This is a genomic window from Streptomyces sp. AB3(2024) (genome assembly GCF_041862025.1).
In the GTDB taxonomy this organism is placed as follows: Bacteria; Actinomycetota; Actinomycetes; order Streptomycetales; family Streptomycetaceae; genus Streptomyces.
This window is the reverse complement of record NZ_JBGWAB010000007.1, coordinates 1-109,266: the sequence shown is the minus strand read 5'-3', so window position 1 is coordinate 109,266 and position 109,266 is coordinate 1. Positions and strand designations below refer to the sequence as shown.

The 109,266-nt window shown below is 72.5% G+C and carries 113 protein-coding genes, 1 tRNA gene, 2 rRNA genes and 2 pseudogenes (1 of these 118 only partly in view); 55 read left to right on the top strand and 63 right to left on the bottom strand.

Annotated features, from left to right (window positions below):
• A protein-coding gene (locus tag ACEPPI_RS05195) for a glucosyl-3-phosphoglycerate synthase (protein ID WP_373914026.1) crosses the window boundary here: on the top strand, positions 1 to 412 show its final stretch. Its footprint begins 539 nt before the window's first position; 412 of the gene's 951 nt are visible here — the last part of the coding sequence; its start codon lies off the left edge, out of view; it ends in the stop codon at positions 410 to 412.
• A 62-nt stretch (positions 413 to 474) separates the two neighbouring features.
• Positions 475 to 1,941, top strand: coding sequence for a trehalose-6-phosphate synthase (locus ACEPPI_RS05190; protein ID WP_373914025.1), 1,467 nt, complete (start codon positions 475 to 477; stop codon positions 1,939 to 1,941).
• Here ACEPPI_RS05190 and ACEPPI_RS05185 read toward each other — a convergent pair.
• Positions 1,914 to 2,648 (bottom strand): hypothetical protein, encoded by a 735-nt coding sequence (locus ACEPPI_RS05185; protein WP_373914024.1) that lies wholly within the window; start codon positions 2,646 to 2,648, stop codon positions 1,914 to 1,916. The genes ACEPPI_RS05190 and ACEPPI_RS05185 overlap by 28 nt on opposite strands.
• Positions 2,649 to 2,741: 93 nt before the next feature.
• Between ACEPPI_RS05185 and ACEPPI_RS05180 the strand changes: the two genes are divergently transcribed.
• Positions 2,742 to 3,365 (top strand): TetR/AcrR family transcriptional regulator, encoded by a 624-nt coding sequence (locus ACEPPI_RS05180; protein WP_373914023.1) that lies wholly within the window; start codon positions 2,742 to 2,744, stop codon positions 3,363 to 3,365.
• Positions 3,366 to 3,396: 31 nt separating this feature from the next.
• Here the strand turns inward: ACEPPI_RS05180 and otsB are convergent, their stop codons facing one another.
• The 3 genes from otsB to ACEPPI_RS05165 all read right to left on the bottom strand — a co-directional run bounded on the left by otsB (position 3,397) and on the right by ACEPPI_RS05165 (position 5,915).
• A complete protein-coding gene (otsB, locus tag ACEPPI_RS05175; protein ID WP_373914022.1) occupies positions 3,397 to 4,254 on the bottom strand; it encodes a trehalose-phosphatase in 858 nt (285 codons plus the stop codon).
• 55 nt (positions 4,255 to 4,309) lie between these two features.
• Complete coding sequence (locus ACEPPI_RS05170) at positions 4,310 to 4,546, bottom strand: DUF3263 domain-containing protein (protein WP_030232458.1); 237 nt, start codon at positions 4,544 to 4,546, stop codon at positions 4,310 to 4,312.
• Positions 4,547 to 4,613: 67 nt separating this feature from the next.
• Positions 4,614 to 5,915, bottom strand: a complete 1,302-nt coding sequence (locus tag ACEPPI_RS05165; RefSeq protein WP_373914021.1) for an extracellular solute-binding protein — start codon at positions 5,913 to 5,915, stop codon at positions 4,614 to 4,616.
• A 211-nt stretch (positions 5,916 to 6,126) separates the two neighbouring features.
• Here ACEPPI_RS05165 and ACEPPI_RS05160 point away from each other — a divergent pair, with 211 nt between their 5' ends.
• The 3 genes from ACEPPI_RS05160 to ACEPPI_RS05150 all read left to right on the top strand — a co-directional run bounded on the left by ACEPPI_RS05160 (position 6,127) and on the right by ACEPPI_RS05150 (position 9,230).
• Entirely contained in the window at positions 6,127 to 7,059 is a 933-nt protein-coding gene (locus ACEPPI_RS05160; protein WP_373914057.1) for an ROK family protein, read from the top strand.
• Positions 7,059 to 8,210, top strand: a complete 1,152-nt coding sequence (gene nagA, locus ACEPPI_RS05155; RefSeq protein ID WP_373914020.1) for an N-acetylglucosamine-6-phosphate deacetylase — start codon at positions 7,059 to 7,061, stop codon at positions 8,208 to 8,210. The genes ACEPPI_RS05160 and nagA overlap by 1 nt, the downstream gene beginning before the upstream one ends.
• Positions 8,211 to 8,312: 102 nt before the next feature.
• The gene (locus ACEPPI_RS05150; RefSeq protein WP_373914019.1) at positions 8,313 to 9,230 is read left to right on the top strand and encodes a 1-phosphofructokinase family hexose kinase; all 918 of its coding nucleotides are present in this window, start codon (positions 8,313 to 8,315) and stop codon (positions 9,228 to 9,230) included.
• Between the two features lie 16 nt (positions 9,231 to 9,246).
• Here ACEPPI_RS05150 and ACEPPI_RS05145 read toward each other — a convergent pair whose 3' ends face one another.
• Together ACEPPI_RS05145 and cdgB are read right to left on the bottom strand one after the other, a co-directional pair.
• A complete protein-coding gene (locus ACEPPI_RS05145) occupies positions 9,247 to 10,272 on the bottom strand; it encodes a CBM35 domain-containing protein (RefSeq protein WP_373914018.1) in 1,026 nt (341 codons plus the stop codon).
• A gap of 68 nt (positions 10,273 to 10,340) precedes the next feature.
• Positions 10,341 to 12,101 (bottom strand): diguanylate cyclase CdgB, encoded by a 1,761-nt coding sequence (gene cdgB / locus ACEPPI_RS05140; protein WP_373914017.1) that lies wholly within the window; start codon positions 12,099 to 12,101, stop codon positions 10,341 to 10,343.
• Between the two features lie 303 nt (positions 12,102 to 12,404).
• On the opposite strand from cdgB, the gene ACEPPI_RS05135 reads away from it, so the two are divergent.
• The gene (locus ACEPPI_RS05135; RefSeq protein ID WP_373914016.1) at positions 12,405 to 13,007 is read left to right on the top strand and encodes a flavin reductase family protein; all 603 of its coding nucleotides are present in this window, start codon (positions 12,405 to 12,407) and stop codon (positions 13,005 to 13,007) included.
• A gap of 78 nt (positions 13,008 to 13,085) precedes the next feature.
• Here ACEPPI_RS05135 and arfB read toward each other — a convergent pair whose 3' ends face one another.
• Positions 13,086 to 13,511 carry an alternative ribosome rescue aminoacyl-tRNA hydrolase ArfB gene (gene arfB / locus ACEPPI_RS05130; protein ID WP_373914015.1) on the bottom strand — a complete coding sequence of 142 codons (426 nt, stop codon included), beginning with the start codon at positions 13,509 to 13,511 and terminating at the stop codon, positions 13,086 to 13,088.
• A gap of 162 nt (positions 13,512 to 13,673) precedes the next feature.
• Between arfB and ACEPPI_RS05125 the strand changes: the two genes are divergently transcribed.
• Positions 13,674 to 14,249 (top strand): TerD family protein, encoded by a 576-nt coding sequence (locus tag ACEPPI_RS05125; protein ID WP_373914014.1) that lies wholly within the window; start codon positions 13,674 to 13,676, stop codon positions 14,247 to 14,249.
• 67 nt (positions 14,250 to 14,316) lie between these two features.
• A complete protein-coding gene (locus ACEPPI_RS05120) occupies positions 14,317 to 14,832 on the top strand; it encodes a GNAT family N-acetyltransferase (RefSeq protein WP_373914013.1) in 516 nt (171 codons plus the stop codon).
• Between the two features lie 4 nt (positions 14,833 to 14,836).
• Here the strand turns inward: ACEPPI_RS05120 and ACEPPI_RS05115 are convergent, their stop codons facing one another.
• Positions 14,837 to 16,213 (bottom strand): M1 family metallopeptidase, encoded by a 1,377-nt coding sequence (locus tag ACEPPI_RS05115; RefSeq protein ID WP_373914056.1) that lies wholly within the window; start codon positions 16,211 to 16,213, stop codon positions 14,837 to 14,839.
• 200 nt (positions 16,214 to 16,413) lie between these two features.
• Positions 16,414 to 16,956, bottom strand: a complete 543-nt coding sequence (locus ACEPPI_RS05110) for a heme-binding protein (protein WP_373914012.1) — start codon at positions 16,954 to 16,956, stop codon at positions 16,414 to 16,416.
• Between the two features lie 364 nt (positions 16,957 to 17,320).
• Between ACEPPI_RS05110 and ACEPPI_RS05105 the strand changes: the two genes are divergently transcribed.
• From ACEPPI_RS05105 to ACEPPI_RS05090, 4 genes are all read left to right on the top strand, one after another.
• Entirely contained in the window at positions 17,321 to 18,463 is a 1,143-nt protein-coding gene (locus ACEPPI_RS05105; RefSeq protein ID WP_373914055.1) for a sensor histidine kinase, read from the top strand.
• On the top strand, positions 18,460 to 19,083 hold the full coding sequence (locus ACEPPI_RS05100) for a response regulator (protein ID WP_373914011.1): 624 nt from the start codon (positions 18,460 to 18,462) through the stop codon (positions 19,081 to 19,083). Before ACEPPI_RS05105 ends, ACEPPI_RS05100 begins: the two co-directional genes overlap by 4 nt.
• A 125-nt stretch (positions 19,084 to 19,208) precedes the next feature.
• Entirely contained in the window at positions 19,209 to 19,484 is a 276-nt protein-coding gene (locus ACEPPI_RS05095) for a hypothetical protein (RefSeq protein WP_373914010.1), read from the top strand.
• Positions 19,485 to 19,533: 49 nt separating this feature from the next.
• The gene (locus tag ACEPPI_RS05090; protein WP_030232416.1) at positions 19,534 to 20,037 is read left to right on the top strand and encodes a hypothetical protein; all 504 of its coding nucleotides are present in this window, start codon (positions 19,534 to 19,536) and stop codon (positions 20,035 to 20,037) included.
• Positions 20,038 to 20,106: 69 nt separating this feature from the next.
• Here the strand turns inward: ACEPPI_RS05090 and ACEPPI_RS05085 are convergent, their stop codons facing one another.
• Entirely contained in the window at positions 20,107 to 20,805 is a 699-nt protein-coding gene (locus ACEPPI_RS05085) for a pentapeptide repeat-containing protein (protein WP_373914009.1), read from the bottom strand.
• 85 nt (positions 20,806 to 20,890) lie between these two features.
• On the opposite strand from ACEPPI_RS05085, the gene ACEPPI_RS05080 reads away from it, so the two are divergent.
• Positions 20,891 to 21,883, top strand: a complete 993-nt coding sequence (locus ACEPPI_RS05080) for a zinc-binding dehydrogenase (protein ID WP_373914054.1) — start codon at positions 20,891 to 20,893, stop codon at positions 21,881 to 21,883.
• Between the two features lie 83 nt (positions 21,884 to 21,966).
• Here the strand turns inward: ACEPPI_RS05080 and ACEPPI_RS05075 are convergent, their stop codons facing one another.
• From ACEPPI_RS05075 to ACEPPI_RS05065, 3 genes are all read right to left on the bottom strand, one after another.
• On the bottom strand, positions 21,967 to 22,443 hold the full coding sequence (locus ACEPPI_RS05075; RefSeq protein WP_373914053.1) for an N-acetyltransferase family protein: 477 nt from the start codon (positions 22,441 to 22,443) through the stop codon (positions 21,967 to 21,969).
• Positions 22,444 to 22,541: 98 nt separating this feature from the next.
• Entirely contained in the window at positions 22,542 to 23,447 is a 906-nt protein-coding gene (locus ACEPPI_RS05070; protein ID WP_373914008.1) for an aminoglycoside phosphotransferase family protein, read from the bottom strand.
• An 18-nt stretch (positions 23,448 to 23,465) separates the two neighbouring features.
• Positions 23,466 to 24,197 carry a thioredoxin domain-containing protein gene (locus ACEPPI_RS05065; protein WP_373914007.1) on the bottom strand — a complete coding sequence of 244 codons (732 nt, stop codon included), beginning with the start codon at positions 24,195 to 24,197 and terminating at the stop codon, positions 23,466 to 23,468.
• A 176-nt stretch (positions 24,198 to 24,373) separates the two neighbouring features.
• Here ACEPPI_RS05065 and ACEPPI_RS05060 point away from each other — a divergent pair, with 176 nt between their 5' ends.
• Positions 24,374 to 25,753, top strand: a complete 1,380-nt coding sequence (locus ACEPPI_RS05060; RefSeq protein WP_373914006.1) for an NAD(P)/FAD-dependent oxidoreductase — start codon at positions 24,374 to 24,376, stop codon at positions 25,751 to 25,753.
• A gap of 83 nt (positions 25,754 to 25,836) precedes the next feature.
• On the opposite strand, the gene ACEPPI_RS05055 is transcribed toward ACEPPI_RS05060, so the two are convergent.
• A tRNA-Thr gene (locus tag ACEPPI_RS05055) sits at positions 25,837 to 25,913 on the bottom strand.
• Between the two features lie 132 nt (positions 25,914 to 26,045).
• On the opposite strand from ACEPPI_RS05055, the gene ACEPPI_RS05050 reads away from it, so the two are divergent.
• The 6 genes from ACEPPI_RS05050 to ACEPPI_RS05025 all read left to right on the top strand — a co-directional run bounded on the left by ACEPPI_RS05050 (position 26,046) and on the right by ACEPPI_RS05025 (position 30,376).
• Positions 26,046 to 26,258, top strand: a complete 213-nt coding sequence (locus ACEPPI_RS05050; protein WP_373914005.1) for a helix-turn-helix domain-containing protein — start codon at positions 26,046 to 26,048, stop codon at positions 26,256 to 26,258.
• Positions 26,259 to 26,342: 84 nt separating this feature from the next.
• Positions 26,343 to 26,876: a hypothetical protein gene (locus ACEPPI_RS05045; protein WP_373914004.1), complete on the top strand. Its 534-nt coding sequence runs from the start codon at positions 26,343 to 26,345 to the stop codon at positions 26,874 to 26,876.
• Positions 26,836 to 27,435: an RNA-guided endonuclease TnpB family protein gene (locus ACEPPI_RS05040; RefSeq protein ID WP_373914052.1), complete on the top strand. Its 600-nt coding sequence runs from the start codon at positions 26,836 to 26,838 to the stop codon at positions 27,433 to 27,435. Before ACEPPI_RS05045 ends, ACEPPI_RS05040 begins: the two co-directional genes overlap by 41 nt.
• Before the next feature lie 385 nt (positions 27,436 to 27,820).
• Positions 27,821 to 28,915 (top strand): sn-glycerol-3-phosphate ABC transporter ATP-binding protein UgpC, encoded by a 1,095-nt coding sequence (locus ACEPPI_RS05035; protein WP_266840693.1) that lies wholly within the window; start codon positions 27,821 to 27,823, stop codon positions 28,913 to 28,915.
• Between the two features lie 205 nt (positions 28,916 to 29,120).
• Positions 29,121 to 29,534 carry a hypothetical protein gene (locus ACEPPI_RS05030; RefSeq protein WP_373914003.1) on the top strand — a complete coding sequence of 138 codons (414 nt, stop codon included), beginning with the start codon at positions 29,121 to 29,123 and terminating at the stop codon, positions 29,532 to 29,534.
• Positions 29,535 to 29,587: 53 nt separating this feature from the next.
• Entirely contained in the window at positions 29,588 to 30,376 is a 789-nt protein-coding gene (locus ACEPPI_RS05025) for an NDP-sugar synthase (protein WP_373914002.1), read from the top strand.
• 117 nt (positions 30,377 to 30,493) lie between these two features.
• Here the strand turns inward: ACEPPI_RS05025 and ACEPPI_RS05020 are convergent, their stop codons facing one another.
• The 6 genes from ACEPPI_RS05020 to ACEPPI_RS04995 all read right to left on the bottom strand — a co-directional run bounded on the left by ACEPPI_RS05020 (position 30,494) and on the right by ACEPPI_RS04995 (position 37,002).
• Complete coding sequence (locus ACEPPI_RS05020) at positions 30,494 to 32,068, bottom strand: DoxX family membrane protein (protein ID WP_373914001.1); 1,575 nt, start codon at positions 32,066 to 32,068, stop codon at positions 30,494 to 30,496.
• A 218-nt stretch (positions 32,069 to 32,286) separates the two neighbouring features.
• The gene (gene rlmB / locus ACEPPI_RS05015; protein ID WP_266840687.1) at positions 32,287 to 33,258 is read right to left on the bottom strand and encodes a 23S rRNA (guanosine(2251)-2'-O)-methyltransferase RlmB; all 972 of its coding nucleotides are present in this window, start codon (positions 33,256 to 33,258) and stop codon (positions 32,287 to 32,289) included.
• Between the two features lie 113 nt (positions 33,259 to 33,371).
• Positions 33,372 to 34,775 (bottom strand): cysteine--tRNA ligase, encoded by a 1,404-nt coding sequence (gene cysS / locus ACEPPI_RS05010; RefSeq protein ID WP_373914000.1) that lies wholly within the window; start codon positions 34,773 to 34,775, stop codon positions 33,372 to 33,374.
• A gap of 223 nt (positions 34,776 to 34,998) precedes the next feature.
• Positions 34,999 to 35,520: a 2-C-methyl-D-erythritol 2,4-cyclodiphosphate synthase gene (ispF, locus tag ACEPPI_RS05005; RefSeq protein ID WP_373913999.1), complete on the bottom strand. Its 522-nt coding sequence runs from the start codon at positions 35,518 to 35,520 to the stop codon at positions 34,999 to 35,001.
• Positions 35,510 to 36,256, bottom strand: coding sequence for a 2-C-methyl-D-erythritol 4-phosphate cytidylyltransferase (ispD, locus tag ACEPPI_RS05000; protein ID WP_373913998.1), 747 nt, complete (start codon positions 36,254 to 36,256; stop codon positions 35,510 to 35,512). The genes ispF and ispD overlap by 11 nt, the downstream gene beginning before the upstream one ends.
• A 263-nt stretch (positions 36,257 to 36,519) precedes the next feature.
• Positions 36,520 to 37,002 (bottom strand): CarD family transcriptional regulator, encoded by a 483-nt coding sequence (locus ACEPPI_RS04995; RefSeq protein ID WP_003953493.1) that lies wholly within the window; start codon positions 37,000 to 37,002, stop codon positions 36,520 to 36,522.
• A gap of 554 nt (positions 37,003 to 37,556) precedes the next feature.
• Between ACEPPI_RS04995 and ACEPPI_RS04990 the strand changes: the two genes are divergently transcribed.
• Positions 37,557 to 38,240 carry a DUF461 domain-containing protein gene (locus ACEPPI_RS04990; protein ID WP_373913997.1) on the top strand — a complete coding sequence of 228 codons (684 nt, stop codon included), beginning with the start codon at positions 37,557 to 37,559 and terminating at the stop codon, positions 38,238 to 38,240.
• Positions 38,241 to 38,315: 75 nt separating this feature from the next.
• Here ACEPPI_RS04990 and ACEPPI_RS04985 read toward each other — a convergent pair whose 3' ends face one another.
• Both ACEPPI_RS04985 and ACEPPI_RS04980 read right to left on the bottom strand, forming a co-directional pair.
• The gene (locus tag ACEPPI_RS04985; protein WP_007265514.1) at positions 38,316 to 38,996 is read right to left on the bottom strand and encodes a response regulator transcription factor; all 681 of its coding nucleotides are present in this window, start codon (positions 38,994 to 38,996) and stop codon (positions 38,316 to 38,318) included.
• On the bottom strand, positions 38,993 to 40,231 hold the full coding sequence (locus ACEPPI_RS04980) for a sensor histidine kinase (RefSeq protein ID WP_373913996.1): 1,239 nt from the start codon (positions 40,229 to 40,231) through the stop codon (positions 38,993 to 38,995). The genes ACEPPI_RS04985 and ACEPPI_RS04980 overlap by 4 nt, the downstream gene beginning before the upstream one ends.
• Positions 40,232 to 40,440: 209 nt before the next feature.
• Between ACEPPI_RS04980 and phoU the strand changes: the two genes are divergently transcribed.
• Together phoU and ACEPPI_RS04970 are read left to right on the top strand one after the other, a co-directional pair.
• Positions 40,441 to 41,118: a phosphate signaling complex protein PhoU gene (gene phoU / locus ACEPPI_RS04975; RefSeq protein WP_030232376.1), complete on the top strand. Its 678-nt coding sequence runs from the start codon at positions 40,441 to 40,443 to the stop codon at positions 41,116 to 41,118.
• A gap of 109 nt (positions 41,119 to 41,227) precedes the next feature.
• On the top strand, positions 41,228 to 41,380 hold the full coding sequence (locus ACEPPI_RS04970; RefSeq protein ID WP_167456794.1) for a hypothetical protein: 153 nt from the start codon (positions 41,228 to 41,230) through the stop codon (positions 41,378 to 41,380).
• Between the two features lie 79 nt (positions 41,381 to 41,459).
• Here the strand turns inward: ACEPPI_RS04970 and ACEPPI_RS04965 are convergent, their stop codons facing one another.
• A complete protein-coding gene (locus ACEPPI_RS04965; RefSeq protein WP_373913995.1) occupies positions 41,460 to 41,918 on the bottom strand; it encodes a hypothetical protein in 459 nt (152 codons plus the stop codon).
• Positions 41,919 to 42,272: 354 nt separating this feature from the next.
• Here ACEPPI_RS04965 and ACEPPI_RS04960 point away from each other — a divergent pair, with 354 nt between their 5' ends.
• Positions 42,273 to 42,566, top strand: a complete 294-nt coding sequence (locus ACEPPI_RS04960; protein ID WP_373913994.1) for a hypothetical protein — start codon at positions 42,273 to 42,275, stop codon at positions 42,564 to 42,566.
• A 108-nt stretch (positions 42,567 to 42,674) separates the two neighbouring features.
• On the opposite strand, the gene ACEPPI_RS04955 is transcribed toward ACEPPI_RS04960, so the two are convergent.
• Positions 42,675 to 43,436, bottom strand: coding sequence for a phosphoglyceromutase (locus ACEPPI_RS04955; RefSeq protein WP_373913993.1), 762 nt, complete (start codon positions 43,434 to 43,436; stop codon positions 42,675 to 42,677).
• A 163-nt stretch (positions 43,437 to 43,599) separates the two neighbouring features.
• On the opposite strand from ACEPPI_RS04955, the gene ACEPPI_RS04950 reads away from it, so the two are divergent.
• On the top strand, positions 43,600 to 44,976 hold the full coding sequence (locus ACEPPI_RS04950; RefSeq protein WP_373913992.1) for an MDR family MFS transporter: 1,377 nt from the start codon (positions 43,600 to 43,602) through the stop codon (positions 44,974 to 44,976).
• 77 nt (positions 44,977 to 45,053) lie between these two features.
• On the opposite strand, the gene ACEPPI_RS04945 is transcribed toward ACEPPI_RS04950, so the two are convergent.
• Both ACEPPI_RS04945 and mshA read right to left on the bottom strand, forming a co-directional pair.
• Positions 45,054 to 45,542 (bottom strand): YbjN domain-containing protein, encoded by a 489-nt coding sequence (locus ACEPPI_RS04945; protein WP_373913991.1) that lies wholly within the window; start codon positions 45,540 to 45,542, stop codon positions 45,054 to 45,056.
• Positions 45,535 to 46,917, bottom strand: coding sequence for a D-inositol-3-phosphate glycosyltransferase (mshA, locus tag ACEPPI_RS04940; protein WP_373913990.1), 1,383 nt, complete (start codon positions 46,915 to 46,917; stop codon positions 45,535 to 45,537). Before mshA ends, ACEPPI_RS04945 begins: the two co-directional genes overlap by 8 nt.
• 203 nt (positions 46,918 to 47,120) lie before the next feature.
• Between mshA and ACEPPI_RS04935 the strand changes: the two genes are divergently transcribed.
• The 3 genes from ACEPPI_RS04935 to ACEPPI_RS04925 all read left to right on the top strand — a co-directional run bounded on the left by ACEPPI_RS04935 (position 47,121) and on the right by ACEPPI_RS04925 (position 51,213).
• A complete protein-coding gene (locus tag ACEPPI_RS04935; RefSeq protein ID WP_373913989.1) occupies positions 47,121 to 47,933 on the top strand; it encodes a class I SAM-dependent methyltransferase in 813 nt (270 codons plus the stop codon).
• Between the two features lie 212 nt (positions 47,934 to 48,145).
• Positions 48,146 to 49,243, top strand: a complete 1,098-nt coding sequence (locus tag ACEPPI_RS04930) for an NlpC/P60 family protein (protein ID WP_373913988.1) — start codon at positions 48,146 to 48,148, stop codon at positions 49,241 to 49,243.
• A gap of 596 nt (positions 49,244 to 49,839) precedes the next feature.
• Positions 49,840 to 51,213: a PP2C family protein-serine/threonine phosphatase gene (locus tag ACEPPI_RS04925; RefSeq protein WP_373913987.1), complete on the top strand. Its 1,374-nt coding sequence runs from the start codon at positions 49,840 to 49,842 to the stop codon at positions 51,211 to 51,213.
• A 28-nt stretch (positions 51,214 to 51,241) separates the two neighbouring features.
• Here the strand turns inward: ACEPPI_RS04925 and ACEPPI_RS04920 are convergent, their stop codons facing one another.
• From ACEPPI_RS04920 to ACEPPI_RS04905, 4 genes are all read right to left on the bottom strand, one after another.
• Complete coding sequence (locus tag ACEPPI_RS04920; RefSeq protein ID WP_373913986.1) at positions 51,242 to 51,580, bottom strand: DUF2516 family protein; 339 nt, start codon at positions 51,578 to 51,580, stop codon at positions 51,242 to 51,244.
• A 115-nt stretch (positions 51,581 to 51,695) separates the two neighbouring features.
• Entirely contained in the window at positions 51,696 to 52,295 is a 600-nt protein-coding gene (locus ACEPPI_RS04915) for a hypothetical protein (RefSeq protein WP_373913985.1), read from the bottom strand.
• A gap of 23 nt (positions 52,296 to 52,318) precedes the next feature.
• Complete coding sequence (locus ACEPPI_RS04910) at positions 52,319 to 52,783, bottom strand: helix-turn-helix domain-containing protein (protein ID WP_373913984.1); 465 nt, start codon at positions 52,781 to 52,783, stop codon at positions 52,319 to 52,321.
• A gap of 180 nt (positions 52,784 to 52,963) precedes the next feature.
• Complete coding sequence (locus ACEPPI_RS04905) at positions 52,964 to 53,323, bottom strand: helix-turn-helix domain-containing protein (RefSeq protein ID WP_356212947.1); 360 nt, start codon at positions 53,321 to 53,323, stop codon at positions 52,964 to 52,966.
• On the opposite strand from ACEPPI_RS04905, the gene ACEPPI_RS04900 reads away from it, so the two are divergent.
• Positions 53,322 to 54,248 (top strand): NAD(P)-dependent oxidoreductase, encoded by a 927-nt coding sequence (locus ACEPPI_RS04900; RefSeq protein ID WP_373914051.1) that lies wholly within the window; start codon positions 53,322 to 53,324, stop codon positions 54,246 to 54,248. The genes ACEPPI_RS04905 and ACEPPI_RS04900 overlap by 2 nt on opposite strands.
• A 176-nt stretch (positions 54,249 to 54,424) precedes the next feature.
• On the opposite strand, the gene ACEPPI_RS04895 is transcribed toward ACEPPI_RS04900, so the two are convergent.
• The 4 genes and pseudogenes from ACEPPI_RS04895 to ACEPPI_RS04880 all read right to left on the bottom strand — a co-directional run bounded on the left by ACEPPI_RS04895 (position 54,425) and on the right by ACEPPI_RS04880 (position 58,118).
• Positions 54,425 to 55,327, bottom strand: a complete 903-nt coding sequence (locus ACEPPI_RS04895) for a sigma-70 family RNA polymerase sigma factor (protein WP_373914050.1) — start codon at positions 55,325 to 55,327, stop codon at positions 54,425 to 54,427.
• A gap of 12 nt (positions 55,328 to 55,339) precedes the next feature.
• Positions 55,340 to 56,125 (bottom strand): annotated as a pseudogene (locus ACEPPI_RS04890) (putative protein N(5)-glutamine methyltransferase); the annotation flags it as partial.
• Between the two features lie 52 nt (positions 56,126 to 56,177).
• Positions 56,178 to 57,422, bottom strand: a complete 1,245-nt coding sequence (locus tag ACEPPI_RS04885; protein ID WP_373913983.1) for a GNAT family N-acetyltransferase — start codon at positions 57,420 to 57,422, stop codon at positions 56,178 to 56,180.
• A 105-nt stretch (positions 57,423 to 57,527) separates the two neighbouring features.
• Positions 57,528 to 58,118: an AmfC protein gene (locus ACEPPI_RS04880; RefSeq protein WP_373913982.1), complete on the bottom strand. Its 591-nt coding sequence runs from the start codon at positions 58,116 to 58,118 to the stop codon at positions 57,528 to 57,530.
• Positions 58,119 to 58,251: 133 nt separating this feature from the next.
• On the opposite strand from ACEPPI_RS04880, the gene dtd reads away from it, so the two are divergent.
• A complete protein-coding gene (gene dtd, locus ACEPPI_RS04875; RefSeq protein ID WP_030232309.1) occupies positions 58,252 to 58,677 on the top strand; it encodes a D-aminoacyl-tRNA deacylase in 426 nt (141 codons plus the stop codon).
• Between the two features lie 11 nt (positions 58,678 to 58,688).
• On the opposite strand, the gene ACEPPI_RS04870 is transcribed toward dtd, so the two are convergent.
• The 13 genes from ACEPPI_RS04870 to ACEPPI_RS04810 form a co-directional block, all read right to left on the bottom strand.
• Positions 58,689 to 59,657, bottom strand: a complete 969-nt coding sequence (locus ACEPPI_RS04870) for a folate-binding protein YgfZ (protein ID WP_373913981.1) — start codon at positions 59,655 to 59,657, stop codon at positions 58,689 to 58,691.
• Positions 59,658 to 59,687: 30 nt separating this feature from the next.
• Entirely contained in the window at positions 59,688 to 60,116 is a 429-nt protein-coding gene (locus tag ACEPPI_RS04865) for a Fur family transcriptional regulator (RefSeq protein ID WP_373913980.1), read from the bottom strand.
• 95 nt (positions 60,117 to 60,211) lie between these two features.
• A complete protein-coding gene (locus ACEPPI_RS04860) occupies positions 60,212 to 60,784 on the bottom strand; it encodes an FABP family protein (protein WP_373913979.1) in 573 nt (190 codons plus the stop codon).
• A gap of 285 nt (positions 60,785 to 61,069) precedes the next feature.
• Positions 61,070 to 61,924 (bottom strand): hypothetical protein, encoded by an 855-nt coding sequence (locus tag ACEPPI_RS04855; RefSeq protein ID WP_373913978.1) that lies wholly within the window; start codon positions 61,922 to 61,924, stop codon positions 61,070 to 61,072.
• On the bottom strand, positions 61,921 to 62,832 hold the full coding sequence (locus tag ACEPPI_RS04850; RefSeq protein ID WP_373913977.1) for a hypothetical protein: 912 nt from the start codon (positions 62,830 to 62,832) through the stop codon (positions 61,921 to 61,923). The genes ACEPPI_RS04855 and ACEPPI_RS04850 overlap by 4 nt, the downstream gene beginning before the upstream one ends.
• Positions 62,829 to 63,572, bottom strand: a complete 744-nt coding sequence (locus tag ACEPPI_RS04845; protein ID WP_373913976.1) for a hypothetical protein — start codon at positions 63,570 to 63,572, stop codon at positions 62,829 to 62,831. Before ACEPPI_RS04845 ends, ACEPPI_RS04850 begins: the two co-directional genes overlap by 4 nt.
• Positions 63,573 to 63,787: 215 nt before the next feature.
• Positions 63,788 to 64,123, bottom strand: a complete 336-nt coding sequence (locus ACEPPI_RS04840; RefSeq protein WP_373914049.1) for a DUF3099 domain-containing protein — start codon at positions 64,121 to 64,123, stop codon at positions 63,788 to 63,790.
• 53 nt (positions 64,124 to 64,176) lie between these two features.
• Complete coding sequence (locus tag ACEPPI_RS04835; protein ID WP_356212977.1) at positions 64,177 to 64,467, bottom strand: DUF1416 domain-containing protein; 291 nt, start codon at positions 64,465 to 64,467, stop codon at positions 64,177 to 64,179.
• A gap of 74 nt (positions 64,468 to 64,541) precedes the next feature.
• Complete coding sequence (locus ACEPPI_RS04830) at positions 64,542 to 65,390, bottom strand: sulfurtransferase (protein ID WP_356212979.1); 849 nt, start codon at positions 65,388 to 65,390, stop codon at positions 64,542 to 64,544.
• A 205-nt stretch (positions 65,391 to 65,595) separates the two neighbouring features.
• The gene (locus ACEPPI_RS04825; RefSeq protein WP_359921537.1) at positions 65,596 to 65,679 is read right to left on the bottom strand and encodes a putative leader peptide; all 84 of its coding nucleotides are present in this window, start codon (positions 65,677 to 65,679) and stop codon (positions 65,596 to 65,598) included.
• 164 nt (positions 65,680 to 65,843) lie between these two features.
• Positions 65,844 to 66,557, bottom strand: a complete 714-nt coding sequence (locus ACEPPI_RS04820; protein ID WP_373913975.1) for a DUF2993 domain-containing protein — start codon at positions 66,555 to 66,557, stop codon at positions 65,844 to 65,846.
• Positions 66,558 to 66,622: 65 nt separating this feature from the next.
• Positions 66,623 to 68,386: a hypothetical protein gene (locus tag ACEPPI_RS04815; protein ID WP_373913974.1), complete on the bottom strand. Its 1,764-nt coding sequence runs from the start codon at positions 68,384 to 68,386 to the stop codon at positions 66,623 to 66,625.
• Positions 68,387 to 68,395: 9 nt separating this feature from the next.
• Positions 68,396 to 68,650, bottom strand: coding sequence for a MoaD/ThiS family protein (locus ACEPPI_RS04810; RefSeq protein WP_030718384.1), 255 nt, complete (start codon positions 68,648 to 68,650; stop codon positions 68,396 to 68,398).
• A gap of 476 nt (positions 68,651 to 69,126) precedes the next feature.
• Here ACEPPI_RS04810 and ACEPPI_RS04805 point away from each other — a divergent pair, with 476 nt between their 5' ends.
• From ACEPPI_RS04805 to ACEPPI_RS04785, 5 genes are all read left to right on the top strand, one after another.
• Positions 69,127 to 69,966, top strand: coding sequence for a response regulator transcription factor (locus ACEPPI_RS04805; RefSeq protein ID WP_373913973.1), 840 nt, complete (start codon positions 69,127 to 69,129; stop codon positions 69,964 to 69,966).
• A gap of 24 nt (positions 69,967 to 69,990) precedes the next feature.
• A complete protein-coding gene (locus tag ACEPPI_RS04800; protein WP_356212986.1) occupies positions 69,991 to 71,013 on the top strand; it encodes a LacI family DNA-binding transcriptional regulator in 1,023 nt (340 codons plus the stop codon).
• Between the two features lie 217 nt (positions 71,014 to 71,230).
• Positions 71,231 to 72,511: a S1C family serine protease gene (locus ACEPPI_RS04795; RefSeq protein ID WP_373913972.1), complete on the top strand. Its 1,281-nt coding sequence runs from the start codon at positions 71,231 to 71,233 to the stop codon at positions 72,509 to 72,511.
• A gap of 199 nt (positions 72,512 to 72,710) precedes the next feature.
• Positions 72,711 to 73,445 carry a response regulator transcription factor gene (locus ACEPPI_RS04790; protein WP_373913971.1) on the top strand — a complete coding sequence of 245 codons (735 nt, stop codon included), beginning with the start codon at positions 72,711 to 72,713 and terminating at the stop codon, positions 73,443 to 73,445.
• The gene (locus tag ACEPPI_RS04785; RefSeq protein WP_373913970.1) at positions 73,442 to 74,878 is read left to right on the top strand and encodes a sensor histidine kinase; all 1,437 of its coding nucleotides are present in this window, start codon (positions 73,442 to 73,444) and stop codon (positions 74,876 to 74,878) included. Before ACEPPI_RS04790 ends, ACEPPI_RS04785 begins: the two co-directional genes overlap by 4 nt.
• On the opposite strand, the gene ACEPPI_RS04780 is transcribed toward ACEPPI_RS04785, so the two are convergent.
• On the bottom strand, positions 74,858 to 75,730 hold the full coding sequence (locus ACEPPI_RS04780) for a phosphatidylinositol-specific phospholipase C (RefSeq protein ID WP_373914048.1): 873 nt from the start codon (positions 75,728 to 75,730) through the stop codon (positions 74,858 to 74,860). The genes ACEPPI_RS04785 and ACEPPI_RS04780 overlap by 21 nt on opposite strands.
• Before the next feature lie 67 nt (positions 75,731 to 75,797).
• Positions 75,798 to 76,385 carry a TetR/AcrR family transcriptional regulator gene (locus ACEPPI_RS04775; protein WP_373913969.1) on the bottom strand — a complete coding sequence of 196 codons (588 nt, stop codon included), beginning with the start codon at positions 76,383 to 76,385 and terminating at the stop codon, positions 75,798 to 75,800.
• A 137-nt stretch (positions 76,386 to 76,522) separates the two neighbouring features.
• On the opposite strand from ACEPPI_RS04775, the gene ACEPPI_RS04770 reads away from it, so the two are divergent.
• Positions 76,523 to 77,302: an alpha/beta fold hydrolase gene (locus ACEPPI_RS04770; protein WP_373913968.1), complete on the top strand. Its 780-nt coding sequence runs from the start codon at positions 76,523 to 76,525 to the stop codon at positions 77,300 to 77,302.
• A gap of 85 nt (positions 77,303 to 77,387) precedes the next feature.
• On the opposite strand, the gene ACEPPI_RS04765 is transcribed toward ACEPPI_RS04770, so the two are convergent.
• A complete protein-coding gene (locus tag ACEPPI_RS04765) occupies positions 77,388 to 79,202 on the bottom strand; it encodes a bifunctional UDP-sugar hydrolase/5'-nucleotidase (protein ID WP_373913967.1) in 1,815 nt (604 codons plus the stop codon).
• Between the two features lie 207 nt (positions 79,203 to 79,409).
• Between ACEPPI_RS04765 and mshD the strand changes: the two genes are divergently transcribed.
• From mshD to pstB, 7 genes are all read left to right on the top strand, one after another.
• A complete protein-coding gene (gene mshD / locus ACEPPI_RS04760) occupies positions 79,410 to 80,339 on the top strand; it encodes a mycothiol synthase (RefSeq protein WP_373913966.1) in 930 nt (309 codons plus the stop codon).
• A gap of 250 nt (positions 80,340 to 80,589) precedes the next feature.
• Complete coding sequence (locus tag ACEPPI_RS04755; RefSeq protein ID WP_373913965.1) at positions 80,590 to 82,950, top strand: RNA degradosome polyphosphate kinase; 2,361 nt, start codon at positions 80,590 to 80,592, stop codon at positions 82,948 to 82,950.
• The gene (locus tag ACEPPI_RS04750; RefSeq protein ID WP_373913964.1) at positions 82,931 to 83,875 is read left to right on the top strand and encodes a CHAD domain-containing protein; all 945 of its coding nucleotides are present in this window, start codon (positions 82,931 to 82,933) and stop codon (positions 83,873 to 83,875) included. Before ACEPPI_RS04755 ends, ACEPPI_RS04750 begins: the two co-directional genes overlap by 20 nt.
• 541 nt (positions 83,876 to 84,416) lie before the next feature.
• Positions 84,417 to 85,559 (top strand): phosphate ABC transporter substrate-binding protein PstS, encoded by a 1,143-nt coding sequence (gene pstS / locus ACEPPI_RS04745; protein ID WP_356220362.1) that lies wholly within the window; start codon positions 84,417 to 84,419, stop codon positions 85,557 to 85,559.
• Positions 85,560 to 85,687: 128 nt separating this feature from the next.
• Positions 85,688 to 86,677, top strand: coding sequence for a phosphate ABC transporter permease subunit PstC (gene pstC, locus ACEPPI_RS04740; protein WP_373913963.1), 990 nt, complete (start codon positions 85,688 to 85,690; stop codon positions 86,675 to 86,677).
• Entirely contained in the window at positions 86,677 to 87,759 is a 1,083-nt protein-coding gene (pstA, locus tag ACEPPI_RS04735; RefSeq protein ID WP_373913962.1) for a phosphate ABC transporter permease PstA, read from the top strand. Before pstC ends, pstA begins: the two co-directional genes overlap by 1 nt.
• A gap of 30 nt (positions 87,760 to 87,789) precedes the next feature.
• Positions 87,790 to 88,566: a phosphate ABC transporter ATP-binding protein PstB gene (gene pstB, locus ACEPPI_RS04730; protein ID WP_373913961.1), complete on the top strand. Its 777-nt coding sequence runs from the start codon at positions 87,790 to 87,792 to the stop codon at positions 88,564 to 88,566.
• Between the two features lie 143 nt (positions 88,567 to 88,709).
• Here pstB and ACEPPI_RS04725 read toward each other — a convergent pair whose 3' ends face one another.
• Together ACEPPI_RS04725 and ACEPPI_RS04720 are read right to left on the bottom strand one after the other, a co-directional pair.
• On the bottom strand, positions 88,710 to 89,708 hold the full coding sequence (locus ACEPPI_RS04725; protein ID WP_373913960.1) for an anion permease: 999 nt from the start codon (positions 89,706 to 89,708) through the stop codon (positions 88,710 to 88,712).
• Between the two features lie 5 nt (positions 89,709 to 89,713).
• Positions 89,714 to 90,334 carry a DUF47 domain-containing protein gene (locus ACEPPI_RS04720; RefSeq protein WP_030240555.1) on the bottom strand — a complete coding sequence of 207 codons (621 nt, stop codon included), beginning with the start codon at positions 90,332 to 90,334 and terminating at the stop codon, positions 89,714 to 89,716.
• A 197-nt stretch (positions 90,335 to 90,531) separates the two neighbouring features.
• Here ACEPPI_RS04720 and ACEPPI_RS04715 point away from each other — a divergent pair, with 197 nt between their 5' ends.
• The gene (locus tag ACEPPI_RS04715; protein WP_373913959.1) at positions 90,532 to 90,891 is read left to right on the top strand and encodes a metal-sensitive transcriptional regulator; all 360 of its coding nucleotides are present in this window, start codon (positions 90,532 to 90,534) and stop codon (positions 90,889 to 90,891) included.
• Positions 90,892 to 91,029: 138 nt separating this feature from the next.
• On the opposite strand, the gene ACEPPI_RS04710 is transcribed toward ACEPPI_RS04715, so the two are convergent.
• Together ACEPPI_RS04710 and ACEPPI_RS04705 are read right to left on the bottom strand one after the other, a co-directional pair.
• Positions 91,030 to 91,182: a hypothetical protein gene (locus ACEPPI_RS04710; protein ID WP_167456795.1), complete on the bottom strand. Its 153-nt coding sequence runs from the start codon at positions 91,180 to 91,182 to the stop codon at positions 91,030 to 91,032.
• A gap of 147 nt (positions 91,183 to 91,329) precedes the next feature.
• Positions 91,330 to 92,190, bottom strand: coding sequence for a hypothetical protein (locus ACEPPI_RS04705; protein ID WP_373913958.1), 861 nt, complete (start codon positions 92,188 to 92,190; stop codon positions 91,330 to 91,332).
• A gap of 207 nt (positions 92,191 to 92,397) precedes the next feature.
• Between ACEPPI_RS04705 and ACEPPI_RS04700 the strand changes: the two genes are divergently transcribed.
• Together ACEPPI_RS04700 and ACEPPI_RS04695 are read left to right on the top strand one after the other, a co-directional pair.
• Complete coding sequence (locus tag ACEPPI_RS04700; protein ID WP_373913957.1) at positions 92,398 to 92,550, top strand: hypothetical protein; 153 nt, start codon at positions 92,398 to 92,400, stop codon at positions 92,548 to 92,550.
• A gap of 123 nt (positions 92,551 to 92,673) precedes the next feature.
• Positions 92,674 to 92,925: a hypothetical protein gene (locus ACEPPI_RS04695; RefSeq protein WP_356220377.1), complete on the top strand. Its 252-nt coding sequence runs from the start codon at positions 92,674 to 92,676 to the stop codon at positions 92,923 to 92,925.
• 137 nt (positions 92,926 to 93,062) lie between these two features.
• Here ACEPPI_RS04695 and ACEPPI_RS04690 read toward each other — a convergent pair whose 3' ends face one another.
• From ACEPPI_RS04690 to ACEPPI_RS04670, 5 genes are all read right to left on the bottom strand, one after another.
• The gene (locus tag ACEPPI_RS04690; RefSeq protein ID WP_373913956.1) at positions 93,063 to 93,761 is read right to left on the bottom strand and encodes a phosphatase PAP2 family protein; all 699 of its coding nucleotides are present in this window, start codon (positions 93,759 to 93,761) and stop codon (positions 93,063 to 93,065) included.
• Between the two features lie 201 nt (positions 93,762 to 93,962).
• Positions 93,963 to 94,970, bottom strand: a complete 1,008-nt coding sequence (locus ACEPPI_RS04685; RefSeq protein WP_373914047.1) for an NlpC/P60 family protein — start codon at positions 94,968 to 94,970, stop codon at positions 93,963 to 93,965.
• Between the two features lie 76 nt (positions 94,971 to 95,046).
• A complete protein-coding gene (locus ACEPPI_RS04680; RefSeq protein ID WP_373913955.1) occupies positions 95,047 to 96,735 on the bottom strand; it encodes a serine/threonine-protein kinase in 1,689 nt (562 codons plus the stop codon).
• A 49-nt stretch (positions 96,736 to 96,784) separates the two neighbouring features.
• Positions 96,785 to 97,579, bottom strand: coding sequence for a thioesterase family protein (locus ACEPPI_RS04675; protein WP_373913954.1), 795 nt, complete (start codon positions 97,577 to 97,579; stop codon positions 96,785 to 96,787).
• A gap of 51 nt (positions 97,580 to 97,630) precedes the next feature.
• Positions 97,631 to 98,239, bottom strand: coding sequence for a LysE family translocator (locus ACEPPI_RS04670; protein WP_373913953.1), 609 nt, complete (start codon positions 98,237 to 98,239; stop codon positions 97,631 to 97,633).
• 72 nt (positions 98,240 to 98,311) lie between these two features.
• Between ACEPPI_RS04670 and ACEPPI_RS04665 the strand changes: the two genes are divergently transcribed.
• On the top strand, positions 98,312 to 99,142 hold the full coding sequence (locus ACEPPI_RS04665) for a pentapeptide repeat-containing protein (RefSeq protein ID WP_373913952.1): 831 nt from the start codon (positions 98,312 to 98,314) through the stop codon (positions 99,140 to 99,142).
• Positions 99,143 to 99,339: 197 nt separating this feature from the next.
• Here ACEPPI_RS04665 and ACEPPI_RS04660 read toward each other — a convergent pair whose 3' ends face one another.
• The gene (locus tag ACEPPI_RS04660; protein ID WP_373913951.1) at positions 99,340 to 99,897 is read right to left on the bottom strand and encodes a hypothetical protein; all 558 of its coding nucleotides are present in this window, start codon (positions 99,895 to 99,897) and stop codon (positions 99,340 to 99,342) included.
• 377 nt (positions 99,898 to 100,274) lie between these two features.
• On the opposite strand from ACEPPI_RS04660, the gene ACEPPI_RS04655 reads away from it, so the two are divergent.
• The 6 genes from ACEPPI_RS04655 to ACEPPI_RS04630 all read left to right on the top strand — a co-directional run bounded on the left by ACEPPI_RS04655 (position 100,275) and on the right by ACEPPI_RS04630 (position 107,469).
• Entirely contained in the window at positions 100,275 to 100,583 is a 309-nt protein-coding gene (locus ACEPPI_RS04655; RefSeq protein ID WP_008742356.1) for a hypothetical protein, read from the top strand.
• A gap of 102 nt (positions 100,584 to 100,685) precedes the next feature.
• Positions 100,686 to 101,510 (top strand): hypothetical protein, encoded by an 825-nt coding sequence (locus ACEPPI_RS04650; RefSeq protein WP_373913950.1) that lies wholly within the window; start codon positions 100,686 to 100,688, stop codon positions 101,508 to 101,510.
• Complete coding sequence (locus ACEPPI_RS04645) at positions 101,500 to 102,819, top strand: hypothetical protein (protein WP_373913949.1); 1,320 nt, start codon at positions 101,500 to 101,502, stop codon at positions 102,817 to 102,819. The genes ACEPPI_RS04650 and ACEPPI_RS04645 overlap by 11 nt, the downstream gene beginning before the upstream one ends.
• A complete protein-coding gene (locus tag ACEPPI_RS04640) occupies positions 102,816 to 104,378 on the top strand; it encodes an SCO6880 family protein (RefSeq protein WP_373913948.1) in 1,563 nt (520 codons plus the stop codon). Before ACEPPI_RS04645 ends, ACEPPI_RS04640 begins: the two co-directional genes overlap by 4 nt.
• Positions 104,379 to 104,398: 20 nt before the next feature.
• Positions 104,399 to 105,817 (top strand): ATP-binding protein, encoded by a 1,419-nt coding sequence (locus ACEPPI_RS04635; protein WP_373913947.1) that lies wholly within the window; start codon positions 104,399 to 104,401, stop codon positions 105,815 to 105,817.
• Positions 105,818 to 105,819: 2 nt separating this feature from the next.
• On the top strand, positions 105,820 to 107,469 hold the full coding sequence (locus tag ACEPPI_RS04630) for a type VI secretion protein (RefSeq protein WP_373913946.1): 1,650 nt from the start codon (positions 105,820 to 105,822) through the stop codon (positions 107,467 to 107,469).
• A gap of 7 nt (positions 107,470 to 107,476) precedes the next feature.
• On the opposite strand, the gene ACEPPI_RS04625 is transcribed toward ACEPPI_RS04630, so the two are convergent.
• Positions 107,477 to 108,034 (bottom strand): GNAT family N-acetyltransferase, encoded by a 558-nt coding sequence (locus ACEPPI_RS04625; RefSeq protein WP_373913945.1) that lies wholly within the window; start codon positions 108,032 to 108,034, stop codon positions 107,477 to 107,479.
• A gap of 49 nt (positions 108,035 to 108,083) precedes the next feature.
• On the opposite strand from ACEPPI_RS04625, the pseudogene ACEPPI_RS04620 reads away from it, so the two are divergent.
• Positions 108,084 to 108,922, top strand: a pseudogene (locus tag ACEPPI_RS04620) (DUF3626 domain-containing protein).
• Positions 108,923 to 108,995: 73 nt separating this feature from the next.
• Here ACEPPI_RS04620 and rrf read toward each other — a convergent pair.
• Positions 108,996 to 109,113, bottom strand: a 5S ribosomal RNA gene (gene rrf / locus ACEPPI_RS04615).
• Positions 109,114 to 109,187: 74 nt separating this feature from the next.
• A 23S ribosomal RNA gene (locus ACEPPI_RS04610) occupies positions 109,188 to 109,266 on the bottom strand; the annotation flags it as partial.

The window sequence follows — 109,266 nt, the reverse complement described above, 5'->3', positions numbered from 1 at the left end:
CCCCCTGCTCAACCTGCACTGGCCGCAGCTGGCCGGCTTCGTGCAGCCGCTCGGCGGCGAGTACGCCGTGCGGCGCTCCCTGCTGGAGCGCCTCCCCTTCCCCGTCGGCTACGGCGTCGAGCTGGGCCTGCTGGTGGACGCGCTGCACACGGTCGGGCTGGACGCGCTGGCCCAGGTCGACGTCGGGGTCCGGCTGCACCGGCACCAGGACGGGCGGGCGCTGGGCCGGATGGCCGCCGCGATCTACCGCACCGCGCAGGTCCGGCTCTCGCGCGCGCACCTCGTACGGCCGGAGCTGACCCAGTTCGAGCGGGGGCCGGACGGGTTCGTTCCGCGCACCTACGCGGTGGACACCGAGGAGCGGCCGCCGATGGCGGAGATCAAGGAGTACATGGGCCGCCGCGTGGCTTGACGGCCGCCGGAGCGGCGCCGCACACGAGTTTGAGCCGGGGCGGGCCGGGCTAGGTTCGCCCCATGGCTTCTCAGGTACTCGTCGCCGCGAACCGCGGCCCGCTCTCCTACGCCCTCTCCGACGACGGCACGCTCAGCGCCCGGCGCGGCGGGGGCGGGCTCGTCTCCGGCCTGTCCGCGGCCCTCGCGAAGCAGCCGGAGGCCCTCTGGATCTGCGCGGCCCTCTCCGACGCCGACCGGGAGGCGGTGCGCCGGGGCGCCTCCGAGCCGGGGGTGCGGATGCTGGACATCGACCCGGCCGTGTACGACGGCGCGTACAACGGCATCGCCAACTCGGTGCTCTGGTTCACCCACCACCACCTCTACGACGTCCCGCGCGAGCCGGTCTTCGACGCGGCGTTCCGGCGGCACTGGGACGCGTACGTCTCCTACAACCGGACCTTCGCCGAGGCCCTGGCCGAGGAGGCCGCCGAGGGCGCCCGCGTCCTGGTGCAGGACTACCACCTGGCGCTGGTCCCGGGGCAGCTGCGCGAGCTGCGCCCCGACCTGCGGATCGCGCACTTCACGCACACGCCGTGGGCGTCGCAGGAGTTCATGGAGATGCTGCCCGAAGACATCCGGCGGCAGCTGGTGTGGGGCATGCTCGGCGCGGACCAGCTGGGCTTCCACGCCTGGCGCTGGTCGGCGAACTTCATCACGGGGACCGCCCTGGACGACGCGACCGGCATCGCGGAGCCGTCACTGCCCAGCGGGGTCCCCGAGCGCGGGGTGTGGCACCACAGGGCGGCCACCGACGGGCGCGGGTACGGCCCGAAGCGGTTCACCGAGGTCCGGCAGTACCCGCTCGGCGTGGACGCGGACGACCTTCGCGCTCTCGCGCACCGGCCGGTCGTGGACGACAGGCTGGCCGCGCTGCGGGCGGAGGTCGCGGGCCGCAAGGCGATCGTCCGCGTGGACCGCACCGAGCTGTCGAAGAACATCCTGCGCGGGCTGCTGGCCTACCGGGAGCTGCTCGTCACGCACCCCGAATGGCGGGAGCGGGTGGTGCACCTGGCCTCCGCGTACCCCTCCCGGCAGGACCTGGCGGTGTACCGGGCGTACACGGACTCGGTGCGGGAGCTGGCGGCGGGGATCAACGAGGAGTTCGGGACGGCGGACTGGCAGCCGGTGCTGGTGTCGGTCGAGGACGACTTCGCGCGCTCGCTGGCGGCGTACCGGATGGCGGACGTGGCGCTCGTGAACCCGGTGCGGGACGGGATGAACCTGGTCGCGAAGGAGATCCCGGTGGTCTCGCAGGACGGCTGCGCGCTGGTGCTGTCGACCGGGGCGGGGGCGCACGAGGAGCTGAAGGGCGACGCGATCACGGTGAACCCGTACGACGTCACCGCGACGGCCGAGGCCCTCCACGAGGCGCTGTCCATGCCCCGGGAGGAGCGGGCGGAGCGGACGAAGCGGCTGGCCGCGGCGGCCACGGCGCTGCCCCCGGCGGCCTGGTTCGAAGCTCAGCTGGAGGCGCTGGCCGGGGCCTGAGCGGGGGCGCTCGTGCTCGCGGGCCGCAGGCCCGGGAGGCACAGGGCGAGGGCGCCGAGGAGGAACCCGTAGCAGGAGACCAGGCCGTGGCCGTTGGCCTGGGCGAACCAGAGGACGAGGCCGAGGACGGGCACCCCGGCGGCGAGCAGCAACTCCTTGGTGTTGCCGGCCGCGGGGTTCCCGGCGGCCTCGGCGGCGCGGCGCGAGCGCAGGGCTCGGAGCAGGAGGGCGGCGGCGAGGGTGGCCCCGAGGAAGTAGGTGGCGCCGGAGCTCCCGGCGAAGTTCCGGGGGTCGGCGGCGTGGTGGCCGCCCGCGCCGAGCAGGGCGTCGAGGTGCTCCGGCAGGAGGATCCCGGCGAGGAACAGGGCCAGGGTGCGGGGCGCGCCCCAGAACCAGTCGGCCAGCGCGGCGACGGCGGCGAGGGTGGCGATGTTCCAGGCGCCGCCGAGGAGGCCGCCGTTCTGCATGAAGACGGCGGTGACCACGCGCCACCAGCCGCTCCGGGCGGGGTCGTCGTCGAGGGCGTCCATGGCCCCTGACCAGCACAGCTGCGTGACGACCCCGGCGAGGGCGAGGCCGGTCAGAGCCAGTGCCGCCCAGGGGATGCGGCGCCCGCGCAGGGTGTCCCGGCCGAGGAGGTCGAGGCCCCCGTTGAACATCATCACCATCAATGCCGCCGTGGTCGCGTTGAACACGATCGCGCCCATCGCCGCCACCCCCCTCCGGTCGTCGTGGGATGACGGTAGCGCTCCGGACCGACAGTTTCAAACAGTGTTAGAAAATGGGCGTAGGCTGTCCCCGTGAAGCTGACGAAGGAACGCATCATCGACGCGGGCATGGCGGAGTTCGCCGAGTCCGGCTACCACGGCCTGTCCATGCGCCGCGTGGCCCAGCGGCTCGACGCGAAAGCGGGCAGCCTCTACTACCACGTGCCCAGCAAGGGCGTCCTGGTCCGGCTGATGGCGGACCGGGTGGCGCGGCAGGCCTACGACGCCGGCACGGCCGCCCTGGCCGCACTGGATCCCGGCGCGGGCTGGCGGGAACGGGTGGAGGTCCAGGCCCTCACGCTGCGCGACGGCATCCGGCGCCACGCCGGGGGCGCGGTGATGTTCGCCGACAGCCCCAAGGTGCTCAGCACCGGGGCGCTGTCCGTGATGGAGCGGCTGCTGGAGACCCTGCGTGCGGCCGGCGTGCCGGAGGCGGACTGCGCGGTGGGGGCCGACGCGCTGCTCAGCCACCTCACGGGCTTCGTGCTCCAGGAGCAGAGCGAGTCCCCCGAGGCGCCCGTCGGGCCCGAGGACGTCGCCGCAGTGCTGGAACGCTTCCCGCTGACGGTGGCCGCCGCATCGGCCCACGGGGAGGACGAGAAGTTCCTGCTCAGCGTGCGCCTGATCTGCGCCGGCCTCGCGACGCTGATCCCCTGATCCGTCGCGAAGCCCACGCAGATCAGGCGGGTCAGCCGGTGCGCAGGGCCCCGGCGAGGGTCGCGAGGAAGGCCGTCACGGCGGCCGGGCCCGGGAGGACGAGGTCGGCGCGGGCGGCGAGTTCCGGGACCTCCGCCGAGCCGCTGCACACCAGCAGCCCCGGCAGGCCCTCGGCCCGGCGCTTCTCGACCGCCGAGAACGCCGCGAGGTCCCCGAGGTCGTCCCCGGCGTACAGCACGGCCCCGGCCCGCCGCTCCTCCAGGAACTCCGTCAGGGCGACGCCCTTGTCCATGCCCGGCGGCCGCAGCTCCAGCACGGCCCGGCCTGGCTCGACCATCAGCCCGTGGCGGGCGGCGAGCTCCGCGAGGGGTTCCCGCAGGGCGCCGAACGCCGCCTCCGGGTCCTCGGCCCGCCGGGTGTGCACGGCCAGCGCGCGGCCCTTCTCCTCGATCCAGGTCCCGCGCCACGCGCCGATGGCGTCGAGGAAGCCCGGCAGCTCGGCCCGTACGGCGGCCACTCCGGGGTGTTCGGCGGGGGCGTGCACGATGCCGGTGACGGCGTCCCAGCGCTCGGCCCCGTAGTGGCCGAGGACGACGAGGTGTTCCAGACCGGGTACTCCGGCGAAGCCGCCGTAGCGGACGGCGACCCCGGCCGGGCGGCCGGTGACCACGGCGACGGCCGCGACCTGCGGGGCGAGCGCGGCGAGCGCCGGTACGGCGTCCGGGTGCGCGCGGGCCTGGTCCGGGTCGGGGACGATCTCGGCGAGGGTGCCGTCGAAGTCGAGGGCGACGACGGCGTTGCGGGGTGCGCGGAGGAGGGCTTCGAGTCCCTCGCGTCCGGCTGCGGTGGCGGGCACGGGCATCGGCAGGTCGTGCGGATGGCTCCCCATGCAGACGACCCTACCGGCGGCGCCCGGACGCGCCCACCCTTTCGCGGACAGTCACCTACCGCCGGGCCCGCTGGGCCTCGCGGATCCGCCGGAGCCGGTTGACGGTGCCCGGTGCGTGTTCGAGCGCCCGTGGATCATCCATCAAGGCGTTGAGCAGCTGGTAGTAGCGGACGGGGGTCAGGCCGAGCCCTTCCCGTATCGCCCGCTCCTTGGCGCCGGGCCCGGGCCAGGTGCGGCCTTCGTACGCGAGCACGGCGGCCTCCGTGGCCGTCAGCCGCCCGTCGTCCGTCATACGGCCAGATTAACGCCGCCCGCCGACAGCGCCCCCGCGCGGGGCGCCGGCGGCGGGCGCCGCCGGCTCAGTGGTCGCCGTCCGCCTTGCGCGCGGTCGTCGCGATGTCCTCCAGGACCTTCTCGGGCTGCCCGCCCGGCTGGACGACCTGTCCGATCTTCTGCTTGATGTCCTCGCTGACCCCGGCCCAGGACTTCTTGCCGACCGGGTAGAGGCGGGACGTCGGCAGGGCCGTCAGGAAGGTCTTCAGCTGGGCCGCCGAGCCGCCCGTGCTCGCGTCCATGGCCCGGTAGCCGCTGGTGGTGACGGGCAGCAGGTCGTACATGGACGTGAAGGCGGTCACGTTCTTCGCCGAGTACAGGTGGTCCAGGAACTTCCCGGACTCTTTCCTGTGGCCGTTCTTGAAGGCCATCACCCAGTCCGCGACGCCCATCGCGGAGTGGTCGGCGCCGTCGGTGGTCGGCATCGGGACCATGCCGAACTTCACGCCCTTGCCCGCGGCCTGCTTGAGCAGGGTGGGGTGGCCGTTGAGCATGCCCACCTCGCCGCGGGTGAAGGCGTCGAAGGCGGCCTGGCGGTCCAGCTTGCCCGGCTCGACCGGGCCGGTCAGGCCCTGCCCGACCATCTTGTCGCGCAGGAACTCGAAGGACTTCACGTTCTCCGGGGAGTCGATCGCGTACGCCTCCTCGTTGTCGGTGTAGCCACCGCCGCCCGCGAGCATCCACATCATCGACTCGGCCTGGGCCTCCTCGCGGCCCAGCGGCAGCGCGAAGGGGGTGGGCACGCCCGCGCCCTTGAGCTTCTTGGCGGCCGCCTCCAGGTCCGCCCAGCTCTTGGGCTGCCAGGGGGTCGAGCCGTCCTTGGGTATCACTCCGGCGTCGCCGAGCAGCTTGGTGTTGTAGAAGAGCAGCCGGGTGCTGGCCACGAAGGGCATCCCGTACTGGACCCGCTTGACCTTGCCCGCGTCGGCGAGCGGGGCGAGGAAGTCGGCCTCGGTGTTGACGGAGAGCAGCTCGTCGGCGGTGTAGAGCTTGCCCGCCTCGGCGTAGTCGGCGTAGGCGCCGATCTGCGCGATGTCGGGGGCCTTGCCCGCCTTGACCATCGCGGCGACCTTGGCGTCGACCTCCGACCAGGAGTAGACGCTGACCTCGACGTGCACGCCGGGGTTGTCCTTCTCGAAGGAGGAGGCGAGGCCCTTCCAGTAGGTCGCGGAGGAGTTCTGCGGATTGTCGCCGTAGTCGGCCGCCACGACCCGCAGGGTCACCTCGTTGTCCCCGCTGAGACCCGACACGGTTCCACAGCCCGTCAGCGTCGCCGTCAGGCACAGTGCGGCCCCGGTAGCGGCCAGGCTCAGGTAACGGCCCTTCACGGTTCTCGATCCACCCCTTTTTGTACGTACGATTCGACGTAAGGTCTACACCACTTTGACGGCTCCTCCACATCCGGAACGGCGTGGCGCCCGGACTGTGTCCGGACCGTATCCGGACCAAGGTCCCGAATTTGTATGGCAGCTCAACAATCCCCTCCAATGGACTAGACCTTTCCCTCCCGAGCACGCGAGACTGTCTCCTGTGAAACCCGTGAAACACGTCATCGCCCTCGATGTGGGCGGCACCGGGATGAAGGCCGCCCTCATCGCCCGGGACGGCAACCTGCTCCACGAGGCGCGCCGCGCCACCGGCCGCGAGCGGGGCCCCGAAGCCGTCGTCGAGACGATCCTGGACTTCGCCGACGAGCTGCTGCGCCTGGGCCCCGAACGCTTCGGCACGACCGCCTCCGCCGCCGGAGTGGCCGTCCCCGGCATCGTCGACGCCGAACGGGGCATCGCCGTCTACGCCGCCAACCTCGGCTGGCGCGACGTCCCGCTGCGCGCGCTCCTCGGCGCCCACCTGGGCGGCATCCCCGTCGCCCTCGGGCACGACGTCCGCACCGGCGGGCTCGCCGAGGGCCGCATCGGCGCCGGCCGGGGCACCGACCGCTTCCTGTTCGTCCCGCTCGGCACCGGCATCGCCGGTGCCATCGGCATCGCCGGCCGCATCGAGGCCGGCGCGCACGGCTACGCGGGCGAGATCGGCCACATCGTGGTCCGTCCCGGCGGTCCCGCCTGCGGCTGCGGCCAGCACGGCTGCCTGGAGACCCTGGCCTCCGCCTCCGCCGTCTCCCGCGCCTGGGCCGTCGCCTCCGGCGACCCGTCGGCCGACGCGGCCGACTGCGCCAAGGCCGTCGAGTCCGGCGACGCGCGCGCCCGCGAGGTCTGGCTCACCGCGATCGGCGCCCTCGCCGACGGGCTGGTCACCGCGATCACCCTGCTGGACCCGAGCACGCTGATCATCGGTGGCGGGCTGGCCGAGGCGGGGGAAACCTTGTTCACACCACTTCGGACGGCCGTCGAGGAGCGCGTGACGTTCCAGCGGCTGCCCGAGATCGTTCCGGCGGCCCTCGGGGACACCGCCGGATGCCTGGGCGCAGGGCTGCTCGCCTGGGACCTACTCGCCACGGAGGTACCTGCCTGATGTCCGGAAGCGCACACAGCACCGTTCTCTCCGGCGCCAGGGTGGTGCTGCCCACCGGGACCGTCGCGGGAGGCCGGGTCATCGTCGAGCGCGACCGCATCGCGGGCAGCGCCCACGAGGGCGCCGAGATCGTCGACCTGTCCGGGCACTGGATCGTCCCCGGCTTCGTGGACATGCACAACCACGGCGGCGGCGGCGCCTCCTTCACCTCCGGCACCGCCGAGGAGGTCCTGCGGGGCGTGGGCACCCACCGCGAGCACGGCACCACCACCCTCGTCGCCTCCACCGTCACCGGCGACCTGGACGAACTGGCCCGGCGCGCCGCGCTGCTCGCCGAGCTCACCCAGCAGGGCGAGATCGCCGGCGTCCACTTCGAGGGCCCCTTCATCAACCCCTGCCGCAAGGGCGCGCACAAGGCGGACCTGCTCCGCGACCCCGACCCGGCCGAGGTCCGCAAGCTGGTCGACGCCGCGCACGGCACCGCCCGGATGTTCACCCTCGCCACCGAACTGCCGGGCGGACTGGACTCCGTACGACTGCTGGCCGAGCACGGGGTCATCGCCGCGATCGGCCACACGGACTCCACGTACGACCAGACCCGCCAGGCCATCGACGCCGGCGCGACCGTCGCCACCCACCTCTACAACGCGATGCCCGGCCTGGAACACCGCGCCCCCGGGCCGATCGCCGCCCTGCTGGAGGACGAGCGGGTCACCGTCGAGCTGATCAACGACGGCACCCACCTGCACCCGGCGATGCTGGAGCTGGCCTTCCACCACGCCGGCGCCCACCGCGTGGCACTGATCACCGACGCCATGGACGCGGCCGGCTTCGGCGACGGCACCTACCACCTCGGACCGCTGGAGGTCGAGGTCAAGGACGGCGTCGCCCGCCTCGTGGAGGGCGGCTCCATCGCGGGCTCCACCCTGACCCTGGACACCGCCTTCAAACGGTCGGTGACGGTCGACCGGCTGCCCGTCGAATCCGTGGTCCAGGCGATCTCGGCCAACCCGGCGAAGCTCCTCGGCCTCTACGACGAGGTCGGCTCGCTGGAACCGGGCAAGTACGCCGACCTGGTCGTCCTCGACTCCGCGTTCGACCTCAAGGGCGTCATGCGGCGCGGCGAATGGATCGTCAGCCCGCTGTCCTGAGCGGCCTTCCGGCGCTACGGAGCGGGGCGGCGGGCCCTCGGGACTGGGCCCGCCGCCCGGTATTTGGCATGATCCCGGCATTCACCGAGACCGGGGCTGGCCATGATCCTCACCGTGACGCTCAACACCGCACTCGACGTCACCCACCGGGTGCCGCGACTGCTCCCGCACGCCTCCCACCGGGTCACCGGCGTCGCCGAACGCCCGGGCGGCAAGGGCCTGAACGTGGCCCGCGTGCTCGGCGCGCTCGGCCACCCGGTGACGGCCACGGGCTTCGCGGGCGGACCGGCCGGCACGCTCGTACGCGAACTGCTCGCCGACTGCCCCGGGGTCACCGACGCCCTCGTCCCCTGCTCGGGCACCACCCGGCGCACCCTGGCCGTCGTCGACGAAACCACCGGCGACACCACGCAGTTCAACGAACCCGGCCCGCAGATCACCGCCGGGGAATGGTCCGCCTTCCTGGCCCGCTACACCGAACTCGCCACCGGGGCACGCGCGGTGGCCCTGTGCGGCAGCCTGCCCCCGGGCGTCCCGGTCGGCGCCTACGCGACCCTCGTACGCACGGCCCGCACGGCCGGCGTCCCCGTCCTCCTGGACACCAGCGGCGAGGCCCTGCGCCGCGGCGTCGCCGCCCGGCCGGAGATCATCAAGCCGAACTCCGCCGAACTGGCGGAGCTGACCGGCTCCCGCGAGCCGCTCCCCGCCACCCGCGACGCCCGCCGCCGGGGCGCCCACGCGGTGGTCACCTCCCTGGGCCCCGGAGGACTCCTCGCCGCCACCCCCGAGGGCACGTGGCAGGCGGCCCCGCCCCGCCCCCTGTCCGGCAATCCCACCGGCGCGGGCGACTCCGCGGTGGCGGGCCTGCTCTCCGCCCTCACGGAGGGCCTGGACTGGCCCGCCCGGCTCACCCGCGCGGTGGCCCTCTCGGCGGCAACGGTCCACGCCCCGGTGGCGGGAGAGTTCGACCCCCGCACCTACGAGCAGGTACGGGGGTCGGTGAAGGTCACGCCGCTCTAGCCACGGCCGGTGCGGATCAGCCCTGTTCCAGCCAGAGCTGGTCGATGTTGATCTCGCACTGGTTGCCCGCCTCGCACGAGATCTTGACGGTGTTGGTGCCCTTCTTCAGGTCCACCAGCGAGTAGGTGTTCGTCCAGCCCTTGTCCCACTCGCCCGGCTTGGCGAGGGAGAAGTTCTTCATGTTTATCGGGCGGGTCTGCTTCTCGCCGTTGACGGTGAGCGTGGTGCTGGCGTCCTTGCCGGGCACGCCGTAGGTCATCTTCAGCTTGTAGCTCCCCGCCTTGGGGAGGTCGAGGGTCCAGGTCACGGCGGCGCCCGCCTGGTTGAAGTTGCCGACGTACTGGCCGCCCGCGCTCTTCGCGCCCGGCACCGCGGTCATCAGCGTGGCACCGCCCGTCAGGGCCATGCCGGCACCGGACGCGTCCGCCTTCGGCAGCGGGGTCGCGGAGGGCTCCGGGGAACTGCTCGGCTCCGCGGAACCCTGGGGCGGCTGGGGCCCGGCCGACTGCTGGTTCTGCTGGTTCCCCTGCTTCTTGTCGGCCTTGTCCTCGCCCTTCTTGCCGAAGATCACCGCCGCACCGATGCCGACCGCGACCGCCGCAACCACCGCCACCGCGGCGATCAGCAGGCCCTTGCGGCTGGAGCCGCCGCCCCCGCCGTGGCCGCCACGGCCGCCGGGGAGGGGAACCTGCTGGGTGGGCTGCTGCTGCGCCGGAACGCCGTAGCCGCCCGCCTGGAGCGCCTCGGGAGCCTGGTACTGGGCCTGGTAGGCCGGGGCCTGCTGCTGCGGCGGGACCGCGCCGCGCTGGCCGCCGTACGTCCGCTCGCCGACCGTGCGCACCTGGTTGTACGAGGTACGGGGGACGCCGGGCTGCGCGCCGGGCGGGCCACCGACCGCGGGGCCGGGGTAGCCGTATCCGCCGCCCTGACCGGGTGGGGTGGCTCCGGCGGCCTGGCCGTCCGCGTAGAGGTAGCCGAACGGATCGTCGTCCTCGGGCTGGTTCGCCCCACCGTGCGGGCCGTTGTGCGCGGGCGTCGTCATCGCAGGTCACTCCTTTCGACCCACGGGAGCCTACCCCGAACACGTGCGCCCACGAGCGGCCGATCAGGTTACCCGGCCCGCCGGTGTGCCTTGGAACGGGACCTTTTCTCGATGTACATCCGCTGGTCGGCGGAGCGCAGCACCTCGTCCGCCGACATCCCGCAGCCGGCCCAGCCGATCCCGAAACTCGCCCCCACGCGGACCGCCCGGCCGTCCACCCGGATCGGCGGGATGATCGCGTTGCGCAGCCGTACGGCGAGGTCGGCGGCGTCGGCGGCGCCCAGACCGTCGGCGAGGACGACGAACTCGTCACCACCGAGCCGGGCGACGGTGTCACCGTCCCTGACGCACGTCGTCAGCCGCCGGGCGACCTCGATCAGGACCGCGTCGCCCGTGTGGTGACCGAACCGGTCGTTGATGGACTTGAAGCCGTCGAGGTCACAGAAGAGGACGGCGAGCCCCTTCGTCCCGTCGTCGACGTCCGTGGCGGGCGCCACGATGTGGACGTGGTGGTCGTACGGGCCGTCCGCGTGGGGCGTGAAGGCGCCGGAGAACTCGAAGGGGTCCGTCCCCGGCGGCGCCCCGGAGCCGGGTACGGGCCCGGCCCCCGCCCCGACGCCCGGGGCCGGGAAACCGTAGTCCGAGCCGTCGTGCCCGTCGGGGCGAAACCCGTGCTCCCCCGCACCACCCGCCTCGGGGCGCGTCTCGAAGGCCGCGTCGAGCGCCTCCACGGCGGTGGCCAGCACCGACTGGGGCCGCCGGCACAGCCGGGCCCCGAGCCGGGAGCGCAGCTCGGCGCTGTTGGGCAGGCCGGTGAGGGAGTCGTGACTGGCACGGTGCGCGAGCTGGAGCTCGTGCCGTTTGCGCTCCTCGATGTCCTCGACGTGCGTGAGCAGGAAACGGGGGCCGTCGGCGGCGTCCGCGACCACGGAGTTGCGCAGCGAGACCCACACGTACGTGCCGTCGCGCCGCCCGAGGCGCAGCTCGGCGCGGCCCCCCTCGGCGGAGGTGCGCAGCAGGGTGCCGATGTCCTCGGGGTGCACGAGGTCGGAGAAGGAGTAGCGGCGCAGGACGGAGGCGGGCCGGCCGAGCAGGCGGCACAGGGCGTCATTGGTGCGCAGCAGCCGGCCGTGCTGGTCGCCGCCCATCTCGGCGATGGCCATGCCGCTGGGCGCGTACTCGAAGGCCTGGCGGAACGACTCTTCGCTGGCGCGCAGCGCCTGCTGCTCGCGTTCCAGCCGGACCAGGGCCCGCTGCATGTTCGCCCGCAGCCGTGCGTTGCTGATCGCAATCGCCGCTTGGAAGGCGTACATCTGGAGCGCTTCGCGCCCCCATGCGCCGGGGCGGCGCCCGTTGCGCGGCCTGTCCACCGAGATGACACCCAGAAGTTCCCCGCCGGTCGCATACATCGGGGCGTACAGCCGGTCCTCGGGGTGCCACTCGTCCTCGAAGCGCGGATCGGGGCCGTCCGTGTGCCACTGGGGGACGTCGTCCTCGATCAGGACCCAGCCCTCGGTGTGCGGGATGAAGCGCAGCCCGTCCCAGTCCTCGCCCATGGCCAGGCGGCGCTCCCAGGAGGGGCGGGAACCGACGCGGCCGGTGATCAGGGCCTCCGCGGCGGGGTCGCCGGCGAACGCGGCGACGACGAGATCCCCGTCAGGGCGTACGAGATTGACACAGGCGAGCTCGTAGCCGAGGCCGCGCACGATGCCGTCCACGACGGTCTGCAGAGTGTCCGCCAGGCTGCGGGCCGTGTTGAGTTCGGCCACCACCTGGTGCAGCTGCCGCAGGGTCGCAAGACGGACGTACGGCTCCGACTCGGTCTCCATTGCTCGCTCTCCCCGAGACCTCGACAGCAACTCCAGGTTTGTCATCGGCGTTTCGTTGCGGTGTCCCGTCCACTGAATCACAGTGAGCTGTGCGGCAGGTACACAGGGTCAACAAATCTTGCCCTCTGTGACTCAAGTCACATGAGATGAATAACCGCGCACTCTGGGCACGTTGGGGAGTGGGAGCGCTCCCGCTCCTTTTCGTGAGCAAACGATACGCCCGGGCCTAGGCCATGGGGCGGGGACGCGGCTCGGACCACCGCCCGATGTGCGCCGCACGGCGGCGGGACTAGCGTTCGGGTCGTGCCGAAGACGACCCTTGTGACCGCGCCCGTGCCGACCCCGCTGACGCGGGTCGCCCCCGAACCGTCCGCCACCCCTCATCCTGAGGGAGTGAGCAACGACGAGTTCCGGGCGGCCATGTCCCGGCTGGCGGCGGGCGTGTGCCTGATCACCGCGCACGAGCCCCCTTCGACCGCCGACGGGCCGCGCGGCGAGGACGTCGGCATGACCGCCACCGCGTTCATGTCGGTCTCCCTGGACCCGCCGCTGGTGCTCGTGAGCCTGCGCGAGGGGTCCCGGATGGACGACCTGCTGGCGGAGCAGCCGCTGTGGGCGGTGTCCGTCCTCGCGGACGGGCAGCTCCAGGTGGCGGGGCGCTTCGCCATGAAGAACCGGATCAGCGACCGGCTGCTGTTCGAGGGCCTGCCCGCGGTACGGGGGGCGATCAGCGGGGCGCCGCTGCTGTCGGGGGCGCTGGCCACGCTGGAGTGCCGTACGGAGTCCCGCGTCGAGGCGGGCGACCACACCCTGGTCATCGGCCGCGTCCTCAGCGCCGCCGTGCCGACCCCGGACGCACCGCCGCTGGCGTACTTCCGGGGGCGCTACCGCCACTTGGCGCCTTAGCCCTGGCCGGGCGGGGCCGGGGGGCCGGGGGGGCACCTCCCAGCGGTAGCTGGGGGAGTTTGAGGCGCGGGGGCCCGGTTACCAGTCGCGGCTCGTGCGGCCCCGCTTCGTTTCGCCGCGGGCCTTCTTCTCCCGCAGGCGCCGCTCGTTGATCCCCCGGGGGATCTTCGTGGCGCGGCGCGCCTTGGGCGGTGGGGCCGTGGCCTCCGCCAGGAGCGAGGCCAGCCGGACCAGGGCCATCTCCCGGTTGCGGAACTGCGAGCGGTGCTCGGAGGCCCGTACCGTCACCACCCCGTCCACCAGCCGGGACGCGAGCCGCTCCAGCGCCCGTTCCTTCCACACCTCCGGCAGCGCCTTGGTCGCCGCCACGTCGAAGAGCAGCTCCACCCGCGAGTCCGAGGTGTTCACGTGCTGGCCGCCCGGCCCGGAGGAACGCGAGAAGCGCCAGGCGAGCTCCGCCTCGGGGAGCACGACCGAACCGCGGATGACATAGGGACCAGGCATGCCCCTATGATCGGCCCCCGCCGCGGCCCCCGTCACCCCGATTTCGGGGCGCCCCGGGCGGTTCGGAACCTACCGGACCCCTCACGGCGTTATGAAGGACAGCAGTACCGTGGCCACGACCACTGAGCGCGGTCATGTGACGAGGAAGGGACACCAGTCAAAATGGCAGTAAGCCTGTCCAAGGGCGGCAACGTTTCGCTCACGAAGGAGGCCCCCGGCCTCAGCGCCGTCACGGTCGGCCTCGGCTGGGACGTCCGTACGACGACCGGTGTCGACTTCGACCTGGACGCCTCGGCCATCGCGGTCAACGTGACCGGCAAGGTCGTCTCCGACGGTCACTTCGTGTTCTTCAACAACAAGTCCACCCCGGACCAGACCATCGTGCACACCGGCGACAACCGCACCGGTGAGGGCTCGGGCGACGACGAGTCCATCAACGTCAACCTCGCCGGCCTGCCCGCCGACGTGGACAAGATCGTCTTTCCGGTCTCGATCTACGACGCCGAGTCCCGCAGCCAGAACTTCGGCCAGGTCCGCAACGCCTACATCCGCGTCGTGAACCAGGCCGGCGGCGCCGAGATCGCCCGCTACGACCTCTCCGAGGACGCCGCCACCGAGACCGCCATGGTCTTCGGCGAGCTCTACCGCAACGGTGCCGAGTGGAAGTTCCGCGCGGTCGGCCAGGGCTACGCCTCCGGCCTCACCGGCATCGCCCAGGACTTCGGCGTCAACGTCTGATCCGCGCCCGGTCTGCCGAACCCCCCTGCCCCGGGACCGGGCAGGGGGTTTCGCTACCGTTCGACGGGTGATCCTGCAACCGCTCGTGCCCGTGGACGGCGCCCTGCCGGGCCCGGTCCTCACCGAGATCGCCACGCTCTACGCGACGAACCGCGCGTTCTTCGAACTGAGCGGCGACTTCCCGGACCCCGCCCGCATCACCGTCGAGCAGGTCGCCGCCGCGCTCGCCGACGAACTCGCCACCGACAGCGCCGAGGTGCTCCTGGCCCGCTCCGCGGGCCGGCTCGTCGGCCTCGTCGTCACCCTCGCCCACCACCCCGACCCGGCCTCCGGGGACCCGGACCCGTGGATCGGCCTGCTCCTCATCGACTCCACCGCGCACCGCGAGGGCCACGGCCGCACGGTGGCCGGCCTGGTCGAGGACCGCTTCCGCAGCGCCGGGCGCGCGGGCGTACGGATCGCCGTACTGGAGGACAACGCGGCCGGCCTCGCCTTCTGGCAGGCCCAGGGCTACACCGTCCTGCGCCGCGCCAAGGACCGCGAACGGGGGCGCCCGTGCCGGGTGATGCGCAAGGAACTCTGAGGTCCTAGGGGGCGGTGGGACGGTCCTGACCGTAGAGCCAGACGTCCCACACCTTCTTCAGGTCGTGGCCCGTGCGCCGCTGCGCGTACGCCGTGAAGTCGGCCGTGCTCGCGTTCCCGTGCCGGTGGTCGGCGGCCCAGCCGCGCAGCAGGTCGAAGAACGCGGGGTCGCCGACCTCCTGGCGGATCCGTTGGAGCACCATCGCGCCCCGGTAGTACACCGGATCGTCGGAGATGTGCTCCGGTCCGGGCGGGGAGCCCGGTGGGAAGGCCGCCCAGTCGCCGTCCGCGTGCGGGTCGACCGAGGTGTCGCCGGCCAGGAAGGCGTCGAAGCGCCGCTGCGCGCTCACCCCGCCGTGCTCCTCCGACCACAGCCACTCCGCGTAGGTGGCGAAGCCCTCGTTGAGCCACATGTCCTTCCAGGACTTCGGTGACACCGAGTCCCCGAACCACTGGTGCGCCAGCTCGTGCAGGACCAGTCCCTCGTCGGGAGCGCCCGAGTAGACCGGCTTGGTCTGCGTCTCCAGCGCGTAGGTGAGGGTCTGCGCCGGCATCACGATCGAACCGACGCTGCCGAAGGGGTAGGGACCGAACTTCGCGGTCCCCCAGTCCACGATCTGCGGCAGCCGGGCCAGCGCGGCCTCGCTGCCCGCCGCCTCGCCGGGCGCGACCGCGTCGTAGACCGGGACGCCCGAGGGGGTCCGGCCCGCCGTCACCTTGAACCGGCCGATGGCGACGGTCGCGAGGTAGCTCGCCATCGGCTCGGGGCTGTGCCACGCGAACTCGGTCTGTCCGTCCGCCACTTCCTTGCGGGAGCGCAGCTCGCCGTTGGACACGGCCTCGTAGCCGTGCGGGACGGTGACGGTGATGTCGTACGTGGCCTTGTCGCTGGGGTGGTGGTTGCCGGGGAACCAGCCCATCGACCCCACGGGCTCACCGACCGCCACGGCGCCGTCCTGGCCCGCGATCCAGCCCTCCTTGGAGCCGTCCGGGTCGACCACGGGCTTGGGGCGGCCGCCGTAGTCGATCTCCGTACGGAAGACCTCGCCCTTCTTCAGGTCCTTGGCCGGGCGGACCGTCAGCTCGTTGCCGGTCCGGTTGTAACGGGCGCCGGTGCCCTGGACGTCCACGCTCTCGACCTTGAGGCCGCTCAGGTCCAGGTTGAAGGAGCTGAGGCCCTGTTCGGCGCGGGCGGTGATGACGGCGGTGGCGTGCAGCAGGCCGTCGGCGGGGTCGTAGGCGAGGTCGAGGTCGTAGTGCTCGACCTGGTAGCCGCCGTTGCCGGCGCGGGGGAAGTACGGGTCGCGCAGCCCGGACGCGCCGGGCCGCCCCTGCACGGTGGCGCCCGTACATCCCGTGGCCAGGACGGCCAGGGAGAGCAGGGCGGCGAGTGCGGGGGCGGCGAGGCGGGTGAGGCCGGTGCGGCGGGCGAGGCCGGTGCGGCGGGCGAGGCCGGTGCGGCGGGCGAGGCCGGTGCGGCCGGGGAGCGCGGGGTGTTCCACGGGTTCGATCCTAAGCCGGTGCCCCGGACGGGGGGCGGGGCCGCGGTCGGGCGCCGACGGAGCCACCCGGTCGCTGATCCCTACTTCTCGCCGAGGGCGTCGGCGCCGGCCTTGGCGAACTTCTCGTCCAGGTCGCCGCTCGGGGCGCCGGCCACGCCGATGCCGGCGACCGGGGCGCCCTTGGCCTGCACCGGGGTGCCACCGGCGAGGAAGAGGGTGCCGGGGATGTCCTTCAGGTTCGGGGTCTGCGCGAGGCGGCCCGCGAGCACCGAGGTCGGGGCGTTCCAGGACACGGCGGTGAAGGCCTTGCGCTGCGCCGACTCGTACGACTGCGGGCCCGCGCCGTCGCCGCGCAGGGTGACGATGGTGTTGCCGTTGCGGTCCACCACCGCGACCGTCACCTTCTGGTTCTCCTTCTCCGCCGCGTGGAGCGCGGCCTGGGCGGCGCGGGTGGCGGCATCGACGGTGAGGTGGGTGGAGGTGGTGAAGTTCCGGTCGTCGTCCTTCTTGGCCGCGGCCTGGACGGGGGCGGGGGTGGCGCTCGCGCTGACGGCGCCGAAGGTCCCGGCGCCGAGGGCGACGGCGAGGGCGGTACCGGTGAGGACGCGGGTGCGGGTGTTCATGGCTGCTGCTCCTGGTGGTCATCGGCTCGACTGGCTGCTCCAAGCCTCCGCCGGAACCACCCCCGCTTCCGTCCCCGTACCGGCTCGCGGCAACGAGCGCACCGGTTGACGCGGGGGTCATCCGATCGGTCGATGCGGGGGCCCTGGCCGGGCGGTTCTCCTGGGGGGCGGGGTCGCGGTTGCCGGGGTCGGGGCCGGGGCGGGGTGCCGTCCGGGACTGCACCCCGCCCCGTCCCCGCCCCCGGCCCCGCCAGGGCGACGTCACAATGGATACCGCCCTTCCAGCACCAGGAGCCCCACCGTGCGCAACCCCCCGCGGCCGCACCCCACCACCTCCGACGACACCCGCGGCCTGGCCACCGTCATGCACGCGGCGTTCTTCCTGCTCCTCGGCGCCTCGGTGGCCCGCTTCCTGCTCCGGCACCCCGGCGAACCCCGTACCCCCTGGGTCATCGCCCTCAGCATCGCGCTGGCCCTGCTCTACGTCCTCGGGCCCGCCGTCGGCGCCACCCGTACGCTGCCCGCCGCCGCGCCCCCGACCCCCCTGCGCCACCGGCTGTGGCTCGGGCTGGTGGTGGCCACCTGGGTCGTGCTCGTCGTCCTCGCGCCGAGCTTCGCCTGGTGCGCCGTCCCCCTCTTCTTCACCGCCCTGCGCACCCTGCCCCCGCGCGCCGCCGTGGTCCTCGTGGCCCTGCTCACCGTCTTCGTCGTAGCGGCCCAGCTCAAGCTGTCCACCGCCTTCGACCCGAACCTCCTGGTCGCCCCGCCCGCCGTCGCCGCCCTCGCCACGGCCGTCTTCGTCCACATGGAGCGCCAGGCGCAGGAGCAGCGCGCGCTGATCGACGACCTGATCCGGACCCGCCGGGAGCTCGCCGCCACCGAGCGCCGCGAGGGCACCCTGGCCGAGCGGCAGCGGCTGTCGATGGAGATCCACGACACCCTGGCCCAGCACCTGTCCAGCCAGCAGATGCTGCTCCAGGCGGCGGACCGCACCTGGGAGAGCGACCCGGGCACCGCCCGCGCGCACGTCCGTACCGCCACGGACATCACCGCGCGCGGCCTGGCCGAGGCGCGCAGGCTCGTCCACGACCTGGCTCCGCCCGAGCTGGAGAACGGCGCCGGCCTGGCCGAGGCGCTGCGCGCGCTGGACGCGGGCCCGGGCGTCGAGGTCCGCTTCCACCTGGAGGGTGCCCCGGTGCCGCTCCCGGACCGCGCCGAATCGGCCCTCCTGCGCATCGCTCAGGGGGCCCTGGCCAACGTCCGCGAGCACTCGGGGGCCCGTACGGCCGCCCTGACCCTGAGCTTCCTCGGCGACCAGGTCGTCCTGGACATCGCGGACGACGGCGCCGGCTTCGCCGAAGCCCGTTCGGCCTCCTCCGGCCGCGGGCACGGCCTCCCGGCGATGCGCGCCCGGGTGCGCCAGCTGGGCGGAACCCTGACGATCGAATCCACCCCGGGCGAGGGCACCGTCCTCTCGGCCGTGATCCCCCTGGAGCCCACCCGATGACGACGATCCTGCTCTGCGACGACCACGTGGTGGTCCGGGCCGGCCTGCTCGCCCTGCTGGGCAGCGAGCCGGACATCGAGGTGCTGGGTGAGGCCGGCAGCGGTGAGGAGGCGGTCGCGCTGGCCGCGAAGCTCCGCCCCGACGTGGTCCTGATGGACCTCCAGCTGGGCGAGGGCATCGACGGGGTCGAGGCCACCCGTCGCATCACCGCCCTGCCGGAGCCGCCGCACGTGCTGGTCCTGACCACGTACGACACGGACGCGGACATCACCCGGGCCATCGGAGCGGGCGCAACGGGCTATCTCCTCAAGGCGGAACGCCCCGAGGAACTGTTCGCCGCCATCCACTCGGCGGCGGCGGGCCGCACCACCCTGTCCGCGCCCGTCGCCAGCCGCGTCATGGCCCACATGCGGGGCACCCGCCCGACGCTCACCGACCGCGAACTGGACATCCTGGGCCAGCTCGCCCGCGGCCTCGGCAACCGGGACATCGCCCGCACCCTGTTCATCAGCGAAGCGACGGTCAAGACCCACCTGGGCCGCATCTACGACAAGCTCGGCGTCGACACCCGCGCGGGCGCGGTCTCGGTGGCCAAGGAACAGCGCCTCCTCCCGTCCTGACGGGATCCGGACACCCGGGCCCGGTCTTCGGACAACCCGGCCCGGTTTTCCGTCGCGGACCTGCCGGACCGGCTCCCCCCGATGGCACGCTCACTCGCGCCACCCCCACCCGCGAAGGAGTTCCCGTGCCCCACCCCACGCCCTCCCGCCGCGCCCGCCTCGCCACCGCCGTCCTCCTCGGCGCCGCCCTCGCCCTCACCACCGGCACGGCGACGGCGAACACCACGCCCACGACACCCACCGGTACCGCTACGGGCACCGGCACCGGCACCGGCACCGGCCAGTACTCCGGCACCGCCGCCCGCACCGCCACCATCCGGTCGGCCGTCGAGCTCTACGGCGCCGCCGCCCCCGAGGTCGCCCGCGTCGCCGCCGCCTGGAAGGCCGTCAACGTCGGCTGACCCCGGCCCACGGCGCCGGGAGGGGCCCGCCCGTGACACCATCGGGGACGTGCTCGACATCGGCTACTCCCTCTCCCGGCGCTTCCCGGACCCCCCGCAGACCGACTACCGCTCGGCGGACGTCCGGACCCTGCGGCACGACCTGTTCTGCGGCGACGTCTACCTCGCGGACACCGTCAAGGACACGGAGGTGTCCACAGCCTGGGGATGGGTGCCGGTCCTCGACTTCGCCTGGGCCCTGTGCGACATCGTCGAGCAGCTCGACGAGGACCCCCGCGGCAGCCGCTCCGCCAACCGCCAGTACGCCGAGCTCGACTTCACCGAATCCGCGGACCGGATGCTCTTCGAGCGCCGCTTCGGCTGGGTCGACATCGAGGCCGACTGGATGGACCCGGAGGAGCCCCCGCTGACCTTCAGCCACCGCCTGCTGCGCCGCGAGGCCCGCGACTTCCTCCACGACCTCATCGCGGACCTCATCGACATGCACGACGGCCTGGCCGACAACCCGATCATCTGGACCCTCCAGTCCCGCTTCCCCCGCGTCCCCGCGTAACCCCACCCGAGCAGACCGGCGGGGCCCCGGCACCCAGGACGCCCGGCGCCCGGCGCGGCCGGGCCTCGCCTACCCCTCCACCCGGAGCCCCAGCTGCGCCGCCAGGGCCGGGGCCAGGTCGAACAGCTGCGCCGGGCTGATCACCGCCCCGGACAGGGCCTCCACCCCGCGCGCGATCCCCAGCTCCGACGCCGCCCGCAGGTCCACGTCCGCCATCCGCGCCCCCGTGAAGTCCGCCCCCCGCACCACGCAGCCCCGGAACTCCACCCGCTCCATCACCGCACCCCCGAAGTCCGGCTCCACCAGCACGCACCCGTCGAAGACCACGTCCTTCAGCCGCGCCGTCCGCAGGTTGAGGTAGTCGATCTTCCCACCCCGTACGAGCACCCGCTCCAGCACCGCCCCGTGCAACTGCGCCCCGCCGAGCCGCGCCTCCACCAGCTCCACGTCCCGCAGCGACGCCCCCGCCAGGTCCGTCCCGACTCCCCGGACCCCCTCCAGCACCGAGTCCAGGATCCGCGCCTTCCCCAGCCCCGCCCCGTCCAGCGCGCACCGGCGCAGCGCGCAGTCCATGAACCGCGCCCCGACGCCCTCCTGTCCCGCCAGATCGAGGTCCGCGAACTCCAGCCCGTCGTAGTCCCCGTCCGGCTCCAGCCCACCGCCCTCCCACGGCACCAGCCCCGGCAGCCGCACCTCCGCCCACCTCGCCGCCTTGACCGTCCCGCCCGCCTTGCCCGCCTGCCCGCGCACCCGCTCGTTCCGCACCATCCCCCCATCGTGACCCACGGGACCGACAACGGAACACCCTTGACCTCAACCACGCTTCAGGTCACAGGCTGGCCGCATGGACACCATGCGCGCCATCCGACTCCACGCCTTCGGCCCCGCCGAGAACCTCTCCTACGAGACCGTCCCCCGCCCCGCCCCCGGCCCCGGCCAGGTCCGCATCGCCGTCGCCTCCGCCGGCGTCCACCTCCTCGACGTCAGCCTCCGCAAGGGCATCGAGGGGCCCCCGGCACCCCTGCCCGCGCTCCCCACCACCCCCGGCCGCGAGGTCGCCGGCACCGTCGACGCCCTCGGCCCCGGCACCGATCCCGCCTGGCTCGGCCGGACCGTCGTCGCCCACCTCGGCTTCGCCCCGGGCGGCTACGCCGAGTACGCCGTCACCGACGCCGGCCGCCTCCACCCCGTCCCCGAGGGCCTCGACACCGCCCAGGCCGTCACCATGATCGGCACCGGCCGCACCACCCTCGGCATCCTCCAGTTCGCCGACCTCGGCCCCGGCTCCACCGCTCTGATCACCGCCGCCGCCGGCGGCATCGGCACCCTGCTCGTCCAATACGCCAAAAACGTCGGCGCCACCGTCGTCGCCCTCGCCGGAGGCCCCGCCAAGACCGCCCTGGCCACCGCCAACGGCGCCGACCTCGCCGTCGACTACACCACCGACGACTGGGCCGACACCGTCCGCGCCCACCACCCCGACGGCGCCACCGTCCTCTTCGACTCCGTCGGCGGCGCCACCGCACGGACCGCCCTCGGCCTCCTCGCCCCCGGCGCCCGCCACCTCGTCCACGGCTGGTCCTCCGGCCCCCTCACCCTCACCGACGCCGAACAGGACGACCTCACCGCCCGCGGCATCACCACCCGCGGCGTCCTCGGCCCCGCCATGCTCGAAGCCGTCGGAGCCCCCGACCCCCTGCGCGTCCTGGAAACCCGCGCCCTCGAAGAAGCCGCCACCGGCCGGCTGCGCCCCGCCGTCGAGCGCTACCCGCTGGCCGAAGCCGCGGCCGCCCACCACGCCCTCGAAACCCGCGCCACCACCGGCAAGGTCGTCCTGGAGCCCTAGCGCTGTGGCCGGACCCCGCCTTCAGGCCGTCCCCCTCCGGATCCCCCGGGCCCGCTCCGCCCGCCCGGATCCGGAGGAAGCGCTCACCGCGCCCCGCCCAGCTCCGCCAGCGCCCCGCCCGTCAGCCGGTACACCGACCACTCCTCCTGCGGCCGCGCGCCCAGGGCCTCGTAGAAGGCGATCGACGGCGCGTTCCACTTCAGCACCGACCACTCCAGCCTCCCGTACCCCCGCTCCCCGCAGATCCGCGCCAACTCCCGCAGCAGCGCCTTCCCGTACCCACCCCCGCGCGCGCCCGGCCGTACGTACAGGTCCTCCAGGTAGATCCCGTGCGCCCCGAGCCACGTCGAGAAGCTCAGGAACCACACCGCGAAGCCGACGACCTCGCCCTCGTCCGTCTCCGCGACGTGCGCGAACGCCGCCGGGCGCTCCCCGAACAGGGCCTCCCGCAGCTGCGCCTCCGTCGCCCGCGCCTCGTGCGGCACCCGCTCGTACGCGGCGAGTTCGCGGATCATGGCCCGGATGACGGGCACGTCGGCGACTTCGGCCTCTCGAATCAACATGCCCGCAGCCTAGGCACGCACCCTCCGCGCCCCCACGGCCCGCACCCCCACCGGCCACCGGCCACCGGCCGCCCCGATCACCGCACGCGGTCCGCTCACCCCCAGCGCACCCCGCGCCCCAACAGCACCTCCGCCACCGCCACTTCCCGCTCCGGCAGCGCCACCTCCCCGTCCTCCACCTCCCACAGACAGTTCTGCACCACCCGCCCCAGCGTCCACGCCCGCGCCCGCTCCCGGTCCAGCCCCACCACCTCCGTCAGCAGGTCGAACCGCCACCCGACCTCCCGCGCCCGGAACCCGTTCACCAGCGCCGGCAGCAACTCGAACCCCGGATCCCCCGCCAGCGGCTTCGGGTCGATCGCCAGCCACGGCTCCCGCGCACCCGCCAGCACGTTGTCGAAGTGCAGGTCCCAGTGCAGCAACCGGTCCCCCGGCTCCCCCGCCACCTCAGCCAGCGCCGCCGCACAGTCCCGCAGCAGCCGCCGCTCCCCCGTGTCCGCCAGCCGCCCGGCCGCCTCCGGAACCCCCGCCAGCAGCCCCGCCGCGACCTCGCCCAGCCCCCGCAGCCCCTCCGGCGCCCGTACCGCCGTCAGCCGCGCCAGCAACTGCGCCACCACCGTCACCGCCGCCCGCGCGTCCCGCTCCACCAGCCCCGACAGGTGCCGCCCCGCGTCCAGCCTCTCCAGCAGCAACGTCCCCGTCGGTACGTCCCACTCCAGCAGCTCCACGCAGCCCCGCCCGCCCCACGCGCGCAGCGCGACCGGCTCCCCCGCGCTCTCCTCGTCCGGGACCAGCAGCTTCAACGCCGCCTCCGTACCGTCCGCCCGCACCACCGGCAGCACCAGGGCCGTCATCCCGTGCATCGCGGGCCCCGTCACCCGCAGCCCCCACCGCTCCAGGAACTCTGCCACCCGCCCCGGCAGCCCCGCGATGAACTCCCGTCCCGCCGCGCCGCCGTACCGCAGCTGCACCTCGACCAACTCGGCCGGAATCTCCACCATGGGCCCGACCCTACGCAGCTACACCCCCACGCCCGCGTCCTTGAGGGTCCGCGCGAACCCGGCCGCGTCGAACATCGACCCGTCCTTCGCCCCCACCGGCTTCCCGTCCAGCAGCACCGCCGGCGTCCCCTGCATCCCCGTCGCCTCGAATCCCTTCTCCGCCCCGGCGACCCACCCCGTGTGGGTCCCCTCGGCCACGGCCCGGTCGAAGGCCTCCCCGCGCAGCCCCGGCACCCGCTCGGCGATCCGCAGCAGCAGCTCGTCGGTGAACCGCCCCTTCGGCTGGCTCGCGAAGACCGCCGCGTGGTACTCGGCGAACTTCCCCGCGTCCACCGACGCCCGCAGCGCGTTCACCGCCTTCACCGAACCGCTGGCACCGCCCTGGTCGAGGAAGGAGGCCAGCAGGTACTCGATCCTCACCTGGCCCTCGTCCGCCAGCTTCAGCAGCGTCTCCCCGCCCGCCGCCTCGAACTTCGCGCACGCCCCGCACCGCGGATCCACCAGGACCTGTACGGTGCGCGGCGCGCCGGACCGCCCCACGACCACCTTCGTCCCGTCCACCGCGGCGGGCAGCGTCGCGAGCCGGTCCGCGATCGGGCTGGTCCGCACGACCGCCGAGGCCGACGACCCCGCGTCCGACCCCGCGTCGCCGCCCTCTCCGCAGCCCGCCACCGCGCCGCCCAGCAGCGCCGCCGCCGCCACCGCCGCGACGACCCGTCCCGCGCGCCCTGCCCTCCGTACGCCCAGCATCACCCGACGACACCCTCTCCATAAAAAACCTATAAACCCTAAAACCGACAAACCCCCCTCGACACCCTACGCAACGCCCCGCACCCCCACATCGGCCATCCGGCCAGCCAACGCACCCCGAAACACGACACCCCGTCCCTGGACACCCCTCGGACACCCCGTGTACCAACTCCCCCATGACGATCAACGGCGGTATCTCCTTCTGGTACGCGACCGACACCACCGCCCCCCAGCCACCCCGCGCCCCCCTCACCACCGACGCCACGGCAGACGTCGTCATCGTCGGCGGCGGCTACACCGGCCTGTGGACGGCCTACTACCTCAAGCGCGCCGCCCCCGATCTCCGCGTCACCGTCCTGGAGCAGAAGTTCTGCGGCTACGGGGCCTCCGGCCGCAACGGCGGCTGGCTCTACAACGGCATCGCCGGACGCGACCGCTACGCCGCCCTCCACGGCCACCAGGCCGCCCTGCGCCTCCAGCACGCCATGAACGACACCGTCACCGAGGTCATCGACACCGCCGCCAAGGAGGGCATCGACGCCGACGTCCACCGCGGCGGAGTCCTCGAAGTCGCCCGCACCCCCGCCCAGCTCACCCGCCTCAAGGCCTTCCACGCCGCCGAACTCGGCTTCGGCGAGAGCGACCGGGTCCTCTACGACGCCACCGACACCCGCGCCCACATCGACATCGCCGACGCCGTCGGCTCCAGCTGGACCCCGCACGGAGCCCGCATCCACCCGCTCAAGCTGGTCCGCGGCCTGGCCGCCACCTGCGAGCGCCTCGGCGTGGTCATCCACGAATCCACCCCCGTCACGGAACTCGCCCCCCGCCGGGCCGTCACCCCGTACGGCACGGTCCGCGCCCCGTACGTCCTGCGCTGCACCGAGGGGTTCACCGCCGCCCTCAAGGGCCAGAAGCGCACCTGGCTCCCGATGAACTCCTCGATGATCGCCACGGCCCCCCTCCCGCAGTCCGCCTGGGACTCCCTGGGCTGGTCGGACCGGGCCGTCCTCGGGGACATGGCCCACGCCTACATGTACGCCCAGCGCACCGCCGACGACCGCATCGCGATCGGCGGCCGCGGCATCCCGTACCGCTTCGGCTCGCGCACCGACAACGACGGCCGCACCCAGCCGGCCACCATCGCCTCCCTGTCCTCCCTCCTCTTCTCCTTCTTCCCGCAGCTCACCGGCACGGAGATCACCCACGCCTGGTCGGGCGTCCTCGGCGTACCCCGCGACTGGTGCGCCACCGTCACCCTGGACGCCACCACGGGCCTGGGCTGGGCGGGCGGCTACGTCGGCTCCGGCGTGGCCACCGCCAACCTCGCCGCCCGCACCCTGCGCGACCTGATCCTCGGCGAGAACACCGACCTGACCGCCCTGCCCTGGGTCCACCACCGCGTCCGCCGCTGGGAGCCCGAACCCTTCCGCTGGCTCGGCGTCCACGCCCTCTACGCCGCCTACCGCGAGGCGGACCGCCACGAATCGACCACCCACCGCCCCACGACGACCCCCCTGGCCCGCCTCGCCGACCGCATCTCGGGCCGCGGCTGAGACACACAAAAGGCCCCGGGTGATCACCCGGGGCCTTCCGCTTATGTACGAATTCCCTTGATCAGATGCCCTCTGACCTGGGATGGAGCCCCCTGTCGGATTCGAACCGACGACCTACGCTTTACAAGAGCGTTGCTCTGGCCAGCTGAGCTAAGGAGGCAGGGCCGCCATCACTCTACACAGCGCCCTCTCCCCCAAGCCATCAGATTGAGCCCTCCCCCGTAACCCCTCACGCACACGTTCGTTGAACGTACTGATGTGCCGTTCTGAAGATCAGACCATGGGAGGGGAGATGGCGAACCGAGTAACAGGGGAGGAAGCCCGACGCATCAAGCGCGACCTTCTCGGGGTGGGCGACCGGACCGAACACCGGAAGCGGGCCGTGGCGCCGATGAAGGGGCTGATCGGACAAGCGGGCATGCAGCAGCGCGCCTACCGCTTCCGCTTCTACCCGACCGCCGACCAGGCGGCCCAGCTCACGCAGACCTTCGGCGCCTGCCGCTGAGTCTACAACGAAGGCCTCGCCCTCCGGGTGAAGGCCTGGGAGGACCACCGGGTCTCACTGGGTTGCGCGGAGACCTGCCGGGCCTTGACCGGGTGGAAACGCGTACGGGGGACAGCGTGGCTGAAGGAGACCTCGTCCACGGTCCTCCAGCAGTCCCTGCGGCACCTGGACTCGGCCTTCTCGCGATTCTTCAAGGGCTCGGCGAAGTACCCGCGGAGGAAGTCCAAACACCGCTCGAAGGACTCGGCGACCTACGTCCGCACCGGCTTCCGGCGGGTCGAAGACCCGAACCGTCCCGGTACGGCCTCGGCCACCCTGGCCAAGCAGACGGCGCCACTCGACATCCGCTGGTCGCGCGCGCTTCCCCCGGGGCAGTTACCGGTGAAGCTGAACGTCACCCGGGACCGCGCCGGCCGGTTCTTCCTGTCCGTACTGGTGGAGGAGGCGATCGTCCCGCTGCCCACGATGTTCGTTCGGGGCAGTCGGGAGCCCAAGGCCGTGGGCCTCGACCTCGGCCTCGCGACGCTGGTGACGATGGACGACGGACGATGGGGAAAAGCTCCCGCACCCCCGCCTCCTGGCGAAGTACGAGAAGCAGCTCGCCGCCCTCCAGCGTGACCTGCACCGAAAGCAGAAGGGTTCGAAGAACCGGGGGAAGGTACGGGAGCGGATCGCCCGCCTGTACGCCTCGATCGGTGACGTCCGTCGCGATCAGCTGGACCAGCTGACGACCCGCCTCGTGCACGAGAACCAAGTGCTCGTGGTGGAAGACCTACCGATCCCCAACCTGCTGCGTGCGGCAACGGGCAGGAACAGGCGCCGCAAGGCGGCTCTGAACCGGTCGATCCTCGACGCCGCCTGGGGTGAACTGCTGCGCCGGCTGCGCTACAAATGCGCGTGGTACGGGCGCACCCTGGTCATCGTGGACCGCTTCTTCCCGTCGACCCGGCGCTGCTCCGCTTGCCACACGAAGGGTCCGAAGCTCGACGTATCGGTCCGCGAGTGGACCTGCGCGGAGTGCGGAACCGCCCACGACCGGGACACGAACGCGGCGGTGAACCTCAGGGACGAGGGGATGCGGCTGTACTGGACGGTGGCCATGGCCCTGCCGCCCGGACGCGTACCGCCGAGCGTCATCAAGGCTTCGGAGCTGCTGGACCTCGTACCGGCGGCATAGCGAAGTGAAGCAGTACGGACCGACGGGCCGTCGGCCGCAATGCCTGTGGAGCCTGCGTAGGACCGACCAGGTGCGACCCCCAGGGTCTCGCCGGGCCGGCAGCGGGCGTCGAAACAGGAACCACTGCTCGCGAGGGCGGTGGGGCGTGGGAGTACCACGGCCGAGAAGGCGGTGCTCTGCACGGCTTGGTCAAAAGTGGGGTGCTCTGCCAGGCCAGGTCAAAAGTCAAGCGCTCTGGCATACCCCACCCGGCCCGCGATCCGGCCCGTCAGATTGCTGACAGGAGCCTTCGCAGCCGGTAGCGTCGGACGGAGTCCGCTTACTGGACTAGACCTTCCACTCGGATCGTCCGGCACGTTCCTGCCGGTAGAAGGGATTCATCACCATGGCTTCTGTGACTTTCGACCGCGCGACCCGGCTCTACCCGGGCGGCGACAAGCCCGCCGTCGACCAGCTGGAGCTGGAGATCGAGGACGGCGAGTTCCTCGTCCTCGTCGGCCCCTCCGGCTGTGGCAAGTCCACCTCCCTGCGCATGCTCGCGGGTCTGGAGGACGTCAACGGCGGCGCCATCCGCATCGGCGACCGCGACGTCACGCACCTGCCGCCCAAGGACCGGGACATCGCGATGGTGTTCCAGAACTACGCGCTCTACCCGCACATGACCGTCGCCGACAACATGGGCTTCGCGCTCAAGATCGCCGGTGAGGACAAGGCCACCATCCGCCGCAAGGTGGAGGACGCGGCGAAGATGCTGGACCTCACCCAGTACCTCGACCGCAAGCCCAAGGCGCTCTCCGGCGGTCAGCGCCAGCGCGTCGCGATGGGCCGCGCCATCGTCCGCAAGCCGCAGGTCTTCCTGATGGACGAGCCGCTGTCGAACCTCGACGCCAAGCTCCGCGTGTCCACCCGCACCCAGATCGCCGCCCTCCAGCGCGACCTCGGGATCACCACCGTCTACGTCACCCACGACCAGGTCGAGGCCATGACGATGGGCGACCGCGTGGCGGTCCTCAAGGACGGTCTGCTGCAGCAGGTCGACACCCCGCGCAACATGTACGACCGGCCGGCGAACCTGTTCGTGGCCGGGTTCATCGGCTCCCCCGCCATGAACCTCGTCGAGGTCCCGATCACCGACGGCGGCGTGAAGTTCGGCGCGAGCGTCGTTCCGGTCTCCCGTGCGGCGCTGTCGGCGGCCGCGGACGCCGGCGACCGTACGGTCACCGTGGGCGTGCGCCCCGAGCACTTCGACGTCGGCGACGCGGGCGGCCTGACGATCACCGTCAACGTGGTCGAGGAACTGGGCGCCGACGGCTACGTCTACGGCAGCGCCCTGCTCGGCACCGACAAGACCCCGCAGGACATCGTGGTCCGCGTGGGCGGCCGCCAGGTCCCGGAGAAGGGCTCGACGATGCACCTGGTGCCGCGCGCCGACGAGATCCACGTGTTCTCGACCTCCACCGGTGCCCGCCTGTCCGACTGACGCGTACGTATCCACGCACGCATCGAAGGGGCGTCCCGCCAAGGGGCGCCCCTTCCGCGTCAGTTGCGGACGGCGGCACGAACCGCGGCAGACCGGGCCATTCGGCCGCACCCGTCAACCCTCGATTCGAAAAGCCACGTCGAACCGTCCCCCGACCGGGTGACTAAATGTCGCCAAATCCTCACCGAGCGCTACTCTCGCCCTCGTGACCCACACTGCCCGCCGAATCGGCCGTTCCCTCGCCCTGGTCCTGCCCGTCGTCCTGGTCCTGTCCGGGACCCTCGCGGTCACGATGGTCCCCTGGGCGGACAACTCCCCTTCCCAGATCCTGACCGCCTCCGCCGAGGACGTCTCCGTCCCCGCGAAGCCGCGCGCCGCGCAGGACGTGCTGCGCGACAAGCTGCTCGGTGAAATCCGGCAGGGCGAGGAGCCGGGTGACGTCCTGACCCACCTCCAGCAGGAGGTGGACAAGCGTCCTTCGCTCGCCGACCACTGCGTGGGCATCGCGCGGGCCCTGGGCCGGGCCGCCGTGGACGCGTACGGGCCCACGAGGGCCCAGTCGTTCGCGCGCCCGGTGTGTGACACCTCGTACGCCTCGGGTGTCGCCTCGATGGGCTGACGCCCGCCGCGCCTGCCTCCGCCGGGGCAGGGGCCGTCCCTACGCTGACGGCCATGAGCGATGTTCCCCCCGCACCTCCCGCACCGCCCGTTTCATCCCAACCCACTGACCGCGCGGCCGCGTTCCCGGCCCCGCCCACCCAGGCGGTCGTCCTGGCGGGCGGCCAGGGATCGCGGCTGCGGCCGTATACGGACGACCGGCCGAAGCCGATGGTCGAGATCCCCGGGACGGGACTGCCGATCATCGGGCACCAGCTGGCCTGGCTGGCGGCGGAGGGGGTCACCGACGTCGTCGTCTCCTGCGGGCACCTCGCGTACGTGCTCCAGGAGTGGCTGGCGCACGCCCCGTTGCCGCTGCGCGTGACGACGGTGGTCGAGGAGGAGCCGCTGGGGCGCGGCGGCGGCCTCAAGTACGCCGCACGGCACCTGCCTTACGGTGACCGGCCGTGGTACGCGACCAACGGGGACGTGTGGACGCGGTTCCCGCTGCGCGAGATGGCGGCCTTCCACGAGGAGCGGGGGGCGACGGCGACGCTGGCGCTGGCCCGGCCGCGGATCCCGTGGGGGGTGGTGGAGACGAACGAGTTCGGGCAGGTGCTGGACTTCATCGAGGCGCCGCCGTCGCCGTACCCGGTCAATGCCGGCGTGTACGTGTTCGCCCCCGAATTCACGGCGCTGCTGCCCGATTTGGGGGACCACGAGCGGACGACGTTCCCGCATCTGGCGCGCGAGCGGCGACTGGCGGGCTTTCCGCTGCCGCAGGGGGCCTACTGGCGGGCGATCGACACGGCGAAGGACCTGACCGAGGCGGCGCGGGAGTTGGCGGCGCAGAACGCCGCCTGAGCCTCCTGCGGGCCACGGCCCGCCCACACCCGTCCGGATGGCCCGGGTACGCGGCCCTCGCACGCGGAAGGGCCCGGCGCGCTCGCTGGCGTGCCGGGCCCTTCGGGGTGCGGGGGGTCAGCCGAGGAGGCCGCCGACGAGGCCGGGCTTCTTGGCCGGGGTGTCCCCGCCGCCGCCCCGGCTTCCGGAGGAGGAGGCCGGCGGCTGCTGCGGGCTGGACTGCTTCGGGGTGGTGCTGCGCGGGGTCTGGCCGCTGCCACCGCTCCTGGTGGCGCTGGGGGCCCCGGAGCCGGTGCCGGTGCCGGCGGTCTCCCGGGTGGTGGAGCCGCTGCCGGTGCGGCCGGGCTTGGCGGAGGGGGTGGGGGCGGACGCGGAGGGGGTGGCGGCCTGCTTCGAGGGCTGCTGCTTGACCGCGGGCCCGGACGGCCGGGCGGGGGCCTGGGGCAGCGGGCTGCCGGGGAGGTAGTTGCTGGGGGCCTGGCCGGGGCCGGGGACGGTGACGACGGTGCTGGAGCGGACGGCGCCGCCGAGGACGGAGCCGATGAGGAGGGTGAGCCCGCAGACGACGGTGGCCATCACCGCGCCGCGGCGCAGGACGCGCCGGCGCAGCCTCCAGAGTTCGGCGCGGGGGCCGAGGGTGCGCCAGGCCTCTCCGGAGAGCCGGCCGTCGAGGGAGTAGACGGGCGCGCCGGCGATGATCAGCGGGCTCCAGGCGGCCAGGTAGATGATGTCGGGGGCGTCGTAGGCGGGGACGGTCTTCCAGCTGACCGTCATCAGCAGGGCGGCGGAGAGCAGGGCCCCGATGCAGGCGGCGAACCGCTGCCAGAGGCCGAAGACGGTCAGGACGCCGACGACGACCTGGAAGAAGGCCACGCTGAGGCCGGCTCCCACGGGGTGGGCCAGCGCGAAGTCGCGCAGCGGTTCGGCCAGGGCCCAGGGGTGGAGGGTGTGGAGCCAGCTGACCATGGAGCCGCGTTCGCCGCCGTCGAAGTAGACGGGGTCGCACAGCTTGCCCATGCCGGCGTAGATGGAGATGAAGCCGAGGAAGACGCGCAGCGGGAGCAGCACGACGCCGAGGTTCATGCGGCGGCCGGGGTAGTAGGAGGCCTGGGCGCGGGGGTCGGCGGGACCGCGCCGGGGGTCGGTGTCGGGGTACTGCTGGGGGTACTGCTGGGGGTACTGCTGGGGGTACTGCTGGGGGTACTGCGGGTCGTGCGGCCGGTGGGGCCGGTCCCGTGCGGCGGTCAGCGGACGGGTCTCGTCCGGGTCCCCGTAGGTGCGCTGGCCGATGACGGTGGGGGTGGCGAGGGTGTCGTCGGCGAGGTCGTGCGCGAGGTCGACCCGGGGGATGGTCTGGGTGGCCCCGCCGTCGTATTCGTCGTGTCCGCGGCCGGCCTCCCGCACGGCCTGGAGGAGCCCGCCCGTGGCCGCGGCGTCGCCGGGGGCGGACTTGCCGCTCCAGACGACGGGGGCGCGGCGGCGGGTGGCTCCGGCGGCGGCGACCACGGCGGCGCCGAGTACGGGCGCGCGGCCGGGGGCATTCGCGGGCTTGGAACGCGCGCTCGGGCTCGGTGCGAGCCGCACGCGGAAGCTGGCGTGGTTGACGATGACCTGTGCGGGGTCGCACGGCACCTTGACCATGCTCAGCGCGGGCTGGTCGTCGAACCCTGACGTTCTGGTGTCCACACTCATCTAACCGAGTGATCAGTGTTTAGGACACTGCCTTGACAGCAGGGATCTGTCCGAGACCCGTCAAGATCAAGTCACCCCGCCCGGAAGGGGCGGGGTGACACGCTCACGGGTGACTCCCCGTGAGGCAAGTGGATCAAGCGGCGGGGCGGGCGGGCCTGCGCCGGGGCCGCCGGAAGTACCCGGCCCCGGCGCGTCGGACCCGGCCGGCCCGGGCGCCGTCAGACGCGGCTGGCCTCGGCGCGGCGGCGGGCCGCCTCGTAGAGGACGACGCCCGCGGCGACACCGGCGTTGAGCGACTCGGCGCCGCCCGGCATCGGGATGCGGACGAGGTAGTCGCAGTTCTCGCCGACGAGACGGCCGAGGCCCTTGCCCTCGGAGCCGACGACGATGACGACGGGACCGGCGAGCGCTTCGAGGTCGGCGACGGAGTGCTCGCCCTCGGCGGCCAGGCCGACGATGGCCAGACCGGCCTTCTTGTAGTCCTGGAGGGCCCGGGTCAGGTTGGTGACGCGGGAGACCGGGGTGCGGGCGGCGGTGCCGGCGGAGGTCTTCCAGGCTCCGGCGGTCATGCCGGCGGCGCGGCGCTCGGGGATGACCACGCCGTGGCCGCCGAAGGCGGAGACGGAGCGGACGATCGCACCGAGGTTGCGGGGGTCGGTGACGCCGTCGAGGGCCACGATCAGCGGGTCGTCGCCGTTGTCGTAGGCGTCGGCGGTGAGGTCCTCGGGGTGCGCGTACTCGTACGGCGGGACCTGGAGGACCAGGCCCTGGTGGTTGAGCCCGTTGGTCATGCGGTCGAGCTCGGGGCGCGGGGCTTCCATCAGGTTGATGTTGCCGCGCTCGCCGGCGAGCTGGATGGCCTCGCGGACGCGCTCGTCGTTGTCGATGAACTGCTGGACGTAGAGGGTCGTGGCGGGCACGCCGTCGCGCAGCGCCTCGAAGACCGGGTTGCGGCCGACGACCATCTCGCTGGTGCCCTTGGGGCCGCCGCGGCGCGGGGCGGGGCGGCGCTTGGCGGCCTGGCGGGCCATGGCGCCCGCGATGCGGTTGGCCTTGTGCTTCTTGCGGTCCTCGGCCTTGGGCGTGGGGCCCTTGCCTTCCAGGCCCTTGCGCCGCTGGCCACCGCTGCCGACCGTGGCGCCCTTCTTGTTGGACGTGCGGCGGTTCCTGCGCTGGCTGTTCCCGGCCATGACCTCTACCTGTTTTCGTTGGTGCTGCGATATGTACGTATGAAGAGTGTGCCGCCCGGAAGGCCGGGCGGCACAGTCGGACTGCTCCGGAGGGCCCTGTCGGTCGTACGCGCCTAGCGCGGGCCGAGGGTCCAGCGGGGTCCGGTGGGGCTGTCCTCGATGACCAGGCCGGACTGCTGGAGCTGGTCGCGGATGGCGTCGGCGGTGGCCCAGTCCTTGCGGGAGCGGGCGGACTCGCGCTGCTCCAGGACGAGGCGCACGAGGGTGTCGACGGCGCCGTGCAGGTCCTCGCCGCGGTCGGCCGCCTCGCCGTCCCAGTGCGGGTCGAGCGGGTCCAGGCCGAGGACGCCCAGCATGGCGCGCACCTCCGAGAGACGGGCGATGGCCGCGTCCTTGTCGTCGGCTGCGAGGGCGCTGTTGCCCTGGCGGACCGTGGTGTGGACGATGGCGAGCGCCTGCGGGACGCCCAGGTCGTCGTCCATGGCCTCGGCGAAGCCCGGCGGGACCTCGGCGGCGGCCTCGACGGGCCCGCCCGCCTTCTCGATGACGCGCTGGTAGAAGCCCTCGATGCGGGCGAAGGCGGACTCCGCCTCGCGCAGGGCCTCCTCGCTGTACTCGATCATCGAGCGGTAGTGCGGGGTGCCGAGGTAGTAGCGGAGCACGATCGGGCGCCACTGCTTGACCATCTCGGAGACGAGGACCGAGTTGCCGAGCGACTTGGACATCTTCTCGCCGGACATGGTGACCCAGGCGTTGTGCACCCAGTACTTGGCGAACTCGTCGCCGAAGGCCTGGGCCTGGGCGATCTCGTTCTCGTGGTGCGGGAAGATCAGGTCCAGGCCGCCGCCGTGGATGTCGAAGGCCTCGCCGAGGTACTTGTGCGCCATGGCGGAGCATTCGAGGTGCCAGCCGGGACGGCCGCGGCCCCAGGGGGTCTCCCAGGAGGGCTCGCCGGGCTTGGCGGACTTCCACATGGCGAAGTCGCGCGCGTCGCGCTTGCCGGTCTCGCCGGTGGACTCCGGCTGGCGGATGTTGTCGAGCTCCTGGCGGGAGAGCGAGAGGTAGCCGGGGAAGGACTTCACGTCGAAGTAGACGTTGCCCTCGGACTCGTACGCGTGGCCGCGTTCGATGAGCCCGCGCATCATCTCGATCATCTCGGGGACGTGACCGGTGGCGCGGGGCTCGTAGGTCGGCCGCAGGCAGCCCAGGGCGTCGTAACCGTTGTTGAAGGCCAGCTCGTTGTCGTAGCCGATGGACCACCACGGGCGGCCCTGCTCGGCGGACTTCGCGATGATCTTGTCGTCGATGTCGGTGACGTTGCGGATGAAGGTGACGTCGTAGCCGCGGTACGCGAACCAGCGGCGCATCACGTCGAAGTTCAGGTAGGACCTGATGTGCCCGATGTGCGGGGCGGCCTGCACGGTCGCGCCACAGAGGTAGATCGAGACGCAGCCCGGAACGAGCGGGGTGAAGTCGCGGATCTGCCGGGCGCTGGTGTCGTACAGGCGAATAGTCACGGCATCCAGGGTAGTGGGCCTCTAGCAGTGCCCCGCGACCCTTTGGGTACCCGGGGGCGGGTTTGTTGCCGAAGAGGCGCGGACGCGGGCCCCGCGAGGTCCCGTACGGGCGGTTTACCCGCCTTGCCCGGCCCCTTCCGCCGCCCGCGGCGCCCCGGGCCGCCGCGCGGCCTCGACCGGGCCGCGAGGCCCCGGCCCGGCGGGCCGGGGGCTCCCGGGACGGTCAGACGCGGTAGACGAGCGCCGTGGCGATGGCGGCGAGCCCCTCGGCACGGCCCGTGAGGCCCAGGCCGTCGGTGGTGGTGCCGGAAACGGCGACGGGGGCGCCCGCCGCCGCCGCGAGCGCCTTCTGTGCTTCTTCGCGCCGCTTTCCGATCTTCGGGCGTACGCCGATCACCTGGATCGCGATGTTGCCGATCTCGAACCCCTCGGCGCGCACGATCCGGGCGGCCTCCGCCAGCAGGGTCACGCCCGCGGCGCCGGACCACTCGGGGCGGGAGGTGCCGAAGTGGGCGCCGAGGTCGCCGACCCCGGCGGCCGAGAAGAGGGCGTCACAGGCCGCGTGGGCCGCGACGTCCCCGTCGGAGTGACCGGCGAGACCGTCCTCGCCCTCCCACAGCAGCCCGGCGCACCACAGCTCGCGCCCGGCCTCGAAGGCGTGGACGTCGGTCCCGATCCCGACGAGCGGGATCAGCGGGGCGCCGCTGCCGGCCCGTCCGGCACGGCCTTCGGAATCAGTACGCATCGGTGGCCCTCCTGCGGGCGAGTACGGCCTCGGCGAGGACCAGGTCGAGCGGACGGGTGACCTTGAAGGCCTCTTCGTGGCCGGGGACGACCACGACGGTGACCCCGGTGCGTTCCACCATGCCGGCGTCGTCCGTGGCGCCCTCGCCGCTGACGGCGATGGCCTCGTGGGCGCGCAGCAGGGTGGCGAGGTCGAAGCCCTGCGGGGTCTGTACGGCGCGCAGCCGGGCCCGCTCGGGCGTGGCGACGACCGGTTCGGGCCGGCCGGGCGCGCCGGGCTCGACCTCCTTGACGGTGTCGGCCAGCGGCAGGGCGGGGACCACGGCGGGGGCGCCGTCGCGGACGGCCTCGACGACGGAGTCGACGGTGTCCACGGGGACCAGCGGGCGGGCCGCGTCGTGGATCAGTACGGAGGTGATGTCCGCCGGGAGGGCGTCCAGGCCGGCCCGCACGGACTCCTGGCGGGTGTCCCCGCCGGGGACGACCAGGATCTCGGTGCGCTCGGGCAGCGCGTGCTCGTCCAGCAGGTTCCGCACCTCGGCGGTCCCGTCGGACGGCGCGACGACCACGACGAGGGACACCGCGCGGGAGCGGGCCATGGCGCGGACGGCGTGGATCAGCATCGGCGTCCCGCCGAGGGCCCGCAGGGCCTTGGGCGCGCCGGGGCCGAGGCGTACCCCGCGTCCGGCGGCCGGGATCACCGCGGCGGTGCGGTGGGGGCGCGATTGGTCAGACATCAGTAGTAGCTCCGGGCCAGGTTTGTGACTTCGGCCGACATGGGTATGGCCTGAAGGGTGCCGGGTGCGACGCCCTCGCCCCTTCCGTGACGACCGGTCGAGCCGGCTGGCCGGGCCCGGCACGCCAGAAGCAGGCCTACGGGTCTGTGCCTAAGGGTCCGTGGACGTGGATGCAGACATGCCGCAGCGCCCGGCAACGACCCCCTCGTGGAGGAGGGGGTCCGTCATCGGGCACCGCGGCACACTGTGGTTCGGTTCGAGCGTCAGGACGCGAGAACCTCGTCGAGGAGGGCCTCGGCCTTGTCCTCGTTGGTGTTTTCGGCGAGCGCGAGCTCGCTCACCAGAATCTGGCGCGCCTTCGCGAGCATGCGCTTCTCACCCGCGGAAAGCCCGCGCTCACGCTCACGACGCCACAGGTCACGCACCACTTCGGCGACCTTGATGACATCGCCAGAAGCGAGCTTCTCCAGATTTGCCTTGTAGCGCCGGGACCAGTTCGTCGGCTCTTCTGCGTACGGTGCGCGGAGCACCTCGAAGACCCGGTCCAGCCCGTCCTGGCCGACTACGTCGCGAACGCCGACGAACTCCGCATTGTCCGCAGGCACACGAACCGTCAGGTCGCCCTGGGCGACCTTGAGCACCAAGTAGGTCTTGTCCACGCCTTTGATCTGGCGAGTTTCGATGGCCTCGATCAGCGCGGCCCCGTGATGGGGATAGACCACGGTGTCGCCAACCTTGAACGTCATGTGACAGGTACCCCTTCCGTGGCTATCCAGGGTAACACGAGAACTGACTGTTATGAATGGCGTTTTCGCAGGTCAGGGCACATCTCGGGGCTTGACAACAGCGACACGAACGTGCTGCGAAGGGCTTCCGGAAGGGGGTATTCGCAGGTCGGAGGCGCTGTACGGACCGGCCGAATCGACCACGTTACACCTGACGGAGGAGCTCACGAGTGTGACGTACGTCCCGTTTTGCCGGGTTCTGGGACCGGAAGCCGAAGTACTCCGTTCGACTGGCGGGCACGCGTACGGAGCGGGTTCCGGCCCAATCCTGAATTGATCACGGATCCGCGTTCGAGGGAATCCGGAAATTGATCACCGCGCGGCGTCCGGAGGTTATGGAGAATGCAAGATCGCGGGGCGGGCACGCCGCGGGGCGCGCGGAGCGGAGGGTCGGGTGCGGGGGCGGGGCGGCGGCTCGGTAACCTAAGCGCGCTGACACACCCTTAGGGCGGCTTTACCTCGGCCGTCCCGAGAGCCCACCCTCCCGTCCGTACGTCCTAGGAGTTGCCGCAGCCGTGAGCCGCAGCCTTCGACGCGGCGCCCTCGCCGCTACCGCCATCGTGTTCTCGATCGCCTCGCTCGCCGCGTGCGGTGCCGGCAATGACGCGCAGACTCTCCAGATCAAGCCGGACAACGCCGCCGCCACCAAGGGCGACATCAAGGTCCAGAACGTACTGGTGATCAGCCAGGGCGAGAAGGGCAAGAAGGGGCCGGCCTCCGTCTCGGCGACCGTCTTCAACACCGGTGAGAAGCCGCAGGTCCTCAGCGGCATCACCCTGCCGGCCACCAAGTCCAAGGTGGTCCTGAAGGGCGCCGGCGGCGCCGACAAGATCATCGTGCCCCCGAACGGCTCCGTGGTCCTGGGCGGCAAGGGCAACGCCTCCGCCTCCATCGAGGGCGGTGTCGCCTCCGCGGTGGAAGCGGGCAACGTCGAGGCAGTCGTCTTCCAGCTGAGCAGCACCGGTGACGTGCCCGTGGGCGCGCAGGTCGTGCCCGCCACCGGCATGTACGCCGGCTTCGGCCCGACCGAGGCCCCGGCCGCCGCGGGCTCCGCCCCGTCGGGCTCCCCCTCCGGTTCCCCCTCGGGCTCCCCGTCCGGCTCCCCCTCGGGCACGCCGTCGGGCGCCGCGTCGGGCGCCGCGGGCGCCTCCGGTACCCCGTCGCCGTCGGGCAGCGCCTCGCACGCCGCCGGCCACTGACGCCGCGAGACACGAAGGGAGGGCCCCGGCCGCTGATGCGGCCGGGGCCCTCCCTTCGTTCGTGCGCCCGCCGGCCTACGGCTCGAACTTGTAGCCGAGGCCGCGGACGGTCACCAGGTAGCGCGGGGCACCCGGGTCGGGTTCGATCTTGGCCCGGAGGCGCTTGACGTGGACGTCCAGGGTCTTGGTGTCGCCGACGTAGTCCGCGCCCCAGACCCGGTCGATCAGCTGCATGCGGGTGAGCACGCGTCCGGCGTTGCGCAGGAGCATCTCCAGCAGGTCGAACTCCTTCAGCGGGAGGTCCACCTTGGCGCCGGCGACGGTGACCACGTGCCGGTCCACGTCCATCCGTACCGGCCCCGCCTCCAGGGCCGCCGGGGTGACCTCCTCCGGCTCGCCGCGGCGGCGCAGCACCGCGCGGATGCGGGCGACGAGCTCGCGGGAGGAGAAGGGCTTCGTGACGTAGTCGTCGGCTCCTATCTCCAGCCCGACGACCTTGTCGATCTCGCTGTCCTTGGCCGTCACCATGATCACGGGGACGTTGGAGCGGCCGCGCAGCTGCCGGCAGACTTCGGTGCCCGGCAGACCGGGCAGCATCAGGTCGAGGAGGACGAGGTCGGCGCCGTTGCGCTCGAACTCGTCGAGCCCGTCGGGCCCCGTCGCGGCGATCGCGACCTCGAAGCCTTCCTTGCGGAGCATGTAGGACAGGGCGTCGCTGAAGGATTCCTCATCCTCGACGACGAGCACTCGGGTCACGGAAGGACCTCCGGGGCAGGGATGGGTGTTTCGGGTTCGGGCTGGGGTCGGGCGGGTGCGGGGGCGTCCGTCGGGATCTGCACGGCCGCCTCGGGCAGGCGCAGGGTGAACGTGGAGCCCTGGCCCTCGGAGCTCCACACCGACACCTCCCCGCCGTGCGAGGCCGCCACGTGCTTCACGATCGCGAGGCCCAGTCCGGTTCCTCCCGTGGCGCGGGAGCGGGCCGGGTCCACGCGGTAGAAGCGCTCGAAGACGCGCTCGCGGTCCTTCTCCGGGATGCCGATGCCCTGGTCGGTCACGGCTATCTCGATCAAGTCTCCACCCGGCGCCGTCAGCCGGCGCGCAGCGATGCCGACGCGGGTGCGGGCGGGGCTGTAGTTGACGGCGTTCTCGACCAGGTTGCCGAGGGCGGCGGCCAGCTGCCCCCGGTGACCCCATACCCGCAGGTCGGCGGCGCCGCCGGCGGCCATGGTGATCTGCTTGGACGTCGCCGTGTGGCGGCAGCGGTCGATGGCCTCGGCCACCAGGGTGTCCACCCGCACGGGCTCGGCGTCCTCCAGTGCCTCGTCGTTCTGCACCCGGGAGAGGTCGATCAGCTCCTGCACGAGGTTGATCAGGCGGGTGGACTCGATCTGCATGCGGCCCGCGAAGCGGCTGACCGCCTCGGGGTCGTCGGCGGCGTCCATGACCGCCTCCGAGAGCAGCGAGATCGCCCCGACCGGGGTCTTCAGCTCGTGCGACACGTTCGCGACGAAGTCACGGCGGACCGCCTCGATGCGGCGGGCCTCGGTGAGGTCCTCGACGAGCAGGAGCACCAGGCGGGAGCCCAGCGGCGCCACCCGGGCGGAGACCGCGAGGGCCTCCCCGCGGCCGGTGCCGCGCCGGGGCAGGTCGAGCTCGATCTGGCGTATCTCCCCGTCCCGGCGAGTGTCGCGGGCCATGTGGAGCATGGGCTCCACGGCCAGCTTGCCGCCGCGGACCAGGCCCAGGGCGTACGCCGCCGAGCTGGCCTTCACCACCGCGTCGCCCTCGTCGAGGACGACGGCGGAGGAGCGGAGCACGGAGAGGACGGTGTCCACACCGGGCGGGAGCACCGCGTTGATGTCGGGGCGCATGGAGCTCCGGGTGGGGCGGGCCTGGTCACGCTCGCTCCAGCGGAACGCCAGCATCGCGATCACACCGGTGCACAGACCGGCGATCGCTGCAGCTGCGGCGACCGCCGCGTTCACGTCCATGGATCCAGGTTAAGCAGGCAGAACGACACTTCCACAGCCGTTCGGGTGGCAGCTCGAACACTCGTCGCCCAGAGTTCACCCTGGCGACGGGGTTGATTCACTTGGGATGCCGGAGTCGGACGCGTTGGCACCCGAACGTGTAGAACGTGGGGCCAGGAGCCACGCAGCAGACGAGCAGGCAGTAAGAGCGGCAGGAGAGGGACACCACCATGCGCGACGCGTACCACGAGGAACTGGACTCGATCGGAGAAAGCCTGGTCGAGATGGCCCGGCTCGTCGGTTCCGCGATCGGGCGGGCGACGACCGCGATGCTGGACGCGGACCTGAAGCTGGCCGAGAGCGTCATCGCCGCCGACCAGAAGGTCGACGACCTGCAGCACGACCTCGAAGCCCGCGCCATCGCGCTGCTGGCCCGCCAGCAGCCCGTCGCGACCGACCTGCGCATCGTGGTGACCTCGCTGCGCATGAGCGCCGACCTGGAGCGCTCGGGCGACCTTGCGCAGCACGTGGCGAAGCTGGCGCGCCTGCGCTTCCCGGACCGGGCCGTCCCGCGCGACCTGCACGCGACCATCCTGGAGATGGGGCAGCTGGCGCAGCGGCTGATGGCGAAGGCGGCCGAGGTCATCATCACGAAGGACGTCGACCTCGCGCTTCAGCTGGAGCAGGACGACGACGAGATGGACCAGCTGCACCGCACCCTCTTCCAGCACCTGATGGACGACCGCTGGAAGCACGGCATCGAGACGGCCGTCGACGTGACCCTGCTGGGCCGCTACTACGAGCGCTTCGCCGACCACGCGGTGTCGGTGGCGAAGCGCGTGGTCTACCTGGTGACGGGTGAGCACGCGGACGAGCTCCAGCAGCCGACGCAGGTCGACGGGGTCTGATCCCCGTCCGCTCCCGAGCCCCAATGCGCCGTTGACGCGCCGGTGTGGCTGGGCATGAATGAGGCGAAGGGCGCTACCACATCCCGTACGCCGCCTGCGAGGAGGAACCATGCCCGATTCCCCCGTTCCCATCACCCCGGAGCAGGAGCAGCCGCCCCGTCCGCCGGAGCCCCTGCGCCTCCCGCTGCTCGCGGCCTGCGGCTGCGGGTCGGGCTGCGGCTGCGGCTGCCAGTCCGGCGCCCCCTGCCAGTGCGGTGGCTGACACCACCCCCGCGAGCACGCCCGGAGGGCCCCGCCGGACCGCGTCCGGTCCGACGGGGCCCTCCGCCGTGCCGTAGCGGTCAGTCGCCGGTGTTGGTGGCCCAGACGGGCTGGTTGGCGCTGTTGTAGACGACGGCGTTGCCGTCGTCCTGGACGGCCAGGTACTGGCCCTTGTGCCAGGTGCCGGCGGCCCAGACGGGGCTGCCGTTGCTGTCGTAGACGACGAAGTTGCCGTCTTCCTGGAAGACGGCGCTGTTGGCCTTCGGCCAGACGTTGGGCGCCTGCCAGGCGGCCTTGCCGTCCTTGTAGAGGACGAAGTTGCCGTCGCTCTGGACGCGCAGGACGGTCCGGCCGTTGCCGGAGGTCCACGCCTGGTTCTTGTGGAGGGTGGCGCCGCCGTAGAAGTGGGCGTCGCTGCGGGCGGTGGAGGCGGCGGCCCGCTGCGCGGACGAGGCGTCGGCGGCCGGGCCGGAGGCGAGTACGGGCAGCAGGGCGAGGGCGAGCGCGGGGAGACCGCGCCTCACGAGGTGCTTGATCATGAACCGGAGTTCTAGCCGGGCGGCGCCGGGGCCCGACAGCGCAGAAACGACACACTCACCCGTCCGGCCCACCACCTTCAGCGCCGAAACGCCACTTCACGCACGCCCCGCACCCTACTTCCCCATCTCAAACCAACGAAAAAGCCCCACTCCGGCGCAAAACCGCCGCCCACTTCCTCCGGCCTGCGGAAAAGCCCCCCACCCACGGAGAAACGGCTGATGAGGGGGGCTTAGGACCGGCGCGACAGCCGCCGGCCGAAGGGGGCGGGGCCGGACGGGGGATCGGGCGGGGCTGAACGGGGGGACCGGTGGGGTGGGGCGGTATCCGGGGGACGGGCGGGGCGTTCCCCGCGTATGAAGCTGAATCGAACCTCGCTCGTCGGCGCTCTCGCCGGCGCCGTCCTGCTCCTCGGCGGTGCGCCCGCCCAGGCCGCCGACAACCCGCTGCTCTCGCTCCTCGACAACCTCAACGTCTCCGGCATCTCGGAGGTCGTGCACGTGCCGGTCGAGCGCGTCCTGAACCCCAACGTCGTCCTGTCCAACGGCAACGTGGCCGCGCTCCAGGACACGGCGGAGTCCCTCCTGGCCAAGCCCGCCGCACCGGCCGTCGCCCCCGCCGCCAAGCCCGCCGTGCCGGCCGCCCCCTGACCCCTCCTCCACGCGAGACCCGCCGCGCTGGGGCCCAGAGTGGACCCGGGGCATGAGAATGCCTCCCACCCGCGTCGTATACGCAGGTGGGAGGCATGATCAGAAAACTTACTTCTTCTTGCCCTGGTTCTTGACGGCCTCGATGGCGGCGGCCGCGGCGGCCGGGTCGAGGTAGGTGCCGCCCGGGTTGAGGGGCTTGAAGTCGGCGTCCAGTTCGTAGGCGAGCGGGATGCCGGTGGGGATGTTGAGACCCGCGATGTCGGCGTCGGAGATGCCGTCCAGGTGCTTGACCAGGGCGCGGAGGCTGTTGCCGTGCGCGGCCACCAGGACGGTGCGGCCCGCGAGGAGGTCCGGGACGATCGCGTCGTACCAGTACGGGAGCATGCGGACGACGACGTCCTTGAGGCACTCCGTCTTCGGGCGCAGCTCCGGCGGGATGCTCGCGTAGCGCGGGTCCTCGGACTGGGAGAACTCCGTGCCGTCCGCGAGGGCCGGCGGCGGGGTGTCGTAGGAGCGGCGCCACAGCATGAACTGCTCCTCGCCGAACTCGGCGAGGGTCTGGGCCTTGTCCTTGCCCTGGAGGGCGCCGTAGTGGCGCTCGTTCAGGCGCCAGGAGCGGTGGACCGGGATCCAGTGGCGGTCGGCGGCCTCCAGCGCGAGCTGGGAGGTGCGGATCGCGCGCTTCTGGAGGGACGTGTGGACCACGTCGGGGAGGAGGTCGGCGTCCTTCAGGAGCTCGCCACCGCGGACCGCCTCCTTCTCGCCCTTCTCGTTGAGATTGACGTCCACCCAGCCGGTGAACAGGTTCTTCGCGTTCCACTCGCTCTCGCCGTGGCGGAGGAGGATCAGCTTGTACGGTGCGTCGGCCATGCGTACGAGCCTAATGGACGGGCCGTCGCGCCCGCGCCCGGCACCGGAGGGCCGCGGAGGGCCCCCGATTGACGGGCGGCGTCAATCCAGTGGCGGCCGTGAGGGGCGTCCTCGTAATGTGCCGAGAGCCGAAGCGGCGCTTACATCACCGGGGGGATTCCTTATGTCCGTTGGCAGGTTGAGACAGGCCGCGCGGGAGAGCGTGGCGGGTCTGCCGAGTGCCTTCTGGTGGCTGTGGGCGAGCACGCTGGTGAACCGGCTCGGGGCCTTCGTCGCCACTTTCATGACCTTGTACCTGACGTTGGACCGGGGCTACTCGGCCTCCTTCGCGGGACTCGTCGTGGCCTTGCACGGGCTGGGCGGGGTGGTCTCCTCCCTGGTGGCCGGGGTGATGACCGACCGGCTGGGGCGGCGGCCGACGATGCTGGCGGCGAACGTGTCGACGGCGTTCTCGGTGGCCCTGCTGGGGTTCATGGAGCATCCGGCGGCCATCGCGGCGGTGGCCCTGCTGGTCGGGATGACCTCGAACGCCTCGCGCCCGGCGGTGTCCGCGATGATGGCGGACATCGTCCGGCCGGAGGACCGCGTACGGGCCTTCGCGCTGAACTACTGGGCCATCAACCTCGGCTTCGCGATCAGTTCGGCCGTGGCGGGGCTGGTGGCGGAGTACAGCTACCTGGCCGGTTTCCTGGGCGAGGCGGCGCTGACGCTGCTGTGCGCGGTGCTGGTGTTCGCGAAGCTGCCGGAGTCGCGGCCGGTGCGGGACGCGGCGCAGGAGGAAGCGGCCGGGCCGGAGATCGGGCTGGGGGACGTACTGCGGGACGGGCGGTTCATGGGGGTCGTCGGGCTGTCGTTCCTGATCTCGCTGATCTTCACTCAGGGTTCGGTGGGGCTGCCGGTGGCGATGGGCGCGGCGGGGTTCTCGCCCGGTGACTACGGGCTGGTCGTCGCGGTGAACGGGGTGCTGATCGTGGCGCTCCAGATCCCGGTGACGCGGTTCATCGAGCACCGGGACCCGCAGAAGCTGCTGGTGATCTCGGCGCTGCTGGCGGGGTACGGGTTCGCGATGACGGCCTTCGCGGGGCCGCTGTGGGCGTACGCGCTGACGGTGACGGTGTGGACGCTGGCGGAGATCGTGAACTCGCCGACGCAGATGGGGCTGGTGGCACGGCTGTCGCCGGTGCACGGGCGCGGGCGCTACCAGGGGATGTACACGATGTCGTGGGCGGTGGCCGCGCTGGTGGCGCCGCTGATGGCCGGGTTCGTGATCGACCGCCTGGGCCCGGCGTGGCTGTGGGGGGCCACGGGGGTCCTGGGGACGGTGGCGGCGCTGGGTTACTGGCTGCTGATGCGGAGCCTCCCCGAGGGTGCACCGGGGGCGCCGGGGGCACGGGTTGCACCGGTGGCGGGCGGCAAGGCCGGGTCGGGCGGCACGGGTGGCGCGGGTACGGGTGGCGCGGGCGGCTCGGCCGGCACGGGTGGCTCGGCCGACGCGGTCCCTGCCGGGGCGCGGCCGGTGGCCGCCACCGCGGAGGCGTGACGCCGGGTCGGGCCGCGCCCGGCGCCTCGGGCCGAGGGGCGCGTCAGGCCGAGGGGCGCGTCAGGCCGAGGGGCGCGTCAGGCCGAGGGGCGCGTCAGGTGGGTGAAGGCGTCCAGGTTGCGGGTGGACTCGCCGCGCGAGACGCGCCACTCGTACTCGCGCCGGATCGCGCTCGCGAAGCCGAGCTCCAGCAGCGTGTTGAAGGCGCCGTCCGCCGCCTCCAGGACGGTCCCGAGGAGGCGGTCCAGGTCCTCCGGGGTGACGACGGACAGCGGGAGCCGGGCCGTGAGGTAGACGTCGCCGAGGGGGTCGACGGCGTAGGCCATGCCGTACAGCTTGAGGTTGCGCTCCAGCAGCCAGCGGTGGACGCCCGCCTCGTTCTCGTCGGGGTGGCGGATGACGAAGGCGTTCACCGAGAGGGAGTGGCGGCCGATCCGGAGCGAGCAGGTGGTGCTCAGCTTGCGGGTGCCGGGGAGCCGGACGACGTAGCTGCCCGGCTCGGGGCTCTCCCAGCCCAGCTCGGCGTCGGCCAGCGTGGACTCGATGATCGCGGCGGTGTCAGCCATGGTGGGAGCGTACGCGACGGCGGTGGTCGTGCATGGCCGCGGTGTACACGTCCGCCGTGCCGCTGGCGGCGGTGTCCCAGCCGAAGAACTGCGCGTGCCGGGCGGCCTCGGCGCCCATCCGGTCCGTGAGACCGGGTTCGTCCACGAACCGGCGCAGTTCGCGCGCGTAGTCGACGGGGTCGTGGCCGGGTACGAGGATGCCCGTCACCCCGTCGTTGACGGCGACGGGGAGCCCGCCGACCGAGGCCGCGAGGACGGGGGTGCCGGTGGCCTGGGCTTCGATGGCGACGAGCCCGAAGGACTCGCTGTACGAGGGCATGACCAGGACGGAGGCGGCCCGGAACCAGTCGGCGAGCTGGTCCTGGCGCACGGGCGGGTGGAAGTGCACGAGGTCGGCGATGCCGAGCTTCGCGGCGAGCTTCTGGAGCCCCTCCGGCTTGTCGAGGCCGCTGCCGCTGGGGCCGCCGACGACGGGGACGAAGAGGCGGGTGCGCAGCGAGGGGTCGCGGTCGACGAGCTCGGCGACGGCGCGGAGCAGGATGTCGGGGGCCTTGAGGGGCTGGATGCGGCCGGCGAAGAGCGGGATCACGGCGTCCTGCGGCAGCCCGAGGCGGGCGCGGGCGGCGGCGCGGCCGTCGCCGGTGGTGAAGCGGTCGAGGTTGACGCCGGGGTGCACGACGGCGACCTTGCCCGGGTCGGCCTCGTAGTGGCGGACGAGTTCGTCGGCCTCCTCGGCGGTGTTCGCGATGAGCCGGTCGGCGGCGGCCACGATCTGGGTCTCGCCGATGACGCGGGCGGCCGGTTCGGGGGCGTCACCCGCGGCGAGGGCGGCGTTCTTGACCTTGGCCATGGTGTGCATGGCGTGGACGAGCGGGACGCCCCAGCGTTCGGCGGCGAGCCAGCCGACGTGGCCGGAGAGCCAGTAGTGGGAGTGCACCAGGTCGTAGTAGCCGGGTCGGTGACCGGCCCAGGCCTGCATGACGCCGTGGGTGAAGGCGCACAGCTGGGCCGGGAGCTCCTCCTTGGCGAGGCCCTCGTACGGGCCCGCGTCCACGTGCCGGACGAGGACGCCGGGGGCGAGCTCGACGACGGGCGGCAGGCCGCCGGTCGTCGCGCGGGTGAAGACCTCGACCTCGATGTTGATCGCGGCGAGGCGCTTGGCGAGCTCGACGATGTACACGTTCATGCCGCCGGCGTCGCCGGTGCCGGGCTGGTGCAGCGGTGAGGTGTGCACGCTGAGCATGGCCACGCGGCGCGGCTTGCGGTGGTGGCCGACTGCCGGGAGGCGCAGGCGGGGCGGGTCGTGGCGGGTGCCGCGTGCGGCGGCGATGCGGCCGCTGATGCTGCCGCCGAGACGGGACACGTACTGGCTCAAGGGAGCAGTTCCTCTCGCTCGGATCGCTCGGACGACGGGCTGGGCGGGCAGCGCATGCGGGGCGGCATGACTTCGGGAGCGCGGTCGGCGCCCTGCAAGGAGTGCAACCCGGATGGCGGTCCCCCGCATTCCGGGAGGCCCGGACTTCCTCCTCGGTTTGCCGGTTCTTTATCTTGCCGGGCCGCTCGGCATACGCTCGGCGCATGGTCTCCCGCAGCACTCAGCCGCCCCCGAAGCGCCCCGTCGGCACCGTGACGCGCGGGACCACGAACCCGAACCGGCTGCGGCGCATGGACCGCTGGATCGCGGCCTCGCACGGGGCGGCGCTGCGCCGCGCCGACGCTCCGGTGGCGGTGGACCTCGGGTACGGGGCCGCGCCCTGGACCGCGGTGGAGCTGCTGGCGCGGCTGCGGGAGGCGGCGCCGCGGGTGCGGGTGGTCGGCATCGAGATCGAGCCGGCGCGGGTGACGGGGGCGAAGCCGTACGAGCGGGAGGGGCTGAGCTTCCGGCACGGCGGCTTCGAGGTGCCGCTGGAGGGCGGGGAGCGCCCGGCCCTGATCCGCGCGGCGAACGTACTGCGCCAGTACGACGAGGAGCAGGTCGCGGAGGTCTGGCAGCGGCTCCGCGCACGGCTGGCCCCGGGCGGGCTGCTGGTGGAGGGGACCTGCGACGAGATCGGGCGGCGGCACGTGTGGGTCGCGCTGGGGCCCGAGGGGCCGCGCACGGTGACGTTCGCGACCCGGCTGGGCTCCCTTGAGCGCCCCTCGGACCTGGCGGAGCGGCTGCCGAAGGCGCTGATCCACCGGAACGTGCCGGGTGAGCCGGTGCACGCCTTCCTGCGGGACTTCGACCGGGCGTGGGCGGCGGCGGCCCCGTACGCCTCGTACGGGGCGCGGCAGCGGTGGATCCGTACGGCGCGGGCGCTGTCGGCGGACTGGCCGCTCGCGGACGGTCCGGGGCGGTGGCGGCAGGGGGAACTGACCGTTCGCTGGGAGGCGTTGCGCCCGGCGGGGTGAATGTCGGTGCGCGGGGAACCGGTTGCGGGAACCGTCCGTTGAGTCGGCGGGGGTGGCTGAGACTTGGACGGCCATGATCGGAACGGCATCCGGAAGGGTGTTGGAATTCACCGAGTCGTGGCACCATCCCGGTGACAGTGCCAAGTTACTGATGAATAGTCAGATCTGATGTCGGGTGATGTCGGTTCTGGCTCGGGGCGGCTGGGGGAGTCATGGGGACCGCGAAGCGAGCTTCGTCGCGCGTGCAGGGAGTGTCCGCTCTCGCGCTGCTGTGCGCGATGGCGATACTGACGGCCCCGGGGCTGGCGGCGGGCAGCGCCCACGCCGCTCCCGCGGTTCCCGCGGCGCCGGCGGCTCCCGCTCCCGAGCCGGAGGGCAAGTCGCTGGAGCAGGTCCGCAAGGAGATCGAGGACCTCTACCGGCAGGCCGGGACCGCCACCGACGCGTACAACCTCGCGGTGGGCGAGACGAAGGCGCAGTCCGAGCGGATCGTCGAGATCGCCAAGCTGGTGGTGGCGGGCCAGGACCGGATCACCGGCCTGAAGGACCGCGCGGGCTCCGCCGCCCGCGCCCAGTACCGCTCGGGCGGGCTGCCGCCGGGCGCGGCGCTGGCACTGAGCGACAGCCCGTCGGCGTACCTGGACGGCGCGGGCCGGCTGCGGCAGGGCGAGAAGGCGACGACGGACCTGCTGTCCGAACTGAACCGCACCCAGACCGACTTGGAGCGGTACGCGAAGGACGCGGGCGCGCTCTGGCAGAAGATGGAGGAGAACCGGGTCAAGCAGGAAGCCGCCAAGAAGGAGATCGAGGACAAGATCAAGGCGGCGGAGGCCCTGGAGAGCCGACTGGCGGCCGAGGAGAAGGCCCGGCTGATCCAGCTGGAGCAGGAGGCGCAGTACAAGGCGCAGACGGCGTGGCTGTCGTCGGGCGCGATGAAGGACGTCAAGGGCGCGGCGACGGACGCCGGGAAGCGGGCCGTGCAGTTCGCCACGGCGCAGATGGGCAAGCCGTACGAGTGGGGCGCGGCGGGACCGGGCTCCTTCGACTGCTCCGGGCTGACCTCGCAGGCCTGGCTGGCGGCCGGGCGGCCCATCCCGCGGACCTCGCAGGAGCAGTTGCGGCTGTTGCCGAAGGTGGCGCTGAAGGACATGCGGCCCGGCGATCTGATTATCTACTTCGACGACGCGAGCCACGTCGGCATGTACGTCGGTGACGGCGCGATGGTCCACGCCCCGCGCCCCGGGCGCAACATCACGATGGCGGGCGCGGGCTCAATGCCGATCAAGGCCGTGGTCCGCCCCGACGCGTAAGCCCTGGCCGGGCGGTTACGGGTCCAGCGGGCGCACCCCCGGCCGGGCCGCGGCCCCGGTCGGGGGCGGCCCCGACCCCCCGAGGCGGTCAGCGCCGCCGGGCCGGCCGTGGGCCCGCCTGCCCGGCCGGACCCGGAGGGCCCCCAGGTCTACCAGCGGCACCGGCCGCTGCGTCTCCCCGAGCCGCCTCACCAGCCGGACCGCAGCCACCACGCCCGGCCCGGGCCGGCGGCCCCGACCCCCTGGCGGTCAGTGCCGCGAGGCCAACCCGGGCCTGTCGGCACCACCGGGGCGCCCGGCCCCCCGTCCAGCGCGGCCGGGGACGTCCGGGTGTTCCGGTCCGCCCGTGCCGCGGGCCGGCCCCGGACGGGCTCGTTCCAGGGGTCGGGGTTCGGAGACCGGCGGGGCGCCGGCGATCGCGGGGGCCGGTTCCGGGAACGGTGGTGGGGGTCTCGGTGGGCGGACGGGGGGTGGTGACGTTGGTCATCCCGGGAACCCGGTCATCCCCCGCGATAAGGGCATATGACGGAGGCCCTCCCCCACCCCCGCCCCGATCGCCATTCCGCTGGCCGCCACCCGCCCGCTAGGGTCTGCGCATGAGCGCACCCTCGGGGGGAGGGAAGGAACCGGAAACGATGGCCGTACCCGTACCGCGGCAAAGGGAGATCCCGGTCGCGGAGAGCGGTGCGGCGGCCGCGCCGCCGGTCACCGCCACCGCACCCCCGGCGTCACTCACCCTGCTGGTGATCGAAGACGACCCGGCGGGCGGACTCACCGTCCCCGAGATCCTCGACGCCGACGGCCACCGCATCCGGCTGCGCAGCGCCCGCAACCTCACCGAGGCCGCACGGCTGCTGACGCCCGACGTGCACTGCGTCCTGCTGGACCTGGGACTCGCCCCGTCCGGCACCGGCACCGGCACCGGCTCCGGCCCCGGCTCCGGCACGGGTTCAGGCAGCGGTTCCACCTCCGGCTCCGCCGCCGACGCCGAAGACGACGGCCTCACCGTCCTGCGCCAGGTCCTGCGCCTCGCCCCGCGGCACGCGGTCCTCGTCCTGACGTCCGAGGCGGACGCCGACCGCGCCGCCGAGGCGGTCCGCGTCGGCGCCCAGGACCACCTCTTCCGCGACGAGCTCGACGGCCGGCTCCTGAGCCGGGCCATCCGCTACGCCGTGGAGAGAAAGCGGGCGGACATCGCCCAGTACAAGCTCGCAGAATCGAAACTGCGCGCCCAGGAGAACGCCCGTCTCGAACGCGGCCTGCTCCCCACTCCCCTGCTGGAGGGCTCCGACCTCCGCTTCGCCGCCCGCTACCGGCCCGGCCGCAGCCGGGCCCTGCTCGGCGGGGACTTCTACGACGCCGTCCGCACCCCCGACGGCACCGTCCACGCGATGATCGGTGACGTCTGCGGCCACGGCCCCGACGAGGCCGCCCTCGGCGTCGAGCTGCGCATCGCCTGGCGCGCGCTGACCCTGGCCGGACTGTGCGGCGACGACCTGCTGGCCACCCTGCAGGAGGTCCTGGAGGTGGAGCGGCCCTGCGAGGAGATCTTCGCGACGCTGTGCACCGTGGACATCTCCCCCGACGGCCGCCGCGCGGGCCTGTGCCTGGCCGGCCATCCGGCCCCGCTCATATCGAGGCCGGGCCGCCGCGCCGAACTCCTCCCCTACGAGAACAGCGGCCCGGCGCTGGGGCTGCTGCCCCGGGCCCGCTGGCCCCGCCGCCAGGTCGACCTGGGCGGCACCTGGAGCCTGATGCTCTACACCGACGGCCTCATCGAGGGCCGCATCGGGGAGGGCCGCGAACGGCTGGGCCAGGACGGAATGGTCGAGATGATCAACCGCCACCTGGAGCGCGGCCTGAGCGGCGAGGGCCTTCTGGAGGCCTCCGTCACCGAGGCCCGCCGCCTCAACGGCGGGGAGCTCACCGACGACGTGGCGGTGGTCCTGCTCTCCCGCGCGGCGGGCTGATCCGCCCGGCCGACGGGGAGCGGACGGCCTAGCGGCCGCCGTTGTACGGGCCGTACGGTCCGTCGCTGCTGCTGCCGCCACGGGGACGGCCGCCACCGGACACCTGCTTGAGGGCGGGGCGCACGTCGACCATGAACACGATGCTCGCCACCAGGCCCGCGATCTGCAGGAACAGCATCCCGAGGAAGAAGTCCACCAGGAGCGTGACGCCCAGGATGACGCACCAGAACGTCTTGGTCTGCTTCTCGGCCGCCCGGTACGCGTCCTCGCGCGCCATCACCGCGAAGACGAAGGCCACCACGGCGAGCGCCAGCATGGCGTAGCCGAGCAACGGCAGCACCCCGTTGTTGAACCCCTGCATCAGCATCGTCCGGACCGCCTTCTCACCTCGGGCACACCTGACTCCACGCTACCGCCGGAGTCCCTTTCCCAAACGACAACGAACCGGGCACCGCTCGGGTGCCCGGTCCGCCGTGCGTCGATCAGCTCTCGTCGCCGGACGCGGCGGCGGCCTTCTTGGCCGTGCCGGACGTGCCGCGGCGCGCGGTGGTCTTCCTCGCGGCGGGCTTCTCCCCGGCCCCGGTGGACGCCCCGTCGGATGCCGCGGCGGCCGGCTCGGCCTCCGTCGTGGCCTGCGGCTCCGACGCCTCGGGCTCCACGGCCCCGGCGATGTCCACGATCTCCTCGGCGACCTCGCCGCGCCAGGACCGTACGGCCTGCTCGCCGTGCTCGGCGACCTTGTCGTAGGTCTCCTTGGCCCGTACGGCGTACTCGGCGGCCACGCCGACGCCGCGCAGCGCGAGGTCCTGGGCGGTCTCGCCCAGCTTCTTCGGATCGATCGCGCCGAGGACCTCGGTGAACTTCGCGGTGACCGCCTCCTGGGCGACCTTGGCCTTCTCCTGCACGGCCTTGGTGTCCGCGTTCTTCACGGCCTCGATGCGCGCGGGGGCCTCGGCGCGCAGCTGCTCGATGAGGCCGGGCACCTTCTTCGCCTGCTGGACGGCGAGGTCGGCGGTACCGGCGGCGAAGTAGAGGGGGGTGGGGTCGGTGAGGGTCTTCTTCAGGTCATCGGCGATGGCCATGTGCTGGTCCTCCCGGATCGCAGTCAGTTCGTAGGGGGCACCGCGGTGGTGTCGGAGTCGGCGCCGGGTCCGGATTCCGCGCCCGGAGCCGGAGCGGAACCCGTGGCGGCGGCGGAGCCGTCGGTCCCGGTCCCGTCCTCCTCCAGGGCGTTCTCCCTGCGGAACGCGTCGTAGATCTGGAGCAGCACCTGCTTCTGCCGCTCGTTGATCGACGGGTCGGAGAGGATGACGGCGCGCGTCTCCACCTCGTCCCGGTCCCGCTCGTCGAGGATCCCGGCCTGCACGTACAGCGTCTCCGCGGAGATCCTCAGCGCCTTGGCCAGCTGCTGGAGGATGTCCGCGCTCGGCTTGCGCAGCCCGCGCTCGATCTGGCTCAGGTACGGATTCGACACCCCGGCGGCGTCGGCGAGCTGCCGCAGCGAGAGCTGGGCCTGCCGCCGCTGCTCGCGGAGGTATTCGCCGAGGTTTCCGACGTTGAGCGATGCCATGCCACGATCCTGCCGCACCCCGCTAACTATTGCAAGCGCATGCTTGCAATAGCTCCCAGTGTCCCGGGCACCCACTTTTTTGTGGGTACTTGGCCGCGCCCGCCGTCCGGGCGAGGCTTGTCACGAGCGGCCGGCCCGGAAACGGAAAGGAGACGGACACGCAACCGGGTCCAGCCGGGCCTAGGAGGCCGAGCGGTCCTCGGGGGCCGCGGTGAGCCGCTCCAGGCGGCGGTGGCCCCAGTCGGAGACCGGGCCCAGCGCCTCGGAGAGTTCGCGGCCGAACCCCGTCAGGGAGTACTCGGTCTTCAGCGGCAGCACGTCGTACACCTCCCGGTGCACCAGGCCGTCCGTCTCCATCTCGCGCAGCGCCCGGGTCAGCACCTTCTCGGTCAGCCCCGGCAGCAGCCGGCGCAGCTCGCCGGGCCGTCGCGGGCCGGATTCCAGCAGCCACAGCAGCGCGGTCTTCCACTTGCCGTCGATCACGGCGATCGCCGCCGTCACCCCGCAGACGTTCGGGTCCAAGGCCCGGCTGCGCGTCATCTTCGCCCCTTTTCCTGTCGGTTCCCGTTGCTCCAGAGGGAGTTCCACCATGCAGTCTGCCGTCACCGTCCTCGGCCTGGGCCCGATGGGCCGGTCCCTGGCCCGCGCCTTCCTGGACGCCGGCCTGTCCGTCACCGTCTGGAACCGGACCCCGGGCCGGGACGACGAGCTCGTCGAACGCGGGGCCGTGGGCGCCGCCTCGGCCGAGGAGGCCGTCGCCGCGAGCGCGCTGAGCGTCATCTGCGTGGTGAACTACGACGCGGCCGACGCCGTCCTGCGGGCCGAACCGGTCGCCCGCGCCCTCAAGGGGCGCACCCTCGTGAACCTCTGCGCCGACACCCCCGACCGGGCCCGGGAGACGGGCGCCTGGGCGGACCGCCACGGCATCCGCTACCTGGACGGCGCGATCATGACCCCGACCACCACCATCGGCACCGCCGCCTCGGTGTACCTCCACAGCGGCCCGCAGGACCTCTACCGGGAACACCGCCCCCTGCTGGAGGCGCTGGGCGGCACCCACACCCACCTCGGCGAGGACATCGGCCGGGCCGCCGCCTACGACATCGCGCTGCTCGACGTCTTCTGGACGGCGATGGCGGGCTACGCGCACGCCGTGGCGCTCGCGCGGGCCGAGGGCATCACCGCACGGGAGCTCGCCCCCTTCGCCCAGGGCATCGGCGCGATCCTGCCACCGCTGTTCGCGGAGACCGCGGCGGACTTCGACGACGGCGGCTTCTCCGGGGACGGCAACCCGCTCACCTCGGGGGTGTCGAGCATGGCCCACATCGTCCACGCCTCGGAGTCGCACGGCATCGACGCGGGCGTGATGCGCGCCGCCGAGGGGATGGCCCGGCGGGCCATCGGGCTGGGCCACGGGACGGACGGGTTCATCCGGGTCGCCGAGGTCCTCGGCCGCCACCGCTGACCGGACCGGCGGGCGCCCCGGGACGCCCGCCGGGACAGCCCCCGGAAGTCCTTTCGGGAAAGCTGTCACATCCGTACGGCGGCGCGGGTCAAGGCGATGTCGAACGAACGAGACACCGCCCGAAGGAGCCCCCGATGTCCACCACCGCCGGGGCGGGGATGGTGGGCGGCCCGTCCTCAGCCCCGCGGGTCCAGGGCCGTCAGGTCCAGGAGGTCGAGCCGCTCCGGGTCGGACAGCACGTCGATCGCGACGATCTTCCCGCCGACGACGGTGAAGGCCATCACCGACACCGCCCGGTCCTTGCGCACCACCACGACACCCGCGGCGCCGTTGATCAGCGCCGGGCGGACGAACGGGGTGAGCGAGCTGTAGGTGACCGCCTGGCCCGCCACCGTCCGCGCACCCCTGAGCACGACGGTGAGGGCCCCGCCCACACCACCGTCGGAACGCAGCACCACGTCCGGGTCGAGTACGGACACCAGCGCCTCGAACCGCCCGTCCCGCGCGGCGGCGAAGAACGCGTCCACGGCCTCCCGCTGGCGCGCGAGGTCCGGATCGGGAGCCGGGGCCTGCACGCGCACCTTGCGCCGGGCGCGGGCGGCCAGCTGCCGGGTCGCCGCGGAGGTCTTCTCGATCAGCGGGGCGATCTCGTCGAACGGCACCGCGAACATGTCGTGCAGGACGAACGCCAGCCGCTCCGCCGGCGCCAGCGACTCCATCACCACCATCAGCGCCAGCCCGACCGAGTCGGCCAGCAGCACCTCCTGCTCCGGGTCGATCCGCCGCTCGGAACCGATCAGCGGGTCCGGGATCCGGGTCTCCGCCCGCTCCATCGGGTCCTCACGACGCTGCTCGCGCGAGCGCAGCAGGTTCAGGCACACGCGCGACACCACCGTCGTCAGCCACCCGCCGAGGTTCTCGATCCCGGTCGCGTCGGTACGGTCCAGCCGCAGCCAGGCCTCCTGGACCGCGTCGTCGGCTTCGCTCAGCGAGCCGAGCATCCGGTAGGACACCGCTCTCAGACGACTGCGGTGCTCCTCGAAACGCCCGGCCAACGAGGCCGTAGCCGGGGCCGTCACCGAAGCCGTCACCGGGGCCGTCCCGATGACCACGGTCGCGTACCGCTCCTCCGAGGTGACCGCCCGCACCGCGAGCCCGCCCGACGTCAGGGCGGACGCCGTCAGCGGCGCCTGCCGGGCGCTGGTCTCGATCAGCAGCCGGCCGCCCGGGGCCAGCCACCGCACGGCGTCCGCGGCCACCCGCCGGTGCACGTCGAGCCCGTCCGCGCCCCCGTCGAGGGAGACCAGCGGCTCGTGGTCGCGGGCCTCGGACGGCATCAGCCCGATCTCCTCCGTCGGCACGTACGGGGCGTTGACCACGAGGACGTCCACCCGCCCGCGCAGCTCCGCCGGGAGCGCCCCGTACAGGTCGCCCTCCCAGACCGCGCCGCCGTACGGGGCCACGTTGCGCCGGGCGTACGCCAGCGCGGCGGCGTCGATGTCGGCCGCGTGCAGCTCGACCCCGCCCGGCACCTGTGAGGCCACCGCCGCCCCGAGGGCGCCGACCCCGCAGCACAGGTCCAGCACGACCGCGCCGGGCCTGGCCAGCGCCACCGCCTCCTCGGCCAGGAACTCGCTGCGCCGGCGCGGCACGAAGGCCCCCGCGCCCACCTCCATGCGCAACCCGCAGAACTCCGCCCAGCCCACGACGTGCTCCAGCGGTTCACCGGCCACCCGGCGGGCCACCAGGTCCGCCAGGTGGCCGTCGTCGGTGGCGGCCGCGACCAACAGGTCGGCTTCCTCCTCGGCGAAGACGCAGCCCGCCGCGCGCAGCCGTTCCACGATCGTCAACACGTCACTCTTCTCCTGGTTTCTCACGATGGTGTCAGGTCCCGCGACCGGAGGATCCGGCGACCGGGAGAGCGCGGGCTCAGAAGATGTCCGGGCACCACGGCCTGCGCGCCGTGCGGAACACCGAGTCCGCGAGTTCCACGGCGCCCGGCCGCTCCCCGGCCAGCCGGCCCAGCTCGGCCAGCCGGACCGCCGAGGCGTCGCCGAGGTACAGGGCGCCCAGCGCGGACACGTCGAGCCGCAGGTCCGCGGGTTCCTCCGTGCGGACGCAGGTGCCGGCGCCCGCGTCGAGCCGGTAGCGCCCGCCCGCCGGGCCGTCCGGGTCGGCCACGTCCAGGACGAGCACCCCGGGCACGGCGTACGTCCGCGCGGACAGGGACCGTACGACGTCCAGCACGCGCACCCACAGGAAGTCGGCGGCGGTCACCAGCCGGGCCGCGCGCGGGTCGGGCAGCAGGTCCGGCACGAGGCTGTCGGGGGCGCGGTAGCCCGTGCGGACCTTGAGCACCCAGTCGATGGAACACAGGAAGTGCCACAGGGCCCGCTCGGCTCCCGGGGCCGGGGCGATCAGGTCCGTGACGTACAGGGTCTGCAGCGGGACCTTCGCGTCGGTCCAGTGGTCGTCGGCCCGGTAGGCGGCCATCCCGGCCACCTCGCCGTCCGCCGTCCGGTAGACCGCGAACATCTTCTGCTTGTACGGGCGGTGGGACATCTGCGCGAGCCCGGTCACCAGGTCCCACCAGCGGCCGTCCCGCCCGATCGCGCCGTGCGCGGACGCCCGCAGCCGCTCGTGCAGGGCGGGCCCCACCCGGCGCGCCTCCGCCGCGTCGACGAGGTCGATCCGGCCCCCGTCGGCGGGGAGCGGGCGGTGCCGGTCCAGTCCGGTGCGCGGGACGTCGATCTCCCACTCGGCGAGGGAGGTGGCGGGCCCGAAGCCGTAGCGCCCGTAGATCGGGTACTCGGCGGCGATCAGGGTGGCCAGGACGTCGCCGCGGGCGTGGGAGGCGGCGAGTTCCGCGGCCATCATGCGGGTCAGGACGCCCTGGCGGCGGTGCGTGGGCAGCACGGTGACGTTGGAGACCGCGCTGCACGGGACGGTGGCCCCGCCGGGCACGGTCAGCTCCTGGGTGAAGGAGCGGAAGGTCGCCACGCAGCGGCCGGTGACGGGGTCGAAGCCGCCCTGCACACGGGCGAGGTCACTGTGCGCGGCGCGCTGCGCGACATCGGATTCGGTCGGGGTGCCCGGGGTGAGGAATCCGGTGTTGAGGGTGGTCAGCCAGTCGGGGAGTTCGGATGCGGCGATCGGCCGGACGTCAGCACTCATAACCGGCCACGCTAACGGCCGTAGCGCGCCCGGTCGCCCGAATTTCCGCCGGTGGAACGGAGACTGACGACGGGGTGCCCGGGGGCCGGCGGGCGGGGCCGCCCGCTACGCCAGCAGGTCGTCCACCTGTGCCTCGCCCTCCCGGTAGCGGCGGGTGATCTCCGCGCTGGAGTCGTCCGCCGTGCGCTGGAGCTGCTGCCGGCGCCGCGAGACCTGCTGTTCGTACCCGACCAGCCGGCCCATCGCGTCGTGCAGTTCGCCGTCCGTGCGCGCGGCCAGGTCCGACAGCTCGACCTCGGACAGCATCTCCGCCGCCAGCAGCCGGAACTCCTCGTTGTGCGGGGTCCCGAGCGTGACGTGCCGGGCGGAGGCGCTGCGGCTGGAAGGGGCGTCGGCGAGGATCTCCGACAGCCGGTCCACCACCGGCGCCTCGGGGTCCGTACGACGGGCGAGTTCGGCGCGCAGGATGTCGATGCGGCCTTGCAGGAGTCTGCGCACGTAGCTCAGGTCCGCCTCGTCACGCTGGGCGTCTCGGCGCAGCGCGCGCAGTTCGGGCAGGCCGAGCGCGGTGGCGGGGGTGGTCGGCCCCGGGTCGCCGGTCCGCTGCGCGGGCGGCCGGGCCGCCGGTGCGGCGGCCTGTGGCACGGGTACTGCGGGTGCTGCGGGTGCAGGTACGGAGGTACCAGGAATATTCATGTGAACGTGTCCGTCCCCTCGACCGGTGCTGGGGGGCACCGCCTGCGTGCATGGTGCCACTCCGTGTGGTGTGGACGCAGTCCCAGTGCACCCGATCGGCCCCGGACGGGTGCACGCCTGGTACACAGGTGGTATGCGAGCAGTGGTGCAGAGGGTGGACGGCGCGAGCGTCGTGGTGGCCGGCGAGACGGTGGGCGAGATCGTCGGTGAGGGCTTGTGCGTGCTGGTGGGGGTGACCCACGACGACACCCCGGAGAAGGCGGCGCTGCTGGCGCGCAAGCTCTGGTCGGTGCGGATCCTGGAGGCGGAGAAGTCCTGCAGCGACATCGGCGCGCCGCTGCTGGTGATCTCCCAGTTCACGCTCTACGGGGACGCCCGCAAGGGCCGCCGCCCCACCTGGAACGCGGCCGCGCCGGGACCGGTGGCGGAGCCGCTGGTCGACGAGGTGGTGGCGCAGCTGCGGGCGCTGGGCGCGACGGTGGAGACGGGCCGGTTCGGCGCGGACATGCGGGTCTCGCTGACCAACCACGGCCCGTTCACCATCGTCATCGACATCTAGGACGTATCCCGCTACGGCGCTACGACGACCTCCTGCGCGGCGGCCGTGTTCCCGGCCAGCAGCGGGGCGTCGACCGGCACGTTCCGCTTGACCAGCGCGAGGGCGATGGGCCCGAGCTCGTGGTGGCGCACGGCGGTGGTGACGAAGCCGAGCTGACGGCCCTCCTCGCCGTCGGCGGCGAGCCGTACGGGCGCGCCGTGCGGCGGGAGCAGCACCTCGGAGCCGTCCAGGTGCAGGAAGACCAGGCGGCGCGGGGGCTTCCCCAGGTTGTGGACGCGGGCCACCGTCTCCTGGCCGCGGTAGCAGCCCTTCTGGAGGTGGACGGCGGTGCCGAGCCAGCCCAGCTCGTGCGGGATGGTGCGGTGGTCGGTCTCCAGGCCGAGCCGGGGCCGGTGGGCCTCGACGCGCAGGGCCTCGTAGGCGAGGAGTCCGGCGGCGGGGCCGTGCGCGGCGGCGAAGGCCTCCAGTGCCTCGCGCGGGAGGAACACGTCGCGGCCATGGGCGGTCTCGCGCACGGTGTGTTCCGCGGCGACCTCGGCGATGGAGCCGGCCGGGAGGTGGACGACGGCGAAGGCGTCGGTGCGGTCGGCGACCTCGACGCGGTAGAAGAACTTCATCGCCTCCAGGTAGGCGATCAGCGCCTCCTGGGTGCCGGGCTCGACGTGGGCCCACACGGTCTCGCCGTCGTCGACGAGGTAGAGGGCGTGCTCGATGTGCCCGTTGGCGGAAAGGATCAGCGCCTCGGTGGCCTGGCCGGCCGGGAGGTCGCTGACGTGCTGGGTGAGCAGCAGGTGCAGCCAGGCGAGGCGGTCCGGTCCGGTGACGGTGACGACCCCGCGGTGGGAGAGGTCGACGAAGCCGCGGCCGTCGGCGAGGGCGCGCTGTTCGCCGTAGAGCTCTCCGTAGTGGGCGGCGACGCCCTCGTCACGGCCTTCGGCCGGTACGGCGCCGCTGAGGTGGAGCAAGGGGCTGCTGGTCATGACACCCAGCCTACGACCCCGCCGGTGTCCTCACTGAGGGCGCTCGGCGGCGCACTTCGCGCACCGGCCGAAGATCGCGAAGTGCTTCATGTCGGTCTCGAAGCCGAAGGTGGTGCGGAGCTTCGCGGTGAACTCGGCGGCGATGTCGAGGTCGGCCTCGATCACCTCGGTGCAGTCGCGGCAGACCAGGTGGATGTGGTGGTGCCGGTCGGCGAGGTGGTACGTGGGCGCGCCGTGGCCGAGGTGGGCGTGCGAGACCAGTTTCAGCTCTTCGAGCAGTTCCAGGGTCCGGTAGACGGTGGAGATGTTGACCCCGGAGGCGGTCTTGCGCACCTCGACGAGGATCTCGTCCGGGGTGGCGTGTTCGAGGGCGTCGACGGCTTCGAGCACGAGCTGGCGCTGCGGTGTCAGCCGGTAGCCGCGCTGCCGCAGGTCGGTCTTCCAGTCGGTGGTCGCCACCCGGCCAGTGTAAGCGCGGGAAGGGGACCGCGGGCCAGGCCGCGGTCCCCTTCCTTGCGTCCGCGTGTGCTGCGGGCTCAGCGGGCTCAGCCGGCTCAGCGGAAGAAGGCGATGCCGTCCTCGGGGAGCTCCGGGAGGTTGCGCGCCATGTCGGCGATCTCCTCCGGGGTGACGACCTTCTTGAGCTGGGCCGACATGTAGGGGCGCAGCTCGACCTCGGGGGTGGCCTTCTCCCCGACCCACATCAGGTCGCTCTTCACGTACCCGTAGAGGCGCTTTCCGCCGCTGTACGGGCCGGAGGCGGCCGTGCGGGCCACCGCGTCGGTGACCACGTCGATCTGGGGCTTCTGGTGGGCGAGCTCGCCGTACCAGACCTCGACGACGCCCTGGTCGCGGACCATGACGATCTCGACCTTGCGGTCGGCGTCGATGCGCCAGTAGCCCGACTCGGACTCCAGCGGGCGCACCTTGTTGCCCTCGGCGTCGAGGACCCAGGTGTGGGAGGTGTACTCCAGGAAGTCCCGGCCGTCGTGGCTGAAGACGACTTCCTGGCCGAAGTTGCACTTCTCTTCGCCGGGGAAGTCGAAGACGCCGGCGCCTTCCCAGTTGCCGAGGAGGAAGGCGAGGGGGACGAGGCCCGGGTTCAGGTCGGACGGGATCTGGATCATGGTTGGCTGCTCAGGCGATCTGTGGGAGGGGTTCCGGGGCGGTCGGCCGGTCGGCTGCTGCTCAGCGCTGACCCTGGTACAGCTTCTTGACGGCCAGGCCGGTGAAGGCCGTGACGCCGACGCAGACCAGGACCAGCAGGGAGGTGAAGACTGCCTCAAGCACGGTGTGCTCCTCGGAGGATTCGGTGCGGTGTACGGGCCGGTCCCCAAGCCTACTGGCCCGGGAACCGGCACACCCTATGAGGTAGGCCGTACCGGCCGTCGGACGGGTCCCTGCGGGGGCCTTCAGTGCAGGAGCTGGTCCTGGAGGATCACCGTCTGGTGGAAGGGGACGGAGGCTACGTGGCCCTTGCGGGTCTGCAGGACGACGGCCTGCAGGTCACCGCCCCGGACGCAGCCGGCCGCGACCTGCTCGTCCCCGGCCGGTTCCGCCTCGGTGAACAGGGACACGTCCCGCAGGTCCGGCGAGGACTGGGCGTTTCGGGCCTTGCTCCAGGTGCTGTCGCCCTCGATGCGGTTGACCCCGTTGATGTTCATGTTGATGCCGCAGCCCTCGAAGGCGTCCACGAAGCCGGAGGAGTGGAAGCGCAGCAGGTAGATGCGGGTGCGGGTGCCGTCGGGCATCGTCCAGGCGCGGGCCACGATCTGACGCAGGCCGTCGTCCGTGAACGCCTGCTTCATCTTCGGACGCACGGTGGGCTCGTACTCCTCCAGGAAGGTGTCCGCGGACACCGCCTGGTCCTTTTCCTGCTTCAGCCCGGGATCCGGTGTGGAGCCCGCAGGCGCGGGCAGCAGCAGCTGGTACAGGGCGGCGTAGTGGATGCCGTCCTTGTTGTCGGGGGCGAAGGGCTGCGGGGCGCCGGGGGCCAGGGTGGGCTTGGTGAGCGCCGGGTAGACCCAGCGGCCGTCGTCCTCGGTCCCGAGGCCGGGCAGGTCGGTGCGCTCGGACCGGACGAGCCCGTACGCGACGCCGGAGCCGACGGCGGCGAAGACCAGCACGGCCGCGGTCCAGCGCAGCCCCGCGAACAGCGCGCGCCTGCCCTTGGACACGGACGGCGCGGGCGCCGCGGGCGCCGCGGGCGCCGCGGGGTGCTGCTCGGGGACCGCGGGGGCGGGCGCGAAGGGGTTCTGCTCGGTCACACGGACTCCCCAGGGGACTTCAGGTGGGTCAGCTGGTTCTTGAGGAACTTCATGGCGTCGCCGGTCGAGAGGGGCTTGGGCCCGTAGGCGCGGAAGTTGACCATGACGTCACCTTCGACCGCGACGCAGTCCAGCGAGTCGACCGTCTCCTTCTTCTCCTCGCCGAGCGCGGTCAGGGAGCACTTGGCGGCGGGGAAGCCGTCCACCTTGGGGGCGTCCCGGCCGTCCCCGATCTGGTCGAGGAGCTTCTTGGAGATCTCGGCGAACGTGCCCAGCGCCTTCGGGTCGGCCTGCATGATGCGGACCTCCACGACCGTCCGGCCTCCGGCCTGGGCGTAGCTGCGCCCGGCGAGGCCCTTGAGCTTCAGACCGGCCAGGGCTTCGTCCCGCTGCTTGCGCTGGGTGTTGGACAGACCCTTGCCGGCGTCCTTGAAGCCCTGGACCGCGCTGTCGCCGGAGACGAAGAAGTTGTTCCCGTCATCGGCGAGGTCCGGGCCGGGTGAGAACGCGGGCGGCACGGGCAGCAGCTTGCCCGACAGGTCGTTGGGCGGGACCGGCGCCGGGGTGGGCGGCGCGGAGGCGCTCTTGTCCGGCTCCGCCCAGTAACGGGTGGGGGCGTGCCGGTCGGCATCCGCGAGCGCCACGGCGGCCCAGGCCCCGCCGGCCGCGAGGACGGCCACGGCCAGGCCCGCGGCGACGAGCGCCCGGCCCCTGCGGCGGGCGGGACGTCCGGGCGCGGGGACGGGGTCCTGCGGGTCGCTCTGCACGTCGCTCTGCGGGTCGGCCTGCACGTTGCTCTGCACGTCGGTCTGCGGGGCGGTCTGCCGGTCGGCCTGCGGGTCGCTCTGCATGTCGCTCTGCGGGTCGGCCTGCACGTCGCTCTGCGGGTCGGTCTGCGGGTCGGTCACAGTCGCTCCAGCTGTCGCTTGGCCAGTTCCATGACGTCGCTCTCGGAGGCCTTGCCACGGGCGTCGTAGTAGTTGATGTCCATGACGATGTCGCCACGGCGGGCCAGGGCCCGTCCGCCGCGGACGCCGGACCTCACCTCGGAGTCCACCCATACGTGGCCCAGGTCGGCCGCGAGGCCGGGGATGGCCACGCCGCGGTTGCCCGCGTACTTCAGCTCGGGCATGTACGCCGCCTGGCTCGCCTGGTAGTCGTCCGCGCCGGAGCGGTTGTTGAACTGGAGGAGGCGGACCTCGACTCCCACGTCGCCCTGGATCCACACCGTGGAGGCGACCCGGCGGATCCCGGTGTCGACGAGGTCGGGCAGCACGACGTCCGGTTCCTCGAAGAAGTCCGCCGTGAAGATGTCCAGGGACTCGTATCCCCTGCCGTCGACCTTCGCCCCGTCCGGGGCCGTGAGCAGCAGCTCGGCCAGGTCGTCGTCGGTCTTGTGGTGCCGGTTGGCATTGATCGACTTGTTCGTCGTGGAATCGTCGGGGGCGAGCGCCTTGGGCGACACCAGCTGCGGCTGTGCCAGCGGCGGCAGCGCGGTGGGCGCGCGGTGGTACTGGACCGCGTAGCCGGTGGCCGTGCCGGCGAGGGCGCCGAGGACGAGGGCGGCGGCGATCAGGAGCGTGGTGCGGCCGCGGCGGCGGGCCCGGCGCGGCAGGGCGGCAGCGGCGTCGGCTGCGTCCACATCCACCGGGGTTTCCGTATGCACCGGCGGAAATTCGGGAGTGTCCGATTCCGCTCCGTTCTCCACCGCTTTCCGCGGCTCGGGAACGGTCTGTTCGTGTTCCAAAAGGGGTCCCCCACAGGACTGAAGGCGCCGGGTTCATTTACCCGGGCACACCGAAGACACCTTCGGTCGGGAGGGAGTTGTACGCATCTTTATTACGGTCTTATATCCGGCCGGATTCAGTCCTCGTGGCGCCGCTTTCCGTCCAGTTCGTCCCACCATTCGTCCGATTTCGGATCCCCGGACGGGTCGTCCCACCAGCGGTCGTCGGGGCCCCGGTGGTTCGCGACCATCGCGGCGATCGGCGGGATGACCATGGCGACCACGCACAGGGCCACCGCCGCCTCCACGGAGAACAGGCGCACGAAGGACCAGGCGGAGACGAAGAGGAACAGGCATCCGCCCATCAGCAGGAAGTAGGCGCGTCGGCGCCGGGCGTACATACCTCCAGCGTAGGGCCGTCCCCCGGTTGGGCAAGGGCTGCGGACGGCACGAAGGGCCGCACCCCGGTCCAGTGGCGTCCAACCCCCGGGGGTGCGGCCCTTCGGCCGGTTCAGCTGTCGGTCGTTCAGACCGCGATCGCGACGTCCGTCACGCCGCCGGCCTCGGCGACCACGACGGCGCGGTCGGCCTGGGCGCCCGGGATGAGCGCGCGCAGCGTCCAGGAGCCGGGGGCCGCGTAGAAGCGGAACTGGCCGGTCGCGGAGGTCGGGACCTCGGCGGTGAACTCACCGGTCGAGTCCAGCAGGCGGACGTATCCGCCGACGGGCTCGCCGTCCTTGGTCACCTGGCCCTGGATCGCGGTCTCACCGGGCTTCAGCGTCGCGAGGTCGGGCCCGCCGATCTGTGCTCCACACATGTTCTCTGTCCTGTCCTAGAGAGGTTCTGCTGCTACGGGGCGCCGGGCGTCGCGTGCCCGGGCCTGCGGCGGGATTACTTGTTGGGGCCGAGCTCGATCGGCACGCCGACGAGCGAGCCGTACTCGGTCCAGGAGCCGTCGTAGTTCTTGACGTTCTCCTGGCCCAGGAGCTCGTGCAGCACGAACCACGTGAGCGCGGAGCGCTCACCGATGCGGCAGTAGGCGATGGTGTCCTTCGTGTCGAGGTCGACGCCCTCCGCCTGGTACAGGGCGGTCAGCTCGTCGTCCGACTTGAAGGTGCCGTCGTCGTTGGCGTTCTTCGACCACGGGATGTTGCGGGCGCTCGGCACGTGGCCGGGGCGCTGCGACTGCTCCTGGGGGAGGTGCGCCGGGGCGAGCAGCTTGCCGGAGAACTCGTCGGGCGAGCGGACGTCGACCAGGTTCTGGACGTTGATCGCGGCCACCACGTCGTCGCGGAAGGCGCGGATCGAGCTGTCCTGCGGCTTGGCCTTGTACGCGGTGGCCGGGCGGTTCGGGACGTCCTTGCCGTCGACCAGGTCGCGGGAGTCGAGCTCCCACTTCTTGCGGCCGCCGTCGAGGAGGCGGACGTCCTGGTGGCCGTAGAGCTTGAAGTACCAGTAGGCGTAGGACGCGAACCAGTTGTTGTTGCCGCCGTAGAGGACGACGGTGTCGTCGTTGGAGATGCCCTTGGCGGAGAGGAGCTTCTCGAAGCCCTCCTGGTCCACGAAGTCGCGGCGGACCGGGTCCTGGAGGTCGCTCTTCCAGTCGATCCGGACGGCGTTGGTGATGTGGTTCTTGTCGTACGCGGACGTGTCCTCGTCCACCTCGACGATCACGACGTTGGCGTCGTTCAGGTGGGCCTCGACCCAGTCGGCGTCGACGAGGACGTCGCTGCGGCTCATGGTGTTCTCCTCCGGGGCAGTGTGCGGCGGGGCGGTGCTGGTGCAGTGCAGCTGCGGGGCGGTGCTGGTGCGTACGTGCCGTTCCGGGTGGCGCGCTCAGGACCTGCGCGGGGAGGCGACAGGGGGCAGGAGGCGGGAAGCGGGGGCGGTCACGCCGCGGATGAAGGGCCGTCGTCCGGCCGGTGGAGCGGAAGGCTCACACCGCTCAAATGGAGCGACAGAGCATGGCGGCGACGCGACACAGGTCTACTGCCCGCCGCTTCGTGAGGTCCGCCTGCTGATGCTTCATAGCCATGGATCGTAGGGACGAATCGGCCGCCCTGTCACCGGCGTGTCATATTCCGAGACAGGATCGTCCGCATTGCGGGATGAGAAAGCCCCGGACGGCCGCCTCGCGGCCCCCGGGGCTCTTCGTACGGCCCGTCCTTCTGCAGGTCGGACCGCGTCGTCTCACTATCCGGCCAGCACCACGTCCGTGCCGCTCAGCGTGACGTGTACGCCCTGCGCGTCCGAGGTCAGCCCGGTGAGCGCGAGCCCGGCCGGCAGGTTCCCGTCGATGCGGCGGTCGAAGTCGGTCCGCTTGCGGACCGCGCTCTCGATGCCGGGTATCCCCTCGCCCGGCACGGACTCCGCGCGCACCCTGACGACCTTGCCGTTCTTCCCGTCCTTCGCGTCCACCAGGGTGACGGTCGACACCACGTCACGGGTCAGGCGCTGACCCAGGAACTCCACCGTCGCCGTCACCTTCACCTTGCCCGGCGCACCGCCGTAGGTGAGGTTCACCCCGCTCTGGGAGGCCTCGGTGAGGTCCGCGTAGGAGATCAGCGCGGTGCCCTCCGCCCGCTTGGCGGTGCCGCCGCTGTAGCCGTCGTTCAGCTTCACCTCGCGGAAGCTGGCGTCGAGCTCCGTCAGGCGCGTCTTGCGGCCGTCGGCGGTGGCGTCGACGCCCTTCAGCTTCAGGTCCACCCGCTCCAGGTCGTGGCTGAGCGCCTGGGTCAGGAACGGAAAGCCGTGGATGTTCACCTCCACGCCCCCCGCGAGCCCCTGACGGGCCTGCAGGCGGTCGGCGAGCCGGTTCTCGGCATAGCCGACCGCCCAGCGGTCTGCGCCCACGAACAGGGCCCCCAGAACCACTCCGACGATCAGTACGAAGCGTAGGAAACGCAACGGACCCTCCCCCTACTTATCGGTACGTGCGTTCTAGTGGACCATGGTCCGCCGTCGGAACCCCGTCAGCCCACCACCCGGCCCAGCAGGTAGACGGCGGGCGCGGCCACCGCCAGCGGCAGCGCGACACCGGCCGTCATGTGGACGAACTTCGACGGGTAGTCGTACGCGGCCACGCGCAGGCCCACCAGCGCGCAGACCCCGGCGGCCAGGCCGACCAGCGCCCCGCCCGCCCCGATGCCGGTCAGTCCGCCCACCGCGATGCCCGCACCGGCCGCGGCGGCCAGCGAGACGCCGACGGAGGGCGCGGTCGGCAGCGGCAGGGCCCGCGCGAACACGGCGACGGCGACGGCGGCGGCGCCGACGCTCACCGCCTCCCAGTCGGCGGCCAGGAAGCCGGCGCACACGATGGCCAGGGCGGCGGAGGCCACCGAGGCCATCAGCCCGTACATCCGCTCGTCGGGGTCCGCGTGGCTGCGCAGCTGGAGCACCAGCGTGAGCAGCACCCAGGCCCCGAGGGTGCCGATGATGGCGCCGGGGCCGTACGGCCGGTCCACCGCGAGCACCGCGCCGTCCGCGGCCACGGCCCCGGCGAAGGCGAGGGCGATGCCCTGGCGGGCCGGCCACATGCCGTTGAGGCGGAACCAGCCGGCCGCGGTGAGCGCCTGGAGGGCGATCAGCGGCAGCAGCAGGGCGTACGGGCCCAGCGCGGCGGCCCCGGCCAGCAGCAGCCCGAGGGCGGCGGTCAGTACGGCCGACTGCGGACCGGGGTCGATGATCGGCGACCGGCCCTCGGCGCGGGCCTGGGCCGGGTCGACGGCGCGCAGGGTGTTCCCGCCGAGGGTGGGCGGGGAGTACTCGGCGTCGGGGCCGCCGGGCCCGGACGCGGGAGCGGGAGCCTGCGGGACCGCGGCGGCGGACGGCACGGGCGGCAGGTACGCCGTCCGCTCGGCCGCCGCGTCGGGGGCGGGCGGCTGGGGCGGCAGGTAGGCCGTCTGCTCGGCGGCGGCCTCCGTCACCGGCGGCAGGTACGCCGTCCGCTCGGTGTCCCAGGCCTGCGGCTGCGGCTGCGGCGCCCGGTCCCGGACGGGGGGCAGGTACGCGGTCTGCTCGGCGGCGGTGTCCCGCACGGGCGGCAGGTACGCCGTCTCGGCCGCGGCGGCTCCGATGCCCGGACCACCCGGCCACGGCGCCTGCGGCGCGGCGGCGGGCTCCCGTACCGGCGGCAGGTACGCCGTCTCGGCGGCGGCGTCGGGCGCCGGGGCCTGCTGCTGCCACGGCTCGGCCCGCTGCCGGTCCGGCGCGGCGTGCCGGCCGTGGGCCTGGGGCTGGACCTGGGGCTGCGGGGCCTCCTCGCGGAACCAGCCCTCGGGCGCCACCGGCTGCGGCTGCACCTGGGGCTGCTGGAACTGCTGGGGCTGGAACTGCTGGGGCTGCTGGAACTGCTGGGGCTGCCGGAACTGCTGGGGCTGCTGCTGCACCGGCGGCAGGTAGGCGGTCTGCTCGGCGGCACCGCCACCGGCACCCGCGCCGGCCCCCGTGCTGTCCGGCCACGGTACGGCGCCGGCCGGAGCGGCCCACTGCTGCTGCGCGGGCGGGCCCTGGGGGGCGGCCTGCGGCGCGGCCGGGGCCTCGTCGCGGAACCAGCCCTCGGGCGCCACCGGCTGCCCGGGCACGGCGCCCAGCGGCGGGTGCCCCGGCTGCTGGACCGGCGGGTGCACCGGCTGCTGGACCGGCTGGTAGCTGGTGTCCCAGGTGACGGACTGCCAGGTCTGGGTCCCGTACGGGTCCTCCTGCGCGGCCCGCTGCTGTTCTTCGGGAGTGCTCATGGTCTCCGCTCACCCGCCCGCGAACGGCGGGAGCACCTCTACGGTGCCCCCCTCGGTCAGCAGGACGGCATCGTGCGGGCGCTTGCCCACCGGCTCGTCGTTCACGAGGAAGGAGCAGCGCAGGAGCACCCGGGTCAGCTCCCCCGGATGGCGTTCCCGCACTGCGTCGAGCGCCTCGGCCAGGGTGCGCGCCGAGTACGGCTCCTCCGCCGTCTTGGCTGCGGCCTTCGCCGCCGCCCAGTAGCGGATGGTTCCGGTTGCCACTGCAGCTCCTCTCGTGGTCGGCTCCGTCGGCTCTCTACCGTCGGCCTCCATGATGACCCCTCCGGGTCACCACCCCGGCGTGCGCCAGCGCGCCCCGTGTGCGCCCGGGGATCCCTCCGGGGGTCCACCGATCCGGTGAAACCAGGGCATACGCAGGGGGAAGGCGTGGCAGGAACCACAGAATGCGGTGCACGGCAGCCCTCGGCCCCGCAAGGGAGGGTGGGCTATTCTGGCGGCGTAGAGGATCCGGGCAACGTAGCCCCCGGGTCCTTTTGTGCTTTCAGCACGTTGAACGAACCGAGAACAGTGGTATCCATCCGGACCCCAGGGCGCGGGGGCCGGGCCGGACGCCAGGCCAGTCGTACGAAGCAGTACCACGCACGTCCTCGACGGGACCGAGGAGGAACCGACGTGATGGACCAGCGAACCGTGCACCCGCACGTGCACGACCACCCGACGCGGGCAGGTGGTCGGGCATGAGTTCTCTCCTGCTGCTGACCAATGCCCTCCAGCCGTCGACCGAGGTGCTGCCCGCACTCGGCCTGCTGCTGCACAACGTCCGGGTCGCCCCGGCCGAGGGACCGGCCCTGGTGGACACCCCCGGCGCCGACGTGATCCTCGTGGACGGCCGCCGCGACCTGCCGCAGGTGCGGTCGCTGTGCCAGCTGCTGAGGTCCACCGGACCGGGCTGCCCCCTGATCCTCGTCGTGACCGAGGGCGGCCTCGCGGCCGTCACCGCCGACTGGGGCATCGACGACGTCCTGCTCGACACCGCCGGACCGGCCGAGGTCGAGGCGCGGCTGCGGCTGGCCACCGGCCGCCAGCAGCTGGGCTCGGACGACTCCCCGATGGAGATCCGCAACGGCGACCTGTCGGTCGACGAGGCGACGTACAGCGCGAAGCTGAAGGGCCGGGTCCTGGACCTGACCTTCAAGGAGTTCGAGCTGCTGAAGTACCTCGCCCAGCATCCGGGCCGGGTCTTCACCCGGGCCCAGCTCCTCCAGGAGGTCTGGGGCTACGACTACTTCGGCGGGACCCGGACGGTCGACGTGCACGTACGGCGGCTGCGCGCGAAGCTCGGCCCCGAGCACGAGTCGCTGATCGGCACGGTCCGCAACGTCGGCTACCGCTTCGTCACGCCGGAGAAGGTGGAACGGGCGGCGGCGGAGGCGGCGGAACGGGCCGCGGCGAAGCAGGCGGCGGCGTCGGCCGCGGCGTCGGCCGCGGCGCAGGGCGCCGACCTGGCCGGCACGGCCCCCCGGACGGAGGAATCCCCTGTGACCATCCACTCGGCAGGACGCCCTGCCCAGAGGTAGGTCACCCCGCGTAGACTGCCGCGCGTGGCCAAGGTGACGCGGGATGACGTTGCACGACTTGCGGGTACGTCTACCGCCGTCGTGAGCTACGTCATCAACAACGGACCCCGGCCGGTTGCCCCGGCCACGCGCGAGCGTGTCCTCGCCGCGATCAAGGATCTGGGCTACCGCCCGGACCGGGTCGCGCAGGCGATGGCGTCCCGGCGCACCGACCTCATAGGCATGATCGTCCCGGACGCCCGCCAGCCGTTCTTCGCGGAGATGGCGCACGCGGTCGAGCAGGCCGCCGCCGAGCGCGGGAAGATGGTCCTGGTCGGGAACTCCGACTACCGCGACGAGCGCGAGGTCCACTACCTGCGGGCCTTCCTCGGCATGCGGGTGTCGGGCCTGATCCTGGTCAGCCAGGGCATGAGCGAGCGCGCCGCCTCGGAGATCGAGGCGTGGGACGCCCGCATCGTGCTGCTGCACGAGCGGCCCGAGGCGATCGACGACGTCGCGGTGGTCACGGACGACATCGGCGGGGCCCAGCTCGCCACCCGGCACCTGCTGGAGCACGGGCACGAGTACGTCGCCTGCATCGGCGGGGTCGAGAACACCCCGTCCGTCGGCGACCCGGTCGCCGACCACGTCGAGGGCTGGCGACGGGCCATGCTCGAAGCCGGCCGTTCGGTGGAGGGCCGGCTCATCGAGGCCCCGTACAACCGCTACGACGCCTACACGGTCGCCCTGGAGGTCCTGGCCCGGCCCGACCGGCCGACCGCGATCTTCTGCGCGACGGACGACCAGGCCATCGGCGTGCTCCGGGCCGCCCGCGAGCTGCGCATCGACGTCCCCGAGCAGCTGGCCGTGGCCGGCTTCGACGACGTCAAGGAGGCGGCCCTGACGGACCCGCCGCTGACCACCATCGCCTCGGACCGCCCGGCGATGGCCCGCGCGGCGGTGGACCTCGTCCTGGACGACGCCCTGCGCGTGGCGGGCTCCCGCCGCGAACGCCTCAAGCAGTTCCCCTCGGCTCTGGTCGTCCGCCGCTCCTGCGGCTGCCGCTGACCCCCTCCCGCGACCGCCAGGGCCAGGGCCGGCCCAGGGCCCTCACGAGGAGGGCGAAAACCCGCGGGCCGACCGTGCCGAGGGGGAAAGGGGCGAGGCAGAAGGGCCGGCACGCACCCCCCTCGACCCACCTCCTTATATCGGGCATACACGGTTCTGTCGGGCTTCTCAGCCGGGACTCAGGAAGCTCTCATGATCCGGCGACACAGTCGGAGACATGACCGAGAGCTTCCGCCGCGAAGGCGAGTACCCGCAGGAGAACCGGCCGGCCCAGAACCCGCCCTTCGGCGAGGACTGGCAGCGCGGCCGCGACCGGTTGGCACAGGACACCGGGGCCGGGGCCGGGGCCTACCCGCCGCCGCCCGCATACCCGCCGGCCGCGCCGGCGCCCGGCTGGCACGAGGCGCACCAGCCCCCCGTGATCCAGGGCGAGACCGTCCCGGCGGGCGGCGACGGCGACGGCAACGGCGGCCACGGCAACGGCGGCCACGCGGGCAACGGCTGGGCCGCCTGGGGATCCGCCGCCCCGGCCGCCCCCGTGGGCCCCGCCCACGCGGCCCGCGCCAAGCGCCCCGTCGCGCTGCTCGCCGCCGTCGCCCTCGCGGCGGCCGTGATCGGCGGCGGGACGGCCGCCGCCGTCCAGCAGTTCCTCGGCCACAACGGCTCCATCGGCGGCGGCTTCAACGGCACCAACGTCTCCCAGTCCAGCAACGGCACCGTCTCGGGCGTCGCCGAGCAGGTCAGCCCCTCCGTGGTGCGGATCGACACCCGCACCGGCTCCGGCCAGGGCACCGGCTCCGGCATCGTGATCACCGCCGACGGCGAGATCGTCACCAACAACCACGTCGTCAGCGGCGCCTCCGAGATCCAGGTGACGATGAGCGACGGCAAGAAGTACGCCGCCAAGACCGTCGGCACCGACCCGGACAAGGACCTGGCGCTGATCAAGCTCCAGGGCGCGAGCGGTCTCAAGCCCGCCAAGCTCGGCAACTCCGACCAGCTGCGCGTCGGCGACGACGTCGTCGCCATCGGCTCCCCCGATCGCCTCACCGGCACCGTCACCAGCGGCATCGTCTCGGCCCTGGACCGGGACGTGAACGTACCGAAGTCGGAGCAGCAGCAGTCCCCCCAGCGCGGCCAGGGCGGCGGCGGCTGGCCGTTCTCCTACGACGGGCAGCAGTTCAACGGGGACACCGGCTCGAACACCACCTCGTACAAGGCCATCCAGACGGACGCCTCCCTCAACCCGGGCAACTCCGGCGGCGCCCTCGTCAACCTGAACGGCGAGATCGTGGGCATGCCCTCCGCGATCTACTCCCCCTCCAGCGACAGCTCCTCCGCGGGCAGCGTCGGCCTCGGCTTCGCCATCCCGGTCAACACGATCAAGGCCGACCTCGACGGCCTCCGCAAGGGCGGCACGGGCGGCACGGGCGGATCCGACTCCGGTACGGGTGGCAACGGCTCGGGCAGCGGCCGTTCCGGCACCTCCTGGTTCTGACCCCGCCACCGGCTCCGCGCCCGGTACGGCACCCGCCTCCGGGCGCAGCCGCACCGGGCCGCGGCGCTCCCGTGCGACGCTGGGGGCAGACCTCCGCGGGACGGACCCCGCACGTCCGCCGCCCGAGGCCCGGGTCACCACCCCGGCCCCGGCCCCGGCCGCGGACACCACCACGACCACCACCCAGGGGGACCCGCCGATGAACGCCGCCGAAGGCGAACCGCAGCGCATCCTCGTCGTCGACGACGAGCCGGCCGTCCGTGAGGCCCTGCGCCGCAGCCTCGCCTTCGAGGGCTACGGGACCCGGACAGCGGTCGACGGGCTCGACGCCCTCGACCAGGCGGCCACGTACGCCCCGGACCTGATCGTCCTGGACATCCAGATGCCCCGGATGGACGGCCTGACCGCGGCCCGCCGGCTGCGCGCCTCCGGCAGCGTCACCCCGATCCTGATGCTGACCGCCCGCGACACCGTCGGCGACCGCGTCACCGGCCTCGACGCGGGCGCCGACGACTACCTCGTCAAGCCCTTCGAGCTGGACGAACTCTTCGCCCGCGTCCGCGCCCTGCTGCGCCGCAGCTCCTACGCCGCCCCCTCCGCCGCCCCGGAGAACCCCGCCGACGTCCTGTCCTTCGGCGACCTGCGCATGGACCTCACCACCCGCGAGGTCACCCGGGGCCACCGCGCCGTGGAACTGACCCGGACCGAGTTCACCCTGTTGGAGATGTTCCTCGCGCACCCGCGCCAGGTCCTGACCCGCGAGCAGATCCTGAAGACCGTGTGGGGCTTCGACTTCGAGCCCAGTTCCAACTCCCTGGACGTGTACGTGATGTACCTGCGCCGCAAGACCGAGGCCGGTGGCGAGCCCCGCCTCGTCCACACCGTGCGCGGGGTCGGCTACGTCCTGCGCGCCGGCGAGGGCGGCCCCGAGTGAGCCCGGCCGCCAGATTCCGCGCGCTGCCGCTGCGCTCGCGGCTCGCGCTGCTGGTGGCGGTCGCCGTGGCGGTGGCGGTGGCGGCCGTCGCCGCCGTCGCCTGGGTGATGGTGCGCACCCAGCTGCGCGACCAGCTCGACCGCTCCCTGATGTCGACGAACGTCAGCGCGCAGGTGGCGCGGACCCTGCGGGAGGGCTGCGTCGTCCAGCCGCCCAAGCCCACGCAGCAGATCGCCGGGAACCTGAACGCGACCGTGCAGATCGTGCTGTCCGACGGCACCCGCTGCTGGGTGGGCGGGCAGCCCGACCTGCCCGTGACCGGTACCGACCGGCAGGTCGCGGCGGACGTGGAGGCCAAGCCCGTCCTGCACGACGTGACCACGCCCGACGGCGTCGACATGCGCGTCTACACCCTCCAGGCCAACCCGGCCGGGCCCGCCTTCGGCGTCTCCATCGCCAAGCCGCTGGGCGACGTGGAGAAGCCCCTGTCCACGCTGGCCTGGGTGCTGCTGCTGGTCAGCGGCGTCGGGGTGGTCGGCGCCGGGGCCGCCGGGCTGTGGGTGGCCCGGACGGGGCTGCGGCCGGTGGACGAACTGACCGGCGCCGTCGAACACATCGCCCGGACCGAGGACCTGACCGTACGGATCCCCGACGAGGGGGACGACGAGATCGCCCGCCTGTCGCGCTCCTTCAACTCCATGACGGCGGCCCTGGCCTCCTCCCAGGAACGCCAGGCCCAGCTGATCGCCGACGCCGGGCACGAGCTGCGGACCCCGCTGACCTCCCTGCGCACCAACATCGAGCTGCTCGCGCGCAGCGAGGAGACCGGCCGGGCCATCCCGCCGCAGGACCGGCGCGAGCTGCTGGCCTCCGTGAAGGCGCAGATGACGGAGCTGGCCGCGCTGATCGGGGACCTCCAGGAGCTCTCCCGCCCGGACGCGGCCCCGCACGCCCCGCTCGGGGTGGTGGCCCTGCACGAGACCGCCGCCGCCGCGCTGTCCCGGGTCCGGCTGCGCGGCCCGGAGCTGGTCTTCACCTCCGCGCTGGAGCCCTGGTACGTACGGGGCGAGGCGGCGGCGCTGGAGAGGGCCGTGGTCAACGTCCTCGACAACGCCGTGAAGTTCAGCCCGCCGGGCGCGGCCGTCGAGGTCTCGCTGCGCGCGGGCGAGCTGACGGTACGGGACCACGGGCCGGGCATCCCGGCCGAGGACCTCCCGTACGTCTTCGAGCGGTTCTGGCGGTCCCCGTCGGCCCGCGCGCTGCCCGGCAGCGGGCTGGGCCTGTCCATCGTGGCCCGTACGGTCCAGCGGGCGGGCGGCACCGCCGTGCTGCGCGCCGCGGCCGACGGGGGCCGGGGCACGGAGGCGGTGCTGCGCCTGCCGGGCGCCCCGACGCCGCCGCCGTCGACGGCGTCAGTTGTGCCGGATCAGTGAGTCGACCAGGCCGGACCGGGTGTTGGGGAAGTCCATCGGAACGATGCCGAGGCCGGTGCGGCCGGCCAGTTCGCCGCCGTCGACGAAGGAGTGGACCTGCGGGCCCAGCCGGTCGGAGTTCCAGCGCGGGGGCATGTAGGCGGCGGTGCTGACGTAGTTCACGAACAGCTTCCCGGGCTGCTGGACGGCCTTGCGGAACTGGTTCTCGATCCGGCCGCGCTTGGCGAAGGGCTCGGCGTTGTAGTCGTCCTGGACGTCGAAGACGTTGCCGTCGGCGTAGCGCAGGCCCGGCAGACCACCGTTGTCGGCGAGGAGCACCACCTTGCCGCGGGCCTGGCCCAGCGACGCGGGCAGGGCGTCGCCGATGCGGAAGAGCGGGCGCCAGCCCCGGTGGTCGAGGTAGTCGTCGAACACGGCTCGGAAGGTGGCGTCGCTCTCCTCGGAGTACTCCTGCTTGACGCGCATCAGGACGGTCTCGGAGGGGTGCGCGGCGAGGAAGTTCCAGCAGGCTACGAGGACGTCCCCGAACATCAGGTCCTGGAAGAAGGCCGCGTGGTGGATGGCGAGGGAGCCGCCCGTCACCCGGCAGCGGACGTCCAGGAACCGGATCCCGGAGTCGAGCTGCTGGGCGATCGAGGTGTTCTGGCAGGCGACGTAGAGCCCGCCCTTGGTGGCGCCCGAGTCGTGGGTGCCGGGGATGGTCATCCGCTGGAGCGGGGTGGAGTCGGCGAGGCCGGCCATCCAGTCCTGGGCGGCGAGGGTTCTCGCGGAGGCGGGGGCCGCCGCCCCGAGTCCCGTGAGCGCCGCGGCGCCCACCGCCGTCGCTCCGGTCAGAAACGCACGCCTGTGCATTGCCATGCCCGCCCCTTCGCCGCTCCGTTGTCGGGACGGGATTATGGCCTGCGCGGACCGGCCTTCACTACCCGTCGGTAGGCACGGATTCTTCGAGCAGCTCCACCATCCGGCGCAGCCCGCGGACGAGTTCCCGCCCGGTCGGCGCCTGCTCCGGATCGGTCAGGGCCTGCACCATCACCCCGCTGAGCAGCGCGATGTGCACCGACCCGAGGGCCCGTACGTCCTCCTGCGCGACCTCTTCCTCGGGCACCCCGGCCAGTTGCGCGGCGACCATGCGCCGGGACCGGTTCTGCCCCTCGGCCAGCACGGCGAGCAGCTCGGGCGAGGACTGGGCGTGCACGAAGGCCTCGATGTTCGCGAGCCAGAGCCAGCGCATGTCGAGGAAGTCGCGGCTCTTGCGGTCCCAGGTGTCGGCGTAGCGCTCCTCGGGGGTGGCGCCCTGCCCGGCGAGCCGGCCCGAGCCGGCGGCCCACTCGTCGAGGGCCGCGAACAGCGCCTGGTTGAGCAGGGCCTCGCGCGATCCGAAGTGGTAGCCGATCGCGGCCATGCTCACCTGCGCCGCCGAGGCGATGTCGCGCACGGTCGTGCGCGCGTACCCCTTCTCCTCCAGGCAGCGGCGCGCTCCGGCCAGCAGGTCCTCGCGATTTCCCATGCCGGGATCGTATCCGTGCCAGATTTTTGGGCGCTTGCCCAAGACAAACGTATTGCGCGCTTGCCCAAATCCTGGCAGGCTCATGTCCGCGGAACACAACAGCCGCCACCGCGGAACACACAGGGGAGAGCGGAACCATGCGCCACACGCTGACGATCGACGACCGCACGCTGTCGTACCTGGACTTCGGCGGCCCGGGCCGCCCGCTGCTCGCCCTGCACGGGGGCATGTCCGAGGGCCTCGCCTTCGCCGGCCTCGCCGAGGCCCTGGGCGACGCGTGGCGGGTCATCGCCCCCGACCAGCGCGGCCACGGCGACTCCGACCGGGCCCCCGACTACAGCCGCGCCGGATACGTCGCCGACGCCGTCGCGCTCCTCGACCACCTCGGACTCGACGCCCCCGTCGCCCTCCTCGGCTACTCCCTCGGCGGGCTCAACGCCGTCCACCTGGCCGCCGCCCACCCCGACCGGATCTCGGCCCTCGTCGGCATCGACGCCTCCGTCGAGATCAACCCCGCCGACGGCGCGTGGATGGACTTCCTGAAGGGCATGCGGTACTCCGCCCCCACCCCGGAGGAACTCCTCGCCGCGGCCGGCCCGATCGGCTCCCAGTTCGTCGCCCAGGCGCTCCGCCCGCTCCCCGACGGGGGCTGGCGGCTGCCGTTCCACCCCCAGGACATGCTCGACTCCGTCGAGGCCTGCCGCGGCGACCACTGGGACGCCTGGCTCGGGAGCGCGTGCCCGGCCGTACTGGTCCACGGCGTCCGCAGCACCTCGCTCCCGCAGGCACAGGCCGACGCGATGGTCTCCCGGCGTCCCGGGACCTCGTACACGCCCCTGGACGGGGACCACTTCGTGCCGTTCACGAACCCGGCGGGCTTCCACGAGGCCGTCGCCAAGTTCCTCGCGGCGCTGTAGCCACTGCCACTGCCGTGCCACGGAACGCCTGAGGGGCGGCGGGCCGAAAGGCCCACCGCCCCTCAGGGCGTGCTGTACGCGGGTGTTACTTGACGACCGTGATCCGGTCCGCCGCCGGCGGGGCGATCGGGGCCGCGGCCGAGGACTTCGCCAGGAGGTTGTTGAAGGCCTCCAGGTCGGGGATGCCGACCAGCTTGTTCTTGTGCTCCTTCAGGACGGTGAAGCCGTCACCGCCGCCCGCGAGGAACTCGTTCATCGCGACCCGGTAGGTCTTGGCGGGGTCGATCGCCGCGCCGTTCAGCCGCACCGAGTCCACGACGATCCGGTCCGCGCCCGACTTCGTCATGTCCAGGGTGTACGTGAAGCCCTTCGACACCTGCAGGATCTTCGGGTTCGGGCCGTTGACCGTGCCGCTGACCTGCTGCTGGAGCGCGGTGATCAGCTGCGCGCCCGTCAGGTCCACCACGTTCATCAGGTTGTTGAACGGCTGGACCGTGTACGACTCGCCGTACGTCACCACGCCGTCGCCCTCGGCGCCCGCGGCCTTGTACGCCAGGTCGGCACGGATGCCTCCCGGGTTCATGATGGCCAGCTGCGCGCCGCCCCGGTCGGCCGGGGACGTGGCGTCCAGCTGCGCGTCGGCGATCAGGTCACCGAGCGGCTTCTCCGGCGCCTCGGAGCCGCGGCCCGCGATGTCGGCGGAGATGAAGCCCATCGGACGGCTCGCGACCGGGGCCGCCAGCGCGTTCCAGCGGGTGATCAGCTCGGTCATGTCCGGGGCCTTGGGCAGGTCCCGGGTGACGACCTTGTTGACCGGCTTCGGCGACTTGACCGGCGTACGGACGATGTCCTTGGTCTGCCGGTCGTAGGTCAGCGTGGTGTCCGTGAACAGCCGGCCGTACGAGGCGGCCGAGGTGACCGTGCGCGGGTTGCCCGCCGGGTCCGGGATGTTGCAGGAGTACGCCTGGTGCGTGTGGCCGGTCACCAGCGCGTCGACCTTCGGGTCGACGTTCTTGGCGATGTCGACGATGGCACCCGAGATGCCGGCGCCCGCGCCCGGGACGTCACAGTCGTAGTTGTACGCGCCGCTCGCGGGCAGACCGCCCTCGTGGATCAGCGCGACGATCGACTTCACGCCCTGCTTGTTCAGCTCGGCCGCGTACTTGTTGATCGTCTCGACCTCGTCGCCGAACTTGAGGCCCTTGACCCCGTCGGCGGTCACGACGTCCGGGGTGCCCTCCAGGGTGACGCCGATGAAGCCGATCTTCACGTCCCCCTTCTTCCAGATGAAGGTGGGCGACATCAGCGGACGCTTGGTCTTCTCGTCCGTGACGTTCGCGGCCAGGTACTGGAACTGGGCGCCCGTGTACTCCTTGCCGTACTCGAAGCAGCCGTCGACCGGGTGGCAGCCGCCGTACGCCATGCGGCGCAGCTCGGTCTTGCCCTCGTCGAACTCGTGGTTGCCCACGCTGGTCACGTCGAGCTTCATCTTGTTGAGGGCCTCGACGGTCGGCTCGTCGTGGAAGAGACCGGACAGCATCGGGCTGCCGCCGATCATGTCCCCGGCCGCGGCCGTGACGGAGTAGTCGTGGCCCTTGCGGGCATCGCGCAGCGCGGTCGCGAGGTACTCGGCCCCGCCCGCGGGTATCGCCTTGGTGGTGCCGTCTGCCTGACGTTCGGTCACGGTGCCGGAGGAGCCCTGCGGGGGCTCCAGCGTGCCGTGGAAATCGTTGAACGACAGCATCTGTACGTCGACGGTGCGGCCCGGAGCCGCACCACCGCCACTCGCGGCACCGGCCGGCAGTGCGGCGGCGACCAGCGCCCCGGCCCCGGCCGTGAGGGCGAGGGCGGACAGGGTCAACCGGCGGGCAGTGCGGTGCCGTTGTGGCTTCGCTGACATTTATTCCCCTTTGTGGACAGCGAGACAACTTGGGAGGTCCGCCGCAGCCTATGGTCAACGCGCGTAGCACGACAGGGGGTATCGGGTTGCGAGCTGGTTACGCACAGCCGTCCGCACTCCGGTCGCGCTCGTGTCCATGTCCAGGAACCCACGGGGCCCGGACCTGCGGAAGGCCCCAACCCCGGGTGGCGGTCGTAGGCTCAGAGCATGACTGACGCAGCAGCGGCCCTGGAGCCGGGACGGCACATCGAGATCCTCGACGAGCTGACGGAGGAACAGGCCGCATCCGTACTGGACCTCATCCACGAAGCGGCCCGCAGCGACGGCACCACCGCCGTCTCCGAACAGGGCCGCCTGCAGCTGCGCGGCGGCCCGCGCGAGGGGATCCGCCACTTCCTCCTGACCGACGCCGACCGGCTCGCCGGATACGGACAACTGGAGGACACCGACCCGGTGGAGGCCCCCGCCGCCGAGCTCGTCGTGCACCCCGCGCTGCGCGGGCGCGGCCACGGCCGGGCCCTGGGCTCAGCCCTGCTGCACGCCTCCGGCAAGCGGATCCGGGTGTGGGCGCACGGCGGCAAGTCCGCGGCCCGGCACCTGGCGCAGGTCCTCGGCCTGACTCTCTTCCGCGAACTGCGCCAGCTGCGCCGCCCCCTGGGCCCCGGGGCGGCGGGCCTGCCCGAGGCCGCCCTCCCGCCCGGCGTGAGCGTCCGCACCTTCGTCCCCGGCGAGGACGACACCGCCTGGCTCGCCGCCAACGCCGCCGCCTTCGCCCACCACCCGGAGCAGGGCTCGCTCACGCAGCGCGACCTGGACGACCGCATGGCGCAGCCGTGGTTCGACGCGAAGGGCTTCTTCCTCGCGGAGCGGGAGGGCGAGCTGATCGGCTTCCACTGGACGAAGGTCCACGCGGAGGAGCAGCTCGGCGAGGTCTACGTGGTCGGCGTCCGCCCCGGCGCACAGGGCGGCGGCCTCGGCAAGGCCCTGACCGCGATCGGCCTCCACCACCTGGCCGCGTCGGGCCTGCCCACGGCGATGCTCTACGTCGACGCCGACAACCCGGCGGCCCTGGCGGTCTACGAAGGCCTCGGCTTCACCACGCACGAGGTGGACCTCATGTACCGCACGGAGAGCTGAGGGGGGGGGGGGGGGGGGGGGGGGGGGGGCGGGGGGGGGCCCCCCCCCCCCCCCCCGGCCCCACCCAGCCCCGACCCCGCCCCGCGCCCCCCACCGCGCCAACCGTGCGCCAGCCGGACCCAGGAAGCCATACGCCATTAACCGGGCATTAAGACGCGCTTGCCAGTCTCCGGACATGCAGCACCGCCTCCGCCTGACGGCGGACACTTCCGACGCGCCTGTCCTCCCCCGTGCGCGGAAGAATGGAGACATGAGCCACCAGCCGAGCGCGAGCCCCGCGGGCCCCACCGAGGTCCCCGCCCAGCAGCCGTCCCGCAACGCCGCCACCACCGGCCCCGCCGATGCCGCGGCACCCGCGTCGGCCCTCACCCGGCCGAGCGCCGCGCAGACACCGGCGCAGGCCAAGGCCGAGGCGCAGGCGCAGACGGCCAGGACGAGGGCGCGCCTCGGCTCCATAGCCGCGCACCGCCCCCACGCGGCGGACCTCGATCCCGACCTCGACGCCGATCTCGACGCCTACGAGGACAGGGACGACAGCGGCGAGCTGCCCGCGAACCGCTTCCTGGACCGCGAACGCAGCTGGCTCGCCTTCAACGAGCGCGTCCTCGAACTCGCCGAGGACCCGGCCACCCCGCTGCTGGAGCGCGCGAACTTCCTGGCGATCTTCGCCAGCAACCTCGACGAGTTCTTCATGGTCCGCGTCGCCGGCCTCAAGCGCCGCATCGCGACCGGCGTCGCCACCCGTTCGGCCTCCGGCCTCCAGCCCCGTGAGGTGCTGGACCTGATCTGGACCCGCTCGCGCGAGCTCATGGCCCGGCACGCCGCCTGCTACCAGCAGGACATCGCCCCGCAGCTCGCCGAGGAGGGCATCCACCTCATCCGGTGGCCCGACCTCACCGAGAAGGAGCAGGCCCGCCTCTTCACCCTGTTCCGCAACCAGATCTTCCCGGTGCTCACCCCGCTGGCCGTGGACCCCGCGCACCCGTTCCCGTACATCTCCGGCCTGTCCCTGAACCTGGCCGTCGTCGTGCGCAACCCCGTCAGCGGCCACCGCCACTTCGCCCGCGTCAAGGTCCCGCCGCTCCTGTCCCGCTTCCTGGAGGCCTCCCCGCAGCGCTACGTCCCGCTGGAGGACGTCATCGCCGCGCACCTGGAGGAGCTCTTCCCCGGCATGGAGGTGCTCGCGCACCACATGTTCCGCGTGACCCGCAACGAGGACCTCGAAGTCGAGGAGGACGACGCCGAGAACCTCCTCCAGGCCCTGGAGAAGGAGCTCATGCGGCGCCGCTTCGGCCCGCCGGTGCGCCTGGAGGTCGAGGAGTCCATCGACCCCGGCGTCCTGGACCTCCTGGTCCAGGAACTGAAGATCTCCGCCGCCGAGGTGTACCCGCTGCCCGGCCCGCTCGACCTGACGGCCCTCTTCGGGATCTCCTCCCTCGACCGGCCCGAGCTCAAGTACCCGAAGTTCGTCGCCGGCACGCACCGTGACCTCGCCGAGGTGGAGTCCGCCTCCGCGCCCGACATCTTCGCCGCGCTGCGCGAGCGCGACGTGCTGCTCCACCACCCGTACGACTCGTTCTCCACCTCCGTGCAGGCCTTCCTGGAACAGGCCGCCGCCGACCCGGACGTCCTCGCGATCAAGCAGACGCTGTACCGCACCTCCGGCGACTCCCCGATCGTCGACGCCCTGATAGACGCCGCCGAATCCGGCAAGCAGGTCCTCGTACTCGTCGAGATCAAGGCCCGTTTCGACGAGCAGGCCAACATCAAGTGGGCGCGCAAGCTGGAGGAGTCCGGCTGCCACGTGGTCTACGGCCTGGTCGGCCTCAAGACCCACTGCAAGCTCTCGCTCGTCGTCCGCCAGGAGGGCGACACCCTGCGCCGCTACAGCCACGTCGGCACCGGCAACTACCACCCCAAGACCGCCCGCCTGTACGAGGACCTCGGCCTGCTCACCGCCGACCCGCAGGTCGGCGCGGACCTCTCCGACCTGTTCAACCGGCTGTCCGGCTACTCCCGGCGCGAGACCTACCGCAGGCTGCTGACCGCCCCCAAGTCCCTGCGCGACGGACTCGTCTCGCGCATCGAGAAGGAGGCCGACCACCACCGGGCCGGCCGGCCCGCGTACGTCCGGCTCAAGATGAACTCGATCGTCGACGAGGCCCTCATCGACTCCCTGTACCGGGTCGCCCGGGCGGGCGTCCCCGTCGACATCTGGGTCCGCGGCATCTGCGCCGTACGGCCCGGGGTCCCGGGGCTGTCGGAGAACATCCGGGTCCGCTCGATCCTCGGCCGCTTCCTGGAGCACTCCCGGGTCTTCGCCTTCGGCAACGGCGGCGAGCCCGAGGTGTGGATCGGCAGCGCCGACATGATGCACCGCAACCTCGACCGCCGCATCGAGGCACTGGTCAGGGTCACCGACCCCGCCCACCGCGCGGCCCTGGACCGGATGCTGGAGACGGGCATGTCCGACGCCACCTCCTCCTGGCACCTGGGACCGGACGGCGAATGGACCCGGCACAGCACCGACGCCGAGGGCCAGCCGCTGCGGCACGTTCAGGAGATGCTCATAGACGCCCGGAGGCGCCGGCGTGGCTCAGCCAAACCATGACCCGACCGCAGGTGACGTGCTCGGCGCGTACCTGCGCTCCCAGGCCACCGCGTTCCTGCGGGGGTTGCGCGTGCACGAGGAAAGCGGGTCCGACGCGGCGGAAAGCAGCGAGGCGGCGCGCGGCCTGCGGGGGGCCGCGCGCCGCATCGCGGGCTCGCTGGGCACCTTCCGGGTGGTGACCGAGTCGGCGTGGGCGGACTCCCTGCGCACCGAGCTCGTCTGGCTCTCCTCCACCCTGGCCGACGAGCACGCGTACGCCGCCCGGCTGTCGCGCCTCATGGAGGCCCTGCAACGGCTCTCCGCGTCGCCCGAGGTCCCGGCGCCCCGCGGCAACGGGGCCTCCGCGGGGGCCCTCACCGTGGGCTCCGCGCGCGCGGGCGCCCTGCTGGAGCGCCAGCTCACGCTGGCGCGCACCCGCGCCCACTCCACGACCCTCCAGGCCCTCGGCTCGTCCCGCTTCCACGCGGTCGCCGACGCCGTCGCCGTGCTGGCCTCGGAGGTGCCGCTCGACCCGGTCGCGGCACGGGGCCGGGTGGAGGACGTCCTGGTGCCGCTCGCGGCGGTCACCGAGGACCGGCTGGGCACGGCCGTCGCCGCCCTGCCCGACACCGGCGAGAGCACCCCGTACTCGGCGCACGCGGACGGCTCCTGGCACGAGGTGCGCCGCCTGCTGCGGGTCCACCGGTACGCCCGGGAGGCGCTGGGCGGGGACGTGGCCCGGCTCGCCGCGGCGGGCCGGGCACTGGACGTGCACCGCGACGCCTCCGAGGCGGCCACCGCCTCGGCGACGGCCGCCCGCACCCCCCGGATCGCCCCGGCCACGGCCTACGCCCTGGGCGTCCTGCACGCCGACCAGCGCCACGCGGCCCTGGCTGCCCGCCTCTCGTTCCACCACATCTGGCACCCGGTCCCGACGGCCTCCTGACGCGCTCCCCGGCCCGGCCCCGCCCGCCCGGATACGGGGGGGGCGGGGCCGGGCCGGGCGGAGCGGGCGCAACGGTGGAAAGGTGGATGGAGGACCCCTGCGCGCAGGGGCCCCTCCGCACCGCGGACGTCACCGCACGGACGTCACCCCACGGGCGTCACCGCACCACGGAGGTCACCGCACCACGGAGGTCACCGCACGGCGGACCTCACCGCACCGGTCCCCGCCCCCAGCGGCGGCAACGGCGAATTCCGGCCACCCCCACCGGCGACCCGAGAAGGTCACGGCGGGATAACGGGCGGATAACGCCCGATTGCGCCCAGGTACAAACCACCCCATCCGCACCGGGCCGTCCGCCATGGTTCACCCTCCGTTCACCAACCCCCGTCGACCGCTTCACCTGTTCTGCCTAATTTCGGTACCGCACGGTGCGAGCCGCCGGGAAAAGCAAGGCGCCCGCACCACACGACCCCGTAGTCCTCTTCGCACGCCGCCCCGATCCAGAAAGCGGCCGGCGGCTCCTCGGAAGGAACACCCGAAAGTGAAGCTTCAGCGCAAGAACCGGCTTCGTGCCTCCGCCCTCGGGGCCCTCGTCGTGTCCGGCGCCCTGGTCCTCACGGCGTGCGGCTCGGACGACAACACGAAGACCGACGCCGGTGGCAACACCCCGAAGGCCTCCGCCCCGGCCCCGGGCGACGTCAAGTGCGACGGGGCCAAGGGCAAGCTCCTCGCCTCCGGCTCCTCCGCGCAGAAGAACGCGGTCGACCTGTGGGTGAAGAACTACATGGCCGCCTGCTCCGGCGTCGAGGTGAACTACAAGTCCTCCTCCTCCGGTGAGGGCATCGTCGCCTTCAACCAGGGCACCGTCGGCTTCGCAGGCTCGGACTCCGCGCTGAAGCCCGACGCCGTCGAGGAGTCGAAGAAGGTCTGCACCGGCGGTCAGGGCATCGACCTGCCGATGGTCGGCGGCCCGATCGCGCTCGGCTTCAACGTCGCCGGCGTGGACAAGCTGAACCTCGACGCCGCCACGATCGCCAACATCTTCAACGACAAGATCAAGAAGTGGGACGACGAGGCGATCAAGAAGCTGAACCCCGGCGTCACGCTTCCCTCCACCGCGATCCAGGCGTTCCACCGCTCCGAGGACTCCGGCACCACCGAGAACCTGGGCAAGTACCTCAAGGCCGCCGCTCCCGACGCCTGGACGTACGAGGCCGCCAAGAAGTGGCCCGCCCCCGGTGGCCAGGCCGCCTCCGGCTCCGCCGGTGTCGCCTCGCAGGTCAAGGCCGTTGACGGCGCGATCGGCTACTTCGAGCTCTCCTACGCCAGCTCGCAGAACATCAAGACGGTCGACATCAACACCGGCGCGGCCGCCCCGGTGAAGGCCTCCTCCGAGAGCGCCTCCAAGGCCATCGCCGCCGCCAAGATCGCCGGCACCGGCTCCGACCTGGCGCTGAAGCTCGACTACACCACCAAGGCCGACGGTGCGTACCCGATCGTCCTGGTGACGTACGAGGTCGTCTGCGACAAGGGCAACAAGGCCGAGACGCTGCCGACCGTGAAGTCCTTCCTGAACTACACCGCCTCGGACGCGGGCCAGAAGGTCCTCTCCGACAACGGCTACGCGCCGATCCCGGCCGAGATCATCACCAAGGTCCGCGAAGCCATCAACTCGCTGTCCTGAACCACTGAGCCTCGGGGCCCGGGCCGATCCCGTCCGATCGGCCCGGCCCGGAGGACCCTCCCCTCCACCCAGGGGATCCGGTGCACCGCCGCCAGGGGGCATTGCCCCCCACCAAGACCGGAAAGACCATGGCTTCCACCACACCCACGCAGATAGACCAGGCTCCGCCGGTCACCAAGAGCGGAAGGTCCACCGGCCGCGCCGGTGACAAGATCTTCGCGGGGCTCTCCAAGGGCTCCGGCATCCTGCTCCTGGTGATCATGGCGTCGATCGCCGGTTTCCTCACCTACCGCGCCTCGATCGCCCTGTCGAAGAACGAGGGGAACTTCCTCACCACCTTCGACTGGAATGCGTCGGCGAACCCTCCCGTCTTCGGCATCGCCGTCCTGCTCTTCGGCACCGTCGTCAGCTCGATCATCGCGATGGCCATCGCGGTTCCGATCGCGGTCGGCATCGCCCTGTTCATCTCGCACTACGCGCCGCGCAAGCTGGCCGCCCCCCTCGCGTACGTGGTCGACCTGCTGGCCGCCGTGCCGTCGATCATCTACGGCATCTGGGGCGCCCTCTTCCTGGTGCCGCAGCTGAACGGGCTGAACCTCTGGCTCGACGAGTACCTCGGCTGGACCTACGTCTTCGACAAGACCCAGGTCGGCGTCGCCCGCTCGCTCTTCACCGTCGGCATCCTGCTCGCGATCATGATCCTGCCGATCGTGACCAGCGTCAGCCGCGAGGTCTTCCTCCAGGTCCCGCGCATGAACGAGGAAGCCGCCCTGGCCCTCGGCGCGACCCGCTGGGAGGTCATCCGCATGTCGGTGCTGCCCTTCGGCCGCTCCGGCGTCATCTCCGCCTCGATGCTCGGCCTCGGCCGCGCCCTCGGCGAGACCATGGCCGTCGCCACGGTCCTCTCCCCGAGCTTCCTGATCTCCGGCCACATCCTCGACCCGGGCGGCGGCACGTTCGCGCAGAACATCGCCGCGAAGTTCGACGAGGCCAACGAGTTCGGCCGTGACGCCCTGATCGCCTCCGGCCTGGTGCTCTTCCTGCTCACCCTGTTGGTCAACGGCGCAGCCCGGCTGATCATCGCCCGACGCAAGGACTTCTCGGGGGCGAACGCCTGATGAGCCACGCACTCCAGGACCAGCGGCCGGCACCGGCCCGCAAGTCCGCCGCCCCCGCCCGCCTGACCCGCGGCGGCCTGCCCCGCTGGGCCCCGGCCGGCATCGCGGCCCTCTCGATCGCCCTCGGCTGCGGCATCGGCGCCGTCGCCGGCCTCGAAAGCAAGATCCAGTGGGGCCTGATCGCCTCGATCCTGTTCGTCGCGATCACGTACACCGCCAGCGCGGTGGTCGAGAACCGCCGCCAGGCCAAGGACCGGATCGCGACCTCCCTCGTGTGGGTCTCGTTCATCCTCGCGGTCATCCCGCTGCTCTCGCTGATCTGGATCACCGTCAGCCGGGGCCTGAAGGCGTTCAGCGCCGACTTCCTCACCCACTCGATGAACGGCGTCACCAGCTTCGAGCCGGGCGGCGGCGTCTACCACGCACTGCTCGGCACCATCGAGCAGGTCGCCCTGGCCGCCCTGATCGCCGCGCCGATCGGCCTGCTGACCGCCGTCTACCTGGTCGAGTACGGCAAGGGCAAGCTCGCCAAGGCCGTGACCTTCTTCGTCGACGTCATGACCGGCATCCCCTCCATCGTCGCGGGCCTGTTCATCCTGACGACCTGGAACCTGGCGCTCGGCTTCGGCCCCTCCGGCTTCGCCGGCGCGATGGCCCTGTCGATCCTGATGATGCCCGTCGTGGTCCGCTCCACCGAGGAGATGCTCAAGCTCGTCCCGAACGAGCTGCGCGAGGCCGCCCTCGCCCTCGGCGTGCCGAAGTGGCGCGTGATCCTCAAGGTCGTGCTCCCCACCGCCATCGGCGGCATCGCCACCGGCCTCATGCTGGCCGTCGCCCGCATCGCCGGCGAGACCGCCCCGATCATGCTGCTGGTCTTCGGCACCCAGCTGATCAACGGCAACCCCTTCGAAGGTGCCCAGTCCTCGCTCCCCCTCTACATCTGGGAGCAGTACAAGGTCGGCAGTGACGCCTCCTACGACCGGGCCTGGGCCGCAGCGCTCGTCCTGATCGCCTTCGTCATGATCCTCAATCTGGTGGCCCGCGGCATCGCCCGCTGGAAGGCCCCGAAGACCGGTCGCTGACGCGACCCCCTGAAAGCGAAGTGACCCCTCATGGCGAAGCGAATCGACGTCAGCGGACTGTCCGCCTTCTACGGCACCCACAAGGCCATCGATGACATCTCGATGACCGTGGAGCCGCGCTCCGTGACCGCCTTCATCGGCCCCTCCGGCTGCGGCAAGTCCACCTTCCTGCGCACCCTGAACCGCATGCACGAGGTCACCCCCGGCGGCCGCGTCGAGGGCAAGGTGCTGCTGGACGACGAGAACCTCTACGGCACCGGCGTGGACCCCGTCGCGGTCCGCCGCACGGTCGGCATGGTCTTCCAGCGCCCGAACCCGTTCCCCACCATGTCGATCTTCGACAACGTGGCGGCGGGCCTGCGCCTGAACGGCCGCTACAAGAAGGCCGAGCTGACCGACATCGTGGAGAAGTCCCTCCAGGGCGCCAACCTCTGGAACGAGGTCAAGGACCGCCTGAACAAGCCGGGCTCCGGCCTCTCCGGCGGCCAGCAGCAGCGCCTGTGCATCGCCCGCGCCATCGCGGTCGAGCCCCAGGTCCTGCTGATGGACGAGCCCTGCTCGGCCCTGGACCCGATCTCCACCCTCGCCATCGAGGACCTGATCGGCGAGCTGAAGGAGCGCTTCACGATCGTCATCGTGACGCACAACATGCAGCAGGCCGCCCGCGTCTCGGACCGCACCGCCTTCTTCAACCTGGCCGCCGTCGGCCAGCCGGGCAAGCTGATCGAGATCGACGACACGGACCGGATCTTCTCCAACCCGTCCGTCCAGGCGACCGAGGACTACATCTCCGGCCGCTTCGGCTAGACCGGACCAGACCTCATGCGGCTCCGCCGCGTGACCCGTACGTCCTGCGGTGCTGCATGGCGGTGCCACCGCAAGGCGAAAGAAAAGGGCCGGCTCCCCCTGGGTGGGGGGAGCCGGCCCGCTTTCGTACCCGCGTGCCACGACTACAGCAGGGCGAGGTCCACGATCCAGAAGCTGAGCGCCGCCACCAGGGCGGCGGCCGGCATGGTGATGAACCAGCCCAGGATGATGTTCTTGGCCACGCCCCAGCGGACCGCGTTGACGCGCTTGGTCGCACCCACGCCCATGATCGCCGAGGTGATCACGTGGGTCGTGGAGATCGGCGCGTGGAAGAGGAAGGCCGAGCCGAACATGATCGAGGCACCGGTGGTCTCCGCCGCGAAGCCCTGTGGCGGGTCCAGCTCGATGATCTTGCGGCCGAGGGTGCGCATGATGCGCCAGCCGCCCGCGTAGGTGCCCAGCGACAGCATCACGGCACAGACGATCTTGACCCAGATCGGGATCGGCGCGCCCGCGCTCTGCACGTCGGCGATGACCAGGGCCATCACCACGATGCCCATCGTCTTCTGGGCGTCCTGGAGGCCGTGGCCCAGCGCCATGCCGGCCGCCGACACCGTCTGCGCTATGCGGAAGCCGCGCTTGGCCTTGTGCGGGTTGGCCCGGCGGAACATCCACAGGATGGTGACCATGACCAGGTAACCGACGACGAGGCCGACCACCGGCGAGACGAACATCGGGATGACGACCTTGTCGATCACCCCGGACCAGATCACCTGGGTCCCGCCGGCCAGGGCCGCGCCCACCATCCCGCCGAACAGCGCGTGCGAGGAGGACGAGGGCAGGCCGAAGTACCAGGTGATGAGGTTCCAGACGATCGCGCCGACCAGCGCGGAGAAGAGGATCCACATGCCCCGGTTGCCGTGGGGCGTCTCGATCAGGCCCTCACTGACCGTCTTGGCCACGCCACTGCCCAGGAAGGCACCGGCGAGGTTCATCACCGCGGCCATCGCCAGCGCCGCGCGCGGCGTCAGGGCCCGCGTCGAGACGGAGGTGGCGATCGCGTTCGCCGAGTCGTGGAAGCCGTTCGTATAGGTAAAGCCGAGCGCGACACCGATGGTCACGATCAGAGCAAAGGTGTCCACGTGGTTCAGGACTCCTTGACCGCGATGGTCTCCACCGTGTTCGCGACGTGCTCGAACGCGTCGGCGGCCTCTTCCAGCACATCGACGATCTGCTTCAGCTTCAGCACCTCGATGGCGTCGTACTTGCCGTTGAAGAGCTGGGCGAGCAGCTTGCGGTGGATCTGGTCCGCCTGGTTCTCCAGCCGGTTGACCTCGATCCAGTACTCGGTGAGGTTGTCCATGGTCCGCAGGTGCGGCATGGCCTCGGCGGTCAGCTCGGCCGCCCGCGCCAGCACCTCGATCTGCTGCTCGACGCCCTTGGGGAGCTCCTCCACGTTGTAGAGGACGACCAGGTCGACGGCCTCCTCCATGAAGTCCATGATGTCGTCGAGGCTCGACGCGAGATTGTAGATGTCCTCACGGTCGAACGGCGTGATGAAGGAGGAGTTCAGCTGGTGGAAGATCGCGTGCGTCGCGTCGTCCCCCGCGTGCTCCGCCGCCCGCATCCGCTCCGCGATCTCGGCCCGGGCGGAGGGATCCGCTCCGAGCAGTTCCATCAGGAGCTTGGAGCCCGTGACGATGTTGTCCGCGGATGCGGCGAACATGTCGTAGAAGCTCGTCTCCCTGGGGGTCAGACGAAATCGCACGTGAGGTCCTCGGGGTGCATTGGATTCGGTCAGGCTGATGCTAGGCGCATCCCCCGGCCACGGCTAACCCGGCGCGGTTCCCCAGTGTCCTCCATCGGGCACAGTGGGCGAGACGGACCCCTGTCCCCCGGACCGGGGCGAAGTACCCTATACCCATGAGGGGTATGCATCCCTCATTCCGGACCACGGGAGGACCCATGACGACCATCGAGGCGGAGGGCTCCGGAGCCGAGACGGGCACCGCCCCCGGCACCCTGCCCCACGAGGGCGGAGCCGTCCACGGCTACCACCACCAGAAGGACGAGCACCTCAAGCGGCTGCGCCGCATCGAGGGCCAGATCCGCGGCCTCCAGCGGCTCGTCGACGAGGACGTCTACTGCATCGACATACTCACGCAGGTCTCGGCGAGCACGAAGGCCCTCCAGTCCTTCGCCCTCCAGCTGCTGGAGGAGCACCTGCGCCACTGCGTCGCGGACGCGGCCGTCAAGGGCGGCACCGAGATCGACGCGAAGGTGGAAGAGGCCACGAAGGCCATCGCCCGCCTCCTGCGCACCTGACCCCGGCGGCGGCGCCGCACCCGCGGCTCCGCCGGGCCCCGGAAACCGGGCCGGGAACCCGAGACGGGGACTGGGGGGACTGGGGAGTGGGGGGACTGGGGACTAAGGGGACTTGAGACTGGGGACGGGTCGTGGGGACTAGAGACAGATGCCCATCAGGACCTCGTCGATCCGGTCCTGACTCAGTCGTTCCTCCACGGCCGTCGAGGCCGCGATGATCAGCTCACCGCACAGCTCGATCTCGGCGAGTGCCACGTGGTCCTGCACCGTCGTACCGCCCGCGGGAGTCACGCGTGTCACCTCTCTCTGCCGCCCTCGCCCGTCGGCGCTCGGCTTCCCAGCGTAGGGACCGCACGTCGTGCCGCACATGACACGGATGGACCATTTCCGGATAGCGGGGTCATGGCCCGGACGCACCGTCCGGGCCCGCCGGACCGGCTAGTCGGCGATCTTCCCGTCATAAATGTCCCCGCTTGCGGGCAATACGACGGTCACCGGCGTACCGAACCCGTACAGCAGCGTGGTCGAGGAGACATCGATCACGCCATTCTTGACGTACGTGAAACGGTGCCTGACCTGCCGCAGGCGCCCCTCCTCGTCCAGGTAGGCGTCGAAGGGCACGCTGTCCTTGCTGAACCCTTTCGCCGCCGCCTCCAGGGCTCCCTTGACCCCCGGCGAGGCGCTCTGCGCCGCCCGCCCGATGTCCGTCGTACCCCGGTAGTGCCGCACCTTGGTGCCCGACACCTCGGTGAGGCCGACGTACGTCACCTCCCGCGCGCCGCGCAGCAGCTCGGCGGCGGCCAGCGGATCGGTGGCCCCGCCCGTGACGAGGTTCCCGTCGGAGAGCGCGGCCGTGTCGAGCCGGACCCACTTGTCGTCGGGCACCCCGGCGCCCCGGTTCTTCATGTAGAGCGCGCCGGGGACGAGCAGCTCGGTGATGGGCCGGTGCTCGGGCTTGCCGGTCACGTCGGCGGGGAGCATCACCAGCAGCTGCCCCATCCGCTTCCTGAAGTCGACGCCGCCCTCGCCTCGGATGGTGACCCGGGTGCCGCCGGTGGCCATCTCCATCGCCGTACGGGCCCGGGCACTGCCGGTGGCCACTAGCGCGTCGGCGGCCCCGCGGACGGCCGCCCCGGGATCCCCCGGCGGCCGGTCGTCGCCGGCCGCGGCCGTGGTTCCGGTTCCCGTACCGCTCGCGGCCCCGCATCCGCCGAGGGCGGCGACGGTCGCGGCCACACAGACCGCGAGCACCGCCCCACCCGCACGCCTTCGCCGCCACCTGTGCTGGTGCACCACCATCGCCTGCCAACCCCCAACGCGTGACCGCTGTTTGCCCGAGGCCCCCACCCGCTCCGGTTAACGAGGTCCGGGGTTTCCCGTCACGGCCGGGGAACGGCCGAGACCCGTACCGGGCGCGGTCCGACCGGGTACCGTGGGGACGTGGATCCGCACACCCAGGCGACTCCGGTCCCTCCGTTTACCGCTGTGCCAGCTCCGCGTCACCCCGTGGACTCCGCGCAGCCGACGCCCGGCCACATCACCGGCACCGCTGAACGCGGCTCCTTCTGTCTGGCCGTCTGCAGCTGCGGCTGGACCGGCCCGGCCCGCCGCTCCCGCGACCTGGCCCGCAGGGACGCCGCCCGGCACAGCGCGGACTAGACCCGGGCGGGGTGGGGCGGGCGCGGGGCGGTCGCCCTGCCTCCGGGTGTGTCACGTCCGGGTGTGTCGCCCGTTCGGACGGCCCGGGTGGCCGGGTGGCCCGGGACCGGCTGCCCTGGAGTCATGCCAGGAACCGCACCCCGCCTCGCGGCCCTCCTCTGGGCCCTGCTGATCGCGCTCACCCCGGCCGCGGCGGCCTGGGCCCGCCCCGTGGGCACGGCGGACGGCCCGGGCGACGTGGCACTGGCGATCGGGGTCACCACCGCCGCGGCCGTGGCCACCGGGCTGTGGCTGCGGTCCCGCTACCGCCGTGACGACCCGGAGGATTCCGGCGCGGGCCGCGGGAACGGGGGCGCCGGGGACGGCGACCGGTGAGTCCCCGTCCCCGCCTCCGCCCGGCCGCGGTGCGGCTGTGCTTCGGGGCGGCGGTGCTGTGCCTGCTGGCGGCGGTCCTGCTCGCGCTGTGGAACGCGTACGGGGGCTGACCGCGCCCGCTTCCCGCTCTTCCTCCCTTACGCGGCGAGGTCGCTCTCGGCCGGCCGCTGCGCGAGGTCCACCGGCCGGGCCACGACCCGTTCCCCGGCCCTGACGAGCCGCCCCGCCCGCGGCGCGCGCGCGAGCGCCCGTACCAGCGGGGTCAGCGCGGCCATGGCGAGGGGCGCGAGGAGCAGCACGACGGCGGTGCCGAGCGCGAACCCGCCGATGACGTCGGTCGGGTAGTGCACGCCGAGGTAGACCCGGCACAGTCCTTCGGCGAGCGCGAGCCCGATCCCGACGAGCCCGAGCCGACGGTTCGCCAGGAACACCCCGACGCCGAGGGCCATCATCAGGGTGGCGTGGTCACTGACGAAGGAGTACCCGGCTCCCGGCCCGCCGGCCATCCCACCGAGCACCTCCAGCCCCTCGTGCTGGACGAAGGGCCGCGGGCGCGCCACGAACCCGCGCAGCGGAACGTTCACGAGCAGGGCGATGGCGGCGGCGAGCGGTGCCCACACGAGCGCGGCGAAGGAATCGGCGGCCGTCGTCTCGTCCTGCCGCCGGGCTCCGCGCCAACACCACAGCACCAGCAGGACCATGGCCAGCGGCAGCCCGTACCCGCCGACGAGCGCGACGCCCCGGTCGAACCAGCCCGGGGCGTGCCGGGCCAGGGCGTTGATCTCGTACAGCAGGCTGACATCCACATTCGGCCCACCTGTTGTGAGTCCAGCCATGCGACGCGGCCCCTTGCTTGCCTAGGTCCCCTGTGGGCGCACGCCGGTGTGCGCCCCTCCAAACCCCCCGCCGATCAAGTCTCGTGTTCATGGAACGCCCGTTCTGGCAGGCACGTTCCGCTCTCCACCGAATGATCACTCCAACGTTATCCAAGAGTGATTCGTCGTCGCAGCTCAAGGCCTGCGGTTCACGGAGTGTCGCTAGGCCGCCGGAGTGGCGGCCGCCCTCTCCGGAAGGGCCGCGGCCCCGTCCTTGGTCACCCGCGTGGCACCGAAGTAGTCGGGAGTGTCGATCTTGTCGAAGCGGATGACCGCGCCGGTGTACGGGGCGTTGATCATGTACCCGCCGCCCACGTACATGCCGACGTGCCGGATCTCCCGGGAGTTCGTCAGATCGTCGGAGAAGAACACGAGATCACCGGGCAGCAGTTCGGCCCGCGAGGGGTGCGAACCGGCGTTGTACTGGTCGTTGGCCACGCGCGGCAGCTCGATCCCCACGGTCTCGTACGCCGCCTTGGTCAACCCGGAACAGTCGAACCGCCCGTTCTGATCGGGCGTCCCGTTGCCACCCCACAGATAGGGCGTCCCGAGCTGCTTCTGCGCGAAGTAGATGGCCCCGGCAGCCTGCTGCGAGGGCGCGACCCGGCCGACGGGCCGGGCGAAGCTCTTCGCCAGATCGGTGATCGACTTCACGTACCCCTCGGTCTCCTTGTACGGGGGCACCCCGCCGTACTTGATGACCGCGTACGCGCCCGCGTTGTAGGCGGCGAACATGTTGGACGTGGCGTCACCGGGAACCGCGGCAACGTCCTTGGCCAGTTGACAGTCGTACGAGGCCGCCGACGGGATCGCGTCATTGGGATCCCAGATGTCCCGGTCGCCGTCGCCGTCACCGTCGATACCGTGGCCGGCCCAGGTTCCGGGGATGAACTGCGCGATTCCCCGCGCGTCGGCCGGGCTGACAGCCCTCGGGTCCCACCCGCTCTCGGAGTACAACTGCGCGGCGAGCAGCGCGGGCGTGAGCGCCGGGCACAGGGCGCCCCACTTCTGCACCAGGTCCTGGTACTTCGCGGGCACGGCACCCTTCGCCAGCCCCAGCGGCCGGCCGCCGCCCGCCGCCCCTGAAAGTCCCGCCGCGGCCGAGTACGTACCCACCACGATGATCACGAGGAAGCCCAGGCAGAGCCCGAACCCGATTCCGCCAGCCATCCAGAATCTGCGCATCCGTCAACACTCCCCCATCCCCGTCACTTTCATGGGTGATTCGCTCGTGTCGCCGATCCGACTACCCCACTCGGAAGCCCGAGCAGTTGATGCTCGTGTACTTCGTCGGGTCATCCTCGACGTGATAGAAGACCAGCGTCCAGTCCCCTGGGTCGTTGGCGAGGGGCACGCCGGGGTACGTCCTGCCCCCCACGTGCTCCGCGAAATCCTCCGGGTACCTGAGGGTCAGGAACTCCCCCGAAGGCCACTTCCCGTAGATGTCGACCGGCTTGCTCGTGAAACCGACGCTCTTGTTGTCCACCTTGAAGGGCATGCCCGTCTCCGGGTCCGTGTCGTGCGGGGAGCGGACGGCCACGGACACGTAGTACGGCTCGGGCCTGGTCTGGCTCATGTCTCCGTACTTGATCCGCATGTCGATCGCCACGGACTTCCCGGAAACCGCGGTACTCGTCTGCATGTCCGCGCCGGGCGCCTTCTGCTCCGCGGGCTGGTTGCACTGCCCCTGCCCGTGGGCGGCCATGTCGGGGTCGGTCGAAGGCTTCCAGAAGTAGTGCGAGATCTGGTTGCCCTCGATGTACTGGGCCGGGGGCTTGACGCTTCCCTTGGACGCGGCGGGCGTGGCCGCGCCGCTGCCCGCGGAGGCCGCCGGACTCTGTGGCGCGGACGTGGACGCACCTGCCGCTCCCCCGCTCCGGGCCCCGCCCTCCCTGCCCCCGGTCCCGTCGAGCGGGAGCAGCTTCCAGGCCGCCAGGGAAAGCGCGACGAGCACGGCCGTGCCTCCGGCCGCCCGCAGCCCGACACGTCGGCCGGCCTTGCGGGCCGGCACCACCGGCCCGACCGACTGCGTGGGAACGTAGGGGTACCCGGGCCCCTGCGTCCGCATCTCGTGCAGCGGCACGGGCTCGCCGAGCGCCCCCAGCGCCACGTACACCGGGTCGTCCACCAGGGCGTCCCGCACGTCACAGCGCCGGATCAGCTCCGCCGGATCCGGGCGCGCGGCGGGATCCTTCGCCACACAGGCCTCGATCAGCGCAGCCAGTCCCGGCTCCACACCGGCCACGTCGACCGGCTCGTGCACCGCGCGGTAGCCCACGGTCGACGCCACGCCGGTGCCGAACGGCGGGCGCCCGGTGGCCGCGTACGCCAGCGTCGCGCCCAGGGCGAAGACGTCAGCCGCCGCTCCCGTCTCTCCGCCCAACAGCACCTCCGGAGCCGTGTACCCGGGGGTCCCCGGTGCCTGGCCGTCCTGGGTGAGGGCGGTCGCGCCGACCCCGCGCGCGATGCCGAAATCGATGAGCTGGGGTCCCTGCACCCCCAGGATGACGTTCTGCGGCTTGAGGTCCCGGTGCGTGACCCCGTACGCGTGCACGCTCGCCAGGCCCTCGGCCAGTGCCGCGCCCAGGCGTCGGCAGGTCTGCGGGGGCAACGCACCCCGTGCGCCGATCGCGTTGCCGAGCGTCGGGCCCGCCACGTACTCGGTGGCCAGCCAGAACGGCGGCGCCGCCAGCGAGGCGTCGATCAGGTTCGCCGTGTACGCGGACCGCACCGCGCGGACCGTCTCCGCCTCCCGGCGGAACCGGGCGAGCGCCTCGGGGTGCCCGGTGATCTCGTCACGGATAACCTTGACGGCCACCAGCCGCCCGCCGGGCGACCGCCCGAGGTACACCTGCCCCATCCCGCCCGCCCCGAGGCGGGCCAGCAGCGCGTGCGCGCCGATGTACGCGGGGTCGGTCTCTCTGAGCGCCTCCATCCGGCCGAGCCTGTCATACCGACTCCCCCCGCGCGCAAGCGGGTTGGCCTCAGCGCGCCGCCACGAACAGGCTCTGCGCGCCCCGCCCGATCGGCCCCTTCTCGTCGTGCAGCCGGGCGTCGGCCAGGCCGATGCCGGCCGCGTCCACGCTCGTCCGGGACTCCACGCAGACCCACTCCCCCACCGGGTGCCGGTGCACGTGCACGGTGAGGTCGCCGTTGACGAACACGAACCGGCCGAAGTCCATGACCGCGCTGATGCCGTTGCCCGAGTCGGCGGCCACCAGCACCCGGTCCAGCGGCCGGATCGGCTCCCCCGCCACCAGCGGCACCCGCATCCGCATCCAGCAGGTCCCCGGCCCCGGCTCGGTGAAGGCCCCGTCGGTGAACCGGGCCTCCACCGAGGAGTGGTAGCCCTTCTCCCACGGCACCGGGAAGAACGGCGAGGCCACCGCCTCCCCCGGAGTCGGCACCACCGCCCCCGGGACCACCGCGGGCACCGGCTCCCCGGCCACCCTGATCCGCAGCGCCCGCGCCAGCATCACCGGCCCGGAACCGCCCTCGGGCGTCAGGGCCGCCTCGGCCAGCTCGGTGTTGCGGCCCGCCCGCAGCACGCTCGTGGTGATCTCCAGCCCGCCGATCGGCACCGGCCGCAGGATCTCGTACGTGACGCGCGCGATCCGCATGTCCTCCCGTGCGCCCGACCGCTCGTCGATCTCCCGCGCCAGCAGCGCGGCCGGCGGCCCGGCGTGCTGCGAACCAGCGTCCCACGGCCCGCGCGTGGCCTCGCCCGCCACGAACCGCCCCGCGCCGATCCGCTCGTAGAACCCGTCCTCAGCGTCCATGCCGCTGCACGCTACCCACAGGTAACCCCGGGGCACCAGCCCCGCGCCCGCTCAGCGCGCGAAGCCCAGCCCCACCCCCAGCCCCACCAGCACCGACCCGATCGCCCGGTTCAGCGTCTTCTGTGCCTTCAGCATCCGGTCGCGCAGCCGCGAGTCCGAGAAGAACAGCGCCACCGCCCCGAACCACACCAGGTGCGCGGCCGACATGAACAGCCCGTACCCCACCTGCTGCCACGCCGACGTCCCCGGATCGACGACCTGCGTGAAGGTCGACACCACGAACAGCGTCGTCTTCGGATTCAGCACGTTCGTCAGGAACCCGGACCGCAGCGCACCCAGCGGGCTCAGCCCCGGCTTCGACTCCAGGTCCACCGTCAGCCCGTCCCGCGCCCGGAAGGTACGGATCCCGATCCACACCAGGTACGCGGCACCCGCCAGCTTGATCGCCGTGAACAGGGCGGTCGACGAGGCGATCAGCAGACCGACCCCCAGCATCGTGTACGAGACGTGCACCAGCACGCCGGCCGCGACCCCGGCCGCCGCCAACAGCCCGGTGGGCCGGCCGTAGAGGTAGCTGTTCCTGACCACCATGGCGAAGTCCGCCCCCGGACTGATCACCGCGAGCAGGGTGATGACTGCAACTGCGATCACTTCTGTCATGTACAGATGCTCACCGCCCCCGCCCCGCGGATCAAGGCACCCCGGCCCCGCCCCTGCGGTGACAATGGAGGGGTGTCCGCCACCCCCCGCCCCGCGCACCCCCCGCTCCCCGCCCTGCAGGCCGACTGCGGCAACTGCTTCGCGCTGTGCTGCGTCGCCCTGCCCTTCGCCAAATCCAACGACTTCGCCGTGAACAAGTCCGCCGGGACCCCCTGCGAGAACCTCCGGCAGGACTTCCGCTGCGACATCCACACCCGGCTGCGCGACCAGGGCTTCCAGGGATGCACCGTCTTCGACTGCTTCGGGGCGGGACAGCAGATCTCCCAGGTCACCTTCGGCGGCCGCGACTGGCGCGCGCACCCCGGGACCCGGGCCGAGATGTTCGAAGCCTTCCCCGTCATGCGTCAGCTGCACGAGCTGCTCTTCTACGTCGCCGAAGCGCTCACCCTCCCCGCCGCGGCCCCCGTCCACCCGGACCTGCGCACGGCCCTGGCCCGGACCGAGGCCCTCACCCGCGCCGACGCCGAGGAACTGACCGGCCTCGACGTGGGAACCCTGCGCCAGGACATCAACCCCCTCCTCCTCAAGGCGAGCGAGCTGGTGCGCGCCAAGGCCCCGGGCCCCCGCAAGAACCACCGCGGCGCCGACCTGATGGGCGCCCGCCTCGCGGGAGCCGACCTGCGCGGCGCCAACCTGCGCGGCGCCTACCTGATCGCCGCCGACCTCGGCCGCGCAGACCTGCGCACCGCCGACCTGATCGGCGCCGACTTCCGCGACACGAACCTCCGCGGAGCCGACCTGCGCGACGCCCTCTTCCTGACCCAGGCCCAGCTGAACGCCGCCCGGGGCGACGCCGCCACCCGCATCCCCCCGTCCCTCACCCGCCCGTCCCACTGGCAGTAGGCCGGGCGACCCGGCGCAGCGCCCGACGCCCGGCGCCCGCCGTGCGCGCGTGCGCCCCTCGCGCTCCCACCCGCCCTTGCCCCCGTACGGTGAGCGACCCAACCGGAAGCAGATGCTCCACTACGGGGCCGCCCCGCCGAACGGCGCCGTGCCCGGCCCCGATTCCGGTCACGGCGCCGCCCCCGGAACGGCCGGCGTCAGTAGGGCCGGATCACGGCCGTCCAGCCCAGCGTGCAGACCAACGCCGTCGTGCACGAGTTCTCGTAGATGTCCCCACCCGTGGTGAGCACCTTCACGTACACCCGCGGACCGCCCACCCGCACCGACACCCCGCACGCGTCGCGCGGGAAGCCCGGCGTCCTGGCCCGCGTCAGGTCCTGCCAGTAGTAGGGGGCCGTCGGCGTGGCCCTCGCCCCGACGTACGCCCTCCCCCGGCTCAGCACGGCACTGAACTCCGAGGTCCCCGGCCCCGAAGCGGTGTCGACGTCCGCACACGGCCCGTGCGGCCCGGCCGGACCCCGGTCACCCTTCGGACCCCGGTCGCCCTTCGGCCCCTTGGGCCCGCGCGGCCCGGTACACCCCCCGCCCCGCAAGGCCCGGTCGTCGTCCTTCCCGCACCCGTGCCCGTACCCGTACTCCGGCCCGGCCTCCGCGGCCACCGCCTGCACCGGTACGGTCACCAGCCCGCACAGCAACGCCACGGCCACCCCGGCGGCCAGCCGAGCCCTGCGGCCCGGCTCCATCGCGGAACCCATCAGGCTCCTCCTCACATCGTCACGTCGTCACGGCCAACGACCGCGAGCCTCCCCCCAACCCGCCGCAAAGATGGAAAGACTGACGGAATGTCGGACAAATATCAGCGGGACGGCCCAACGACACGCACCCCACTGCGCCGAACGGCCGCCCCTCACCCGGCCCCGCGCACGCCGGGCCGACAATCATTGCCCGGGGTCACCCACCGTGATACACAGAGTGACCAGGTCAGGGCGCGCGGGAGGGGCGCACGCCGAGAGATCGGGTAAAGAGAGCCGCCAAGTCGACGACGGCGGCGGTTTCATCAGCGAAGATAGTGCGTGACCCCTGCCGTCGGGCACGGGCTACCGGAACTACCCATACAGGGGCGGTGAGTTACATGATCCTGGCAGCCGAAAAGGGCGACATCACCACCATCATCGGCGGAATCGCCCCGAACTGGGGGCCGTTCGGCAGTCTCGGCAACGAAGCGAAGGTCATGATCGAGGTGGTCATGGCCGTAGCGATCCTCCTCTGCCTCGGCATCGCCATCTGGGGCGCGGCCAAGCAGCGCATCGGCGCTACCGCACTGCGCGACACCTTCAGCGCGGAACAGGGCAAGGGCCTGATCGTGGCCGGCCTCACGGGAGTCTTCATCATCGGCTCCCTCGGCACCCTCTTCACGATCGTCTACGGAATGGCCGTCTAGCCGAACCGGCGCGGCCGGCCGCACCCTGATGACGAATCACCACACCGCGCCTGAGCGGGAACCAGCGCTACCGTCGAACGACGCGGAGGGGGCGGACACGCAATGAGCAACGACGACCATTACGGCGGCGGCGACGTCGGCGGCACGGGCCAGACCCGCACCCGCCTCCCCGACTCCCCCTCCGACCCCTACGGCACCCCCCGCCGCACCCCCCGCGCCTCCCGCGGCCTGGTGACGGTGGTCGGCGTCGTGGTCCTGCTCGTCGCCGCCATCGCGTTCGCGAACCAGTCCTCGGACTCCCCGGGCGGCAACACCTCCTCGGACAAACCCCCGACCACCACGTCCACGGCCCCGACGGGCACCGCCCCGGTCACCACCAAAACGGCCGGCATCCCCAAGGGCTTCGCCCACGACGAACAGGGCGCACAGTCGGCGGCGGCGAACTACGCCACCGTGATGGGCTCCGACGGCATGTTCAAAAAAGACACCCGGCACGCGATCACGGACTCCGTGTACACGCCCGAGGCGGCAAACCGGCTCAAGGGGCCCCAGGACTCCGCGTACTCGACGGCGTTCCTCTCCAAGCTCGGGCTCGACGCCAACGGCAACCCGCCTCAGGGGAACACCTTCATCAGCCGCACCGTGCCCGTCGGCACCCGCGTGGACAGCTACTCGGCGACCACGGCGAAGGTCTCGGTCTGGGCGACGGGCCTGATCGGCATGTCCGGCGAGAAGTCCACCGACCCGGTCCGCACCACCTGGAAGACCTGGACCTTCGAGCTCGTCTGGTCCGGCGAGGACTGGAAGGTCACGACCGACAGCCAGCAGGACGGCCCGGCGCCGGTCCCCGGTGACGTCGCCGCCGCGACCGCCGACGACATCAGCAAGGCCACCAAGGAGTTCGGAGGGTTCACCTATGCCCGCTAGCCTCCGGCTCCGGACGGCCGGAGTCATCGCGTCCGCCCACCTGGCCGTCGTAGCGCTGGCCACCCGTTCCTATGCCGCGCCCACTCCGCCGGTTTCTCCGTCGCCCAGCCCCTCGGCGACAACGCGGGCCAACGAGGACTGCAAGCTCCTCATCGGGTCGGCCAAGGACTACTGCGAGAAGGGCGACGGTGCCTCGGGCGGCTCCAAGCCCGGACTCACCAACGACCCCACCGACGCCCTCAACCCCCTCGCCTCCCTCGCCAAGGGCTGCGCCGACGCCGCCGCCTGGATCGTCAACAAGCTCAGCGAAGCCGTCAAGGGCACCGCCAACGTCGACTTCACCAACCCCGCCTTCCTCAAGCAGTACGCCGTCGTCTTCGCCGCCTCCACCATCCTCACCCTCGTCCTCTGGCTCCTCGCCGTGGCCAAGCGCGCCGTCCGCGGCGTCCCCCTCACCACCGCCCTCTCCGAAGCCATCGGCTTCCTCTGGCTCACGGTCCTCGCCTCCGCCTTCACCCCCCTGATCCTCTACACCGTCGTCTCCGCCACCGACGGCGTCACCGAGGTCATCGCCTCCGCCACCGGCAGCCAGACCGACGTCTTCTTCGGCTCCTTCTCCGAAGCCCTCAAGAAGGGCAGCGACATCGGCGGCGGCCCGATCATGCTGGTCGTCGTCGCCCTCGTCACCGTCCTCGCCGCCGGCGTCCTCTGGCTGGAGCTCGTCATCCGCGCCGCCCTGCTCTACGTCGGCGCCCTCCTCGGCACCGTCGTCTACGCCGGACTCGTCGACCGCAACATGTGGGGCCACGTCCGCCGCTGGGCCGGCATCATGATCGCCGTCATCCTCGTGAAGCCGGTCATCGTCATCGTCCTCGGCCTCGCCGGAGCCCTCGCCGGCGAGAAGGGCCCCGACGCCTTCTCTGCCGTCGTCTCCGGCCTCGCCATCATCCTCCTGGCGATCTTCGCCTCCGCGATGATCTACCGCTTCGTCCCCGGCTTCGGCGACGAGATCGCCTCCGCCCGCAGCAACCGCTCCAAGGCCACCGACGGCGCCCAGGCCGCCGCCGTCATCAGCTCCCCGGCCTCCCTCGTCTCCCAGGGCATCAAGACCCACAGCAGCCGCGGCGGCGGCACCCACCGCGCCTCCGGCGGCTCCACCGGAGGCGACGCCAACCAGATCTCCGGAGGCATGGCCGCCCACAGCAGCCGCGGCTCCGGCAGCGGGTCCGGCGGCGGAACCGTCCCCTCCGCCGCGCCCCCGCCCCGCACTGGCTCCAGTACGAGGAACACAGGAGGTGACGGGCGTTGACGACCCAGTCCCACCAGCTCCACCCGATCGCGCCCCGCCGCACGTATCTCATCGGCCGCGCCAGGCCGAACGCGATCGTCGGCAAGAACCGCGAAACCGGCGAGATCGCCCTGATCATCGTCGGCGCGTTCTTCGGCATGATGAGCGGACTGCTCGTCCCCGACCTCACCCTGCGCATCGTGAGCCTCGCCGGCTTCCCCATGCTCGCCCTCGCCGCCGTGTACGTCCCCTACAAGGGCCGCACCTTCTACCGGTGGTTCGAGATCAGCCGCAGTTACAAGCGCACCCTGCGCCGCGGCACCACCTACCGCTCGGCCGCCATGGAATCCGGCACCCGCGCCGCCGACGGCCGTGAGGTCGAGGTCGGCCCGCCCCCCGGCATCGGCCGCATCAACTGGCTCGCCGCCCCCTTCGGCCCCGACGAGATCGCCGTACTCCTCCACGCCGACCGCCGCACCGTCACCGCCGCCATCGAAATCGAGGGCCCCGGAGTCGGCCTGCGCGACAGCGAGGACCAGGAAGCCCTCGTCGACCGCTTCGGCACCCTCCTCAAGCACGTCGCCAACGGCGACGGCTTCGTCACCCGCCTCCAGATGCTCGCCCGCACCCTCCCCGCCGACCCCGACGCCCACGCCAAGGACGTCGCCCAGCGCGGAGACACCCAGGCCCCCGGCTGGGTGCGCGACTCCTACGACCAGCTCCAGTCGATGGTCTCCACCTCCTCCGAGCAGCACCGCGCCTACCTCGTCGCCTGCATGCACTTCACCCGCGACCTGGCCGCCGAAGCCGTCGCCATCGCCCGCGCCTCGACCCCCCACAAGGGCCGCAAGCTCGACCGCGACGCCGGCCTCGCCATCGTCATGGCCCGCGAACTCACCGACATCTGCGCCCGCCTCGCCGAGGCCGACATCCGCGTCCGCCAACCCCTCGGCCAGGGCCGCCTCTCCTCCCTCGTGCACTCCATGTACGACCCGGACCACCCCATCGACCACATCCAGGCCATGACCAAGCGCAACGCCTGGCCCGCCGAACTCGACGCCGTCGAACCGACCTACCTCCAGGCCAAGACCCGCGAGTCCTCCACCCGCGCCCCCTGGTGCCACGCCACCGCATGGGTCAAGGAATGGCCCATGACCCCGGTCGGCGTGAACTTCCTCGCCCCCCTCCTCGTCCACACCCCCGACGTCATCCGCACGGTCGCCGTCACCATGGACCTGGAACCCACCGAAGTCGCCATCGAGCGGATGCTCACCGAGAAGACCAACGACGAGGCCGACGCGAGCCGCGCCGCCAAGATGAACCGCACCGTCGACCCCCGCGACATCGCCGCCCACGGCCGGCTCGACCAGAGGGGTGAAGATCTGGCCAGCGGCGCTGCCGGAGTCAACCTCGTCGGGTACATCACGGTGTCCTCGCGTTCACCCGAAGCCCTCGCCCGCGACAAGCGCACCATCCGCGCCTCCGCCGGCAAGTCCTACCTGAAGCTCGAATGGTGCGACCGCGAGCACCACCGCGCCTTCGTCAACACCTTGCCGTTCGCCACCGGCATCCGACGCTAGCTGGAGGGAACGGCCGCCCCATGCGAGATCCCATGTCCGCCCTGACGGACGCCTTCACCAGCTTCCTCTTCGGCAAGGTCGAAACCACCCGCCTGCCCGTCCGCACCTCCACCGGCCAGGCGCAGGCCGTCTACCTGCCCACCGCAGCCCCCGGCCTCGGCGACTCCGGCGTCATCATCGGCCGCGAGGTATACAGCGGCAAGGGCTACATCTACGACCCCTTCCAGCTCTACGGCCAGCAACTCCCGGCCCCCCACTGGCTGGTCCTCGGCGAATCCGGCAACGGCAAGTCGGCGCTCGAAAAGACCTACGTCCTGCGCCAGCTCCGCTTCCGCGACCGCCAGGTCGTCGTCCTCGACGCACAGGGCGAGGACGGCGTCGGCGAGTGGAACCTGATCGCCCAGCAGCTGGGGATAACCCCCATCCGCCTGGACCCCATCGCCGCCAACGACGACGGGATCCGCCTCAACCCCCTCGACCCGGCGATCACGACGACCGGCCAGCTCGCGCTGCTCCGGACCATCATCGAAGTCGCCATGGGCCACGGCCTCGACGAACGCTCCGGCTTCGCCCTCAAGGTCGCCCACGCCTACGTCGTGGACACCATCCGGGACCGCCAGCCCGTCCTGACCGACATCGTGGAACAACTGCGCCACCCCGAAGCCGAATCCGCCCTCGCCATGAACGTCGACATAGACGACGTCCGGGCCTGGGGCCTCGACGTCGCCCTCGTCATCGACCGCCTCGTCGACGGCGACCTGCGCGGCATGTTCGACGGCCCCACCACCGTCGGCATCGACCTCGACGCGCCCCTGATCGTCTTCGACCTCTCCCACATCGACCGCAACTCCATCGCCATGCCCATCCTCATGGCGATCGTCGGCGTGTGGCTGGAACACACCTGGATCCGCCCGGACCGGAAAAAACGGATCTTCCTGGTCGAAGAGGCCTGGCACATCATCAACAGCCCCTTCGTCGCCCAGCTGTTCCAGCGCCTCCTCAAGTTCGGCCGCCGCCTCGGCCTGTCCTTCGTAGCGGTCGTCCACCACCTCTCGGACGTCGTCGACGGCGCGGCCGCCCGCGAAGCTGCGGCCATCCTCAAGATGGCCTCGACCAGAACGATCTACGCCCAGAAGGCCGACGAGGCCCGCGCCACCGGCCGGGTCCTCGGCCTCCCCCGGTGGGCGGTGGAGATCATCCCCACCCTCACCCCCGGCATCGCCGTCTGGGACGTCAACGGCAACGTCCAGGTCGTCAAACACCTGATCACCGAAACCGAACGCCCCCTCGTCTACACCGACCGCGCGATGACCGAGTCCTCCACCCCCCAGCAGCTCCCCGAAGACCTGCTGGCCGCCGAACTCGAAGCGGAGGAACGCGCCCTGCACATCGAGCGCCAGCGGGGCGCCGGCCCCGGCTCGGCCGCCACGGTGGCCTGACCATGCCCGACGTCAGACGTACGGAGCCCCCGGCGCGAGCCGGCGGCATCCCCGACGGAGTCCTGGTCGGCCTCCTGGCCTTCCTCCTCGGCCTCGCCGTCCTGGTCTGGTCGGCCACCGGCCTGGCCGCCCTCTTCTCGAAGGGCGCCTGGCCGGCCACGGTCACCTTCACCCGCACCCCGGGGGCCGTCCGCGCCCTGATAGCGCAACCCCACGACATCGCGGCGGCCTGGCCCGACACCGCCCCGGCGGCGCTGTCCGGGTGGGGCCTGTTCTGGGGCCTGTTCATCAGCCAGCTGCTCGTGATGCTGGTCCTCACGATCTTCACCATGGGCGTGGTGGCCCGCACCAAGGCCCGCCGCCACACCCCGGCCCCCACCACCACGGCACCCCCGCAGCCCGACCTCAAGGCCCACGCCCAGGCCCACGCCCAGACCCAGACCCAGGCTCCGGTCCCAGCTCCGGCCCCGGGCCACGCCCAAGCCCCGACCCACACCCAGGCCCAGGCCCAGGCTCCCGCGTCGGCGCCGGCCCCGGCCCCGATCGCGGCTCCGGATCCGATCCCGGCCCACGAGCCCGTACCCACCCCCGTACCCGAGGCCGCCGTCCCGCAGGCCACGTCCCGCCCGGCCCCCGTCGACGAGGCCTACCGCTACGGCTTCGGCTACGCCCCGAGGCCCCCGGCACCACCCCCGGCCGGCCACCTCACCTCACCCATCACACCCATCACGCCCAGCACCCCCGCCCGCCTCACCTACGCCACCCCCGCGGAACGCCACCGCCTCGCCGCGCAGGCCATCGCCTCCGCCGAAGGCGCCGTCCTCGTCGTCACCTCGTCCCCCGCCCTGTGGTCGGACACCAAGGACGCCCGGGCGAAACTCGGACCGGTCCTGCTCTACGACCCCTCACACCTGTGCGACACCCCGGCCCGCATGCACTGGAACCCCGCCGAGGGCTGCGCCGACCGCGACACCGCCGCCGCGCGAGCGATCGCCCTGCTGGCCCCCGTACGCCCCCAGGCCCGCCTGGACGCGGTCGTCGCCGACACCGCCGAGACCCTCCTGCGCAGCTGGCTCCAGGCCGCCGCCCTGGACGAGCGCCCCTTCAAGCAGCTGCACCGCTGGGCCCAGGGCAACTCCGCCCAGGACCCCGTCCGCATCCTGCGCACCCACCTCCAGGCCGCCCCCGGCGCGGCCGGCGAACTCGAGAGCGCCCTCACCGGGCACCCCGAACGCCGCGAACAGGCCCAGTACCTCACCGCCCGGGCCCTGTCCTGCCTGACCTCGATCCACATCCGCGAGGCCTGCACCCCGAACCGCACGGATGCCCTCACCCTCGCATCGTTCCTCGCCGAAGGGGGCAGCCTGTACGTGGTGGGCGAACCCCTCGAAGACCCCCGGACCCGCCCGGGTGCGATGCCGCTGCTGACCGCACTCGCCTCCAGCGTGGTCGAGCACGGCCGGCGCGTGGCCGTACGGTCATCCGCCGGTCGGCTCGACCCACCACTGACCCTGGTCCTGGAGGACGTCGCGGCCGTGGCGCCCGTACCCCAGCTCCCGGAACTGCTGACGGACGAGAGGCTCCCGCTCCTCGCCCTGTGCCGCAGCCGCGAACAGGCACGGGCCCACTGGCCCCAGGCCGACCTCCCCTGAACCGCCGCTACGCCGGCCGCACGACCCCGTACTCCAGTTCCCGCGCCCCGGAGTCCCCGGGCACCGGCACGGTCCGCCCGCTCGCCTCGAACCCGTAGCGCCGGTAGAAGGCCCCGGCCCGCGCGTTCTCCTCGTGCACGAAGAGCCGTACGCGGGCCAGCTCGGGCCCCTCCAACGACCAGGCCCACTCCAGCGCGGCCGTGAACAGGGCCTCGGTCAGCCCGGTCCCGCGCTGCTCCTCCCGTACGAAGACCCCCACCAGATGCCCCTGGGAGGCCTCGACGGGGTTCCCGAAGTAGTCGGCCGTCCCGCCCTCCTCGACCAGCACGGTCACGGAGCCGTCCCATCGCCCGTCGGCCGCCTCGGCGACGAACTGCCGGGCCGACCGCCCGCTCGCCGCCTCCGCGACCCGCCCCTGCCAGAACTCGTCGGGCCGGGCCCGCGCGGCCTCCAGCGTGTCCAGGAAGGCCACCGGAGCCACCGGATCCCGCAACGCGGCGATCCTCAGCTCCTTGGCCTTCTCCCACTCATCGGCCTGCACCGTACGTATCACATGCTGCTTCATGGCCGGATCCTAACCACCCACCCCCACCGCTGTGTTGCAGACTGCACGCATGCACCAGCCGCACCCCGATCCCCACACCCGCGCGATCGCGCACGTCACCGCGCTCGCCTCGGGCCCCGCCCTGGACCCGACGCTCCCGGTCACCCTGAACTTCCACCCGGACGTTCCCTGAACGACCGTCCGGTGCTCAAGGCCCTGGCCGAAGACGGCGTGTACCGCTCCCAGTTCGTCACGGGCACCAGCAACGGCGGACTCACGGCCCACCCCGGCGGAGCCCGCTGGCAGTGGGAGAGCCGGATATTCGGCGGCGCCTACGACACCGCGCCGGCCGAAGCCCGCCCGGTGTACGGCGCCCTCAACTTCCGCCACTCCGCGGTCGGCGCCGCCCCCCGCTTCGGCTCGGCCCACTTCCGTCTGGCCCCGGAAACCCTCCCCCGGACCACCTTCTGCTACTCGGACAGCCATCTGGAGCCGGAGTCCTTCGGGGTCGCCACCCGCATGTCCCTGATCGCCCTGGCCGAAGCCGACGACCAGGACGCCCTGGACGACTACATCGAAGCCCAGGTGCACACCCCGGTCCGGCTGGACCGCGACGTCTCCGCCCTCGTACTGGACCCCAGTTACCGCGACACCGCGGTCGAGGCGGCAGCGGCGACCCTCCCCTGCCCCACGGAATGGCATCCGGGCTTCCGCCTGACCGTCACGGAACTGCGGCGGCACCCCGAATACGGCGGCCAGGAATTCGTCGACCTCGGCGAATCCATCGCGCCGGCCGGCGTCCTGACCCCCCGCATCCTCGGCGAGGCGGCCCGTACCGGCGACCACGACGAGCAGGCCCTGAAGCGCGTCTGGCACTACCTGGCCCGCTTCGGCCTCTGCCGAAACTGAAAATGAAACCGAATCGGCCCGTAAACGCAGAAAAGCCCCGCACCATAAGGTGCGGGGCTTTCCCACAATGATTGTTCGGCGGCGTCCTACTCTCCCACAGGGTCCCCCCTGCAGTACCATCGGCGCTGAAAGGCTTAGCTTCCGGGTTCGGAATGTAAACCGGGCGTTTCCCTAACGCTATGACCACCGAAACACTATGAAGTTAACCAACCGGGCATGGACACGGTTCGTTACTTCAGAACTAACACAGTGGACGCGAGCAACTGAGGACAAGCCCTCGGCCTATTAGTACCAGTCAGCTCCACCCGTTACCGGGCTTCCACATCTGGCCTATCAACCCAGTC

Bases quoted from the DNA above. Each gene is read 5' to 3' on its own strand.
- ACEPPI_RS04655 (WP_008742356.1), top strand. From the start codon at position 100,275: ATGATCCTGGCAGCCGAAAAGGGCGACATCACCACCATCATCGGCGGA.
- ACEPPI_RS05125 (WP_373914014.1), top strand. From the start codon at position 13,674: ATGGCAGTAAGCCTGTCCAAGGGCGGCAACGTTTCGCTCACGAAGGAG.
- pstA (WP_373913962.1), top strand. From the start codon at position 86,677: ATGAGCCACGCACTCCAGGACCAGCGGCCGGCACCGGCCCGCAAGTCC.
- ACEPPI_RS05025 (WP_373914002.1), top strand. From the start codon at position 29,588: ATGAGCGATGTTCCCCCCGCACCTCCCGCACCGCCCGTTTCATCCCAA.
- ACEPPI_RS04695 (WP_356220377.1), top strand. From the start codon at position 92,674: ATGCCAGGAACCGCACCCCGCCTCGCGGCCCTCCTCTGGGCCCTGCTG.
- cdgB (WP_373914017.1), bottom strand. From the start codon at position 12,101: ATGGAGACCGAGTCGGAGCCGTACGTCCGTCTTGCGACCCTGCGGCAG.
- ACEPPI_RS04835 (WP_356212977.1), bottom strand. From the start codon at position 64,467: ATGTGTGGAGCACAGATCGGCGGGCCCGACCTCGCGACGCTGAAGCCC.
- ACEPPI_RS04830 (WP_356212979.1), bottom strand. From the start codon at position 65,390: ATGAGCCGCAGCGACGTCCTCGTCGACGCCGACTGGGTCGAGGCCCAC.
- ACEPPI_RS05105 (WP_373914055.1), top strand. From the start codon at position 17,321: ATGCACGCGGCGTTCTTCCTGCTCCTCGGCGCCTCGGTGGCCCGCTTC.
- ACEPPI_RS04950 (WP_373913992.1), top strand. From the start codon at position 43,600: ATGTCCGTTGGCAGGTTGAGACAGGCCGCGCGGGAGAGCGTGGCGGGT.
- ACEPPI_RS04860 (WP_373913979.1), bottom strand. From the start codon at position 60,784: ATGATCCAGATCCCGTCCGACCTGAACCCGGGCCTCGTCCCCCTCGCC.
- ACEPPI_RS04660 (WP_373913951.1), bottom strand. From the start codon at position 99,897: ATGGGTTCCGCGATGGAGCCGGGCCGCAGGGCTCGGCTGGCCGCCGGG.
- ispD (WP_373913998.1), bottom strand. From the start codon at position 36,256: ATGTCTGACCAATCGCGCCCCCACCGCACCGCCGCGGTGATCCCGGCC.
- ACEPPI_RS04825 (WP_359921537.1), bottom strand. From the start codon at position 65,679: ATGAAGCATCAGCAGGCGGACCTCACGAAGCGGCGGGCAGTAGACCTG.
- mshD (WP_373913966.1), top strand. From the start codon at position 79,410: ATGACTGACGCAGCAGCGGCCCTGGAGCCGGGACGGCACATCGAGATC.
- ACEPPI_RS04715 (WP_373913959.1), top strand. From the start codon at position 90,532: ATGACGACCATCGAGGCGGAGGGCTCCGGAGCCGAGACGGGCACCGCC.
- ACEPPI_RS05170 (WP_030232458.1), bottom strand. From the start codon at position 4,546: ATGACGGACGACGGGCGGCTGACGGCCACGGAGGCCGCCGTGCTCGCG.
- ACEPPI_RS05050 (WP_373914005.1), top strand. From the start codon at position 26,046: ATGGCGAACCGAGTAACAGGGGAGGAAGCCCGACGCATCAAGCGCGAC.
- ACEPPI_RS04965 (WP_373913995.1), bottom strand. From the start codon at position 41,918: ATGATCAAGCACCTCGTGAGGCGCGGTCTCCCCGCGCTCGCCCTCGCC.
- ACEPPI_RS04780 (WP_373914048.1), bottom strand. From the start codon at position 75,730: ATGCACAGGCGTGCGTTTCTGACCGGAGCGACGGCGGTGGGCGCCGCG.
- ACEPPI_RS04630 (WP_373913946.1), top strand. From the start codon at position 105,820: ATGCCCGACGTCAGACGTACGGAGCCCCCGGCGCGAGCCGGCGGCATC.
- ACEPPI_RS04690 (WP_373913956.1), bottom strand. From the start codon at position 93,761: ATGGCTGGACTCACAACAGGTGGGCCGAATGTGGATGTCAGCCTGCTG.
- ACEPPI_RS05085 (WP_373914009.1), bottom strand. From the start codon at position 20,805: ATGGTGCGGAACGAGCGGGTGCGCGGGCAGGCGGGCAAGGCGGGCGGG.
- ACEPPI_RS04650 (WP_373913950.1), top strand. From the start codon at position 100,686: ATGAGCAACGACGACCATTACGGCGGCGGCGACGTCGGCGGCACGGGC.
- ACEPPI_RS05190 (WP_373914025.1), top strand. From the start codon at position 475: ATGGCTTCTCAGGTACTCGTCGCCGCGAACCGCGGCCCGCTCTCCTAC.
- ACEPPI_RS04920 (WP_373913986.1), bottom strand. From the start codon at position 51,580: ATGCTGATGCAGGGGTTCAACAACGGGGTGCTGCCGTTGCTCGGCTAC.
- ACEPPI_RS04935 (WP_373913989.1), top strand. From the start codon at position 47,121: ATGGTCTCCCGCAGCACTCAGCCGCCCCCGAAGCGCCCCGTCGGCACC.
- ACEPPI_RS04930 (WP_373913988.1), top strand. From the start codon at position 48,146: ATGGGGACCGCGAAGCGAGCTTCGTCGCGCGTGCAGGGAGTGTCCGCT.
- ACEPPI_RS04765 (WP_373913967.1), bottom strand. From the start codon at position 79,202: ATGTCAGCGAAGCCACAACGGCACCGCACTGCCCGCCGGTTGACCCTG.
- ACEPPI_RS04670 (WP_373913953.1), bottom strand. From the start codon at position 98,239: ATGACAGAAGTGATCGCAGTTGCAGTCATCACCCTGCTCGCGGTGATC.
- ACEPPI_RS04755 (WP_373913965.1), top strand. From the start codon at position 80,590: ATGAGCCACCAGCCGAGCGCGAGCCCCGCGGGCCCCACCGAGGTCCCC.
- pstC (WP_373913963.1), top strand. From the start codon at position 85,688: ATGGCTTCCACCACACCCACGCAGATAGACCAGGCTCCGCCGGTCACC.
- ACEPPI_RS05145 (WP_373914018.1), bottom strand. From the start codon at position 10,272: ATGACGACGCCCGCGCACAACGGCCCGCACGGTGGGGCGAACCAGCCC.
- dtd (WP_030232309.1), top strand. From the start codon at position 58,252: ATGCGAGCAGTGGTGCAGAGGGTGGACGGCGCGAGCGTCGTGGTGGCC.
- ACEPPI_RS04625 (WP_373913945.1), bottom strand. From the start codon at position 108,034: ATGAAGCAGCATGTGATACGTACGGTGCAGGCCGATGAGTGGGAGAAG.
- ACEPPI_RS04970 (WP_167456794.1), top strand. From the start codon at position 41,228: ATGCCCGATTCCCCCGTTCCCATCACCCCGGAGCAGGAGCAGCCGCCC.
- ACEPPI_RS04815 (WP_373913974.1), bottom strand. From the start codon at position 68,386: ATGAGCACTCCCGAAGAACAGCAGCGGGCCGCGCAGGAGGACCCGTAC.
- ACEPPI_RS04775 (WP_373913969.1), bottom strand. From the start codon at position 76,385: ATGGGAAATCGCGAGGACCTGCTGGCCGGAGCGCGCCGCTGCCTGGAG.
- ACEPPI_RS04705 (WP_373913958.1), bottom strand. From the start codon at position 92,190: ATGGTGGTGCACCAGCACAGGTGGCGGCGAAGGCGTGCGGGTGGGGCG.
- ACEPPI_RS04680 (WP_373913955.1), bottom strand. From the start codon at position 96,735: ATGGAGGCGCTCAGAGAGACCGACCCCGCGTACATCGGCGCGCACGCG.
- ACEPPI_RS04905 (WP_356212947.1), bottom strand. From the start codon at position 53,323: ATGACGCGCAGCCGGGCCTTGGACCCGAACGTCTGCGGGGTGACGGCG.
- ACEPPI_RS05020 (WP_373914001.1), bottom strand. From the start codon at position 32,068: ATGAGTGTGGACACCAGAACGTCAGGGTTCGACGACCAGCCCGCGCTG.
- ACEPPI_RS05110 (WP_373914012.1), bottom strand. From the start codon at position 16,956: ATGAACACCCGCACCCGCGTCCTCACCGGTACCGCCCTCGCCGTCGCC.
- ACEPPI_RS04955 (WP_373913993.1), bottom strand. From the start codon at position 43,436: ATGGCCGACGCACCGTACAAGCTGATCCTCCTCCGCCACGGCGAGAGC.
- ACEPPI_RS04645 (WP_373913949.1), top strand. From the start codon at position 101,500: ATGCCCGCTAGCCTCCGGCTCCGGACGGCCGGAGTCATCGCGTCCGCC.
- ACEPPI_RS04960 (WP_373913994.1), top strand. From the start codon at position 42,273: ATGAAGCTGAATCGAACCTCGCTCGTCGGCGCTCTCGCCGGCGCCGTC.
- ACEPPI_RS04790 (WP_373913971.1), top strand. From the start codon at position 72,711: ATGAACGCCGCCGAAGGCGAACCGCAGCGCATCCTCGTCGTCGACGAC.
- ACEPPI_RS04675 (WP_373913954.1), bottom strand. From the start codon at position 97,579: ATGGACGCTGAGGACGGGTTCTACGAGCGGATCGGCGCGGGGCGGTTC.
- ACEPPI_RS04925 (WP_373913987.1), top strand. From the start codon at position 49,840: ATGAGCGCACCCTCGGGGGGAGGGAAGGAACCGGAAACGATGGCCGTA.
- ACEPPI_RS04995 (WP_003953493.1), bottom strand. From the start codon at position 37,002: ATGACGTTCAAGGTTGGCGACACCGTGGTCTATCCCCATCACGGGGCC.
- ACEPPI_RS05070 (WP_373914008.1), bottom strand. From the start codon at position 23,447: ATGGTGGAGATTCCGGCCGAGTTGGTCGAGGTGCAGCTGCGGTACGGC.
- ACEPPI_RS05150 (WP_373914019.1), top strand. From the start codon at position 8,313: ATGATCCTCACCGTGACGCTCAACACCGCACTCGACGTCACCCACCGG.
- ACEPPI_RS04880 (WP_373913982.1), bottom strand. From the start codon at position 58,118: ATGAATATTCCTGGTACCTCCGTACCTGCACCCGCAGCACCCGCAGTA.
- ACEPPI_RS04980 (WP_373913996.1), bottom strand. From the start codon at position 40,231: ATGGACGTGAACGCGGCGGTCGCCGCAGCTGCAGCGATCGCCGGTCTG.
- pstB (WP_373913961.1), top strand. From the start codon at position 87,790: ATGGCGAAGCGAATCGACGTCAGCGGACTGTCCGCCTTCTACGGCACC.
- ACEPPI_RS04870 (WP_373913981.1), bottom strand. From the start codon at position 59,657: ATGACCAGCAGCCCCTTGCTCCACCTCAGCGGCGCCGTACCGGCCGAA.
- ACEPPI_RS04805 (WP_373913973.1), top strand. From the start codon at position 69,127: ATGAGTTCTCTCCTGCTGCTGACCAATGCCCTCCAGCCGTCGACCGAG.
- ACEPPI_RS04770 (WP_373913968.1), top strand. From the start codon at position 76,523: ATGCGCCACACGCTGACGATCGACGACCGCACGCTGTCGTACCTGGAC.
- ACEPPI_RS05060 (WP_373914006.1), top strand. From the start codon at position 24,374: ATGACGATCAACGGCGGTATCTCCTTCTGGTACGCGACCGACACCACC.
- ACEPPI_RS04635 (WP_373913947.1), top strand. From the start codon at position 104,399: ATGCGAGATCCCATGTCCGCCCTGACGGACGCCTTCACCAGCTTCCTC.
- ACEPPI_RS04915 (WP_373913985.1), bottom strand. From the start codon at position 52,295: ATGGCCATCGCCGATGACCTGAAGAAGACCCTCACCGACCCCACCCCC.
- ACEPPI_RS05035 (WP_266840693.1), top strand. From the start codon at position 27,821: ATGGCTTCTGTGACTTTCGACCGCGCGACCCGGCTCTACCCGGGCGGC.
- ACEPPI_RS04885 (WP_373913983.1), bottom strand. From the start codon at position 57,422: ATGAGTGCTGACGTCCGGCCGATCGCCGCATCCGAACTCCCCGACTGG.
- rlmB (WP_266840687.1), bottom strand. From the start codon at position 33,258: ATGGCCGGGAACAGCCAGCGCAGGAACCGCCGCACGTCCAACAAGAAG.
- ACEPPI_RS05100 (WP_373914011.1), top strand. From the start codon at position 18,460: ATGACGACGATCCTGCTCTGCGACGACCACGTGGTGGTCCGGGCCGGC.
- ACEPPI_RS04685 (WP_373914047.1), bottom strand. From the start codon at position 94,970: ATGGCTGGCGGAATCGGGTTCGGGCTCTGCCTGGGCTTCCTCGTGATC.
- ACEPPI_RS05080 (WP_373914054.1), top strand. From the start codon at position 20,891: ATGCGCGCCATCCGACTCCACGCCTTCGGCCCCGCCGAGAACCTCTCC.
- ACEPPI_RS05185 (WP_373914024.1), bottom strand. From the start codon at position 2,648: ATGGGCGCGATCGTGTTCAACGCGACCACGGCGGCATTGATGGTGATG.
- nagA (WP_373914020.1), top strand. From the start codon at position 7,059: ATGTCCGGAAGCGCACACAGCACCGTTCTCTCCGGCGCCAGGGTGGTG.
- otsB (WP_373914022.1), bottom strand. From the start codon at position 4,254: ATGGGGAGCCATCCGCACGACCTGCCGATGCCCGTGCCCGCCACCGCA.
- ACEPPI_RS04910 (WP_373913984.1), bottom strand. From the start codon at position 52,783: ATGGCATCGCTCAACGTCGGAAACCTCGGCGAATACCTCCGCGAGCAG.
- ACEPPI_RS05065 (WP_373914007.1), bottom strand. From the start codon at position 24,197: ATGCTGGGCGTACGGAGGGCAGGGCGCGCGGGACGGGTCGTCGCGGCG.
- ACEPPI_RS04795 (WP_373913972.1), top strand. From the start codon at position 71,231: ATGACCGAGAGCTTCCGCCGCGAAGGCGAGTACCCGCAGGAGAACCGG.
- ispF (WP_373913999.1), bottom strand. From the start codon at position 35,520: ATGCGTACTGATTCCGAAGGCCGTGCCGGACGGGCCGGCAGCGGCGCC.
- ACEPPI_RS04945 (WP_373913991.1), bottom strand. From the start codon at position 45,542: ATGGCTGACACCGCCGCGATCATCGAGTCCACGCTGGCCGACGCCGAG.
- arfB (WP_373914015.1), bottom strand. From the start codon at position 13,511: ATGCCTGGTCCCTATGTCATCCGCGGTTCGGTCGTGCTCCCCGAGGCG.
- phoU (WP_030232376.1), top strand. From the start codon at position 40,441: ATGCGCGACGCGTACCACGAGGAACTGGACTCGATCGGAGAAAGCCTG.